A 115,343-nucleotide genomic window follows, 5' to 3' on the forward strand; every position below is an offset into this window, starting at 1 on the left:
TTTGCCTTTTTGGGTTACTTGGCTTATGACCTCGAGCCCCAAGCCCCTGGAGCTGGACATGTAGAAAAGCGGAAGGGCTTTGCCCAGAGGCGACAAGCATAAGGCGAACCTGCCGGAAAGGCGCTCTTTGCCTTTTTGGCCAATTTAGCTTATGACCTCGAGGGACTAGCCGCCGGAGCTGTACAATAGAAAAGCGGAGGCGGCTTGATACCCTATCCAAATTTTACCTGATCCTGCCAAAAAGGGGATCACTCCAAAGAGTGATCCCCATCATTCATATTAAAACGTCCACTATTGGACGATTTTTTTCATTTTTAATCCTTCGATGTATGCGAACGCTTCGTCAATTTCTTCTGTTGTATATTTCTGCTTACTCTTAAGTGTGAATACTTTCTCCACGACTTCTTCTTTTGGAAGGTTATCAAAATATAAGACTGTCGAAACTAGTTCAAGAAAGCGTGCTGATTGAATGTTCATATCGGTCAGGCAATCTCCTAAGCAGGGCATTTCTTTTTCATATATTTGCAGGAAGTCTTCTCCCTCTTTGGTGACGGTGTAGCGGTATTGATAATACCCGCCCTTTTTCTCCTTCACCTCGGAGATGAATCCCATATTGCAGAGCTCTTCCACCCGAAGCGTAAGCTCTTCCGAATACGGACCATAAAAATGGAACTGAAATTTTTCCTGAAACGGGAATTCAAGCTTCTTCGCGATGAAGATCATCTTTTGAAGCTTTTTTCTTCCCACCACTTCACCTGAGGCTAAGAAGGCACTCATTAGTTTTGCATGATCTTTCAACAATGTACGTCATCTCCTACTCCTAGTATTGCGTTTGTAGATCCTCATTGTGTCGCGTCGTTTATGTCAGTTCTAGGATCGTACGTATTTGTCTCTTAATATTTTTCTTCGTTGATTCGTCATATAGTAAATCCACCGGATAATATAATTTATGATCGGTTCGGCGTTTTCCGGAAATGGAATCGACGATATCCGACTGCCTCGATAACTCGCGCAGGTCATCATTTCTCATTAATAAATGAATCGGAAGCCGTTCTTCTTCCTCGCCCGGTCTGTAGAAATCGTATGGAAGGTCTGAAGATGAGTCTACCACTAAATAATAGTCAGGATCGATCCCCGCTTTTTTAAACAGGGTTTCAAGCTCACTGTGCTTCTTATATTCCTTCGCCGGATCAAATTCCACGTACTTAAATAAATTACGGTTCATGAACCGTTCACATAAGTCCCGTAAAATCGGATCCTCTTCTTCCTGCCAAATTTGAAAATAATACATAATGACCGCTTCATCCAGTTTTAAATAATCCTCAAGGGAAACCTCTTCTTCAAACAGGGAGTAAAAATGGATCGGGCTTTGCTTAAAGGAATAAGACTCTTCATGGAGCTCCTTCGCTCTATGTAGAATCTTCGTTAAAATCACTTCTGCACTCCGGGTAACCGGATGGAAATATACCTGCCAGTACATCTGATAGCGGCTCATAATATAGTCTTCCACTGCATGCATTCCGCTTTGTTTGATCACCACTTGGTCTTCACGGGGTCTCATGACACGAAGAATTCTCTCCATATCGAAATGACCGTAGCTGACTCCGGTAAAATAAGCGTCACGCTGCAAATAATCCATTCGGTCCGCATCGATCTGACTTGAAATCAGGCTGACTACCAGTTTGTTCTCATACGTCTTCGCAATCACTTCAGCTACATGCTTCGGAAAATCCGGTCCCACTTTTCTGAGAACCGCATTCACCTCTGTATCTCCTAAAATGATGGCTTGAGTGAAATGCTCGTGATCCAGGTGAAACACTTTTTCAAAGGAATGAGAAAACGGTCCATGCCCAAGATCATGTAATAACGCAGCGCATAGAGACAATAATCGTTCATCCTGGTTCCACTCCGGCCTGCCGGCAAATACATCGTCCACGATTCGGCGGATGATCTCATACACTCCAAGAGAATGATTGAACCGGCTATGTTCCGCACCATGAAAGGTCAGGTAGGTGGTCCCCAGCTGCCTGATCCTGCGAAGTCGTTGAAACTCTTTCGTTCCAATCAAATCCCAAATCACGCGATCCCTTACATGAACATACCGATGAACAGGGTCTTTAAATACTTTTTCTTCATGTAATTTCTGCTTGGCATACTCCATCTTCTACCCTCTTCCTAAACTAGCATATTTCTATTATAGCGACTCTTTTCTTCGTATTCATCTCGAATTTTGTCGAAAAAAATAGGTATTTGGCCTTTGAATGATCAACCGCAAGCGTTCCAAATCCTTCAAAAAAAGTTGGACGCTTGACAAAACCTCTAAATAATAATTCTCTACCCCTTAACTAGTTTCCTTTTCCAAAGAGGCGCAAACCTTTATTTATTTTTATCCATAGAAAAGAAAAAACTCCCTCACTGGAAGTTTTCCTTTATTTCTTTATTTTCTTGATCACTTTCTCCATTAGCTCTTCTTCAGTCAACGCCGCTACAGGACGATTATTCACAAAGGCGAATGTCTTCTTGCGTCCTGGACCACAATAGGATTGACACGCAATATCGATCGGTGCCTCCGGGTCAATTTCTTTTAATTTGGGAATTAAGGTTTTTAGGTTAACGGCCTGACAATCATCGCAAACACGGAATTCGTTTGCCATCTGTCAACAACCCTTTCTATCTATTGAAATGGATTTCATTCGTCGTAAACATCGATTTATAGAATACAGTTTTCTGCAATGTTTTGCAAGAGAACATCGTTTCCAGCTTGTGGGAATCCTCACTTATACAACGAAACTAGCAGACAAAAAATAAATTTAACATATTCGTATAAAAACCTATAAAACTGTCCATCCTTTAACCAACGAATCATTTAAGAAAACTATGGGAGTTGAGATGAAATGATGATGAAAACAAGACAGGATGCCTGGACGGAAGAAAATGATCTATTATTAGCAGAAACGGTCCTTCGTCATGTAAGAGAAGGCAGTACACAATTAAATGCCTTTGAAGAAGTGGGAGACAAACTGAACCGCACATCTGCCGCATGTGGTTTCCGCTGGAACGCAGTGGTGCGTCACCAATACGAGAAAGCTCTTCAACTAGCAAAAAAACAACGCAAGCAGCGCCACCGCATCCTCGGTAAAGATCAGGGCGGCAAGAAGAAGCTTTTATATCAGCCACCTACTCCTTCATTCGAAGATTTAGACGCTATGTCTCTATCAATGTCTGAAGCTGAGGAAGAAATGGAATTCGAGCAATACGAGAACTACGTACCAGAAACGGAACAACTGGGGAAAGAGTCCGAAGAAGCGCCGAACTTTGAAGTGGAAGTAAGCGAAGAACAAGCCTACGTTCCGCAGCAGGCACCTGCAGCTAACCATGTGGTAAAGCCTTCAGGACTAAAGGGTGAAGTGACACTAGAGAAAGTCATTGCGTTCCTGCAAAACCTGGCTCAAACCAACATGAATTCCGACTATGTAAAAATTGAGAATCAGAGATTAAAGCAAGAAATCGCCGAACTCAGAAAAGAAAACAGCGAGCTTGAAAAGAAAGTCAAAGCTCTTGAAAACAATTCCGTCACCATGCAGGAAGATTACGAAACACTTATGCAAATCATGAACCGTGCAAGAAAGCTTGTCCTTTTCGATGAAGACGATGCCAAAGCGCCACGATTCAAAATGGACCGTAACGGAAACTTAGAAAAAGTAGCTGAATAAGCGTGATTCCCAACCAGTGCGTCTATGGGCGTGCTGGTTTTTTGGTTGGGTGGACAATTCTGACACCAACATAAAAAGCCGGACCCCATTCCAACCGAAGTCCAGCCATCCCTTCTATCCCAAAAACTTCTCATTCCGATCAACGACCCTCTGATAATACATTTCATACATTCCGTACTCTTCCCCTTGAAGTGCACTGCTATAAAATTCACCGCTGAACTCTTTTAAAGACTGAAGGAACCTGAGCATCACGTCTTGAATCGATAACTCGACTCCAAGCAGTTCCGATAAAGAAGCCATCACTTCAGGATCAATAACAGGAAACGTAAACTTCGTCGTTCCATCCTTCAAGCCGGTCTCATAAAAACGCTGAATCAGCCTCGCCCGTTCAGAACCGCTTCCATTGACGCAAAGGTACACCTGTACAGCTACTCCATTTCGGATTCTGCGCTGAGAAATGCCCGCAAATTTTTGATCATTGATACTTAAATCATAACTTCCAGGACAGTAGGACTGCGTGATTTCCTTCGCCTCGATCTTCACATCAAAGTCCTTGAACATATCCTTCACAAGTAACCACATGGCATCGTAGCCACGATTAATATCGATCCCTTTTTCTGAATCGGGGAAAACCAATGATAGATTCAATACTCCTTCATCCAATACAACGGCAAGGCCTCCGGAGTTTCTTACGATATATTGATAGCCTTCTTCTTCCAACACCTTCAAGGCATCAGAAAGAAACGGCAGCTTTGTATCCTGAATGCCCAGTACGACCGTATGATGGTGAACCCATGAGCGTGCCGTCGGGTCTGACTGAGCTGCTCCGATCGCCGTGCACAACGTATCATCCATGGCAAACGACTGCAGTGCCCCGAACATCGGTCCCAAGCTTGATTGATCGATCACTCTCCATCTATCTTGACGAAGCAGTGCATATGCTTTTTCCTTATCCATAACGCTTCTCCTTCACTCACAACATGCGAGCTCATTATATCATATAATGGCGGGGTTGCTAAAAAGGGGTGGACAATCCAAGGGGGTTCGCTTTTCGTTTGAGGTTGATTACCTGTTAAAAACTACGGTCATTTTCACAGATGAATGTTCCGATATATTTGCCTGTTAAAAAATGAGTGATATTTAACAAGCCAAACGGTAAGTCTCTCCTGGTGCCAGGAACCAATCCAGCACACCCAAACGAAAAAAAGCCGAACCCCAAAAGGATCCGGCTTTCTTCACAACATCTATTAAATTACAGCGCCTGAGCAGCCGTAATCAACGCAAGCTTATACACATCTTCTTCGTTACAGCCGCGTGAAAGATCGTTCACAGGTGCGTTCAGTCCTTGAAGGATTGGGCCGACTGCTTCGAAGTTTCCTAGACGCTGGGCGATTTTGTACCCGATGTTTCCTGCTTCAAGGCTCGGGAATACAAAGACATTCGCGTTACCTTGGATGTCTGCACCCGGTGCTTTTTTCTCTGCTACAGATGGGACGAATGCAGCGTCGAATTGGAATTCACCGTCGACAGTCAGTTCCGGTGCTTTTTCTTTTGCAACGGAAACGGCTTCAACCACTTTTTCCGTTTCAGGTGATTTAGCCGAACCTTTTGTAGAGAAGCTTAGCATTGCTACTCGTGGGTCGATGTCAAACATTTCAGCTGTTTTCGCACTTTCGATCGCGATTTCAGCCAGATCCTGGCTGTCAGGTGAAATGTTGATCGCACAGTCAGCGAATACATACTTCTCTTCTTCACGTACCATGATGAAGACACCGGACGTTTTGCGGACGCCTTCTTTTGTTTTGATGATTTGAAGAGCCGGACGAACCGTATCAGCTGTCGAGTGAGCTGCCCCACTTACAAGACCGTGAGCTTTGCCCGTGTATACAAGCATCGTTCCGAAATAGTTTCCGTCTAATAGGATTCTTTTCGCATCTTCTTCTGATGCTTTTCCTTTACGGCGCTCTACGAATGCCTTCACAAGCTCGTCCATTCCAGGGAATGATGCCGGGTCTACAACGTCACAACCGTCAAGCTTCACACCAAGCTGCTCGGCTTTTGCATTGACTTCATCCACGTTACCGACTACGATCGGTGTCAAGATGCCGTCACTCGCTAAACGGGAGGCTGCTGCCAGAATACGTTCATCTGTACCTTCAGGGAAAACGATTTTTAACTCTTTGCCTTTTACTTTATCTGTTAGTGTTGTAAATAAGTTGCTCAATAGAGGGACCTCCTTGATTTATACATATCCAATCTTAGAATACTCTTCTCATATAGGAATTCAAGGAAAAGGGGAAATGTTATCGGTTTCATAGGAAAAGTCTTTGTTTTCTAATAATTCCTATTTCCTTCTACCCTTTTCTCTACACCCCTAAGCCTATGTAATAATCCACTAAGATAGTGTGTTCCACATATCCCTTGCCTATCCACTATTTGTGCCATTTTATCGACATTGGGTTTTGTATTCTTACTCTAAGGTCAAACTATGATATAGTAAAGTTGGAAAAAGTACTTTAAGGAGTGATTACGTTGGCAGAACCGGCACAAACATTAGATGGTTGGTATTCCCTGCATGATTTTCGCGCGATGGATTGGACTACCTGGAAGATGCTTCCGAGTGAAGAAAGAGCCTCAGCGATTGCTGAATTCCACCGTTTCTTAGATAAGTTAAACAGCACGCAGGATGCAAAAGAAGGAAGTCACGCTCTTTACACCATCGTTGGTCAAAAAGCAGACTTCATGTTCATGATCCTTCGTCCTACGATGGAAGAACTGAATGAGCTGGAAAATGAATTCAACAAGCTGAAAATCGCTGAATTTACGATTCCGACATTCTCTTATGTTTCCGTTGTGGAACTTGGTAACTACATGCCTTCTGAAGGCGATCCTTATGAGAATCCATATGTACAGGAACGTATCTACCCGATCCTTCCGAAAGCGAACCATATTTGCTTCTACCCAATGGACAAGCGTCGCCAGGGGAATGATAACTGGTATATGCTTCCTATGGAAGAGCGTCGTGACATGATGAGAAGTCATGGCATGATCGGTCGTCAATACGCAGGAAAAGTAAAACAGATCATTACTGGTTCTGTCGGTTTTGATGATTATGAGTGGGGTGTTACCTTATTTGCTGATGACGTGCTTCAATTCAAAAAGCTTGTGTACGAAATGCGTTTTGATGAAGTAAGTGCGCGCTACGGCGAATTCGGTACCTTCTACGTAGGTAATCTATTAAAAGAAGAAGCGATTGCGAAATTCCTTCACGTGAACTAAATACACTCTAAACGACAAGCTCTTGCGGCTTGTCGTTTTTTTATGAAAAAGGCGCTTTTCGGAAACATTGTGGTTCAATAAGTTTGGTTGTGCAAGGGCTCTTCAATCAGTGTGCCTGGAACGGACAGGAACGGTCCATTTTTCACACAACCACTCATCTGAATAAAAATGGCCTCTCCCTCATTCAAAAAAACAAACGAATATATTTTTCTCCCCCCACATAGACATGAAATAGTGAGACATATAGCATCTCCTAAAGCGAGGTGGGAATATGGCTGTTATTCCTTATAACGAGAAGGAGGTAAAGCTCCTGGCTCGACTGATGAGGGCTGAAGCCGAAGGAGAAGGACAGCTTGGCATGCTGATGGTAGGGAATGTCGGGGTGAACCGAGTACGATCCGATTGCCTTGACTTCAAGAAATTAGCTTCTCTTCAAGACATGGTGTTTCAAAGTCCAGGTGGATTCGAGGCCACTCAAAAAGGCTACTTCTATCAACGGGCACGACAAAAGGAAATCGATTTAGCAAGAAAGACCATTAAAGGAGGCAGATATCACCCTGCTCAATTCTCCCTATGGTTTTTCAAACCTGCAGGCGACTGTCCTGGTCAATGGTATAACCAGGCAAACTCAGGACGATTCAAATCCCACTGCTTCTATCAACCCACCAGAGGCGATTGTCCAAAAGTATATTAACTTTATTAAAAGGAGGTATTCGGTTTGGCGAATCAACAATCAAACCCGTATATGCAAGGGTATAATCAATCAGCATATAATCCATATGGTCAGTATTACGGTGGAGGGCAAGGTCAGGGCCAGTATTATCCTCAGCAGCAAAGTGGTGGAGGTTATCAAATACCTCCACCGACGAGCGCTCCGGCACCTTCTCAAAATGTTCCTGGAATGCTTCCGATTGAAGAGTCGTATATCGAGAATATTCTCAGGTTGAACAAAGGAAAAGTAGCGACTGTATATACCACGTTTGAAAATAACAAGGAGTGGAACGCAAAGATTTTCAAGGGAATCATCGAAGCGGCAGGCCGTGATCATCTTATCCTGAGTGATCCACAAACCGGGACCAGGTACCTCATCCCAATGATTTATCTAGACTACATTACATTTGATGAAGAAATTGAATATGAATATCCGTTTGGAGCAGGCGGCTCTATGCAAGGCTATTCCCAACGATAAAAAAATACCCTGTAAGGAAATCATTTTCCTTACAGGGTATTTTCATTTTATAATGTTTTCGCTGCAAACATAATCAGAAGCACCCATGCAACTAGGAAGCTCACCCCACCAAGAGGAGTGATCGCTCCAAGTACCTTAATTCCAGATAGACTCAGTACATAAAGGCTTCCTGAGAATAAAATCGTTCCAATCAGCATCAGCCATCCGGACCATGACAGTAAGGATGTAGGTGTCACATTTCCCATGAGGACCCCGACGATGATGATTCCGATGGCGTGGAACATTTGATACAGGACTCCAGTGTTCCATGTGTCAATATACTTCTGAGAGATCTTCCCTTCCAAGGCGTGGGCACCGAAAGCTCCTAAAGCGACAGATAAAAAGGCGTTGATTGCTCCAATGATAATAAATGTTTTCATAATGGTCCTGCTCCTTCTTCACTTAGTGATTAAAAATCGAATAAAGAATTTCCATTCGCTCCATCATCCGTTTCCAGAGGCTCTTCTTTCTGGATGGTGACAGGCTTCTGACTCGGTTGTGATTCCTGTAAATATGGCAATGTTTGTTGAAGTTGAAACGAAGGTGCTGCAGTAGATGCCCCGTGGTTTTCCTCCAACAAAACCTCGCATAGAGCCTTTATTGAATACACATGCTCACGAATTTGCTGTGACTTTTCGGCTGATTTTGCTTTTCCGAGTTCGTTTTCTATTTTCTTTATTAATGATTGATGCGGGATATTCACAATTGATGACTCCTTCCACAAGTCTTCCCGTACATGATTTATCGTTTTACTTAGAGTATGTACTTCCTAGAGATGACCTACATCATTATCCTAATTCTAAATGAAAGATTTCGCAAATATCTTCTCGTCATCATCTCTGTTTAGGCCTGAATTTCAGACAAGGACTCCCCGAGGATTGAAAAACCACCAGTGAAGGCATGGATTTCGTTTTGAACCCGTAGCCTTTACAACCCCGGGGATGAGCCTGCTCCCAGGTGGTATAGAAATAATGACATTGAAAGCAATTTATACGCTTCTCGTTTTTCATTTGGCGCCCCCCTACAAAATAAACCCCTCCATATACGAGGGGCCATCCATTGTTTCACGTGAAACATCCGGTTATTCGATACACCAGTCAATCTCTTTTATCCCTTGTTCCCGTAAAAACTCGTTTGTTTTTGAATATGGTTTACTTCCAAAGAAACCCCGGTGTGCGGATAACGGGCTCGGATGAGGAGCCGTGACGATATAGTGCTTGGAAGAATCAATGAACGACTGCTTCGCCTGAGCAGGTTTCCCCCATAAAATAAACACCATCGGCTTCTCTCGTTCATTCAGGATCGAGATGACATGATCTGTGAATTGTTCCCACCCTTTTCCCCGGTGGGAGTGGGCCTTCCCATCTTGCACGGTTAATACCGTATTTAACAGCAGGACGCCTTGCTCTGCCCATTTCACCAGGGAGCCATGGGCAGGGATCGGGCATCCGATATCATCCTGAAGTTCTTTGTACATATTTCGTAATGACGGAGGAACCTTGACTCCTTTTTTGACAGAAAAGCTTAAGCCTTCTGCCTGATTCGGTCCATGATAAGGATCTTGTCCAAGCAATACAACTTTCACGTCTTCGTACGCTGTGTAATGAAAAGCATTGAAGATATCATGCATAGAAGGATAAGTTGTGTTCGCTTCATATTCCCCTTTAAGCCATTCTCTCAAGGTCTGATAATATTCCATCTGAAGTTCATCTTCCAGAATGTCTGCCCAATCGTTTTGAAAAATCGTCGTCACTGTTAGACATCCTTTCTAGTCCTGAAATTGAATCGTAACGTCATAGCCTAATTGTTCAAAGAAACCCTTCAATGATTTCTCAGCATTTTTCTCCGCGGCTTGAAGCAACCCCTGCTCAACCGCTTCCTGACTGATTTGGTCCTTGGCCACTTCCGCAAGGGCAAACCCTTCGTTCCAGTCCACATCATTTCTGAAAATCCCTTCTACGGAGAAGGTCTTAATGTTCTCAGTATCAATGGAAGGGTCCTGCAGAATCTCAGCACGTGGCAGGGTTAATTGAATTTCTTTCTTCTCTTCATTAACTACTATATTGTCTTCATCGATTCCCTGTAAATCAACCCCTGCCAGGACGGTTCCAGGGACCACCATCAGAAGCTTCCGTTTTGTCCCGGGTAGATCTGTATTGATGTCTTTCCCAAATAATTGATTATCCTCCTGTTCGATTACAGCCTTTACAAATCCTTGAGCCGTCGCCAATGAACTCATTTCTTGAATCCTCTCTACAAAAGCCCCCTTCTCTTCTGTAAAGGTGGATCCGGATAGCCATGAATAGACCCCTATGGATACTCCTCCTACTAATAGGATGAAAAGAAGGAGAATCAACAACACTCTATTTTTCCAAAAGGACAGAACGGATGTTGCTAATTTCCAAGCCGAAAAACGTCTACTGCTTCTATTCTCATACGCCAAAGAGGCACTGGTTTCTCTCTCACTCGCTTTCAAATCTGCTAAAATCGCTTCAATTTCTTGTATTTTCTTGTATTGATTTGTCAAATGCTTCACCTTCCTCTCTTCTATTATAGGAAATAATGTAGAATCTTGGAAACAATTATTCTCCCAAAACCATTTCTATATTATGGAAGTTTTAATTTCCTACAACCGGGAAAAGAAGGGACAAGACATTAAAATTAAATGGAGGGTATGATCATGTATAAAGTTCAAACTGCTGAAAATGTGGTAGAAGCGAAAAGAGAAATAGAAATGTTTACAAGTGAAGGTTACTCTAAAGATGAAATCTATGTGTTTGCACACGACAAACATCGTTCTGAACACATCACCGAGGCAACCCATACGGAATCCACTGGTATAAAAGAACAGGGAATCATTGAGTCCATGGGTAATCTATTCAACAGCCGCGGAGATGAATTACGGTCGAAAATGAAGTCCGTGGGGATGAACCAGGCAGAAGCGGATGCCTATGAAGAAGAACTGGATAAAGGTAAACTTGTCATCGTCGCTTCCAAAGAAGCAACAAATAATAATGCGAAACCATTCTAAGTATTAACGATTCATTCAATTCCAAAAGACGCCCGAGGAAATCATTCCCGGCGTCTTTTTTTGTAATAGCCAAAAGAATTTGTATTTACCCGCACCTTATTATATTCTTTAGTCAGACTTTTACTTTTACAATTATAACGAGTTACTTTCTTAGGAGGAATGCAACCATGACATTAAAAAAAACCCTTACGATCGCTGGATCCGATACAAGCGGTGGAGCCGGGATCCAAGCCGATCTTAAAACATTCCAGGAGCATGGCGTGTATGGCATGACTGCTCTTACAACGGTTGTTACAATGGATCCGAACAACCATTGGCATCACCAGGTTCATCCACTATCCATTGATACATTGGAAGCACAACTGGAAACGGTTCTTTCTGTCGGAATCGATGCCATGAAAACAGGCATGCTCGGTACAGTTGAAATCATTGAGCTTGCAGCGAAGAAAATAGATGCATTCGGGTTGGATAAAGTCGTCATCGACCCAGTAATGGTATGTAAGGGTGAAGATGAAGTATTAAACCCTGAAACAACGGATGCCATGAGAGAGCATTTGCTCAAGCGTGCCACTGTGGTAACTCCTAACCTATTCGAAGCAGGTCAGCTTGCCGGGTCTGGTCCGATCAAGACCATTGATGAAATGAAGGAAGCCGCAAAGAAAATCCACGATCTTGGGGCGAAAAATGTTGTCATCAAGGGTGGAAAGCAATTACAACACGATAAAGCTCTTGATTTATTCTATGACGGAAACGAATTCACTCTGCTAGAAGAAGAAAAAGTAGAAACGACGTACAACCACGGTGCTGGCTGTACATTCGCAGCAGCCATCACGTCAAACCTTGCAAATGGACAAGACGTGAAAGAAGCGGTACAAAACGCGAAAACATTCGTTACAGCAGCCATCAAACATGGTTTCAAACTGAACGAATACGTAGGTCCTGTCATGCACGGAGCTTACAACCGATTCGAAAAATAATCTTGGACCGGTGCCAGGCACGAAAGAACCATTTTGTGCCTGGCACTTTTTTTGAGGGACAAAGACCTCTCCTGTCGAATTCCACTCTCTCCTCCTCAATCATACTTTTCGCAATCACTCATGAATTTTAGTAAGATAGTACATAATGGTTAAGAGTCTTTTCTGTATCTAAGGAGGAAAAAAGATGGAACCGATCAAGATTGCTGATGTGCACGGGATCATTACCCAACTTGCTCGTCAGGACGTTTATATACATTTAGAAACTACCAACGGAGCCTATGCTTCTCACTTTAATGAAGGTTTCTTTTCTGCCGGAGCCTATATAAGAAACGCGAAAGTCAACTATGAGCACGGAAAAATCATTGGGGACGGACCTTACCGTGTCGGATTGAAAATTGAGATCGGCTGGATTTATGCTGAAGGACTGACTCATTATGAATTTGATGAACAGGGTCGCCTGTTACTTGCAGGACACGGTGCCGATGGAAAACTTGCCGTTGCCCTTGAAATCAGCCCGACACCTTTTAACTAAACGATATGAACCAACTATAAAAGGAGAGGTCAACATGGAAAAAGAAAGACAAGTACTTGTCATCTTTCCACATCCCGATGATGAAGCATTTGGTGTATCAGGAACCATTTCCACTCACGTAAAAAATGGAACGCCCGTCACCTATGCCTGCCTCACGTTAGGGGAAATGGGAAGAAACTTAGGAAACCCACCTTTCGCAACAAGAGAATCGCTTCCACAGATTCGTAAAAAAGAATTACAAAAAGCGGCCGATGTGATGGGAATCCAGGATTTACGCATGATGGGATACCGGGATAAGACCCTTGAATTCGAAAATGATGAGAAACTTTCAAACATGGTGACAGAGTTAATTGAAGAATTAAACCCTTCACTCATCATCACGTTCTACCCGGACTACTCTGTTCATCCCGATCATGAAGCAACAGCAAGAGCCGTGGTCCGTGCCGTTCGACGCTTGCCAAAAGAATCAAGACCGAAGCTTCACTGCCTTGCTTTCTCAAAGGATTGCGAAGTAGAATTAGGTCAGCCTGATATCCTTGTTGATATCACACCTGTTAAAGATCAAAAAATCGGTGCCATGAAGGCTCACATTTCTCAAACAGCGTGGATGCTGAAGGATTTGGAAAAAGGCATTCAACAAAATGATCCCGAAGCCCTAAAATGGGTGACAGTGGAACGATTTTGGAGTTACCAGTGGGGAAATGACAAAGTAGAATAATGATTATGAAAAGAGTTTGGGCTTTGCTCGAGCTCTTTTTTTATTGTGCTCTTCTAATGGGTAATTTGGTGAATACAATAAATACAACTAATTAATGAGTGATTACTCACTTTACAAGTCACTCTGCATACCTTATATTAAAAGTGAGTAACCACTCACTAACTTCTGAAAGGTGTGATTCAATTGAATTCCATCATCCAATTGAACGGGCTGTCCAAGTCATTCGGCTCTCAAGAAGTGTTAAGAAATGTATCTCTTAACATACCAAGAGGAGATATCTATGGATTATTGGGCCCCTCTGGCTCGGGCAAAACGACGTTGATCAAACTTATGATCGGACTCGAAACCCCATCGACAGGGAGTGTAACCTTCAAAGGGAACAAGCTGAAAGCAAAAGAGCTGTACCCAACCATCGGATATATGGCTCAATCAGATGCCCTATATGATGAGCTGACAGCGAAAGAAAATTTATCTTTCATGGCTTCTCTCTATGGATTAAAGAAAAAGAAACGAAACGAACAAATGGAGAAAGTGATGACGACCGTCGACCTTCTGGATCACCTTCATAAACCTGTTCATCAGTATTCAGGAGGCATGAAAAGAAGACTGTCCCTTGCCATTGCCCTCTTACATGATCCCGAGGTTTTATTTTTGGATGAACCGACCGTTGGGATTGATCCCGTTTTAAGAAAGGAAATATGGGATAGCTTTCAACGTCTTAAGGAAGAAGGCAGAACCCTTATCATTACAACCCATGTGATGGATGAAGCAGAAAGATGCGACCGGTTAGGTCTATTACAGCATGGAGAAATCATTTCAAGTGATACGCCGGATGCCATTAAAGGAACCTATGGGGTGACTTCGATTGAAGATGTATTTTTGAAAAATGGAGGTGTTACCATTGAGGATTAGAGGGTTTGTCATTCGGATTCTTCAACAGCTGCTCAGGGACAAACGAACATTGGCCTTGATGTTTCTAGCTCCTTTATTGATTCTGAGTATGTTGTCCCTCGTATTTAACTCTGATGATTACGATGCCAAGGTGGCGATTGTGGATTTGCCACAACAGCTTGAAGCAAAGGTCGATACAAGTGATTTTGAAACATATCCAGGTACGGATAAAGCGTTAAGAGATATTAAAAATGGCAAGTTGGATGGCTATATTTCATTCGATGATCCAACCAGTCCTTCCATCGTCATTGAAGGCAGTGACCCCACTGTCAACGGGGCTGTGATGAAGAAAGTTCAAACTTTGTTTCCCGCCAACTCTCAAAAACTATCAGATCAAATAGAGTATGTGTACGGAAGCAAGGATATGGAGATGTTTGACTCCTTTGGCCCTGTACTTCTTGGATTTTTCGTCTTCTTCTTTGTGTTTTTAATCAGCGGGGTATCATTCTTGAGAGAAAGAACGACCGGGACACTTGAAAGATTGCTTGCTTCACCGATCAAGATTTGGGAGATGGTCGCAAGCTACGTGATTGGATTCGGCATCGTCACCCTTCTTCAAGCATCATTGATTTCCTGGTATTCGATTTATGTGTTGGACATGATGATGAAAGGAAGCTTTTTCAATCTGTTGATTATCATTGTCTCCCTATCGTTTACAGCTCTTACATTAGGAATATTGTTATCTGCTTTTGCCAAGAATGAATTACAGATGATGCAGTTTATTCCAATAGTGGTCTTACCGCAAATTTTCTTTTCAGGATTATTTAACTTGGATACGATTTCTGGATGGCTAAGCTGGATTGGACCGATCACCCCTCTTTATTACGCAGCGGATGCATTAAGGGATGTGATGATAAGAGGTTTTGCCTTTGAAAACCTGCTCTTTAACCTATCCGTGCTTATTGGATTTTCTTTACTCTTTATTGTTCTTAATGTTGCAGCCCTACGAAAATACCGTAAAATATAGGGTGAGAAACGACAAGTTAGGGGTTTAAGCATGTTAGAAGATAATAATCTATTCAAGCATCTATTTGACCAAGAGGAAACACTGACGGAGAAACAACAGAAAATAGTAGAAGCAGCTATTGAAATGTTCGCTGAAAAAGGCTATGCCTCCACCTCTACCAGCCAAATCGCCAAAAAAGCCGGCGTCGCAGAAGGAACCATCTTCAGGCATTATAAGACGAAGAAGGACCTGCTTCTTTCCATCGTATCTCCTACGATGGCCAAACTGATTGCTCCGTTTGTGATCCGGGATATTAATAAAGTGTTAGATGCGAAGTATGATCGGTATGAGGATTTCCTTAAAGCCATGATTCTTAACCGACAGGAGTTTTTAAAAGAGAACATGACCGCTTTTAAGATTTTAATACAGGAAATCCCTTTTCATCCGGAATTAAAAGAACAATTCAAAGAGCATATCGCTGAAAAAGTGTTCGGGAAATTCGTCCGACTCGTCGATTATTACAAGGAAAAAGGACAAATAATAGACTTGCCTTCTCCGGCGGTTGTTCGGTTTTCAGCCACCAGTATCTTCGGATTGCTCCTGGTCCGGTATCTCCTCCTTCCCGAAGAAGATTGGGATGATGAGAAGGAAATCGAGATGACAGTGCAGATGATTGTGAATGGGATTGGGAAGGGATAAAAGTGTGGGAAGAGCTCCAAATATTCAATTTGGAGCTCTTTTTTAGTTTAGAAAGCCGGAAACAGAACTGAAGTTGCCACTCGAAAGCTTAATTTAAGCCGTCTCCTACCTATTTGGAGGAGTTTATTTTCAAATTTCTGATTTCATTTCCAATTTTCCATGATTTGTTTTCAAATCCCAGATTTTATTTTCAATTCTCCCTGAATGACTTACCCCTCCGTTCGTTTCCCCCCTGACCTAAACGGGTAAAACCTACTATCAGCACAAGGAGGTAGAAAAATGAGTTTTCTTTTCCACGAGAGTACATTGAAAGAACAACATATTCTCATCACTGGTGCAACAGGCGGCATCGGATTCGAAACGGCGAAAGTGGCAGTGCAGGTCGGAGCCAAGGTAACCATCACAGGCAGAAATGAAGAAAAGCTGAATCAACTAAAAGATGAGTGTCAGGATCCAAACAGGGTCTTCATGTATAAGGCAGACCTTACAAACGCTCAGGACCTGGAACAGCTGCTATCATCCGCTATTGAAGAACATGGCCCCATCACCGGTCTCGTTAATTCTGCTGGAATAGGCGGTGGTGATATGGTAGAGAAGTTATCAGAAGAAGTTGCACGAGAGATCATGGAGTTGAACTATTTCTCATTGGTCCAACTCTCACAGGCAGTATATAAACAAATGAAGGATAGAGGGAGTGGATCCATCGTCAACATCTCCTCCCTTTCAGGACTGAGAGGAACTCACGGCAATAGTGCGTATAGTGCATCCAAATTTGCGGTCACCGGGTTTACCCAGGCATTTGCCCATGAAGCAATTGAAAACAATATACGAGTGAATGCCATTTGCCCCGGTTATGTAGATACCGAAATGGGACGAAACGCCATCAAATCAAAAGGCGAACGAGAAGGCAGAAGCTATGAGGAGCAATTAGAGATCGCGAAAGACAGTATCCCCTCTGGACGGTTGACCTCACCGACCGAGGTCGCGAATACGATTGTGTATCTATTAAGTGATGCCGCCGTGAATATTGTTGGAGAGTCGGTGAAGATTTCAGGAGGAAGCGTGATGCGTTGATAAACCCCTTACAGAACACCGTTCAAGCACGAACGGTGTTCCTTTAGTAAGTTAATAAGTGGATAAAAAGTAAAAATTAGTGCATTCATCACTTACACCATTCAGTAAATTATGGTTTAATAAATAGTACTATGGAACGATAATTGAGAAGAAGGTTGTGGAATTGAACCCTATCGCTTCTTTATAAAGTAAAAGCTGAGAGATCTTTCTCCTCTTTTTTTTACTTCAAAATCGAACATACGTTCTGTTGGTGGTGAAAAAATGGATTCGTTAATTAGGAAATTTTATCGTCATTATCCTCATCTCAAACATAATAAAGCTGTTGATTCCTTTATCAGTCAAACGGAAAATCAGAAATTAATAGAAGATTTTTTATGTCACCCGAGCGCGCGTAAGGAAGAACGTTTAAACGAAGCCTTTAAGGCCCATTACTTTGATATTCGGTTTACCTCATACGTCAGTTCATCCCTCTATTTTCACAGTGTGAACTTTGACAAACATGTTAGGAAATATAGTGAACGTCATCCTTTGACCCTTGATAACAAAGTCGATCATGAAGGCGGATCTTTTATTGATCTTGTGCCCGATCCTGCATCAGAAATACCCCCTTTTGCAAACTATTCGACCTTAACAGAGTGCCTTGAGAATGAAGAATTGCTTCAGGCATATGAAGCGTTAACAGACAAACAAAAGCTAATTCTCGACTTAGCTTATGTACAGGAATTCAATGATACTGAAATATCACGAATTCTTGGCATATCTCAACAGGCTGTATCAAAAACTCATCGAAAAGCATTAAGCACCTTAAAAACAATTTTAGAAAAAGGAGAATCATAAAGCATGGGAATATTATATGACCTGGTAAAAGAAGCTCAATGTAACACAGCATATGAAACGAACGTCATACAAACCTTCGAACCGAAAATAAAGAAATCATTGTATTTAACCAGAGTAGAAAATAGAGACGATCTTGAACAAGAGTTAAAGATCAAAGTGATACGTTATGTCAGGGATTATTCATTAGAGAATGTACCAGGATTATTTGATTTAAATAAACAATAAAAAAGGACAAACACTCACAAAACCTGTGGGTGCTTGTCCTTTTTCTATGCTGAATCGAGTTTCCTCAAAAACTTCCGGCTGCAGGTTGTCATTTCGCCCCCCTATTCTTCTTTATAGAGTGTAAGGCAAACAAAACAGAGTGAGAGAGATTGGGATGGTCTTTCTTTCTCTTCATCCCTTTTTGCCTCAAACATACAAAGGGAGCGATGATGAATGAATTGGACAAGAACATTACGACAAGGTGATTCAGGCAGCGATGTAAAGGAACTTCAGATTCGAGTTGCAGGATGGGCAGCAGGTTCCCCTTCCCAAACTTATGTGTCGGTGGATGGAGCATTCGGACCGGGAACGGAAGCTGCTGTTAAACGATTCCAAAGTGCATACGGTCTTTCAGCTGACGGAATCGCAGGACCGCAAACACATAGCAAATTGAACGCCCTTGAAGCAAGCGACGGCTCGACGGTCAACTTTGCTTTCAGTGAATTCTATTCGAAGGACGGAAGCGGCTTCTCGGGAGGAAATGTCGGCTCTACTCAAGTTAAGGAGAATGTACGACGATTAATGTACAAGCTTGAAGCTCTTCGTAAAAAACTTGGGAATCCGCCTGTTGTGATCAATTCTGGATTCAGAAGCATCACTCATAACCGAAATGTCGGCGGTGCCTCAAATAGTATGCACACTTACGGAATCGCAGCCGATGTTGATCCTTCAAGGAAAACGCCTGCTCAAGTAGCTGAAATTGCCAAAACATGCGGATTTAGCGGGATCATTAAATATACAACATTTGTTCATGTTGATAGCCGTATCGAGTATCCTTATGGTTCTCAATCGTTTTACTGGGCTTAAGGAAGGGAGGAAATAAAATTATGCCAATCATTGTACTTGATCCAGGTCACGGGGGAACAGACCCAGGCGCTGTTGGAAACGGACTGCAGGAGAAAAATCTCACGCTGGATATCGGATTAAAGGTTCAGAAAGTTTTAGAAGACAACTTTGTGGTGGATGTTCGTTTAACAAGAGAAACGGATGTATACGCAGGATTATCAGAGCGGGCGGATTTTGCAAATGGATTAGGCGCCTCTTACTTTGTATCCCTTCACCATAATGCCGGCGGTGGTACAGGGTTTGAAAGCTTTATTTATCCAGGTTCAGCAGCCTCTGAAACGGGAAGAAGACAAGATGTCCTCCACGGGGAATTAATGAATTTTTACTCAAAATACGGATTAAGAGATCGTGGACAAAAGGAAGCGAACTTCGCGGTATTAAGAGAAACCGCTATGCCCGCGATATTACTGGAAAACCTGTTTATCGACAGCGTGAATGATACGAATCTCTTAAAAGATCCAATCTTTCTTACTGGGTTGGCCAACGCCACTGCAGCTGGAATAGCAAAAGCACTTAATCTCAAACCTTAACAAAACGCAGGCTGGCTTAGGCCGGCTTGCACCTAAGGAGGAGTTACAATGGATTATTCCGTATTTGTTCAATTACTAGGAAATTTCGGATTTCCCATTGCCGTCACACTCTTTTTATTGGTGAAACTGGAGAAGAAATTGGAGCAGCTGGAATTGGCCATCCACTCCCTATCTAAAGCGTTTAGTAAAAACGAGAAATAGTTGAAGCTGGAGGATATGTAAATTGATCAAATTTGTTTGGGGGTCCATCGCTGTATTGCTTAGCTGCTCGGGAATTACTCTCCTATTAATGAATAACAATTATTGGGTAACGTTGATTTTACTTTCATTGAGTATCATCTTGCTTAATGTGAATGAAGCACATGTAAAAGGTTGAGCCGCGATGCTCAACCTTTTTTTCTATACGTTGATGCTGTATCAGTCATATCCTGAGTATATTATCAAACATGAAACACTTATCTTAGAGGTTTCATGTTTTTTTATTTTTTCAAAGCGTATAGGACAATCCTTAGTCCGGGAAGCCTTTAAGTAAGGAGGCGATGTATACATGAATACATTTGAAGTTTTATCTCTGATGCTCAGCTTTGGGATGTTTGTGATCGCTATTCTAAAATTTAAAGACAATGATGAGAATAAGAATTCATAAACACGCTGAAGAGCGTGTTATTTTTTTGAAAGGAAAAAACCTTCCCCAGCTCAATGCTAAAGAAGGTTCCAAACCTCTATTCCTCAATTTTAAGTGAATTCAAATTCACTTCATACAATTTATCATCATTTTCACGGGGAATTCCGCGGCCATCTGTGTTATTTGAGACAAAGTAAAGGGTATCCCCTTCCACAAATACATCGCGAATCCTGCCGAAACCTGTAAGCAAGTCCGATACCTTCCGGGTTTCGGGGTCAAATCTCTTCACACTTTGACCAGCGAGAGATGCAAACACTAAATCCTCATTCCAAAAGGCAGCTCCTGACGGGGCCCATGAAGGTTCGCCGGAGTGAGCGAGAGGCGAAATCAATGAATCCTCTTTTTCATCCCCTGTAATCTTTGGCCAGCCATAGTTGTTACCAGCTTCGATACGATTCACTTCATCATATCCATTTGGTCCGTGCTCCGTTGCATATAGCTCCCCGGCTTCGTTCCAGGCAAGTCCCTGAGGATTGCGATGGCCGTAACTGTAAACGTATGAATCCTTAAATGGATTGTCGTCCGGTATTCCCCCATCCAAATTCATCCGAAGAATTTTTCCGCCAAGAAAGGAGAGATCCTGGGCCTTATCCTGTTGGGTGGCATCCCCTGCCGTAATGTAGAGCTTGTTATCCGGACCGATTTCAAGTCTTCCCCCATGGTGGTATTGACCGCTTGGAATTCGGTCCAGTAGCACTTTTTCCTCGCTCCACCCGTTTTCCGTTCGTTGCAATACCACTACCCGGTTGTAAGGGTCTCCAGATTCATCGTATGTGTAGTAGGCATAAGCCTGTTGATTAGTCTTGAAGTCCGGGTGAAGCACAAATCCCAGTAATCCCGCTTCAGGTCGCTTCGATAACGGTTTTGAAAGATTGGTTTTCACGACCGTTTTTTTTCCATCACGTATTTCAACAATATCACCCGTTCTCTGGGTGAGGTAGAAATCATCACCGAGCTTATTTATCGACCAGGGAATGGAGAGGTCCTGGGCGATCACGTTGCTTTCGACACTCGGTTTGCTGACGGATTCACTTTCTTCCTGCTGTCCATCTGGCTGTCCCATTGAGCAGGCATTAAGTAGTAAGGTAAGACCAATGACGAATAAGAACCAACTGCGATTTTTTTGGTTTCTCAATTTTTTAGCTCCCTTATTCACTTTTTAACCATTATGGACAAAGTAAGATGTTCTCATTACTTAGCCGTCTGTTGAAGAGCCTCTTGAATCGCTTTTGCGACACCGTCCTCACGGTTGGTTGCGGTGATAAACGAACAGAATTCTTTTACCTGATCAAGGGCATTTCCCATGGCAACTGGTCTTCCAACTACTCTCATCATGGATAGATCATTAAGGTTATCGCCCATGGCCATTGCATTTTTGACTGAAAGCCCTTTGTCATCCAGAAGTTTTTGCAGAGCGACTCCTTTTTGAGCTTCCAGACTATTCACTTCAATATTTTCTTTACCAGATGAGCTGATCGCGATGCCAGCTATTTCATGTAATTTTTCGTTCGCTTCTGTTAATTGCTTTTCATCAAAAGAGAAAACAAGAAATTTGTAAACAAGTTGAGAAGAATCTTCGAAAAGGATCCCATAATCATCGACCAATTTAATATGACCTTTTTCAAATCGTTCTTTTGCTGCCTGTCTCACTTGTTTTTCCGACACATTTGGATTGGCTGTTGTAAAAATGTCGACAATCAGCTCGATCCCCATTTCATAGTTTTCAGTATACGTTCCTTGATCAGTGTATATTTCAAAGTAAATGCCCGTCTCGTTTAGTGCAGCGGCGATTTCTTTCGCCCGTGTTGATTCAATACCGGCCTGATAAACGATTTCACCTTTTTTATTTCGAACCTCGGCACCGTTGGCACAAATAATATCGCATGAGATGCCAGCTTCCTTTATGACATATCTGGCTTCTTCATACGATCTTCCTGTGGCAACAATCACTTCAACTCCTCTTTGCTGAGCATCCAGTATGGCCTGTTTGTTTGCTTCACTGATCTCTTGATTTTCATTTAAAAGGGTTCCATCCATATCTGTTGCAATACATGTAATCATAAGCAGACACCTTTCTATGGTTGAGTATTCTTAATTTAGCCATTGTATCATGAATTATTTATCCTCTTGTACTGATGTACCTTACTCTTAACAAAATTAATACACGTGAGTTAATTTTCTGTTAATTCACTTAATTGAAAGGGTTTTCACACGCAATTATAGAAGAATAGAAAGGGTGTGTATTAAATAAGGGGGATTATGAGATGAAAGCACTTATATCATTATCGAACAAGATTATGCAACGCTATCTGCCTGATCCATTTTTATTTGTTGTCATTTTAACATTGGTTGTATTTGGGTTTGGTCTTATTTTCACTGATAGCTCGAGCCTTGAGATGGTTCAGTATTGGGGCAATGGTTTTTGGAGCCTGCTTGCCTTTTCAATGCAGATGGTTCTCGTGCTTGTTACAGGGTATGTACTGGCAAGCAGTCCACTTTTTAAACGGTTCCTTGGTTTCCTGGCGTCATTTGCGAAGTCACCCGGTTCCGCGATTGTCATCGTTACCATCGTTTCTATGATTGCAAGCTGGATCAACTGGGGCTTTGGGCTGGTCATTGGGGCATTATTTGCGAAAGAGCTTGCCAAACGGGTGAAAGGTGTCGATTACCGATTGCTCATTGCCAGTGCCTATTCTGGATTTGTTGTCTGGCATGCAGGTTTCTCAGGTTCCATTCCGTTATCCATCGCGACTGCAGATCATCCTTTCCAGGATATGATCGGTGTCATCTCTACGAGTGAGACGATATTCGCTACGTTCAATGTCCTGATTGTCTTAGCACTATTCATTGTTCTTCCCATCATCAACCGAATGCTGATGCCGTCAAAAGAAGAGACCGTAACCGTAGATCCCGAGCTCTTTAATGAGACAGCTGCCACTCTGGAAAAAGAGGCGTTAACACCTGCTGAGCGTCTGGAAAACAGTATGGTTTTATCGATTATTGTCGCCGTTCTCGGGATTGCATTCCTGTTCTCATACTTTATTCAAAATGGTTTCGCCCTTAATTTAGATATTGTCAATTTTCTATTCTTATTCCTGGGCATTCTCTTTCACGGGACCCCTAAGCGGTTCCTTGCGGCTGTTCAAGAAGCGATCAAGGGCGCAAGCGGGATTGTCATTCAATTCCCTTTCTACGCGGGAATCATGGGGATGATGACGGCATCAGGTCTTGCTGTCGTGATGTCTGAGGCCTTTGTATCGATTTCAAATGATATGACCTTTTACTTCTTCGCTTTCCTCAGCGCCGGGATTGTGAACTTCTTTGTCCCTTCAGGAGGAGGACAATGGGCCGTCCAGGCTCCCATTATGCTTGATGCCGCTCAAACCCTTGATGCTTCTATCGCAAAGACTGCTATGGCAGTGGCATGGGGGGACGCCTGGACAAATCTGATCCAGCCATTCTGGGCATTGCCTGCTCTGGCAATTGCGGGATTAAAGGCAAAGGATATTATGGGATATTGTGTTATCATCCTTGTCATTAGTGGAGTCGTCATTTCATTGGGACTATTATTCTTATAATATAAAAGTCAAAAGCGCCTTGAACCGTTTCGCCTCTGGTGAGACAGTTTAAGGTGTTTTCTTCTGATGAAAATAAAAAGCTGATCCCCTTAGAGACCAGCCGTTATCTATGACCGTTCATTATGTTCTATATTGGCTTCCATTCTATCGAACATTTTCTCTTCTCTCTAGCTCCCCTTCTAACATCTCAATAAATTCTTCTTCTAATCCTTCTTCTTGTGCTAATTGGTAGACATTAGCCAATTGTTCTTCCGTAAGTTTTGTTAAAGATGTCATTGATTACAACTCCTGACTAACAAAGGTATGAATTCCTAATACCCTCTTAACCAACATATAAACCTCTTTATCGAGATTTTTAATTATTTATTTTGTCTTTTTTCGTATAATTTTTTACTATTATAGATTAGAAAGTAATAGTTGATTTCCGCTACAGGAGGCTCGCTTTCCGCGGGGCTGGCGGTGAGCCTCCTCGGCTGTGCCTCCGGGGTCTCACCTGTCCAGCTATTCCCGCAGGAGTCGAGCCTCCTTCCGCTCCAATCAACTCTCTGAGCATGTATCCTTAATGGAAATCAGTAAAACAAGAATTTTAGCAAACAACCTTATTTAAGGTTAGTAGAGAATATGTTAAAAAACAACAATCATTGTGAAAAGAGCATTTATTTTAATCCTAAAATCCTATATTTAACTCTATGAAAATAAATAAGTGAAATGTTTTTCAGCTTATAATTGAAATTTTTAAAAATTTTAGTAAAATAGAGAGGTACTGAAAGATAGCGCTTTCTTTTTCGTATACATTATTTACAAGATCGAACATTCGGCATTTCATGTTTCACATTCACACCTTTTGGGAAAAACAGCTAGGTAATGCATAATCTCCCTACTGAGAACTTCCTATGGACAAATTTATATGTATGCATTAAAATGAATAATGTTTCATTTTCCGTTATAACTACATCTGAGGTGAATTTATGAATCAACATCGCTTTACATTAACAAGTCATTTACGATTTATCATTCCTTCCCTATTGGGAATTTTTCTTTTTATGGTGCCGATTCCACAGGAAGACGGAATCACGATACCAATCGCGGTTCTTTCAGGGCTATTACAGGACTGGATTGGTAGTTATATACCTGCGATCATGACGGGACTAATCATCCTTACCGTATTAGGAACGTTGATCACAAAGCTCTTACATCCAGCCTTTATTGAAAAATCACCGTTTTTCACGAGCCTATTCGATGTGAGACCTGTATGGGTTTTTGTCAGAGTCCTTGGTGCTGTGTTTGCAATCATGACGCTATTCAAATTAGGACCTGAATGGGTATGGTCTGACGCAACGGGTGGACTCCTTTTAAACCCGGATGGACTTCTTACCATTCTTTTCTCTGTATTTTTATTTGCCGGACTTTTTCTACCTTTATTATTAAATTTCGGTTTACTTGAATTATTCGGTGCTCTCTTAACGAGAGTGATGCGGCCCGTATTCGGTCTGCCAGGACGTTCCTCCATCGATTGTTTAGCTTCCTGGTTGGGAGATGGAACCATCGGGGTGCTACTGACAAGCAAACAGTATGAGGAAGGGTACTACACCAAGAAGGAAGCAGCAATCATTGGTACGACCTTCTCCGTTGTATCCATTACCTTTAGTTTAGTCGTCATTTCAGAGGTTGGTCTTGGGGATTATTTCATTCCTTTCTACCTTACAGTAGCTCTTTCAGGAATTATTGCAGCAATTGTACTGCCACGAATCCCGCCTCTATCCCGTAAGCCTGACACATACTATAATGGACAAGAAGGCAAGAACACGATGGAGGTCATTCCAGAAGGCTATAGCCGCGTTGGTTATGGATACGAGCAAGCCCTTGTTCAAGCAAAAAACAACAACAGTACTTCTAAATTTTTCACTGACGGCATGAAGAATGTGTTGGATATGTGGATGGGTGTTGCACCAATTGTTATGGCAATCGGTACAACGGCGCTTATTGTAGCGGAAAACACGAAGTTCTTTGAATACATCGGTATGCCGCTTATTCCATTACTGGAGCTTTTACAAATTCCAGAAGCAGCAGAAGCGTCTCAATCGATTCTTGTCGGTTTTGCAGACATGTTCCTTCCAGCCATCTTCGGATCTGGAATTGAGAGTGATTTAACACGCTTTGTGATTGCTTGTTTATCTGTAACGCAATTGATTTACATGTCTGAAGTGGGTGGATTATTACTAGGTTCTAAGATTCCGGTTGATTTCAAAGACTTAGTGATCATCTTCTTACAGCGTACATTCTTGACTTTACTTGTCATTGTTGCGATTGCTCATATGATTTTTTGATGGATGAATGAAACCCAGGTTCAGATTTGAACCTGGGTTTTTTATTTCCTTTGTTACTATTAAACTTTTCAGTCACTCGCTTACCGCTGGTTTTCACCCATTTGCTTTGCATAAAATGAGTGTAAGTGTTAAAAAATCGTTGACCGTTCCTTTCCGCTCCAGGCAATTGCTTTCCGCGGGGAGGAAGTCAAGCCTCCTCGGGCTTTGCCCTGCGGGGTCTCGACCTTTCCTCTATTTCCCGCAGGAGTCAATTGCCTTCCGCTACAATCCACTCTGTGCTTCCACATTCTTAATATGCATTGATAGAAGTATTACTAAAACCTTTACAAAACAGACTTTACTTACAAGCGGTTATACCCTTTTTCCTACCTTCATAGTTATTCCGCCTTTGGGCCTTAACGTAATGAGAGGATGACACTCCACCTTCTGATTGACGGACATTTCAAACGAAAAGCGTTGCACGTATAAGGCAGCAATGATCAATGCCTCTTGTAAGGCAAAGTGATTTCCTATACAGACTCTGGGTCCTCCCCCAAAAGGAAAGTAGGCATAGGGCGTAATCTTTTTCAATCTGGCCTCTAGAAATCTCTCAGGATCAAATGTTGAAGGATCGGGGAAATACTTCTCATTCCTATGCATCAGATATGGTGAAACAAGGACATTCTCACCTTCTTTGATATGGTGAGGACCAATCATAACATCTTTAACCGCGATTCTTCCAAACATCCAAACGGGAGGATACAAGCGTAGTGTTTCCTGAAGTGCTTGCCGCGTATAATGGAGGTGCGAGAGATGCCCACTACTTAATTCATCGGTTCCTACCACTCTATCGACTTCTTCATAAACTTGTTCTTTCACCTTCTTATCGCACTCAAGCGCATGGAAGAACCAGGAAAGGAGATTCGCTGTCGTTTCATGGCCAGCCACAAAGATGGTCATTACTTCGTCCATAAGCTGGTTTCTGGACATACTGTTGCCTTCCTCATCCCGGGCATGAAGTAAGGCGTGAAGTAAATCCTTTTTCCCATCTCGATGATACTCTTTTTGATGGATGATCTCCTCCACCACCCGCTTTAATTCTTGAATGGATGTCTTATATTGCTTCACCTCAGCAGTCGGCCAAGATAGCGGTGGCTTAAGGAAGGATCGTATTCGTTTTGTAGCAGTCTCCATAATGGTTTCAAGGTGCACACCAACTTTCTGATGGCCTTCCTTTACATCCATATTAAACATGGTTTTCGTAATGACCGCCAGGGTAACCTCCATCATATCCTTGGAGATGTCCCGGGAACAGTTTATCTCCCAGCCTTCCATCATGGAAGAAGCAGACTCGATCATTTCAGTCATATACTGCTGAATATGACGCGGGGTAAAATAAGGTTGGATCGTTTTTCTCTGTTTTGTATGTAGCGGAGACTCACTCGTCACAAGTCCTTCTCCAATCAATAGGGACAGTTCTCGGAATTGCTTTGATTTATGAAAGGAGTCTGACTGGGTGACGAGTGCCTCTTTCACCAATGCAGGGCACATCAGTAAATGAACGGTTCGATTGGCAAAACGGAGTTGAACTTTCTCTTCGTGTTTCCTTGCCATCTTTTCTAAAAACACTAGTGGATCCTTCCGGAATTGTTCTAGCTGACCTAATGGATGAAAGGAATGGAGGACGGTTGGTTTCGACATTACTTCACATCTCCTTTATTTCTCTGAATAAGAGCCAATAACTATGTCTAATCAAGCAAGCCCGTATGAACGCTCCTTTCATCCTATTCATGTACATTCCTATTCATTAATCCTTTTTCATCCGCTCCCTTAACTGCTCCAGGCTGAGCTCACTAGTCGAAGAGATAGTCCAATGAGCATGTTTCATATAGTCATCTGCCCCTACTCCGACTGTAAACATTTTCGTATTCAGAAGAGCCTGCAGCCCTGCTTCGCCATCTTCAATGCCCACACAGTTTTCTTCCGGTACCCCAAGAGCATATGCCGCCTTCAAGAAAATTTCGGGATCCGGTTTTCCTTTTTTTAAAGAAGACGGGTCAATAACGACAGGAAAATACTCCTGTAACCCTACTTTCTCCAGTACATAGGGTCCATTTCGACTTGAAGAAGCAAGTGCGACAGGTACGTTTTCTCTCATCAATTCTTCTAAAAATTCTATTACACCGGGTAAAACGTGCTGGTGTGTAAGTTCTGAAATCAGTGATAGATAAATCTCATTACGCTTATTGGCCAGTTCGGTGATTTGTTTCTCTGAAACTTGAACATTTCCTTCCTTCAACAAATGTTGGACCGTTTCTTTTCTACCTATTCCCTTTAGTTTATTATTTTGCTCCTCAGTATATTGAATCCCATAGGGACGCATCAGCTCTTGATTGGCTTGAAAATAAAAAGGCATGGTGTCTGTGATGACTCCATCCATATCAAAAATGACAGCTTGCAATGTCCTCGTCACTTGGTTTCCTCCTGTTTGCATAGTAAAAGGCTGCACCAATATGAGGCAGCCTTTGATTTCACTTATTTTTCACCGGCAAGGTTACTTCTACTCTTGTTCCTTTATTCATTTCTGATTCAATGAGTATAGACCCTTTATGGTCTTCAATGATCCTTTGACTAATGGTCAGCCCGAGCCCCATCCCTTTTTCTTTCAAGGTGAAGAACGGCTCTCCCAGTCTCTTTAGACGATCAGGGGGTATCCCAACCCCTTGGTCTTGTATAGCAATGGTGATCATATCGTTCAGAACGTTCCAATCGACATGGATTTCTCCTTCATCCATCGATTCGATCGCATTTTTAATAATATTAATAAACACCTGTACACATTGATTCTTATCTCCAAATACATAAATCGGAGATGACGGTACTTGGACATTTAATGATATTCCTTTAAGGATCGCTTCATGCCCCATTACCTTGATCACATAATGAAGAACTTCACTCATATCAAAGAGTCGGTATTCCCTCATTTGAGGTTTGGATAAAATGAGTAACTCACCGACGATTTGATTGATTCGATCCATCTCGGAAGACATGACGGTAAGATAATGGTCCGGTACATGCTTATTCTCTTCCAGCAGTTGAATGAAGCCTTTGATGCTTGTTAGGGGATTTCGGATTTCATGGGCGATTCCTGCCGCAAGTTCTCCGACCACAGAAAGCTTTTCTTTTCTTAATAGCATTTCTTCTGCTATTTTCTGCTGTGAAATATCCCTGCCAATGATGACTAATCCCTTTCTGGTGTGATTCGAATGAAATAATGGGACTTTTATGACATCAAAAGTCTTGAATTCACCGTTCGGAAGGTAGAATCCCTCTTCACATCTCGTTACTTTTTCCGCTTTCCACGATTGTTCATCGGAGTCAATACAATAGTCGAAGGCGTCTTTAAAGAATGGGACGAGTTTCCCCAGATCACGGTCTGTCTTTCCTACATAATCGATTCCCTCAAGATTATACAACCTACGACCAAATTGATTGACCTTTAACCAACGGCCTTCTCCATCCTTAAAGCACACAAAATCCGGCAGGGAATGAAGAAGAGTAGAGAGCTGATTTTCTTCTTCCAGTAATTTTTGATGCTCTGCCAGAAACGATCTCCCTTCTCTTAATAAGAGAGCCAGAACCGTTCCCCCCACAATGGCTGATAGAAGGGCTGCGATTACATTCCATGGCTCATCCAGAATGAGTACAACGGTGAGCTGAAAGACAAATAGAGCCATGAGGATCATTATTTTGTTATAGAATGTGTGTGTCATTATGCGATTCTTTTTCTCTCTCATCCCGTCACCCGTCTCACTCATACTTTTGTTCGTTAAAATAAGTTAAATATATATGGACCGATCGAAGTAATATAAAATAATATATAGATTCCCATAAAGTAAAAGGCACCTGCAAAGGATCCCCAATCAGGATCACGACCTAGTTTCCAGATTACCCAGGTGATCGCACTAATCACCAATAATAGTGCGTAGCCACTTCCGGGAAACACAAAGTATTCCGGAGCCACCTGGTAAAAATAAGCGTTCATCGCATTGCCTGTATAGCTGATCGGCATCAGCATAAAAATAATGATCGATGCATACTCGGCCCAGCTGATCCCGTCTTTTTCAAACACATTTGGTCTGAATATATACAATAATATTAATAAAAAGAGTGATGGAAGCACCCAGTAAAAGGATGTCAATATCGTCACCAGACTGCTGAACATCATGAGAACGCCGTTGTTCAATGCTTCTTTCACTGATCTGTTTGACCAGTTCGTACTTTCTGAAACAACTTGATCGTTCTGAGATGCCCCGTATAGTTCATATGTACCACCATCATAATTAAACCAAACCAGTGCCTCGTCTGTTAATTGCACTGGAGAATATGTGACATGCTTTGTCGTGCTTATTGGAGAGCCTTCTAGGATTTCTTGATTTTGAAAAGGGGCCGAATACAGGCTCACCGCATTGTTATCACCAATCCGCTGTCCTTCTGAAGTGAACACCACAGAATCTTCTCCCTCAACGCTTACAAACTGTACCCCGCCAGGACTCGTCAACTTTTCCCCGGTATCTTTATTTTCAAATTCAATCTTACTTCCGGTTAAAATCGATGATCCCAGTTCCTCTAATGGAACCTGAACCTTGTATACATTGTAGGACAGTGTGCCCTGAGTGCGTGATTTCTCATTATATAGCAAGGTGAGCCGATCGTCTGCTACTTTAAATGTTAAACCATCCATCTTTTTATTCGGTGCCGTATTTACCAGGAGAAAAGGCTTCTCACTTACTTCCCGGTTTTCATTCAAATAGTGGATGAAGTCATGAGTATCATCTTGTTTTACCTGAATGATGGCACTTCCATTGTCTCCTATATGAATATCAGAAATTTCAGACTGAAAAGTGTAGATTTCATTAGAAGAACCTTCTTGCATGTTATATTCATAAAGTTGATTGTACTTCCAATAATAAACGTTATTTGAGGCTGCTCCTAATCCTGTAATATCTCCTGAGAGGATTTGATCCTCATTGTTTTGAGTCAGAACCAGATCTCCATTTTTATAATAAATCACATCATTCCCATTGGACCAAAATGGATAACCTCTAGTAATCTTAGTCTTCATGACTTTTTCATCAGATACTTGCATATCCTCATTGATTGTAAACGAGTGGACCTTCCCTTCGCTCGACAAGTAAAGCTTTCCATTGTTTTGAAAAATCTGTGGTCTCTCTTTAGATGTGAAATCGAATGGAAGAGAACGGCTCCAGTTGGGCTGAGGTAACTCTTTCACTAATAGCAGTTGGTGAAAGAACAAAGCAGCTATGAATAGGAGCATGATTCCTATAGGTATACCAAATACTTTTAACTTTTCTCTCATCTGAATCCCCCTTATGTAAAATCCTTAGACTTCTGAATTTTAGCATAACTTATATAGGTTTTCACCATTTTTTCCCACTAAAAGGGAGGGGAACAGAGATTTGTTGCTTCCTTTTAGTATACCATTTCCATTTCAATTTGCTATTAACAATTGTCATATTTTGTCGTATTTAAGAATTTTAAGTTGGATAGAGGTTGAATACTTTTTAAGGAATAAAAAAAGACCCCTAAGAAACTATTGCTTCTCAGGAATCATTCTGTTTACTTCGTTTTTAACTTTTCTAACATATCGGCTGTCATTTTGGCTAAGTTGTAATCTGTTTTGAATCCCCATTCGTTCATGGCTGCGCTTGAATCGATGGCGTTCGGCCAGCTTTCAGCAATGCCTTGGCGAACAGGATCTACCTTATAATCCAACGTAAAGTCCGGTTGGTGGACGCGGATCGCTTTTGCAATATCCTCAGGTGCTACGCTCATGGCTGACACATTAAAGGAGTTACGGTGCTCAAGCTTTGAGCCATCCGCTTCCATAAGGTCGATAATCGCATTAAGGGCATCGGGCATATACATCATATCCATGTAGGTTCCTTCCCCGATGTATGAGGTATACTGGTTGTTCTTGATTGCTTCATAATAGATCTCTACTGCATAATCAGTGGTTCCACCACCTGGCAATGTTTCATATGAAATCAGTCCCGGGAAACGCAGGCCTCTTGTATCCACACCAAATTTAGTGAAGTAATAATCAGATAGAAGTTCTCCAGACACTTTATTTACTCCATACATGGTAGTAGGGCGCATGATGGTGTCTTGTGGAGTTGAATCTTTTGGTGTTGTTGGACCGAATGCCCCAATCGAACTTGGTGTGAAGAATTGACATTCTAATTCTCTTGCTGCTTCCAGGGCATTTACAAGTCCACCCATGTTTAAATTCCAAGCAAGGAGAGGTTTTGCTTCTGCTGTTGCAGATAATAAAGCAGCCAAGTGAATAATGGTATCTACATTATTTGATTTTGCGATATCAAACATTCTTTGAGCATCCGTGACATCCAGTTGTTCAAATGGCCCATTCTTTACAACCGGACTATCTGTCTCACGAATATCCGTTGCAATAACGTTATCTGAACCATATACTTCCCGTAGTCTATTGGTAAGTTCAGAACCAATTTGTCCTAATGCACCCGTTAATAAAATCTTTTTCATCGTATTTCCTCCTGCATTTCCCTATGGTGATAGAATGATTTCATATTCATACAGATAGGGCTGACTTTTATAGCCATACCCTATCACGTTATTCATAAAGCGGGATTAGATAATTCCCATTTCTTTACCGACTTTTTCATATGCTTTAATCGCTTGATCGAGCATGTCTTTCGTATGTGCTGCTGAAGGCATGTTTCTCACACGGCCTGTTCCTCTTGGTACTGTTGGGAACACGATGGATTTGGCATATACACCCTCTTCATATAGGCGTTTACTGAAGTCCTGGGTTGCCTGCTCTTCACCGATGATAACCGGAGTGATAGGCGTCTCACTGTTCCCAATGTCAAATCCAAGTTTCGTCAGCTCTTCTTTCAGATAACGGCTGTTTTCCCACATATTATCTTGAAGCTCTGTGGAGTTCATGATCAGGTCAAGTGCTTCTGTACAAGCCGTTACATCCGCCGGCGTAAGGGATGTAGAAAATAGGAATGGACGTGAGCGGACCTTTAACCAGTCGATCAGGTTCTGAGTTCCTGCCACGTATCCACCAACTACACCGATTGCTTTCGATAACGTACCCATTTGGAAGTCCACTTTGTCTGAAAGGCCAAAATGCTTAACCGTTCCTGCACCTTTTCCAAGGACACCCGAACCGTGAGCGTCATCTACATACGTCATGATATCAAATTCCTCAGCAATTTCAACGATTTCAGGAAGTTTACATACATCTCCATCCATTGAAAATACTCCGTCTGTGATGATCATGATTTTGTTGTATTGACCAGATTCCTTCGCTTCTTTTGCTTTCGCACGAAGATCCTCCATGTCTGAGTGACCAAAACGGATGATCTTTGCTTTCGAAAGACGACAGCCATCAATAATGGAAGCATGGTTCAGTTCATCAGAAAGGATGGCGTCGTTCTTATCCATAACCGCTGAAATGGCAGCCATATTACAGTTGAATCCTGATTGATATGCAATCGCGGCTTCTGTTCCTTTAAACTTCGCGAGCTTTTCTTCCAGTTTCACATGAAGATCAAGGGTACCATTAATTGTACGGACAGCTCCAGCACCTACACCGTATTCTTTCACCGCTTCGATCGCTACCTTCTTAAGGCGTTCATCAGTAGCGAGCCCCAGATAGTTATTAGAAGAAAGGTTCACAAGCTTCTTATCATTAATCGTAATCATCGGTCCGTTTGCACCTTGCAATGGATCGATCTCATTATATAATCCTCTTGATTTTAAATCCTCAAGATTTTCTTGTAGAAAATGATCTAATGTTTTACTTGTCATGTACTTATCCTCCTGTTATGTAAGCGTTTTAAAAACAAATGTCCACTCCAAAAACACAAAATTTATCAGTTGATTCTTTATGATTGCTAATGATTATTCTGCTTCTTAGTTTAACATGTTTTTTTGTGATGGACAAAATATATCTTATCGATTTAGTTTGTGTTTCTATATGCTACTTCATGCAATTAATCAAAACAATAATCTACTATCTTTTCTTCATCTGTCATAAACTATCCACATATTATGTGAATAATTTCACAAACTTATAATAGAATAAACATATAATCTTAAAGCAGGTGATGGAAATGTCTGTTTTTGAACTCATAACTTCATTGACCCCAGTATTAGCCGTTCTCATATTTCTTGTTATTCTGCGGTTACCCGCTTCTGTTGCGATGCCTGTCAGCTTCTTACTGACTGTCATTTTAAGTATTGTATTCTGGAAAATCCCACTGATACAGATCAGTGCTGCCACGGTTGAAGGAATGATCATTGCTTTCACTATTCTTTGGATCGTTTTTGGAGCGATCTTGCTTTTGAATACCTTGCAAAACAGCGGAGCCATGGAAACCATTCGAAATGGATTTTCTATAATCTCCCCGGACCGCCGTGTGCAGGTCATAATAATCGCTTGGTTATTCGGCTCTTTTATTGAAGGTGCCGCTGGATTTGGAACGCCTGCGGCCCTGGCAGCCCCGTTGCTTGTTGCGTTAGGGTTTCCGCCCCTCGCAGCCGTTTCTCTCGCTCTTATTGCAGATAGCAGTGCCGTATCGTTCGGTGCGGTGGGTACTCCCGTTATGGTAGGGATCGATCAAGGATTGAGACAGGGAGGAAACCTTGCAGGGCAAGTGGAACAAACCGTGGGACCTCAACCTATGATGGATTATTTAAGCGGTGTAGCCAGTCAAGCTGTGAGTATCGATTTGTTCATAGGAAGCTTCATTCCTCTATTGCTTGTCGTGATGCTGACCCGTTTTTTCGGTCCGAAGCGCTCCTTTAAAGATGGGCTTGCTCTGTGGAAGTTCTCTCTTTTTGCAGGTCTATCGTTTACATTACCGGCTTTACTGGTAGCCACTTTCTTAGGACCAGAGTTTCCTTCCATTATCGGTGGACTAGTCGGCCTGCTGATCGTCGTTCCTGCAGCGAAGCGGGGCTTCTTATTACCAGATGAGGTTTGGGACTTTGAAACGCACCCTAAAGAAGTTCCTGTTCCAGGATCCGTTCCTGGGAGGAAAATGCCGATATGGTTAGCTTGGATTCCCTACTTGCTTGTCGCTTTCCTGTTGGTTTTAACAAGATTGGATCTTCTACCTGTTAAAGGGTGGCTAAGAAGCGTCAAAGTAGGATGGAGCAATATTTTAGGAACAGGCATTTCCACTCAGTTTGAGCCACTTTACCTTCCTGGTACAATCTTTGTATTGGTCATGGCACTGACATTCATGATTCATAAAATGAGCAAGCCACAAATGAAAGAGACGTTCCGACAATCTTTATTTACGATTAAAGGAAGTATCATCTCATTAATGGCTGCCGTTCCCATGGTAAGGATTTTCATTAATTCCGGTGTCAATGAAAGTGATTTAGTGAGTATGCCAATGGAACTTGCCACTTTAGTGTCGGGTTTAGTGGGGGAAGGATGGCCTTTTGTCGCTCCTCTCATCGGTGCACTCGGCTCGTTTATCTCTGGAAGCGCAACGTTTAGTAACATGATGTTTTCTCTCTTTCAGTTTAGTGTTGCCGATCAAATCGGAGCAGATCCGCAAACCGTTTTATCCTTACAGGTACTTGGAGCAAACGCTGGAAATATGGTATGTGTGCTGAATGTAGTTGCTGCTGCATCTGTTGTTCAGCTTAGTGGAAAAGAAGGTCAGATCATCCGGATAACTGTTGTTCCGATGTTATTATACGTTCTGTTGTCAGGGAGTATCGGTGCTCTCGTGCTTTATTTCTTTTAAAAAGAAAGGATGAACAAATGACATCCATTTGTTCATCCTCTCTTTATTTTATGACCTTTCGGTTGACCCTGTACTCGAGTATCGCCTCGTGCATTCTCCTTAATGCCAAGTCGATCCGCTCTTTCGGACAGGCAATATTCATTCTGACAAACGAGTGTCCGCTCTGCCCAAACTTAAAGCCTTCATCAAACTTCACCCTCGCTTTTTCTAAGAAAAACGTACACAGCCCTTCACCTGTCATTCCTAATTCCGTGCAATCAATCCAAATAAGGTGAGTGGCTTGCGGGAGGATTGCTTTCAGCTCTGGAAGGTGCTGATCCAGATAATTCAGCACGTATTGTTTATTCTCTTCAAGCACCATTAATAGCTCATTTAGCCAAGGTTCGCCTTCCTCATAAGCCGCAATCGTTCCTTCAATCCCAAACACATTCGGTCTCATCAGTCCATAGCCTGTAAGCTTTTCATTATACTTATCTCTCAGGTCTTTGTTCGGTATGAGCAGGATGGAGGTTTGAAGCCCCGCGATATTAAAGGTTTTACTTGGAGCCGCACATAGAATACTGCGTTCTACTAAGCTTTCATCCCCTTTAAACAGAGGAACGTGTTCATATCCTTTGTATACCAGGTCCCCATGCATTTCATCTGAAATGATCCATAGGTCATGCCGCTTAGCGATCGAACCAATTTTCATTAATTCCTCTTTCGTCCATACCCGTCCAACAGGATTATGAGGACTGCAGAGAATAAGAAGTTTCGTTCTGGGATGACGCGCCTTTTCTTCCAAGTCGTCAAAATCGATCGAGTATACTCCATCACGATAGAGCAACGTATTTTTCATAACCGAGCAGCCATGGTTCTCGATCGTACTGTAAAAAGGATAATAAACGGGATCCTGAATGATTACACCGTCTCCAGGCTCCGTTAACACGGACAACAATACATTGATACCCGGAATGATTCCTGGGCTAAAGCTGATCCACTCTTTCTCTATATCCATTTGGAAGCGCCTCTTCCACCATGAAATGACAGACTCAAAGTATCGATCACTAAATGTCGTATAACCGTATATGCCATGCTGAGCCTTGCGATTCATGGCTTCGACAATGGCAGGCGACACTTGAAAGTCCATATCTGCAATGCACATAGGAATTACATCCTCGGCAGGAAACGACCATTTCACAGAGTGAGTGTTTGTTCTCTCGATGCAATCATTCCAATTCATATCCTAATACCCCTCTCACATATATCTGTCCTTACTTTATACCAGATTGAGGACGGGGTGAATACCTAATTTAAAAATAGGAATCCCCCTTACTTACATTAGATGAGTGTCATGTCCAAATGCTTAATACACTCACTACTTTTCAACGGTTTTCCCTTCCCCGGCCCTTCTGTGGATATGCTTCATTCCTTCCCGCTTACTTAACGGTGCCAGCTTTTCTGATTCAATGAATTGCTGTACCGCTTCCGGGTCCGTTTTTGAATACTCCCGGAGCGCCCAGCCAATCGCCTTCTGAATAAAAAATTCTTTTGATTCATTATGCAATAATATGTATCTGAACAAACGATCCTGATCTGTTTTTCCTTTATATTTCAATTGATGCAAAATAGAGATCCGATTCAACCACATATTATCGGAATGAATCCATTTCTCTAAGTATGCGTCATCTTCTTCCGTTTGATAGATTTTCCCTACATGATTGGGAGCAATATGATCGATGGTATCCCACCAGGATTTATCTGTGATGATTTCTTCCAAAAATGGCAGGTGGTCTTTCGTTAAATATCTGGATTGTTTGTCCAGAAGGGAAAGACCGATATACTGACACTCCCTTTGCGGTTCAGACCAAAGGGAACGAACAATGTCAGGTAATTCCTCAACCGGTGGCTTACCGTTCTCCTTTAGAAAATCCCTCAGTAACGCCGTTCGCTCCGGGGTCCTAATGCCAAAGAACTGAAATTGATTCCTCATATACGCTTCCATGGCTTCTCGATTTTCACTATTTTGATGATTTTTTAATAGAGTGATGATTTTATCTGAATACTCATGCCCCATCCTTATTCTCCCCTTTTTGATTTTGTTCTTCGCATTCAAAACAACTGCTTTTTCCATTCTCCTTTTGCACACCGTTAAAAAAGCCGTCTAAACAATAAAGAGGCTTCTGACAGAGATAACAGTAGTCTACCAGCTCTTTCATTTCTTAACAGGTTCCTTCCCACTAAATTGATCATCCAGCATATTCTCCAATCAAAACATCTCCCGTCTGCAGAACTCTCTTCATACTTCTTTAATATCGGGTAAAAAACCTTTTTTAAACAAAAAAAACAACCCTCAGCTAGCTAAAGGATTGTCTCTTTTTGTCAGTTGTCTCATAAGGAAAAAGTGAAGAAGCTTTTTGCTTTGAGGTAATGAAAACCCGACGATGGAACCGAGTCCCAGTGCGATAATGACCGTCCCGATCCCGACAGGACCACCCAGTAACCAGCCGAAGAAAAACACAATGATCTCCATTCCATTCCGTACCCACTGAACTTTCCAGCCCGTCTTCTCAACTACGAGCAGCATCAGACTGTCACGGGGTCCTGCCCCCAAGTCAGCTGACACATATAATCCGATACCGTACCCGATTACCACAATCCCAATCGCAAACACAATCGACTGTGCCAATAACGATTGAGGGTCAGGAAGTACATAATTAAATAAATCTATGAAAATACCGATTAACAACATATTTATAAAGGCTCCGACTTTAGGAAATGTCTTTGTTCCGATACCTGTCACGAATAAGATCAAAAATCCTGCAATGATGGACCATGTGCCAATCGTCAATCCAAGCTGCTTAAAGAGCCCATAATGAAACACATCCCAAGGTCCGATCCCAAGGTCTTTCCCTTTAATCGTCAAGCTTATGCCAAACGCAAGTACAAGGAGGCCAGTAAAGAAGAACGACCAACGTAATACAAATTCTCTATTCATGAAAATCCCTTCCTACACCATAGTCATTTCATTTATTACCCGGATAAATGTATCACAGAATAAGAAACAAAAAAATTTCATAAAACCTATGGGGTTGGTGGGGATAATTCATTCAGGGTATTGTGCCTGTTCTTTTTTTACATTTTTTTGTTAATCGGCTGGATTATTTGTGAGTTCGGCCGGATGTTCATTGAAAACGGCTGGATTTATGACCATTCCCGCCGGATTTTCACGAAAAACGGCTGGATTATCGCCCATTTCGGCTGGATTCACTAAGCTGCGCCTCGAAAAAAAGCAGAGAACACATTAAAACCACTTAAATCCTCATTCTTCATTGATAAAACAATAGAAATCATGGTGGAAAATCCATGAAATCAACGCAGCTCATCAAAAAAATTCTCTACCCTTCAACCAGCTCTATAATTTCCCCGTCAGGTCCAAAGAAAAAGACCACTTTCCAGCCATTTTCAAGTACAACTGGACCCTCAACAGGTACTAACCCGCTCTCCCTTAATAGAGCAATCTCCGTTTCCAGATCGATGACTGCCAAGGCTAAATGAAGAAATGTCCGCTTCGAACCGTTATCCTCCCCAAGCTCTTCGATGAGCTCCAACCGACAATCGTTCTTTTTCATAAATAGTATCTTCTCACACCCCCATTCGAAATACGTTTCCTCTTCAAACCCAAAGTAAGATTGATAGAACTCCTTCGACCGCCCTAAACTCTTTACATTCATTCCCATATGATGAATTCTCATAGCCATTCTCCTTACAAAATTACATTCATATCGCCAAACTCATGCCATTTATAGTTTTTTAACAGAGCAGTTTGATAGGCGTTCATTAATTTTTCCTCTGAAATAAAAGCCTTTAAGAGATCCAGATGACTCGCTTCCGGTTCATGGAGCCCCGTGATGAGGCCATCTACGAGTTGAAGGGGGGTATCCCCCGATATATATAAGTTTGTTATCCCTTCAGAAGGCTTTAACTGTCCATATTGCGTCATGATGGTCTCAAGGGCACGAACGACTGTAGTGCCCACTGCAATGACCCGCTTCCCACTCTTTTTTGCCTTGAGGATTTGGTCCACTGTCCCTGAACCTACATGGTATTCTTCCGGATGATTTTTTGGTGTCGGCCAGCGATCATTTCCGTAATAGCTCAAGCCTGCGTGAAGCTGTATGAACACGACCTCAATTCCCTTCTGCTTCAAGGATTGTATCAACTTCCAAGAAAATGCCCTTCCGGCAGATGTCATTTCCACAGATCCAGGGACTGATCCATATACGGTTTGATAGCAATCAAGTGGCCAAGGACTATCAATATATTCATAACGGATCGGCTCTCCGTTTCTGTAAATAAAATCAAAAAGCTCAACACCACTCCTGTTAAATTCCAATTGCACAAGTGGTTTTTCACTTCCCTCACCCACCATGTTTGCCCGGACTCCCTCTGAAAAACAAATCGGTTCCCCCGCTTGATGGAAGTCTCCTATGATAAGCGCATCCCAACAGTTATCATCTACTTTTCTGGATAAACGAACTTCGAACTGCCTGTTTCCTTGCTTCCCTTTGAGAGAGGCAGGAATGGTCCGGCTGTTGTTTAAAACCAGTACGTCCCCCCTATTTAAAAATTCGGGTAACTGCTTGAATTGGGTATGATCACATTTACCGGTCTCCCGGTTCAACACCATCAGTTTTACTTCGTCTCGCTCGAATCCTTGAAGCTCAATGGGAGTCGATGCGTTTAAATGGGATGGGATATCAAAGGTCTTAGCCAGTTCATTCATTCTCCCCGCCTCGATTCCACTGAAATTCCAGTGCTTCAAATCGATTCCCGTTCTCATGTTCTGAAGCGTCGGAAGCAAGATATAAAAAGAGGTCAAGGTGATCATGAGGGTTCGCAAGGGGATAATCACATTCCGGGACAGCCTTGTCGTGCATGTCCGTATCCATTTCCCCTGGATCGACCATATTCACCCTTACCCCTGTATCACTGAGTTCGTCGGCCCATGTTTGAGTCAATCCTTCGACGGCAAATTTAGAAATTCCGTATGCCCCCCACTCAGCAAAGCCTGTTTTACCCGCTTCTGATGTTAAGTTTATGATTGATCCTTTACCCCGGCTGATCATTCCCGGCAGGACTCTTTTCGTTACTAAAAATGGGTTCAATGCATTGATTCTTAGCACCTCAAGGAATTCTTCTTCAGGATAATCAGCCAGAAGGCGGGGACCAGGTCCAAAGACAGATGCATTGTTAAAAAGAACATCGACTCTTCCCAATACTTCCTCCGTAACAGAAACAAAACGGTCTACATCCCTGGAATCAGAAACATCTGCTTCCAAGGCTACCACTTCTGCCCCTAACGCTATCAATTCTTTCTCCAACTCCCGAAGGGGTCCACTCGTTCGTGCACAGATCGCAAGCTTTGCTCCTTCCTTGGCACATTGTAGGGAAAGGGCCCTTCCCAACCCTTTTGAAGCTCCGGTTATCATGACTACTTTGCTTTTCAACATCTTTATTTCCCCTTTCATAACTCTTATTACTCACAGTTTATGAAAAATCTCCTTTCGACAAATCGTCTATAAGTGGTCATGGGGAATAGAAAATTAGATGTAGCAAGCTATCAGCCTTTTGATGTAGTTTCATAAAAACACGAACATTAATACTAGAAATATATTTTATATTCGTGTTATAATCAAATTGAAAATAAATAGAGCAGTGACTGGCGAAAATGTGGAATCAACCACAAGGGAGCTGCGAATCTTATAAATCATGAGCCATTAGCCGTTCGCCTGGGCAGAAGGTAAGGGGATACCCTTGTCTTCTTTTACTATAATCAGGAGGGATTGCAGTGGAACCACTAGTATTAGACGGGAAACTTGTTGCATCTGAGGTAAAGGAAAGCCTAAAGTCGAGAGTCGCTGTATTAAAGGAGAATGGTACTACCCCATGCCTTGCCACGGTGCTTGTTGGAGACGATCCATCTTCTGCTACGTATGTGAAGATGAAGGGCAATGCGTGCGCGAAGATCGGAATGGAATCAAGAAGGATTCATCTTCCTAAGGAAACGACAACAACTGAATTGTTGGACGTGATCCGGGAGCTTAATCAAGATTCTTCCGTTCATGGCATTCTCTTGCAGCACCCTGTTCCTCACCACATTGATGAACGTGCTGCTTTTGAAGCAATCTCCATTGAGAAAGATGTTGATGGAGTCACAAGCCTCGGGTTCGGTCAAAACTCTCTTGGGTTTGGTGAATATCCATCTTGCACACCTGCCGCGATCATGAGCATCATCGATTACTACGGTGTATCCCTTGAAGGTAAACACGCTGTCGTAGTAGGAAGAAGTCCGATTCTAGGAAAGCCTGTATCCATGATGCTGTTGAATCGAAACGCAACGGTGACGACCTGTCATTCGTATACAGAGAATCTGCCTGACATTCTCGCTACTGCAGATATCGTGGTGGCAGCAGTCGGTAAACCTAACTTCATTCAAGGGGATTGGTTAAAAGAAGGTGCTGTCGTTCTTGATGCGGGCTATAACAAAGGGAACGTCGGAGACATCGATTACGACGCATGCTATGAAAAAGCGAGCGCGATTACCCCTGTACCAGGTGGAGTTGGCCCGGTGACCATCTCCATGCTATTAAAACAAACCGTTGATTCTGCTGAGAAATATGGTTCTGTCCTACAAAATTCATAATCCTTAAATTTCAAGAGACTGACTCGTTTAGGAGAGCCAGTCTCTTTTTTTGCTATTTCGGACTTATTTTTTCTACATTTCAGGAAAGAATGGTAAGGAATAGAAAGATAAAGGAGCGTTCATATGGACACACATCATCAAAATGCATTTTCCGAAACACCGGAACCCTATTGGAGGGAAACGGCTAAACTCCCCTTATTTAAAAAGCTTGATAAAAACATAAAAGTGGACGTAACCGTGGTTGGCGGAGGGATTGCAGGTATCACCACTGCCTATCTGTTAGCTAAAGGCGGGAAAAAAGTGGCTCTCATTGAGGCTGACCACTTATTGAACGGGACAACGGGGCATACAACGGCTAAGATTTCGGCACAACACGGATTGATTTATGATGAACTCATCCAGCATTTTGGAGTAGAGTTTGCAAAGAAATACTACCTGTCTCAGACAAAGGCTCTTCAGTTTATTAAAGATACGATTTCCAGCGAAAAGATAGATTGTCATTTTACAGAAGAGGACTCGTATGTTTACGCGACTACTGATCAATATGCCACAAAAATCGAGAAGGAGTACGAGGCGTATCAGAAGTTAGAGATTCAGGGAGAGCTCATCGAAAAACTCCCGATCGATTTATCCATTAAAAACGCAGTCGTAATGAAAGAACAGGCACAGTTTCACCCTTTAAAGTATCTAAAAGCCTTGATTGATTCTTATACGGGACTTGGCGGTCAAATATTTGAAGGAACACCCGCTAAAACCATTAACGAAGGAGACTCCACACAAGTGGTGACGGATGATGGATATCACCTGGATAGCGAGCATGTAGTCATCTGCTCTCACTTTCCTTTTTATGATGGCATGGGCTTCTATTTCACAAAAATGTATGCCGAACGCTCGTACATCCTTGGAGTGAAAGCGAAAAAGGATTACCCGGGAGGCATGTACTTAAGTGCAGAAGACCCTACCCGTTCCCTCCGTTCTGAAGACGATGAAAATGGGGAAAAGCTTATATTAATCGGTGGGGATAATCATAAAACGGGACAAGGTAAAGATACATTGGAGCATTACAATGCACTGAAGGAGTTCGGAGAGGAAGTCCTTGGAGTAGAAGAGGTACGTTACAGATGGTCTGCTCAAGATCTCATTACACTAGATAAAGTACCCTACATCGGTAAGTTAACGGAAAAACATCCATCCATTTTCGTAGCGACGGGTTTTAAAAAATGGGGAATGACATCCGGTTCTCTAGCGGGGCAGATCCTATCTGATCAGATTTTAGGAAATCATCATATTTATGCTGATGTGTACACTCCTTCCCGATTTGTTGCCGACCCTAGCATTAAGCATTTCTTTAAAGAGAATATAAATGTGGCTGGACAACTTATTAAAGGAAAGCTTCAAGTCCCAACTAAAAAGGTACAGGAGCTACAAAAAGGCGAGGGCGATGTCGTGAACCTGAACGGGCGACGCTGTGGTGGATACCGGGATGAAACAGGAAAGCTGCACGTCGTAGACACTACGTGCACCCATCTCGGCTGTGAAACCGAATGGAACCACGGTGACCACACATGGGACTGTCCTTGTCACGGATCCCGTTTCTCCATTGATGGGGATGTGATTGAAGGCCCTGCGAAGAAACCTCTCACCAGGTTTGAAGTGACCGATTGAGGGACGGACCTCTGGAAGGAAGCTTCCGATTATTGTCGAATATAGCCTGGGAAATAAACCGGATTTCCAAAGTATTTGACATATTTTGTCGTATCTCACAGAAGAATATTTCCTCGATTATGTCTCAAACTATAAAGGCTTGAGTTACTATTTGGGGAGGGATTCTGAATGGGACGTACTAAAAAAGGTAACCGTAATGCTCAAAGTAATACGAATGCTAAACAAAATCGAACAAGTTCTGAATTAGTGGAGTTTACAACCGGTCAAGCGAATACGAAGAAAAACCGACCACAAGACTAGTAACGACTAGCTGATTGAAGAATAACCGGCAGTACCGCTGCATCAGGTTATTCTTTTCTTTTTTCTCCTGATCCGTTCATCTTTTCGTAGAGGAATCTCACTGCCGACCTCGAATACGTTATAGAGAAATTGATTAGGAGGAATAGATGATGCAAGAACAAATGTTATTTCAACAAATGGAATTCATTCGGCTTCGCACACTGGCTGCTCTTGATGCGACAACGGAACAGCAGGCGGATGAAATGCCTCCAGGATTCAGAAATTCTATCCGATGGAATTTAGGACATATCCTGCTGTCTCAGGAAAACCTGTTATTCTCCTTTGTAGGGGAAAACGACCGTAAAACACTTCCACCTGAATATGGGGAGTTATTTGGCTTTCATACAAGCCCTTCCACTTGGAATGCGCTCACACCCCCTACACTGAAGGAACTTCGTGAGAAACTGGAGGCACAACCGCAAAGGATGAAAGAAGCGTTTTCCGGTCGTTTGGATGAAACAGGAGAGAAGCCGTTTGTCCTTGGTGAACATACTACGTTTACCACTTTGGGTGAAGTTCTTTCCTTTGCTAACTGGCATGAAGGCTTACATCAAGGAGCCATAACGTCTATTAAGCGTGTACAAGGAATTGAAAATCTTTGGGAAAAAGTTGAAGAGAAGATAGAAAGATAAAAAGACATGGCGGCTCTTGTGCTGCCATGTCTTTTTATCTGCCTTTAAACAAAATTAAAAAATCCCCATACCCTTCTTCTTCTAATTTCCCTTTAGGAATAAATCGTAAAGAAGCAGAATTGATGCAATACCGAAGACCTTTAGGACCGGGTCCATCTGTGAACACATGCCCGAGATGAGAATCGGCTTCCCTGCTTCTTACCTCGATTCTTGTAGAACGATGAGAGAGATCATATTGTTCTTTGACGCTTGCATCCATGACAGGCTTTGTAAAACTTGGCCAGCCGCACCCACTATCATACTGGTCTTTTGAGGTGAATAAAGGCTCACCTGAAACGATATCCACGTAGATCCCTTCCTCTTTATTATCCCAATACTCATTTTCGAAAGGAGGCTCTGTTCCATTTTCCTGTGTAACGAAGTATTGCATTTCCGTCAGATGTTCTTTTAAATGGGATCGATCTTTTGGCCAATATTTGTTCAAGAAATCCTCTCGTCCGGATCCACGCTTATAAAGTGCATAGCGAAAGGCATTTCTCTTATAGAAATCCTGATGATAAGCTTCTGCAGGATAAAACTCACGTGCGGGGAGAATCTGTGTCACAACAGTCTCCTTAAATACTCCACTCTTCTCCAGCTCTCGTTTTGACTCCTCGGCCTGCATTTTTTGATTGTGGTTATGATGAAAAATGGCTGTACGGTAGGAGTCACCCCGATCATTGAACTGCCCTTCTGAATCAGTAGGGTCAATTTGTTTCCAATAAAGATCGAGCAGTTTCTCATAAGGGAACCGATCAGGGTCGAATGTAATTTGGACGGCTTCATAATGTCCTGTCCCTCCTGACGTCACATCTTTATAAGTTGGATTGGCCATATCACCCCCTGTATAACCGGATACAACACTTTCAATTCCTTCCTGCTCATCAAAGGGTTCCACCATACACCAAAAACATCCTCCAGCAAAGGTTGCTTTCTCCATTTCAACGCTCCTTTCGTTTCACGTGAAACATTTAATGACCCTTCGTTCTCACACAAACTCATCCTTCAAAATAAAGATGATAATGATGTTGACACCCCGGATTAAAAGAGGCTCGACAATGGGGACATACCGATTGGCAGTTCATATACTGTAAAATCGTTAACTCACTTTTGCACTCGCCACAAAGTACCGCCTTGGCATTCCATTCATCCTTCCCCCATCGGACAGGTTCATGATCTGCCATTTCATCATGACATGTATGACAAGGGTAATAGGCGTTACAGCATTTAAATTTAATGGCGATGATATCCTTCCTTGTTCGGTAATGTTTACACTTTGTATTCGAATCCACTTCCACACCGGTCACCTTTATCAGCTTTTCAGTCATAATCATCCTCCCCTTATGCAGTAAATTTCGATATACATAGTCACTATTCCTACTAAAACCGTAAACTACTAGCTTCATTCTAGCCTAATTATCTATCTGTACTATACAATGAATAATAAAAGAAAGGGAGGGGAAGATTCTTGAAATTGATTGTATTCGGAGCAACCGGCGGAACAGGCAAGGAAGTAGTGAAGCAAGCATTGGCAGATGGCCATGAAGTCACTGTATTTGTTCGGAATCCTTCTAAATTGGAAGAAGATAGTCCGCAATTAACTTTCGTAAAAGGGGATGCTCTGAACGCTACAGAAGTGAGAGAAGCATTAACGGGGCAAGAAGCCGTTATATCCTGTTTAGGTTCCGATGGATTGAAGAAAACAAACGTCCTTACCAATATGACCACAAATATCCTGAAGGGGATGGAGATACATCGCATCACGAGAATTGCCTATGTGGCATCAGCTGGTATTCATAAAGAAATACCAGGCCTTCAAGGAAAGATCATTCAGTTCATTCTTCGGAATGTTTTAATGGATCACAGGAATGCTGTGGGACAAATAATGAAAAGCAGCGTCCACTATACGATTGCCAGACCCATGCAATTGACTACCCAGCCTCTATCGAAATCGTACCGTCAAGACGTAGAATTGATTCCGTCGAAGGGAAGAAAGATTGGCCGCGCTGATGTCGCTCACTTCCTGCTTCAAAGCATAGTTCAAGAGAAGCATATGGATGAATCCATTGGTTTAGCTTACTAAAAAATCAAGGGATTATTCTATCTTATCTCCAAGACAGAACAATCCCTATTCGTTACCCCATATGTTCCAGAATACCGGTTAAATCCTTATATACAAAATGCGGTTTGACCCCTAATTCATCCATCACTTTATCCTGACGATTTATCCAAGCCGTATAGAATCCAAAGTTCGTCGCTCCTGCAATGTCCCATGGGTTAGAAGACATAAACAACACTTCTTCTCTTCTGATCCCAAGCTTTTCAAGAACAAGCTGGTAAGACATCGGGGTTGGTTTAAACTGCTTCACTTCATCAACTGACAAAACCTCATCCAGCAAATGCCCAAAGGAAGATTGCTCAACAAGAGGAGATAGCATATCCAGTGAACCATTGGAAAAGATGGCTTTTTGATAAAGTTTCAGTTCTTGCAATACACTCCCTACTTCTTCGTAGTGATTTAATTCCAGGTAAGCCTCCAGCAATTCCTTCTCTTTTACTTCAGTAAGGTCAACTCCTGCTTGCTTAGCCGCATAATGGAGAGCATCCTTCGTTATTGTAAAAAAAGTCGTATACGTACCCATTAATTGACGTAAAAAACTATACTCCAACTGCTTCTGGCGCCACACCTGGCTGATTTCCTTCCCTTTATCAGGAAAGAGTTCATTACACTTTTCAATGACGGAATGAACATCGAAAAGAGTTCCATACGCATCGAACACAAAAGCCTTTATATTGAGATTTGACATACGCATCCTCCTCTTTCATTCTTCTTATATAATAGACCATTTTAAATAAATTAAACTTTTTCACCTCTAAGCGAATTCATTTCACATTCACGTTTTTTATGATATATTACTTCGAGTATCTAAATATATTATGGAGGTGGTCACGATGAATGCAGAACTACCACATGCACAGGCATCTCCTTCCTATACAAAGACGATTCTGTTCTTGAGCTTAACCGTCTGGCTGGTTGTCATGAATACCACCATGTTTAATGTAGCACTCCCCAATGTCTTAAAGGATTTCTCTTTAGCCCCTTCTGAAGGAGCCTGGATTGTATCGGGATATTCTATCGTACTCGCCATTTGCACCATTACATATACGCGCCTGGCAGACTACATTCCCATCAGGAGGCTGCTTATCCTGGGCATTTCCATTTTCGGGCTGGCATCGTTCATAGGTTTCTTTGCTCATACCTTTACCTGGCTATTGATCTCCCGTTTATTCCAAGCGGCAGGTGCTGCAGCCATTCCTGGGTTATCCATGGTGTTTGCCGGACGTTTTGTCCCGATGGCAAGACGCGGCCGGGCATTGGCTATGATTGCCTCAGCTTCTTCCCTGGGCTTTGGATTAGGGCCCGTCGTAGGTGGCGTGATTACCGATTATTTAAGTTGGAACTATTTATTTCTAATCACGTTATGTGTCCTTGGAATGATACCTGTACTCTACCGCTTCCTGCCGGATGAGACGACCAGGAAAGGGTACTTTGATGTATGGGGAGGCCTTTTAACCGGAATCGGAATTACGTTCTTTCTGCTGTTCATTTCAACGTTCCACTGGTATTATTTCGCAGGTGCCGTTGTATTCTTTGGAGGATTGTGGATTCGGATCCATAAGATCGAACTACCTTTTATTCAACCCAGTTTGATACGGGACAAAGGATACCGTCAGATTCTATATATGAGTTTCCTGGGTTTCGCCACTCACTTTGCGATTCTAATCGTCATGCCTCTTATGCTTCAGCATGTATTTGGTAAAAATCCCACAGCAGTTGGATTCATTATCTTTCCGGGTGCGATGCTGTCGGCAGTGGCAGCTGTATATGTCGGGAGACTGATTGATCGCTATGGAAATATGAGGGTGATGTTCCTTGCTCATATCCTTCTGATCATTTCAACCGTCATCTTTTATATCTTATCACCCCTCAATGAATACATGATTATGCTGGCTTATATGTTTACAAGCTTTGGCTTTTCAAGTCTTTCGTCAAGCTCGACCAATGAAGTATCCCGTGTCATGAGTAAGGAGCTGATTGCTTCAGGAATCGGCATGAAACAGCTTACCCACTTCGTAGGCAGTGCGTCTGGTTCTGTTCTAGGAGGAATCATTGTCGAGATGGGCGGAGCAGATTTCCCAGTCCGTTCATTTCAGAATACATTCCTTGTTCTGATCGTATTAATGACACTATCCCTTATTCTATTATTCTTGTACCGCAAGAGAATCAACCATCAATAAAATCTGGTCCAGGCAGTATATCTGCCTGGACCTTATTATTTGTAAATAAATAGTGCTCATATTAGCCTGAATGGATTCCTCCACTACCAATAAGGGTATAGTAAGAAAAAAACAGTAGAACAGGGGAATTCAATTGAAAACAAAGAAAAAGTGGTATAAGAAGAAAAGCTGGTGGATCGGGGGTGTCCTCCTATTGATCCTTACCGTCGTTATGGTATACCACCGCGTTAAGCCGTTGCCTCCGGGAATATCCTATGCAGGTAATACCTATACCATACCCGAAAAGGATGTGGAGTTCTTATACGACCTTACATACCAAAAGGATGGGAAAGAACTCTATGACCATTCGATCTTTGATGAAGTATACCAAACCATTGAAGAAGCAGAGGATTTTCTTATCTTGGACTTATTTTTAGTAAATGGATATACAAAGGGTGATCGTGATTACCCGAGAATCAGTGAAAAATTATCGAAAACGATTCAAGCACAGATGAAGAAGAAACCTGATTTAAAGGTTGTCTTCATCAGTGATATCGTCAATACCACGTATGGGTCCCATTCCGCAAAGCAATTAGAGCCTTTAGAGGATCTCGGGGCTGAAGTCATTTATACCGATCTAAACCGCCTCAGGGATCCCAATATCATATACTCGGGGGTGTGGAGGACCGCTCTGGGCTGGTTCGGTCAGGATGGCTATGGCTGGCTCCCTAACCCTATGGCTTCATCTGCACCCAAGGTAACCATGAGATCGTATTTAAAACTATTAAATGTTAAAGCCAATCACCGAAAAGTCGTCATCACTGAAAGGGAGGGACTAATACTTTCCGCCAATCCCCACGATGCAAGTGGGTTTCACTCTAATATCGGATTCAAGGTCAAGGGAGAAATCCTCAAGGACATGGTAAAAGCCGAAAAGGCAGTCGCTGCTTTTTCAGGGGGGAACGTAGAGGCATTTCCTACAGAGGAAGACTTAGATCAGTCTATTAAAAAGCTTTCTTCTAAAGAGAGCTCCGTTAAAGCACAAATCCTTACTGAAAAGAAAGTTCAAACAAGTGTCGTAAACGCTATGAATAATGCCAATAAAGGAGATGAAGTCTGGATCGGGATGTTCTATCTTGCGGATCGGGACATTATCGATGCCATAGGGGATGCTGCAGACCGTGAAGTAGAGGTACGATTAGTGCTTGACCCCAATCAGAATGCCTTCGGTCAAGAAAAGATAGGGTTACCCAACCTGCCAATCGCATCAGAGCTGCACAACCTGGACAATGACCATATTACAATTCGGTGGTATAACACCAATAAGGAACAATACCATACTAAATTCATTTATATAAAAGGGAAAAAAGAGAGTACTGTCATCGGGGGATCCAGTAATTACACATCGAGAAACTTAGATGATTATAACTTAGAAGAGAACATAAAGATTGTGGCCCCAACTGACAGCAAAACCATGTCGGATATTGATCAGTATTTTAACCGTATCTGGAACAACGATGATGGCACCTACACCGTTAAATATGAGGAATATCAGGATAAACTGCCTGCCTTTAAATATGTCATGTATATCTTGCAAAAAATCTTCCAAGTAACGACATATTAGGTTTTAATCCCACAAGAAAAGGGAATTAAATCAGTAACAACACATCACAAAAACATTAAATGGAGGTTAGAAAAATGGGTATTATCTTGTACTTAATCGTAGGTGGGATCATCGGTTGGTTAGCTGGTCTTATATTAGGTAAAAACGTTCCTGGTGGAATCATCGGGAACATCATCGCAGGTATCATCGGTGCATGGATCGGTGGAGAACTTCTAGGAAGCTTCGGACCATCACTTGCAGGAATCGCTATCATTCCAGCCTTACTGGGAGCTATTATCTTTGTATTCCTGTTAAGCTTACTGTTAAGAGGTATGAGAAAGACTTCTCATTAAAAAACACTGAAACCCCTGAATTCCAGGGGTTTTTTATTTGCCCTTAAAAATATATAAAAAAAAACAGCCAATGATGGCTGCCCTCTTAATACGTCATAGATTTCTTATGTCTTCTTTTATTCCGATACTTCTTATAAAACGGGTAAATAATAGGTCCCCATTTGATCAGTCTTCCAATTAAACGTTTCATGCAGGTAACCTCCTTTGTTATAGGTTGTTTACCCGTTTTAAGCAAACGGAAAACCTCTATATCCAATCAAAGTCGGTAATCATTCCCAATCCTCATTTGTAAAAAAGAATCAACACTTCCTTTACATATGGTAGATACTCTTAAAGCAGAAAAGGAGGCAGCCAAAATGAAAAAATGGTTCAAAAAAAGTTTCGCTTCACTTGTAATATTATCGATTCTTCCTCTATCAGCGAAAGCACTGGAAACCCCTTTTAGTTCAGCTGGTGAAAGGGATGGCGGTATCGGCAACAGTACTCATTATCTGGATTCCGCTCCAAATATCTCCCTGGATCCGAAGGTAAACCAGATTATTTACCCGCTATTCGCAACACCAGCCATTAAAAAGAAAGGTGAGGACCTTACCTTAAAAATCGACACACAGGGTAAAGAAGCGGGATCATGGAGTGTCAAATTAAAGCAGACAAACCACTCTTCTCAGACTAGTGAGTATGATTTACCTGTCAAATCAGTTCAACAAGGACAATCTCATTGGAAGGACAGCTCCTCCATCGTTGATGTCACTGTCACGATTCCTGAAAATACTCCACAAAAGCTATATGATTTACAAGTAGCCTACACTGGAAATGGACAAAGGATCAACGATGAACAACCACATTCCGTTAAAGTAGTGGACGAGTACAAAAAGGATTTTACCTTCTTGCATATGACGGATACTCATATTGGTTCCCCTCGGAATCTTGGTGATCCAGAAGATCCATCCTCTGTAGATCCTGCTTTGGCAAAGCACTACTCGGGGAAAAACTGGGAATCAAATATGACCAGCAATGGCATGGAGAAAATGCTAAAGAATTAATCAATGTCATGAAAGAAAACAATGTAACCGTTAGTCTCCACGGGCACACTCATATTGATAACGTAACGAAAGAAGATGGCATTTTATATACAACGACCACAGCGATTGAATTAACTGGTAAGCCGTGGGTCGGATTCAGGGGTTTTTCTGTTCAAGATGGTCAGATCGAATTTTACAATTATGAAGAAACCGGCCACTCAATCCCTGTTTATCAAAATGGTGATACCAAAGGTGGGACGATGTCCTTTGATGCTGCCTACCAGACAAGTAATGACGGGAGTGCGTCATCACAACAGGTGGAAGTGACAAATCGTTTAAACAAACCTTTAACCGTCACCATCCCCTTATATATGACAGAAGGAAATTATAACGTATCAACAGGCGAAGTTCTTCAGAATTATGCATCTGATCGTAAGCAGTATCTTGAAGTACAACTTACCATTCCAGCAAACAGTACAGAAACGCTCAACGTGCAGAAGAAATAAACATTGATAGGCTCCCTTCCATAGCATTGGAAAGGAGCTTGTTTTTAATTGAAGTTATATTCTGCCCGGGAAATAATTCAAAGTATCGTTCTTTCAAATAATAAAGAGCAACTGAACTCTATGTTCAGTTGCTCTTTATTATTTACTACTCTTCGATTCAGAAATCTTTCCTAAGAAAAAGCCATCAATCTCACTTAATTTACCACGCCACATAATCTTCCCTTTTGAAGGGGTCGGCTTGCTGTCGCCACAATATACCTTTGTGTTCTTCAAGTGAATAAAGTGGGCTTCAGCATTTTGGTTTTCATCTACAGATTCCCCGGCTCTGGCAAGCTCCTCACTCAGCTTCTGTGCTACCTCACTGCCATCCTCGAAGGTTTCACTTAATGAGTCGAAGTATTCCTTTGCAGAAACAAGGGTACCCGTTATGACGGCTCCCTTGACGTTTAACGTGATGTCTAATGAAAAGTCATGTTTGTTTGATGCCTGTACAAAAAATTCTAAGATGCTATCCTTTCCTGTACCAGATTCTAAACTCATCTTCACATCTCCTTTATCGTTAAGCTACTGTGTCGTCTTCGGTAGAGAGTGTTGTATCTTCTTCTTGATCTTCGTCTTTATCATCATCTTTCTTAGCAGATTTTTTACTTTTAGCGCTTGACTTGCGGGTAGAACGTTTCTTGCCCTTTGTAGAGCCTGACTTACCGTTAGATTTCTTTTTGCTAGAGGCTTCTTCCTCATCATCGCTATCATCTTCATCTTCTTCATTTTCATCTTCACTAGTGTCTTCGTCTTCTTCATCGTCATCTTCTTCATCTGTTGCTTCTTCTTTAGACTTTTTAGAAGCTTTCTTACTTGAAGAGGTTTCTTCTTTTTCTTCTTCATCCTCGTCTTCCTCTTCATCACTTCCATCTTCACGTGTCGCGGCAATTTGATTCATTTTCTCTTCTAATTGCTGCAAACGGTCCTGAAGTTCTTCATTTTCCTGTTTAAGCGCATCATAGTCCTGGTTTGACTCTTCTTCAGAGCTGTTTGTTTCTGTTGAATTTACGGCCGTTTCCGTGTCTTCAGATGCTTCCTCATCTTTATCACGCTTAAACAGATTGGCTGTTGATGATTTTAGGGACACAGCGGCTTTTCTGGATCTTTCTTTTGCTGCTTTCCCGAAGTCCAGGCTTTTGCTTTTGATTTTCTCTTGATCGATACGATCTAATAGTTTTTTTCCATTTTCAGGTGTTGCCAGATATCCTACAGTTGCTCCCAACAGACTTCCAGCTACGGTTCTCTTGATAGGGCCGCTTCTTCTTGTTTTGTTCTCGTTTGTTGAATTCTTTTCTTGTCCTTGATTCTCAACTGTTGTGTTTTGCGTATTTTTTTCTGCCATCGGTAAAACCTCCAATTAGTTTGTTTCCGCCGTGTTAAGACGGTTCGTATCCAGTTTCTTTTCAAGTGATTCCAATCGTTCCTGTAATTTCTTATTTTCCTCTTCAAGTGCTTTCGTGTTGTTATCTGCGGCTTTGGAACTTAAGTACGGGTCATTTTCCCACCAGTCCATGCCTATTTCTTTCGCTTTATCTACGGAAGCAACGATTAAGCGGATTTTAATCGTGAGCAGCTCGACATCGGCAATTCCCACCGTAATATCCCCTGCTACGACAACTCCTTTATCTAAAATCTTTTCTAATACATCCACGATTGTGTTGGATTGTACCGGATGCTCCATTCCCATCATGTAACCTCCCTAATCGGCATTACATTAAGCTCCCTAAAGGACCAAGATCTATATTCAAGTCTTCTGCATCAAGACCAAATACCTCTTTTAACTCTTCCATTTTTTCTTCTAAGTTCATCAGGGCTATGCCTAAATTCTCCACTTGTTCATCCGTTAAAGTACCGCCTTCGACACGCCGCATTGCATGTCTTTCGACGATTTGCCTTAATAGTTCTACAACGGTCAATACAAGTTGCGCTAAGCCTTGTTCTGCTTTTTCCGGGTCGAAATTAATTCGCCCATTTGTCCCGCTGGCCTGTGGCATGAATCAATCCCTCCCTTTCTTTATCGAATTGATCGGACGTTACCGTTTTACGCGTCCCTTGCTTGTGTTGAACCAATGTCTCTACTGAGGAAATCAGCACTCGCAAATCCAGATACACGAGGTCGACACCTGCAATGGATATAATCAAATCTCCCTTTATCGCCACACCTTTATCGAGAATGACATCCAATATATCTATAAGGGCAATATCTTTGTTCTCGATTGATTCTCTAACTGTCATATTTCTCATTCCTTGTTTTGTGATTAAGAAAAACTAGAAAAATGATAAGGTGGCCAAGGGCCTGATGCTTCAATTTTCCAACCTGCGTGTCCCAGTTCTTCTTCGTATTGCTTAATTTCCTCTACAAATTCATCAACATTGGATACTGGAAGGAGAAACACACTGTTCCAAGCCATATGTTCTTGTCTGCCTGTGACATCCTTACTCCAATTCTTTTTGATATTTCCATGGAGGGAATGTTCCTTCAGCTTTTCATGAACCTCTTCACAGAGACGATTCTTTTCATTTTCAAGTTCCCGATCAATCAGCTGATCGATTTTTTTCTTTTCAAAGAACTGCCTGCCCTTTGGTAATTCACTGATTTCTTTTCTTTTGGCTTCGATAGACGGGTTGCTTTCGCTTACCTGCTTCTTCAGCAGCTTATCATCACAGTAGATTTTGACGTTCCACTCTTCATTACCATCCAGCTGTGCGAAGGTCGTTTCCAGCTTGTTTCGATTGCCTTCTATCGTGGCCATAAGGCTATCCTTGTTCTTGTACAATGTACAGAACTTCAAGGGAATGATGGTATACATCTTGGAAACCATCAGTACGGTTTCGTGATGATGAAACGCTTTTTCCTGAAGCCAGTCCATATCGTTATCGACTTTGTCCTTAATGGTTTCTTCTGAGTATTCATCCGGTGGCAGATCACAGACAATTGCTGTCACTTCGCCGTTTTCAATCGTATATAGTTCACCTTCTCCATCGAATCCTTTCATGGAGGGAAGGGCCTTTTCATTTGCTTCTTTTGTTGGGATTAAGCCGTATAAATAAAGTAAATCGCTCATCTGATCACCCTTATTTCTTTTTCGTTAGTTCTTCCCATTGCTCCATTTCCATCTGTTTCGCAATTTCATATCGTGCTAGTAACTCATCTTCTTTTTCCTGGAATGCTTTCTCAGGGATTTCACCTAATTCATACATCATTTGAAGCTGAATCAATTTTTGTTGAATGGTAGGAAGGTCGTACAATTCTTTGTCTGCTTCTTCTTTAATCTTTTCGCCGACTTTAATGACTAAATTAATTGGTGCACTCACCAATTTATGAATCATCAGCCTTCCTCAACCTTCAAGCGTATGTTGACAAAATTGTAAGCCGGCCAAGGGCCGCTATAATTAAATTCGACCTTATCCTTCCATTTTTCATGGGCTTCATTGACCTTTTGATCGAACACTTCTTCCTGGTCCCGATCAATTAAGAAAGAAGCGTTGAGAAGCATTTTCTCACTTGAAGGGTCATTTGCCTTTGCTGATACGGCTGTTTCCTCAAGGGGGGCATAGACTTCCTGCTTCACCTCATTTTGAAGGGAAGTAAATAGCTTCTGAGCCATTCCTCCAAGCTGAATGCGGTCATAATACGCGGCAGATTCAGATTTCCCTTTAACGGCTGATGCCATTTTTTCTACCTGCGGGTTTTCTTTAACCATCGCTTCCAGCCATTCCTTTTTACCGATAACCTTTAACCCTAGCTCGATTTTCCCTTTAATTGCCGGGAAAAGGGTTTCGAACTGAGGATAAAGGTTTTCCAGAAGAGCCTGCACATCGTCTCTTGATTTAAAGACATTCCCGAAGCTGATCGGAATGACCGTATCCTTTTGATCCATCACCCGTGATACGGCACCCTGGTGCATGAGAAGATTCTGCTTCTTGGGATGATAGATTTTCATCGGTACTTCTGCTGCTACCATCGCGGAGTCCTTATATCTGATCGTGAACGTCTCGCGTTCCTCGCCTTCAATTTCAATGGAGCCAAATTGATCGTCTTCTTCTGTTTGAATGGCACAAAATATATAGATTCCCATTTCTTCCTTACTCATCATGAAACTCTCCTTTATTCCTCAGATACCTTCATATGTTTACATGCATCTATAATTAATCGTTCTGCTTTTTTTTGTGGGTTTTCTTCGTCGATACATCGACTTAGACTATGTGCTACTATATCAATACATAGACGTTGAAAGTCTGAATCCTTACCGTCTATGGGAATGTCTGATTCAATGGCGAGCCTTGCGATCATTAAGGAAGCACGCAAGCTCGGTCCGTTCTTTCCGTTTGTACATTGATCACGTAATGTAGATACAAGGGTTGTAATCGCTCTTGCTTCACTCATAACCAAGTTTGCTTTTTCGGATACAATCTTTGCCTCTTTTTCTGCTCCCTTGTAATCTACGTTAATGGTAATTAACCGATCCAGGAGAGCGTCCTGCGTTTGGTAAACCCCTGCATATTCTGCAGGATTACTAGTAAATATGATTGCAAATTCCGGGTGTACGCGAATAAAAGGTTCCGTTAATTTCGATCCATATAAAGGGATGATCCCCTCTTCTAAAATAGATAGGAAGATATTATTCGTTGTCGGCTGAGATCTTGTAAATTCATCGTATACAAGGGTATAGCCATTCTTTACTGCTTCCAGTAATCGCCCGTCTCTCCATGTCTCGGTGACACTTTCGTCCTTTTTATAGACTGATCGAACATATTGATCGATCACTTTTTTACTCGTATACCCTGTGAAATCACCAATTAAATCTTTATTATTTAATTCATGGTTACCATGCATGAGCATAACCGGTCTTTTTCTCTTCTTCGCCAGAGCGATTGCAAGAGAGGTTTTCCCGGCTCCGGAAGGACCTGTAAAATGTACAGGATATCCAGCTTTAAGGTATTGCAATGAGCGCGAAAGCAATTCTTTCGTTTCATCGTCTTGTATTAATGCCCTGCTATCCTTTTTGATCCGTTTTGTTAAGACCGTCACTTACAATTCCCTCCTACTCGCTCATCCACTACATTTCCTGTCCAATGGCACTTCTGTAACGGATATCCCGTCGTTTAAATGATGTGACTTCCTTTTCTTTATTGAGTTGAACATCATATGTTCCAAGCATTTCGTCTTTAGCATATTTCTTCATATATTCTTTTTCTTCAATTACCTCGACTTGAAGCTTCCAGCCTTCATCTTCTGTCAGTTCCACTGACGTAATCTTATGGACCGGGGCTACATGTTCATTGAAGAAGTCGGTAACATTATTCATAATCTCTTTGATAACCATAGTCGCCTCCTACTCCTACTGTTATGAAAGCGGGAGGGTGCCAATAATGGCCCCCTTTCACTTTCTTTTCTCCACTGCCCCTGTTTAAACACTAAACTGGGAGCTTCTTTCGTTCTGCTGAGTAGCAAGACCGTTTTCTTCGACATCATCCCGAAGCAGGCCAACAGCTTCTGCATAACGCAACCATGTATCTACGCTGGCAATGACGACCCTTGCTTCAACCGTTAAGATTTCAATCCCAACTACAGATACCCTTGCAAAGGCATCAATGACGATACCTTTGTCGAGAATCCTGTCAATTACTTCCGCTAAACTCGAACTATTATTACTCTTTTGAATAGCCAATTGTTATTCTCCTTCCGGTGTTTAAGAACAGATGGTCTTAATGTCTTTCGATGATTTAATATTTTCCGAACTTTTAATTTCTGTAGAACTTTTAATATTAAAGGAGCTCTTGATGTCACTCGCCCCCTTAATATTTGCGACACCTTTAACTTTTGTTTGTTTATCATTGGATGAAGAGATTTTCTTTTGAAATTCTTCTCCTGCTTCTTTTGCATTGCCTAATTTTTCTCGAACGGAGAGCAGGACATCCTGTACTTTTTCCTTTGCTTCTTCAGCTTTGGTATGAACATTATCAGCATTTTTCTCTTTGGCCTTCTCTAACTTCTCAGATGCTTCATTGGCTTTTGATTGAATACCGCCTTCGACACTGTTTACAAATGTTTCTTTCGCCTTCTCTTTTATCGAATCTTTCACTTTTTCTTTCACGGGCTCCGGGGCGTGATCGTATGCTTTTTTAGCCATCTTCCCAACTGCTTTTTTCACCGGCTTACTCATGTAATGCCCCCTTCAGGGATGCGATTATTTCTTAGACTCCACTAAGCTGTTAAGCATTTCTTCAATACGTTCTAAACGCTCATTCAAATTCTTGTTTTCTTCTTTGATTTCTTCTAATTCTTCTGAATTATTAGAAGAATGTTCACCGCTATCTGCCTTGGCATCAGTGTTTTCCGATACCTCTTCTTTTTTCTTCTTAGGTGCAAGCCTGCCACCTTCCAGCTTGCTCATATATCCGGTAGCAGATTGTCTTAATGTGATAATGGCTTGCTCTGTCAGAAATTCCTGTGCTGATCTTCGCAATTCCTTACTTGCTGCTTTCATCACTTCTGATTTCCCTAAACTGTCCACTACTTTCTTTCCTGTACCTGGATTTGAAAGTAACCCGATACCAGCTCCGACTACTCCACCGATAATCGCATAATTCATGGATTGTCTATTTTCAGCTGATTGCTCTCCGTTTTCTTCAATGTTTTTCGTTTCTTCTACTTGTTGACTGCTTTTTGTTTCTGCCATATTCATCCTCTTTTCTACAAAAATAGTAAAACTATATTTAATTTACTTGTTTAAATGCTAAACGCTGTTCCTCTTTCATTTTCCTGCTTGGCTAAACCTTCTTCTTGGACTTCGTCTCTTAAGAGCCCAACTGCCTCTGCATATCGTAACCATGTATCTACACTTGCAATGACGACTCGCGCTTCTATTGTAAGAATTTCTATTCCCACTAAGGAAACTCTGGCAAATGCATCAATGACTATTCCTTTATCCAGGATTCTATCAATTACTTCTGCGAGACTTGAGCTATCGTTACTTTTTTGAATACTCATCGAATCTCTCCTCTTTATTGGTGTAGCCAATGACTGTGTGCAAATTTTATATTCGGTTTAATCGGTGTTTACCTCGTTTTACACCTACCCTAAACTAGGTCCTGGGAATCATTTGAAATAAACTGCCATTTTTTATACATGTTTGATTGCGTTTCTTTCACTCTGTAATATTTCTTTCTTACAGTTATATAGCTTGTAAGGATTTTTGTAGAAGGAATAATTCAAATAAGACAAATAGATTACAGTTTCTAAAGGAGGAATCGGTTTGAATTTAGAGGAGAAGTGTGATTTTCATCGGGGGAGGGGGGGTAATTGATTCTCATGATAAGCCTTTGCAAAAAAAGAACCAGAAGCATTATGCTTTTCAGCTTTGCTTCTGGTTCTTTTCCTATTTATTCATTTGGGATAGAAAATCACCTAAGAGATCTTCCATCGATTCTTCTTTAGGTTCTTCTTCAACGGTTTCCTGGGGCTTCATGGCACTGTCCCAGTCAAAGTTGTCCAATTCTTCGTCAGTAGAGTAAGAGCGCTCATCTACTATTTCTTCTGGAGTATCATCCATCACTTGATCAAGGGACCACTCTCTTGAAGAATCGTGACTTGCCGCAGATTCTTCCTGAAGATAGAGGGCTTCATCAATATCCAATGAATTACTGCTTAAGGAAGCTAGAAGGGAGGCAGTACGAACCGGGTTTGATAACAGCTGGTACACGATACTGCCTAACAACGCTTCTGAGTGTTCATGCTTCAACCAGTCACGCTGGGATTTATCCAATCCCTTCGGAAGGGGGATCGTAATGGCTTCTCTCTGTTTGGAAATCGTATCATTTACTCCATTTAATACAAGCTCTGCAATTTTACTGGAGAAATTTCGTTTTTCCGTTTCCTTAAGTTTTTGTAAATGCTTTAAAACATGATCAGGTGTATCAGAAGGAATTCGAAACGTAATCGGCTGTCCCCTCGACATCCCTTTTCCATTCATACAATCACCCTATTTGGTTTTCGCTAATTTTTGATCTTCTTTTTGTGCTTGTTTTTGATTCTTTCTTGAGAAGTCTGCAATTAGCTTATAATAAGCATTCGCCATCATCCAAATGCTTTCTTTCTCATCTTCAAAGAAGTCGATATTGTAACCATCAAGATTGTTATTAAGCGTTTTGATATATTCTTTAAGAACACTTGATCCTCCGCCAATGAAGTAGCAGATTTCAGTTTGAGAATTCTTTTGCCACATATTGCGCAGGTGACGATATTGCTTCTTAGCAAGTTCAAGCATAATACGGTCAACGATATCGTGTACGCTTGTACGGCTTCCTTTAACCATAATATGATTACGATCATTTTTCTTCGTGATGATTTCTACCACATCACGACGGCTGTCCAGCTCAATTCCGTGTCTTGAGCGGATTTCTTCACGGATCCATTCAAGGGACTCAGACACACCAAGGTTGAATCCTTGAGCTTTATCGTCATCTACTTTTCGATCTTTAATCACAGCGATATCCGTTGATAAGCCGCCGATATCTTGAATTAAGATGCGTTTATCAATGAGGTCCTTATTGATGATATTTAAATTGTTATCCATAACAAGATTGATGAATGCGGCAAACCCTTCAGGATAAACCTTTACTTCATCAAATTTAATATTCACTTTGATGCCTTGGTAGCGAGGAGTTACCAGAAACTCAACTTGGTGTACTGAACCTAACAGTCTAGAACGGTACCCTACATCTTTTCCTTCCTTTACTTCGCGAAGTGGAAGACCTGTACCCAATGTGTAATTTGCTTCTATAACGTTATTATTCTTCTTAAAATTAGAATCATTGCGTGCTGCATCAAGTGCAATGGAAGCAAACAGCATCACCAGTGTTTGATCTTCTTCTGATTTACTGCTGCCCGGATCCAGTTCAGTAGAGTTATTGCTCTTCGTTGCCAGATTACCGACACGATAAATCGCATTATTATCTTTAAGAGTAGGGGAGTGGACACGGATATGTATGCCGTCAAGTGGGTCTTGTGTATCCAGCTCTTCGATTCCGATAATTGGGCGATCTTCAATATCCCTGGCAATGACGTTCGGAATATTTACCTCAGCGTCCATCTTTCCAAAAATACCTTTAAGAGAATCATTACCAACGTCAATGGCTGCAATTCGTGAATTCGTCATTAAAATCATCCTTTCATTCATGAGTAAGAATTTGTCAAAAAATTTCAACTCTTACTCTCAGAGTATACAATTTCACCTCTCCGGTCAATCCTACTTTTCTATCGAATATTCGCAGCGTAATCAAGGTCAATATGTATACAAATTGTATCGTTGTATACATATTTTGTACACATCCCTATATATCAATATGTGTACTTGTTTGTATACTTGTATACATTTTTGTTTACAATTGTGTACGTATTTGTATACTTGTATACATTTTTGTTTACATCCATATTTTAGTGGAGGATTTGTAACTATCAACCCACTACTCTAGTAATCTATTAAATTATTACAATGGTGAAAATAATAGGAATCCTAAAGGTTCAAACAAATCTTTTAAAAAAATGGCATAAGAAAAGAGCAGCCTCCTTAAAATGAGACTGCTCCTATGAGTACATTAGTTCTACTGTTGATAAAGGTTCATTGATACTTAACGAACTCAATATGATATTTCTCTTGAAGGTTCTTCATGCCAATACCGCGCCAACCTGTTGTCAGGAGTGATTGCTGCGTGTGAAAATCGTCCATTGGAATGATCAATCGTTTCCGGTCGGCTTGCACAGATTGTTTCATTACTTTTTTAACAAATATATAGCGCATTTGATCGCCGTATTTATTTTTTAAGGCCGCTATTTCCATACCTTGAGCAAATTTATCTTTCAAACTTGGTATATTAAAGGGAGCTACGGTACAGCTAATATACGTGAAATCACCGGGAAGGTTGGGAAGTTCCTCCATAATGACAGCGCCTAACACTTGCTGCAATCGATTTCCCCGGTAAATGGGGTCTACAATCGAGATTTCCTGGTAGATGACTTGATTTAACTCATCTTCATTTAATCCTATATCCAATCCCAAATGTTCTTCATCGATTTCAGGTTGAAGAAGCGCTCTGAACGCAATAAGTTCCTGCTCCAGAAAAGCACCAACCATCAAGCCCTTCCCCTTAAGAATATACTCATATTCAACTCGCGCGAGGGGTTGTAAACGTGTTTTATCCTCTAAATCAGCGACTACTATATCTTGCAATGAAAGAATTTCTTCAATGTGGAGCATAGATAATTTATGGACAGTATACAATCTGTTCTCCTTGATTAACTTTCCTTCGTGAAGTGCGTTCACACGCTGTCCTCCTCATCCAATCGAATCTTGAAACACCGTCAGTTCTTTCAACACCGATTTATTTATCTCAACCCCTAATCCAGGCTTATCAGAAAGTCGAATAATAGGAACATCATAGACAAGATTACCCACATCTTTTGAAAATTTCAATGGTCCCGTCAGCTCTACGCTTGTGATGACCCTTTTTGAAAAAGCAACATGGAAGCCTGCTGCAGAGCCGATAGAGGACTCTACCATGGAGCCTATCTGACACTCCATTCCAGCCATTTCCGCCTGATGAGCAAGCTTTACAGCAGGATAGATCCCACCGCATTTCATTAATTTGATATTCACTTTATCAGCTGCCTGTTTTTGAATGATTTCTCGCATTTCCCTTGTTCCTTTAAGACCTTCATCAATCATTAAAGGCATGGACGTCTTGGACTTTACAGTCACCATTCCGTCGATATCATCAGCGAGAACCGGTTGTTCTATCCAATCCAAATCGATGCCCTCCAATGAGCGGAGAGCCTTTAACGTTTGCGAACTGTTTTTCCATCCCTGATTTACATCAACCCGAATGGCAATATGATTCCCTACCCTTGCACGAACCTTTTGTATACGCTCGACATCTGCTTTTACTTCCGTACCTACTTTCATTTTAAAAGAAAGATATCCTTTATCCACCATGAGCGCTGCCTCATCTGCCATCTCTTCAGGCTCTGCGATGCTTAAAACATGTGTAAGGGGAAATTCTTCATGATAACGTCCCCCAATCAATTGATAAACAGGCTGAGAGAGCTTTTTCCCTATGATATCAAAGCAGGCAATGTCAATGGCTGCTTTTGCAGTTGGAACACCATATATGGATTCATTCATGAGAACATGAAGTCTCTCTATATTCATTGGATTCTGGTCTAACACTGCAGGCCCTAGAGTGCTCTTTAATACATGATAAGTACTCTCCCAGGACTCTCCTGTAACGTGCTCATCTGCCACTGCTTCCCCGTACCCTGTGATCCCCTCGTCGGTTTCAATCTCTACAATGATGGAAGGCATATCATGATAAGTATGGTAGCTTACCACAAAAGGAACATGAAGAGGCAGACGAATAGCATATACGTTTAATCCGATAATTTTCATAGGTCATAACTCCTTTTCATTTACACTACTATTTGCAAATTGGTATAATGTCGTTATATAGTCGCTAATTAAACCGAAAGTAGGTGGAAGCATGGAAAAGATAAAAATTGCTGTTATCGGGTCTCAAGACTTTATCCAGGATTTACACTCCATAGAACCTCACATGACTGACATCGAAATAGACCCCTACACTTATCAAGATCCCTATCAATCCAAAGAATTGATCCAACACTTAAAGCCTTGTGATGCCATTTTTTTCTCAGGTGCCTTGCCCTATTATTATTCAAAAGAGATATGCGATCAATTATCTGTTCCTTCCTTATTCCTGGAACAGAATGAAATGGCCGTCGCTTCTTCATTATTGTCTATAACCTATCACAAAAAAATTCCGATTGACCGTATATCGATTGATTTGATGGAAGCTTTATACACCAAACATGTATCGATGGATATAGGAATTTCCATTCCTGCTGCTCATGTTTTGGAATATAAAGAACGGCTTCCTTATCAGCTGGATTTAACCTCCATTGTTCAATACCACTACTCACTTCACCAGTTGGGAAACACTGATGTGGCGTTAACAAGCATCCACGCCGTATATGACCGCCTGAAAGAACTTGGAGTTCCAACAGAAAGAATGGTAGACCCTATCAGGTCTTTGTTAAATGGCTTTCAGAAGGTAAAATCTATCGCTCTACTAAACAAAAGAAAAGCTTCCACGATTTCAGCTATCTATCTATCCCATGATCAATCACATCAGGAATTTAACCAATGGTTACAATCATTCACCCATGATATTCAAGGTTCCGGACAATCAATTGATGAACATACTTATTTACTTCATAGCACTGTGGGCCATATAGAGTCACTAGTCTCTCATCACACTTTCGAGGAATTGATATCCAGGTGGAATGGTCGAATGAAAATTGGATTCGGCTATGGTACAACGGCAATAGAAGCAGAGCAAAACGCTGGAATTGCCCTGCGTTTTGCTCAGAATGACCCCTTGGGTAAGTGTGGATATATTTTAACAGATGATAAAAACCTTCTTGGTCCTTATCCTAAAGAGGCTAAATTGCAGCGTCTCAAGAATAATCATCCAAAACTCTTTGATATTGCCAAGGAAATTAAAATCAGTCCGGGAAATCTGTCTAAATTGATAGAATTCAGCAGAAAGCGTTCATCCTCACAGTTTACAGCTGCCGAGTTAACTGATTATCTTCAAATTACCCGTCGCTCAACTGAACGTATAATCAAAAAACTGGTAGATCACGGTTCGATCAGGATAGTTGGAGAAGAGATGACCTATCAACAAGGTCGTCCCCGTTCCATTTACGAACTTCATCTCCCCTTTTAAAATACTTACGAGTTTAAGGTCATTTCATCTTCATCTTTGGTGTTCACTAATTCAGATTTCGAAAGTTTTGTAATCGTAAAACCGGTTAGCGCGTATGCAATGGATAGTAAAGGCACTACAAAGTTCAACACGGCATAAGGGGCATATTCAAAGGCATGAACGCCTAATGTACCAAATATAAACACTCCACATGTATTCCATGGTATAAAGACAGAGGTTAAGGTTCCTCCATCTTCAAGTGCCCTGGATAAATTCTTCGAGTGCAAACCCTTTTCCTCATATGCTTTAGCATACATTCTTGAAGGAACAACAATGGAAATATACTGTTCTGAACAGGTGGCATTTGTTGCAAAACAAGAAACAACGGTGGATGCCACCAATCCTTTCGCTGATTTGGCCACCTTTAAAATCTGGTTCACAATGGATTGCAGCATTCCTGTATGCTCCAATATCCCTCCAAAGGTCATCGCTACAATGGTCATGGAAACCGTATACATCATTGAATCCAGTCCACCCCGATTAAAAAGATCGTCCACCATTGAATTACCTGAATCAATGACGAAGCCGCTTTGTAAGGCAGCAAATGCATCAGAAAATGATCCACTTTGGATGAATACCTGGGATAAAAGTCCAAGTAGAATCCCCACTACCAGAGCTGGAATGGCAGGTACCTTTTTAGCCACTAGAATAATGACCATTAATGGAATCAATAACAAAAACGGTGAAATCACAAAGCTATCCTGAAGCACGTTGATTGTTTGTTCAATATCGTTTGTATCAATTTTATTTGAACCGAAATTTCTTCCCAGAATGGCATAAACAATAAGGGCAATGAGTAATCCCGGAACCGTTGTATAGAGCATATGACGAATATGTACAAATAAATTTGTATTCGTTAATCCAGAAGCAAGGTTCGTGGTATCAGAAAGCGGTGACATCTTGTCCCCAAAATAGGCGCCGGAAATGATCGCTCCGGCAATCATAGGTGCTGGAATTCCCATACTTATACCGATTCCCATACCTGCAACTCCAATTGTCCCCATTGTTGACCATGAGCTGCCAATCGCCAGTGCGACAACAGCGCATATAACCGTGATGGAAACTAAGAAGAGGGATGGTGTAATGATTTTCAAACCATAATAAATCATCGTAGCCACGATCCCTCCACCGATCCAGGCACCAATAGTCAGTCCAACAAGCATGATGATGACTACTGCCGGCAGGGCAAGGCGTATTCCTTTATACATAGAATCTTCAATTTCATTCCACGTATAACCTGCCCGCCAGGCTACTATGGCTGCTACCGTTGTTCCAATGATTAATGGAATATGCGGACCCTGCTCAAGAACGACAATCGTGACGAACATGACCACGATCATGACACTGAGCGGGATAATGGCCATCCAAAACGGCATTTCTTTTTTCATGTTTGTTCCCCCTATACCCCTTTTATTTTTTTGACAGTTCTAAATAGTCGTTAAATAGACGCTATTAAAATAATGATATACGGAGAAACAAAGTGAGTCAATTTAATTTTTGTTACCGCTTACAACCCTGGTATTGAATTTTCCTTGAGGATTGAACAAAAAGGCTCTTTTCGTAAAGTTTGTTGCTATTGTAGAAGAATGTAGAAGAGAAAGTACTAGTTGATTTCCACTCCAGGATGCTCGCTTTCCGCGGGGCTGTCGGTGAGCCTCCGGGGTCTCACCTGTCCAGCTATTCCCGCAGGAGTCGATCATCCTTCCGCTCCAATCAACTTTCTGAGCATGTATCCTTAATCAAAAACAATTAAAAGTAGCTTTCTAGCAAATAATCTCATTTAAGTTAAGGAGAGATTGTTTGTCTTAAGGAAGTATCTTTCAAGTAATTTTGTTTTCTAGCACAACTTGAAGCTCTGTCACAAAAAACCCGTAAAAGATGGTGAGGGAAACTGCGCAGACTCCTGCGGAAGTACGGGCGTGCCGAGACCCCGTTCGGCTAAGCTGAGGAGGCTCGGCCGAACGCTAGCTGCAAGCGGAGCAGTTCCCCTCACCATCCAGCACTCACTAATTGACAGAGCCTTAACAGTGCTTATGTTAAAAAGCAACAATCTTTGCGAAAAGAGCGAACAAAAAAGAAAACCCCGACACACCCTTGTGCCAAGGTTTTCTAGTAATCTTATTGTACAGTATAGTGAGATTAGGCATACGTTTACTAGAGATAAAGTATTTATGTAGAAACCTTTCGCCAGATTGCTTTATTTGAGCTTCTTTACTTGCCCGACCACATTACCCTTAGCCATGCCTGTTTTGACGTAACACATAGCTTCTGAGCGTTCTCGAAGTGATATAGTTCACAATCACCTTATTATACTTATATGAAGGTTAACATATAGTAGAAGAGGGTCCCGTTTCAAACGGACCCTCTTCTTTTTCTTACCTCAAACTTTGTTTACCCTGAGCCGTTCTATTCCAAATGACAATAACAACGATGAGTAGGAACACACAAATGCCTACAAATACAACAATCAAAAGAGAGAGGGAAGAAGATGATGAACTTCCTTCTTCGAGGCTCCCTAACTTTGCTGATCCGGATTGACTAAACAGTTTCAGGTTTTCGGCTTTAGCTTTTATCGTATTTGTATCTTTTTCTTCACTTTGAAATATCTTTTCTTTCAATTCATTTAATCCGTTATTTGAATTCCCTTCAAACGTCAGGCTTTTCTGTTCTTCAGGAATTTGTATCTTTTGATTTGTTGATGATTGATCATGGATGAGGTCACTATTCTTTTTGAATTTATTTTTCTGATAGTCGTTCGGGATTAAGTCATTTATGTCAGTATTCGCAAGTATAGGATGTGAAAACATCATGATCATGCTGACAACCAGAGTCAGTTGAACAAGTACTTTACCCCTCATACGCTTCCGTTCCCTCATCTTTGATTCGATTAGAGCGTTTATCCAATAAAACCTGAGCAACAGTTAATGCAATAACGACTAAGCCTAATACAATGACCGCTTGATTGAATAATGAGTCTGACCCATATTGAATCGACATATAAACGGTGGACATAGGATCCTTGAAATTAAAATTAGGCGTAGTTAATGCAAGTAACGGTGTAACAAACAGGGCGATGATTCCTACCGAAACAAACCATCCTAACAAACGATGTGTGACAAAAGCAACCCGGATTAGTCCTGAACCCGCTAGTAGAAGGAGAATGGTAAAGATCGTCCACTCGACTGAACGGGATTCCACCAATGGATAGATATCTAATCCATACAGACTAATGACAAACCCTACAATTAAATTCAGTAGAAGGAAAATCACTCCTTGAATCCAGAGAGGAGCATTTTGGAAGTAATAACTTGTGTATCCGATAAGCAAGCTGGATAACAAGATAATAAACAAAATAACGACCGGAGGCAGAGCACTTGCTTTCTTCTCTTCCGGAACATCTCCATTTACATTAAGGGGGTTCGTCAAGAAATCATACACATATCCATTGGATTGTCCGTCAACGAACGCATTCCCCAGTACACTAAACACATCATCACGGATTAATTGAGTGGAAGCTACATTTGTTGCCCACTTATTATTCAGTGTATCCGCATCACTTTGAACATTGGAAACATTCGATTGAAGCTCGTTGGTATAGGATACGATTGTATTTTGGCTTTCACTCACTGTATCCAGGAAGGAATGGATAGACTTGATTTCACTTCCAATTTGTTTCTGGTTCCCCACTAAATCAGGGCCAGCTGCCCCTGATACAGGCATTGGAGCCGTTTGCTCCGGCTGTTGGATTCGATTCAATACGTTTGTTGCTTCTTGATTAATCGCATTCAGGCTCTCTGTAAGCTGTGATTGCTGGTCATCAAGGGTTTGATTGTATTCTGCCGCAAAGACGGTAAATGAGTCTTGAAGTGTGTTGAGAGCGTCCTCTGTATTCGGCAACCCTGTATTTAATTGTTCCCACTCCGCTTGTTCAGTCTGACTTACTTTCAGAATCTCATTTACCTCATTTTTCAGCTCTTCATCCTGAAGTACGGCCGCTTTCACTCCATTCTCCGTTAACATACCGTTAAGAGTCGCTTCATACCGATCCAGGTAAGAGTAATATTGTAGAAGATCCATCAGCTTATAGTTATTAATCCCGCGAGAAAAATAGCCATATAAGGTGTTTCTTCTATTTTCAGATAAAGCGGCTGAGTTCAGGATGGAACTTTCTTTATCCTCGATTTCGGCAACGATATTCGCAATATTGTCTGAGAACATCTCCAATTGGTTTATCAAAGCTTCATTCGTCTCAGTCAATGTCGTTATCTGATCTTTAAGTTCTTGATTTTCAGTTGTAAGGGTTTCAACCTGCTTGGTCAATTCATCGATTTTATCAATCAATGTCTGATTATCTTCAAGAAGTCTTGATACTTCTCCCAATAGTCTATCCACTTCAGCCTGAAGAGGGTTTTCTGAGCTATTATTTTTTCCTTGCAGCTGCGTTCGAACCTGTAGGATACGATCATTGATTGTTTGAATATTCGTCACAGCTTCCGTTATAGCTTCAGGTGTTGGTTCTGTTAAATTAGTGAGTGTTTCTTTCAACGCATCGATTTCTGTTGAAATGGCAGTCAGTTCATTTATTTCCGGATTTAAATTCGGAGGAGCAGGTGGTGGGTCGTTTGGCCCCCCCGGTTCGTGCTCACCTTCCTGAGAAGAAATGACGACCTGTTGAGGGTCAGGTTCCTCTCCGTCTTTTTGCGGCCCAGGAATTTCAGGAGGAGCAGGTGGATTGAAGATCTCCCCGTCTCCTTCAGCCAGCTTATTGTTAAGTTCAAAAATACTTCCTTGCAGGTTATTTAACGTCGTAGTGTCTTGTAATTGCTGATAGAAATTCAACACTCTCTCCTGAAAGGAATAGAAGTCTTCTACTTGTCTCCCCACTTCTTCAAACCTGCGCTGCTGTAAATCAGTAAATACCTGTTGATTTGTATCCATATTGCTATTCAACTGAGTCAATCCTGCCGTTAAGGCATCACTTTCTTCCGAGAATAGTGATTTGGATTTTAAATAGCGCGGCTGCTGATTTTCAGTTGATTCATTGATCATCTGAACGGATTGAGCTTGGATATCGGCAAGTAATTGCTTTTGATTATCCTGATATTCTCTATATTGATTGACATATTCAACAAAACTGGAAAGACTTTGTTCAAAGGATTCCAGCGTATTTTGCTGCTGCGGTGCCCGGCTATCTGCCTGCTGAATCGAGTTTTGCAGATTCGATAGCATCGATGTCTGTTGTTGAATTTGTCCGGCCAGATCTTTTGAGCTGGGTTTGTAGAACGCTAACATCGTTTCCTGGAAAGCCTGCTCTTTCTGTAAAATTTCATCGAATTCAGCACGGATATTTTCCATGTCTGCAGAGACGTAATTCCAATAAAGAGAGGACATCTTATGATTGACCCTTTTTGTAGCCTTTTCAATTTCCAATAGAACCTTTTCCTTGTTTACAGCATTTAGTTGCGATTGGACTTTATAATTCAGATTTGTTTTTTCCGGTCTTTCTTCATCATACGTCATGACTTTATCAGAGAAGTCGGAAGGAATATACACAACGGCATCATATTTAGAACTCTGAAGACCGTTTTCTCCTGCACTTCTTCCTACGACCGTCCACTCAAATGTCGATTGATCTTCAAGTATCGACGTCACGTCTCCCCCAAATGCCAAAGGCTCTCCATCCACTTTTGTTCCTGCGTCTTCATTTACAATGGCAATGGCCTGAGTAGCGTTTTCTTTCACCTTCAGAGGATTTTCACCAACTGAACGGAAGAAAAGAAGGGGAGTGGCAAGAATCATCATGACGGCTAATAAAAGTTTAAATAGGCTTACTTTCTCTGTCATGCGTGTACTTTCCTTTCCGTTACCATAAGTGGTATTTGAATTTTTGTTTCTTTACCGTTTTCTACATAATAACCAAACCCTGGTTGGATTTCGGCTTCTCTTCGATCGTAGCTGAGCGTGAACAAGGTTTGTTCGGATTTCTTCATTAACACTAGAGCTTGTCGAATCTGTTTCATCTCAACTGTTAAAGCATCATATCCCTTAGTTAATTCGCTGTTATTTCCGGAAACAATCATGCAGAAGCCTAAATGGCTATAATTTTTCATACTTTTAACGATTCTGTCTTGAAGCAATGCATCCAGATTCTGCAGGAACCTTCCATATCCATCAACCATGAGGAAGACAGGCGAGAAGGATGGAAGTGAACTTCCCTTTTGTATGGACAGGTTATATTGCTCTTCTCTTAAACTAAATAATTCTTCTACACGGGTAAGCCACATTGTGATATGTTCTTTGTTTTCCATATAGACCACATTTTCTTCTTTCATCAAGTGGGATAATCCCCTGTCGATGGAATCGAATATCGCTATATGTTCACTATCCTGCAATAACGCTGTATTGGCTAAAACCTTCAGTACGTTCGTTTTTCCTTTTTGGGCCTGTCCCAATACCAGACAATGCTTTGTCTTCTTGAAGTTTACATACACGGGCTTAACTAGTTCTTCATCTAAGCCAACCGGTAGCAGTCCTTCTTTTCTTCCTGAATCGGTATACTGGGTAAAGTTGACCATCGTCAACTCTGTCGGCAGCATAGGCACTGGATCTGGTGACATTGATCCCTTATACTTTTCCTTCAATAAATGAATTTCTTCTTTTAGAAGGTTCAACTGCTCATAATCGTCCTTCCCTTCGGTTGGAAGGAATACTTGAGAAAAGAAAGCTGTATCCTTCTTAACAATCGCTCTGCCTGGAATGGCTTCCGGGGTAAAAGGCAATCGTCCAAGCATCGTGTATGCCTCTGAGCTATCCATCAAATAGTGGACGATTTTGGTTTTAAGGTTATTCATTAAAGATTGTCGGACAGAATTAACGCGGGTCGCTGTAAAGTACATGTACACTCCCAATGACTGTCCGTCCCTTGCAAACTGATTAATTTGCGCTTCAAGTTCTTGCATCTCTTCCTTAACCAGATCAAAATTGTCGATGGTTACAAAAAGGAGAGGCAGCTTTTCTTCACTGATGGTGTTATACATCTTTATTGAACTTACTTCTTTCTTTTGGAAAAGTTGTTTTCTGCGAGCTAATTCATCATCCAATATGGAAATGAATTTCTCGATTTTCCTTTCTTCGTCTATCAGGAAGTAGTCTGCAGTATGTGGAAGCTGCTTTAAAGGCAGTAAGCCACCGTTTCCAAAGTCGAGAAGATAATAATGAACTTCCTCAGGTGTAAACTGAGTGGCCATCCCCATCAATAAGGTAATAAGCGTTTGGGTCTTCCCATATCCCGAAGAACCAAAGACACCGACATTCCCGTCCTCAACCACCTCATAATGGTACGGAGTCTGACTCTGTTTCTCAGGTTCATCAATCATAGAAAGTAAGATCTTATTCTCCTCTCTCTGGGCAAATGATGTACGGTACAAACGATTAGCCAGAGGAGGGAGCCATGGACTGGAAAGCTTTATCACATTCATTTGTTTCTGTAACTCTTCAATTCGATCGACAACAGCGTCAATTTCACTGATCAATTCCTTCTGATTGCTTGGATTAGTCGATACTTCCGATAAAGGAATCAACCCCAGATCCGTCACAATCGCCACTTCATCCTCTGATTCAAAGGATTCCTCCTGATAAGGAGCTCCACTCCAGGCTGATTGAAACAGGTCATACACCTCATTATTTCCCACCTGTAAATATCCTCTTCCTGTTACAGTCAACGAGGCTGCATCCCCATTCTTAAGGATTTCACGACTGTCCTCCGTATTCTGAACTTTCAGGGCGACACGGAAACGGGCATTACTCCATATCTGATTATCAATGACTCCTCCAGGCTTCTGAGTTGCCAGGATAAGATGAACTCCCAGGCTTCGACCGATACGGGCCGCACTTACAAGTTCTTTAATGAATTCTGGCTCTTCACTCTTAAGTTCAGCAAACTCATCTGATATTAAGAATAAATGAGGAAGAGGCTCTTCCGTTTTTCCTTGCTTGTAAAGGCGTGTGTAGTCGTTGATATGATTCACTTCGTAACGATCGAATAGGCGCTGCCTGCGCTTCAACTCACTCTTGATGGAAGCAAGGGCTCTCGTACTGAAATTCTTACTTCCTTCAATATTCGTTATCGTTCCTAATAAATGTGGGATACTCTTAAATGGCTGAGCCATTCCTCCACCCTTGTAGTCAATTAATAAGAAGGCTACTTCGTGAGGATGGAAATGAACCGCTAAAGAAAGAATATACGTTTGTAAAAACTCGCTCTTCCCTGAACCGGTTGTTCCGGCAAGTAGTCCATGGGGTCCATGAGCCTTTTCATGCAAATTCAGCTCGACGATATCTTCCTTTCCTTTCAAACCAACGGGAACAGCTAACGATTTAGCCGATTCTCTGGATAGCCAGTTCTCTTGAATAGGCAGCTGATCAACATCTCTCACTCGAAGCATATCCAGAAAGGAAACACTTGAAGGAATCGAGTTTGTCATACCGATTTGATGATTAAGCGTCTTCAAGGTTCTTGCATACTGCTCATTGCCTTCATGCTTGTATTCATCCATTTCGAATGGAATCTTAACCGCTTTTTTATTCTGAATCAGAATGTCCCCTTGCTTGTCATTGATATAACGGACGAGGGTATGAATATTATCAGACAAGCTCTCCTTCGCTTCTGCAGCGAAAATGACGGACATTCCCAAGTGAGAATACTCACCTTCAAGGTATTGCAGAATCACATGGTCGGAGATCAACTGATGGTTTGTAATGATAAAAACGTAATGTGGTGAAAAACGCACTTTATCTGAGTCCTCTTCGATATCTCTTTCCCGAAGGACCTCGTAAATGGAAGAAAGGATTTGATCCCTGGTTTTCTCGTTATAAATGAATCCTTTAGCAAATGACTGAGGTAATTGAAAGTGTGGCAACCACTTCATCCACTCCCAGTCCTCATACTCTTCCTCATGAAAAATATAGACGAACCTGACATCATGGTAACTATGAAAGAAAGCCAATTGCCCGATTAGCTGGTGAATCTCATTTTTATAGACGGATTCCTTACCGATTAACCCAATGGCCCCTTTATGTAGATCAGCTGTTACAGGTAAGTGATCAATCTCACGATAGACCATCTCTAACTTCTGGGACTCCTCTAATAACTCATCCATTTCACGGTTCGACATATCGGAAGAATTCACTGAAATACTGTAGCTTGCAGGTACTTTCCCACTTCCTAATCTAAACTGAAGAAAGTCCGGGCTTTCAAGGGTCCTTTCCCAAAGGCGATCGGAAAGCTGATCTGTCAGATACTTCATTCTTTCATAAGCAGGAAAGTGGAATTGCAGAACGTCTGCCTGTTTCTCGGCAAGCTCCTGAAGTTCTTTTCTCTTACTCTCTAAATAATGAGTGTAGATACGCTTCCTTCGTTCCTTGGATTTCTTTCTATTGCTCTTATCTTTAAAGAATTGAACGGTGGATGTTACTAAAGTGGTAGTAAACATCACCATTGAGATAATAATGAAAATCCCACGTGGAATCACGAGTGCTACTATGGCCATGACGATTAGCATCATCAATGGGGGAAGAATGATCAACCACAGACTCCGGTTTGTATCGCTCGATTCCTGACTCGGAAAGGACAATTGAACCTTTTCATCAGGAAGGTCATAAATCATTCGTGGCGTTCTCCGATAATTCGGGTATTTCTTCTGCATTTCTGAGGTAGGACGTGTAGATTCCATTAATTCAGTTTGATAGTCATCTATACTATGTATCTCGATTAAATCGTCTTCTAATAGGGTAATAGTTAAAAAAGGAGAAAATAAAATGTCTCCAACCTCAAGCTCATGTTTTCCAGTAACCAGGTGTCCGTTCAGATAAAGAGACGACGCCTCATCGGCATCCATTACCCATGCACCATCACCGTTTTTATACCAATGGCAGTTTTGAATGGGATCCTTTTTCTTATAATAAATGGTGGCATCGGTTTGTTCAGTAGATATACTGATTTCTTCCTTATGACCGATATAATAGATTTTTGACTTTGTTGAAAATGGCGTAACCATCATCTGTAATTCCTTATCACCTGCAAGAAAGGATTCTGTGCGACCTGGTTCAAGAACCCTCACTTCTTTTCCGTCTTGATAAAGCCTGAAAGCATCGCCGGAATGCTCCACTAGAATGGACTTGGCAGACGGAGGCAACGATAAAATCGTGATCGTATCTTCCAGTCGCGGACCTAAAGTGATTTTTTTATTTTCATCTTCAATCATGATCGACTGATAGTAGTGATCGTGAAATAGCCATAGGGCATACATATGCTCACCCCCCAGTTAGTTTGTTAGTCAGGATTCTTTCTTATTATCAGCTTCAGCTGGAGACGTGGAATTCTCTCCATCAGTAGCCTCCGGTTTTTGTTCAGGTGTCTTTTTCTCTTCAGATTGTTGCGGATCATCCGTTGTTTGTGCCGGTTGAGACGGCTGTTCATTTTCCAATGCTTTCATTTCTTCCTCGTATTCAGATATTTCACTTTCAATGTCATCTAATTCCTGCTGTCTTTCCTCGCTATCAAGATCTCCGTCTGCCTTGACTTGCTCACGGTACTTTAAAAGTCCAAACAGAATTAAATCCCGGTCCTCCAAGAACCTGGCTGTTTCCAATGCTTCCTTAGCCTTTCCTCTTCCGATATTGATCCAGTACTCATAATAAAGCGGGTCCGATTGAAGAGAGACGGTGTTACGTACATTCTCTTTTTGGTCTTCCGTTAAGGATTCGTTAATGATATAGGAGAGTGCAAGTTGATATTGAGTGACCTTCGGGATTTCATCGATCTCATAAGGCTGAAGCTCTGTTACCACATCACTATATTTATTAAGGAGAAAACTCTCTTGGGCCGCTACTACCCTTTCCTGCTTTGGAAACATAAAGAAAAAAGAATAAATTGAATAAATAAGTGCTGGTATCAAAAGTAATGACACTCCCAGCAGTACATACCGGTTTATCTTCCATTTTTTCTTACTAACAGTCATGAGGAGGGTATCAGACTTTTTGGCTTCTTTAATATAGCGGTTTAACACTTCTCCGACATCTTCAATGCTTTCGGCTTCTAAGATATCTTTAGTCATTGGTGACAATTTTAACGTCTCACTGAATTTAAAGTAATCATCAAACGTATGTTGGCGATCCACAATAGCTGCTACCGTAGCTTTTGTCTGCTTTAACAACAGATCCGCATTTTTTTCATATGGCGGCAGGCTCTCCTTAACACCATAATGGATGAAGTGTGGAGTCAATCCTTGGTCAAACACAATATTGTCCGGGCAAATAATGAGATGCAGGCGCGACAAGGTATGATTTCGTACATTTTGTACCAGTTGATAGGCAGACATCAACCGTTCCTTCTCATTCGCCTTTAATTGGGGATAAAAAGAGAAGGAGTCAGGTATGGTATTCACGATGCATAATTCATCATTTTCCATCGTGATTTCTTTTTGTATGGCCGGGTTAATGTTCTTCAGAAAGTGAATTTCCGCTATTTCGTCCAACTTGATCTTTTCTTTTTGAAAGATCAAAGTCATTCTTTTTTCTTTTCTATGTACAACGGCTTCCAGCTTTTCTTGTAGGTATGATCCACTTTTTTGTGTCATTCCATTGGTCTCCTTTATAAAATTTCAATTCGATCTCCAGAATGAATTCCTGCATCAATCAACCGTGTGTGACCAGGAATCACTTGTCTTCTATTCACAATTCGAATCCAATAGCCTTCTCTAGGTTCAGCTGTAAGCTTCTGTGACTGCCACACAAGTTCAATCAGTTTTTTTACGGTATGATAGTTTGATAACCTGAGATCAAAGCACTTATTATCATATCGCTCTAAATCAATGGTGATTTCAATATACATGTCCGGGTTCACCTCATAAGGAAGGAGCGCCACATAATGATAAGCGCTCCTTCATGTTTAAAATGGATGGGGATATACTTATCCACGAATTTGATTGGCAATTTGAGCATCTGCATCTTCAAGAGACTTAGCAGTGCTAGTCAATTGCATTGAGATGTCTTCAAGCAGCTGCTGCATTTGCAGGAATGAAGGACGCAGTGTTTGATATTGCTCAGCAAACGCACGGCTTGATTCCCCTTCCCACATACCTTCCAATTCTGAAATCATATTATCCAGGCGTGAGATTTGTTCTCCGACCTGGCTGCTTTCGCCAGTGTAACGGTTAGACATACTAATCAATTCAGCTGGGGTAACACGAATAATTCCTGACATGTAATTCCTCTCCCTTAAATGAAATTGTTGGTGGTAATCATCTATATCAAATCAGAGTACCCAAATAAGAAGCAAACCTATGACATTATGTAACTCTTTTCTAGAAGATATGAGAATTTTTCCTGTTTTTTACAAATGTTCACACACTTCCAATATCATACTATTATAAATATCTATATAAACACAATTTTTACAGAAAAAAGAAAACTATATAACTACAGGAATATATTGAACTGGGTCAATTGGTATAAAGTAACTCCTTCTCCATTAGGTCGATAGAACGAAGCAGATTCCGTCACATACCCTTGTCCGTACATGAGTCAACAGTCGTTATGAAAAAGTGATGGAGGTATTCAACATTACGATTATTAGTAATAATTACTTACTATATATCCTAATTTTTACTTTCATAAACCAATTTCTTGCTTTTGAAAATGATATAGACAAGTTCCATAATAACGGTTAACCCGTTTTCACAAGATGTCTAAGTTTTGGCCAGCCTCTGATAGGAGACTTTGTGTTTCTCTCCCGGCTCTTTCATGCTTTCGGCTTCTGGCAAACAATCTCTTTTTCCTATACAATTTATGTAAATAGTAAGATAGCGTGGTGACTTAAATGTTCAAATTATTACTTATCGAAGATGATTCAACCCTTTTTAACGAGATCAAGGATCGGCTTACCCAATGGTCCTATGATGTACATGGAATCACGGATTTCAACAAAGTGATGCAAGAGTTCTCTGAGGTTAAGCCCGATCTCGTGATCATTGATATTCAATTACCTAAGTTTGACGGCTTCCACTGGTGCCGGATGATCCGGTCTCATTCGAATGTGCCGATACTGTTCCTGTCATCCAGGGATCATCCAACTGATATGGTGATGTCCATGCAGCTTGGGGCAGATGACTTCATACAGAAGCCTTTTCACTTCGATGTGCTGGTTGCAAAGGTACAGGCGACTCTTCGAAGGGTGTACAACTACAATACCGACCTGATCAGCTTGAAGACGTGGTGCGGGGCTACCGTGGATTATGAACGCAACACGGTGTCGAATGAGAAGGGCTCCATCGAATTGACTAAAAATGAAATGTTTATTCTGAAACTCCTTATTGAACAGAAGAATAAGATTGTAAGCAGAGATAACTTGATTAACAGCTTGTGGGATGATAAACGTTTTATCAGCGATAACACGTTAACTGTCAATGTGAATCGTCTTCGAAAGCGCCTCGAAGAAATCGGGCTGGGTGGATTTATCGAAACCAAAGTCGGCCAGGGGTATATGGCTTTTGAAGAGGAAACCGTATGATTTTTACATATTTATGGGAAAGAAAAAGCTGGATTCTTTTTTTCTTGACTCTTCAGCTATTATTTATCTTTGTCGCTTATATTGATACAGCGATTCCACTACAGCCAATCCTGTATATGATCTTTTTATCCACTCTATTTTTTATTTGTTTCATTATTGTTCGCTATCACAAGGAAACGAGTTTCTATAGACGTTTAAACGATTGGGATCACAACCTCAATATTACTGGGGTGGGCGTACCTGAAACTCCATTTGAAGAAATTGTTTCGGATGCTCTAAACACACAAGCGAACCTCCTAAGACATGCCGCTTCCAAGAACAAGATGATGTTTGAACAGGAAAAAGATGAACTCCTATCTTGGATTCATGAAGTGAAAACTCCTTTAACTGCCATGCATTTAATGATAGAACGAATGGGAAACGAACCGTTAAAAGCTCCATTAAAGTACGAATGGCTGCGTATCCATCTCCTTTTGGATCAACAATTACATCATAAGCGCATGGCTTTTATGGAAAATGATCTTTATATTGAGAAAACCGATCTCGAAACAGTGATTTTCCAGGAAATTAAAATGTTACAATCCTGGTGCATACAGAAAGGAATTGGATTTGATATTCGATTGGAAACAAAAGAAGTGCTAAGTGATGCCAAGTGGCTTGCCTTTATGATCAGGCAGCTCCTGACCAATGCTGTGAAATATAGCACAAGTGAAGATATAATCATTAAAAGCGGGCAACAGGATGATAATACGACGCTCACGTTTCAGGATTTTGGCAGGGGAATTGACCCAAAGGACTTGCCGAGGATTTTTGACAAAGGATTTACATCTACGACCGATCACAATGATCATGCATCCACAGGCATGGGCTTATATTTAACCAAAAAAGTCTCGGGGCAATTGCTGATTTCCATAAGTGTAGAGTCCAAAAGGGGTGAAGGAACCAAGGTAACCCTCACCTTTCCAAAGAAAAATGATTTCGTCCATCTTACCGGCGTGTGACAATAATGTCACATGCTTTTCTGTTTTGTTCGGATAATAAAAGGAAAAGAATCTTCCTGCTTTTTATAATGAGAGTATCAAATCAAAGGAGTTTTTCACGATGACGATATTAGAAGCAACAAAACTTCATAAAAGCTACGGCAATAAATTCAATAAACAGGAAGTCTTAAAGGGAATCGACCTGTCGATCCAAAAAGGAGAATTCGTCAGTATCATGGGGGCATCGGGTTCGGGGAAAACCACTCTCTTAAACGTCCTTTCCTCCATCGACAAAGTGAGCGAAGGTTCGATTAAAATTGAAAGCAATGAAATGACGATGATGAAAGAGAAGCAGCTCGCCGAGTTCCGAAAGAATCACCTTGGCTTTATCTTTCAGGATTACAACCTGCTCGACACATTGACAGTGAAAGAGAACATTCTTCTGCCTTTATCCATCACCAAGACACCTAAAAAGGAAGCCGATCAGAAATTCAATGATCTTGCTTCGGAGCTTGGGATTCTAGAATTAAAAGATAAGTACCCGAACGAAATTTCAGGCGGACAAAAACAACGTACATCAGCAGCTCGGGCATTCATCCATGAACCAAGCATCATTTTTGCCGACGAGCCAACAGGTGCACTCGACTCAAAGTCAGCCTCTGATCTTTTGAACAAGCTGAGTGAGTTAAATCAAAAGCTGAAAGCCACGATCGTCATGGTCACACATGATCCCGTTGCAGCCAGCTACTGCAGCCGGGTCATCTTTATCAAGGATGGGCAGATCTATACACAATTAACGAAAGGCGAGCAGCAAAGACAGCACTTCTTCAAGGACATCATGAAAACCCAAGGGGTGCTTGGCGGGGTGCAAAATGAACATTAGTACGCTCATCTTCAGAAATCTGAAGAAGAACCTCAAGAATTATTATCTTTATGTATTTGCTCTGGTCTTTAGTGTCGCGCTTTATTTTGCCTTTGTCACCCTGCAGTATGATCCATCCATGGATGCAACGAAGGGATCCATTAAAGGCGGCGCAGCTGTTCGTGCCGCTTCCGTACTACTTGTGGCAATCGTCTCGATCTTTCTTTTATATGCCAACACTCTCTTCATTAAGAGAAGAAGTAAAGAAATTGGCCTATTTCAATTAATAGGAATGACAAAAAATAAAATCTTCCGCATTTTGAGCGTGGAGAACTTCATCCTTTATTTCGGGTCATTGATACTCGGCATTTTGATCGGATTCTCCTTCTCAAAATTGATCATCATGATCTTATTCAAAATAACCGGAGTCGAGGCGATTGCCACACTCCACTTCTCAACCCAGGCACTTATCCAGACCATCCTTGTTTTCTGCGCGATCTACCTGCTGATCATGCTGATGAACTTTGTCTTTATTAAAAGGCAAAGCATACTATCACTGTTCAGAGTCCGTTCATCAACGGAAACTAAAGTGAAAAGAATGTCCAAGGTTGAAATCATCCTCGGGATCCTCGGGATGATCCTGATTGCCTCGGGGTACTATGTGTCTTCCAAATTGTTTGGCGGGGACTTCACGACCATGCCTCAGCTGTTTGGAGCCATGCTCTTCATCCTTGGCTCGGTCATTCTCGGTACTTACCTGTTTTATAAGGGATCCGTGAGCTTTATTTTTAACATGATACGAAAGAAGAAAGATGGATATCTGAATATCAATGAAGTTCTGTCCCTTTCATCCATCATGTTCCGGATGAAATCGAACGCTTTATTGCTGACGATCATCACGACGGTATCGGCACTGGCTATAGCATTATTGTCCCTGAGCTATATCGGCTATTATTCGGCTGAAAAAACAGCTCAAAATAATGTTCCGACCGATTTTTCATTTACAAATACACAAGACTTCCAACACTTTAAAGAAGCCCTACTGGATAATGGCATTGAATTCAAGAAGGAAGAAATCGAAGTCATTGAAGTGTTGGTCAACCTGAAAGGCATTACAGACTCTGAATTTGGCGAACTGAACGGTTCATTGGATGCCATGCCGAACTCGGTCATCAGCGAGAAAAACGTTGAAGGCGTCGAAGTAAAAGAAGATGAAACGGTCTTTACAGGCTATAGCGACTTACTTCAAAAGGTCATTCCCTTACATGATTCAGGAATGACGGAGCTGAAAGGAAAAACGGAGGTCACCAAGCTCAAGTACTTGGGAATGCGTGATGACTACCCGATTTCATGGTATTTTACAGCGGGTGGTTCACCTGTCGTGATCGTGGATGACACTGTATTCAAACGCTTGAAGAATGATTTAGATCCTGCAATACAGAGAGAATCCTCCCTTTACATCGGGGTGACGATTGAACAAGAAAAAGATATCTTGAAAGCAAACGACCTCTTTCATGAGTTAAAACTCGACGAAGGATGGGCAAACGACTCACAGTATGATATGAAAGCCGAACAGAAACAAAATATCGGACTCATCATGTTCATCGTCGGGTTCCTGGGTCTCACCTTCCTGATCACATCCGGATGCATCCTGTACTTTAAGCAAATGGACGAAAGTGAAGATGAGAAACCGAACTATACGATTTTAAGAAAACTGGGCTTCACTCAGGGTGACTTATTGAGAGGCATTCAAGCCAAGCAGCTTTTCAGCTTCGGGATCCCACTCCTCACCGGTCTGCTGCACAGTTACTTCGCGGTTCAATCCGGGTGGTTCCTGTTCGGTGCAGAGGTTTGGACTCCGATGATCATCGTGATGGGGTTATATACGGTGTTATACTCGATCTTTGGCATATTATCAGTCCTGTATTATAAAAAAGTGATAAAAGCATCGCTGTAAACGGAAAGAGCCATCCCTTGGTATGATACCGGGATGGCTCTTTTATGTAGTTCAACGTTACTTCCTTTTCTGGCTTTTCATCTTATTCATTTCAAGTTCCGCAGCGTATTCTTCTTGGGATTTCCCTTGTTTGAAGCTTTCAGATTGAATCTTTTTTAGTTTGTTATCGTTTTGATTTGGCATGTCCACACCTCCTGTCTTCACGGTTATTATGGACATGCACGTGAAATTTATTCTTTACTTCCATCTTGATATGTTCATTCATTGAAAGACCCATTTCGCCAGAAGGGGGGATGTTAATTTACTAAATCATTTTCCTTTACTCTATCCAATACCCCAACGATCTCCCTTACTAATTTTTCGCCCGTTGCTTGCTGAGCTTCCAACCACTCAATACCGTCTTTACTCACCATTCTTAACGTCCAATTAAAAGAGGGGGATGATAGGACATGAACACCTTCAATATTCCAATCAAATTTATTTCTGTAGAACATCATTAATCGATTCGTATGAATCTTTCTTTGTATTGATCTATTAAAATGCTTTACTAGTAAACTATCCGAATCTACATTATTATTAATCGCTATCTGGTTCAGGTTGATTAAGGTTTGACGTTCACAGTAGAGTAGATAATCACTTGGGATTATATACAGGGGATCATTTAATCGAACAGATCGATTTTCAATACCCATCAGCATTCGGGGAAGAATAATTTGTTTTATTGTATAGTCGGGGGCTGGGTGATTAATCACCTTATAGCCCAACTCATTCTCTTTCAGGCATTCAATGACCCGATCATCACTAAAATAAAAAACACTTTGTTCCTGATGATCTGTTACGATTTCTGCAACTAAATTGCTTCTTGCCAGTACCCACATGGCTTCGATAAATTGATCCTCGAATTTTAATTCTCCTTGGATATAATCCACCAGCCCCATCTTATTAAGCTTTTTGAACATCTTTTCCCATTCTTTTTCTAATTCATCCTCTTGATAATGAGGAAATGGATTTGTTATTCCTATCAGTACTTTCCCGCCTAACATCTTTACCAGTAAATATAAGTCCTTGCTGGTCACTATCCAATTAGACAATTGTAGTCCCCCTTTATAAACCTATGTCTTAACCGAATTTCCTCGATGTTTTCGGTTTTCCGAAATCAGGATAACTCTTTATAACTTTTTCGTAGTTCTTTTTAATGAAAATAAAGCGATGGATATAAGTTGATAAATAAGCCGTTACAATGGATATGACCGAGTAAGCTGTGATCATAACAATCATATAGGCAGAATCAGTAACCAAATACGACATCAGAAATTGCGCAATAATATATCCAAAACTTGAAGCGGCTATTATTAAAGATACATTAAACTTTGATTCTCCATTTTGAAGTTTAGTATACGTCCCTGAATATAGCATTTTTGCGTTAATAATTTGTATTGAAACCAGTAGAAAAAGCATTAATAGTATCCCTATTACAAAATAACTGCTACCTTCAACACCAACATGCCTATATAAGAACTTCTGAATCACCAGAAAATACACAAACGTATTTACAATTCCAAAACACCAAGATACAAGTAATAAGACTTTTCGAATTTATAAGGGGCAATTATATATAAAAGAGCCCAAATATGGATACATATTATCGGAATAAGAGCTACCCAAAATAGCGGGGCAAAAAAGGGAATACTCAGGAGCGGCAATAATCCTACAAAGTCCATTAAAATTAATAAAAATCCGATGACGCTTCTTCTGTGTTCTCTGGGGAATTGCAAATTCTGCAGGTAAAAGGTTGAGTCTTCACTCTGTTATTTCATTTGTGTTCCCTTTAACCTGTTTTTTTATTTTCATGAATATATGATATGACCTTGTTAATATCTGTCGTATAATATAAAACCTGGTTGATATCGTACATTACTTTATGTTCAACGATAAGGTACTCATCAGGATGGATGTTGTTAAAGAACTTTTTCCACTTGTTCCTCTTCTCCATCTTTTTTGTTTCTTCATCTAATTTTTCAGAGTCAAACTTGTAGACGCCGTAACTTGGCACTTCTATCTTAGTGTTAGGAAAAGCATTCTTTAACTCCTCGACCATTTCATTTTGCGGTTCAATCTCTGTCACAACCACCACATTTTCTTCTGTTGCATCCAAGATTTTGTTTGATTGGTAGTCATAATCTTCATCACTCATTTCTTTTTCTGTGAAAATAGCGATACAGAAACGATTTTCTTCTTTTTTCTTTTTTAGGAACATAGTCTTCATCCCCTCTATGTGTTTTTTCTTAGCTTTTTAGGTAATCCAAATTCAGGATAAACTTGCTTTACCTTTTCCATGTTTCTTTTAATAAAGAAAAATTTGTGAATACTCGTTGAAAAGAAAGCTGTAGCTATAGAGAGTAACGAAAAAACCCCTATAATAATAAGTGTTTTCATCGACTCTACAAAAAAGGAAGATAGTATAAATTGGGCTAATACGTAGCCTATACCTGAGGCAGCAGCTATCGGCGAAAGATTTAAGGACTTTTCTCCTTTTTGAAGACGTGAGTATGTACCGGAATATAGTGAACGTATGTTAATCCAATTCAAGACTACAAGTAGAGAAACACAGATTACCAAACCCATGAATGCAGGTACCATTCCTTCAACTTGAAAAGTATTATAAATAAGTTTTTGAATGACTAAAAAGTAAACAAAGGTATTAATAACACCATAAACTCCAAAAAATAGATAGTATGAGTGTTCAAATTTATATGGAGCAATAATAATTGGAATGGCCCATAAGTGTATTAGGATGACTGGAATGATTCCTGACCAAAAGATCAAGGGAATCATTGGTTCGCCTAATAGAAAAATGACTCCAATGAAATCCAAAAATATGAGAAAGAAAACGATTATATTCCCCCTATTTTCTTTTGGATTCTGAAATCTTAAATAAGATAATGTAATCTCATCTATTTTAGCTTTCTTCAAATAAACACCTCTTTTTAACATAAGACCAATCATATTGAATTAATTGAGTTTAAAACCAAGATCCAACTTTATCAATGATACTTGTGGTCCCTTTTTTAATTGCATCTCCAATTGAATCACTCTCGCCATCACCATCAACATCCATAAATTTAACATCTGAAAGAGCTGTCGTTACTAGAATTCCTATTCCAGCACCCACTACTGCTCCGACGGCAACCCCAACCGGACCACCAAATGCTACGCCTGCCATAGCTCCAAATTTGGCACCTGCCATGGCAGATGCTGCAATAGAAGCACCTGCTATTGCTACATCTCCCGTTACATTACCGGCAATTTCACTCCCTGATTGTTTATGCTGAACCCCGTGGACGATATCACCCACAACAGTTGTTCCCACACCTATGTAACCGATTCTGTTTCCAGCCCACTTAAATGACTCTTTGACACTGGTCATGGGGTCCACTAATTTATAAAGTTTTGTATAATTTGTCGCATTGGTACCTGAGTAGTTTCTTTTATTAATTTTATATAATTCCGGTTTATCTACTTTTAACCTTACTCTATCCTTGCCCTGTGCGGTAGTATAACTGTTTTTCGTCACACCAAAACCTTTTCTGGCTAAATTCACACTCTTCGCAGCGCCATAACCGGCAGCAGTCGCAATACCCAAATTCGTCGCGGCATTAATCGGCTGCTCTCGCCACTGATCAAAATTGACTCCCAACGTCGGTGTCGGGTCCCATTCAGGCTGCAGTCCATTTACGGTATCAGCCGCTTCAACCCCATTCTCGACAAATCGGGGATTGTTGGTCAGCTCGAAATAAGGGTTTGTCGACCCGCTCTCGGACATATATTGAGGGTTGTAACAGCTATTGGGCTGATACGTATCGATTGAGATTTTCCCGTTGGAGAAGAGACCTTGAATTTGGTGAATGTATTGGTTCATCTTGTGGACATCTTGTTGGATTGGCTCTAGCTTAGCAGACTGACTTTGATCAAACTGGTGGAGTTTTTCGACGGTTTGATCTTTTTGCTGCCTCGCAATGTGAACCTGTTGAAGGAAAAAATCGTCCTGTATTCTTGGTAATGAGACGATATCTTGAACACTTTGAATCGTCTCATTGGACTCAGTTGTTAAGTCCATGACCATATCCCTACCCCTATTTAATCCATTTTCCATATCGTGCTGCAAAAAGTTTTCCTGTATATATCCATTTTGTGCCGGCTCCAACCCTTGTAGTTCATTTTTAATGGCTTCCAGGGTCGACTCATATGTCGTCACCATTTGCTGGTAGAACTCCAGGAAGGATTGATGGGAATCCTGGTAGAAAGCCCGTATCGATTGCCCCGCTTTTCCTTTGAAAGAGGCATCTTGAGAAATAAAGTCATTTATGGCTGATTCGATTTCAATCATCTGTTCTTTTTGCTGGTTTACCTTTCGAAGGACTTGTTCTAATCCTGACTCCAAAGACATGACATCCAGTGTTTTCATCCCAATTTCTCTCCTTACCTGGCTTTGATATGTGAAGACAGTTCCTGGTCGGCATCCGCCATATCCTGGACAGCTTGTCGTGTCAGTTCTTCATTTCTGATAAGCAGTTCTTTATAACTCTGTACCATCTGTTCCATGCTCTGGTTTAACTCGTTCAATTTTGTTACCACTTCAAGATGATTTTCATGACCAATGTTTTTAGGTACATCCGGTTGAAGAGACTCTGCAGAGGATTTCATCTTTGAAAGGTGTTGGTCTATCTCACCTTGTACTACCCTGATTTCATTACCCATACAAGCTACCTCCCGCTCTATTCAATGCATTTCAATCTATTCGGCTTTTGCTTCTGCCTCAGATTCCAACCTGAGAATGGTATGTTCAATCGCCTGGATTTCACTTCGTATGGTTTGCATCTTACTGCTCAGCATGGAGAACACTTCACTAAACTGGTTATGTTCAATGTCTGTAAAGTAATGAAGCATTCCTTCAAGTCTTATTTCATCAAATTTATTTGCAAGCGATCCTTGCCAGGTGAATGCTGATAATTCAGGATTAGTAATGGATTCCCGATAACTTGCAAATTCCTGTTTGTTCCCTTGAAGTTTGCTTTGACATTCCTGAAGTCTTTGAAGGTGCTCCCGCTTTTCCCTCAACAACCCGTAGTAATAAAATAAAGACAAGAACGTTCACCTCACTCGATTTCTATTACTCTTATTTATTAAATTTTTCCAATCTTTTTAACTATAACACGGATGAAATTGGGTCAGAATGATAGAATCTGTTTATTTTTAACGTATGTAATCGTGATTCATATTACCTATTTCTTTTATTTGCTTCCATTTTCGTTGAACAATGAACAATATGAACTACTTGTTAAGTAGCACATTTTCTGTAGATTGAAACCTATTTATTAGTAGGTATTTTCCAAGAAAATGAAAATCCCTTTACAAAAGCGTATTTTTAAGGGAGGGATAAGAATCATTCGTTCCCCACCAAGATCGAATACAACAAGTAACTGTAAAGCATTCCTGGCTGGACCGGAAGTTCGGATTAGCCGTCATCATGTTCTCGAATATTGTAGATCCGTTCCATGAGAGTATGTTGTTTGGAGTGTCGAGAGAAGAAGCGAGTACGTTTTATGATATGAGTGGTATCAAAATAAATCCGCCTCGAATCGAGACGGATTTATTTTGGTGCTTCCAAATTCAATTCAGGGTGGGTTATCACCTATCCTATCGTGAATGAAGAAATCCACCCCAGGATGAGATGGAACTTCACACTTTGTCCAGATGCATTCGTTCGATATAGGATTCATCACTCATTAATAAAAAATCAGTATGAATATAATCTGTTCCAAATAAATTTTTCAGGTCCATATGGTTATAATGGTCTGCCTTTACCAGACTATGGTCTTTCTTATATACGTAGATTGTAAAGTACGTTTGTAGAAACAGGAGAAACGCATCTACATTGATACCCAGCTTTTCAATGTACTCGCTATTGAACTCAATAAAGCCAAGAATTGACTTACTAGTTTTGAATAAGTTAGTCATCCCTCTTAATACAAACGCTTCATATCCTTCAACGTCCACCTTAAAAAGGACTGTTTCATAGGTTTGATCACTGCAAATGGTATCAATGGTGATGGACTGGACAGGTATTTTTTCTAATAACTTATGAGAAGGTTTATAAGTGGCTGACGAAGTACCTGACCAATTCCGGTCAACAAAGAAAACCGTTTCTTCATTGTCTTTATCCGAGGCGATTGCGTTATAGATTGCTATTTGTGACCGGTTAGGGTGAACTTCTTTGGATTGTTCAATAAACGGTAATAAGCGGCTGTTCGCTTCAACGCCTATTATCCTGGTTTCAGGTGAATACTGAATAGAGAAGATACACTCCCCATAATTCACGCCTACATCTATCACCAGGTCGGGCTTCATTTTCTTCACTGCAGCGGACCAGAATCGAGCCAGCCGTTTTTGGGTCACCCCATTGCTGATCAGCAGCGCCCTTCCGCGATTTTCCTCGGAATCTATATATAGAACCGTGGAACTGGGCAGTGTTAATGCTTTAGGCAGCTTTTTAATATTCAACGTTTTGTACTTTACTAAAATGCCTACATCAATGATAAATTTCCAAGTCTTCGGATAGTTTTCCCATACCCGCATAAGAAAAGGCTTTCGAATAGCAGTATTCCACTTCATGTTTGACACCCCTTTTAAGAAACCTGGTTTACAGTATTCATTCTTAGATGGCAATGGAAAATCCTTTATAACGGGGCTTTCTTCATGAAATCTTTACAAAAGGAGAAAGAAATTATTTTTCACTATTCGGGATAATCTCCTTACTTTAAAACTATATTGTGTTAATGGATATGGATTTTCAATGACTTGGTTCGAAATTTCGCAGGGAAGACATGATTCATTAAGCTTGAATGCCGGACCACTCAATTCATTATGAATGGAGGATTCGCATGATAAATTTTAATTCTTTCTACGGTACCATCACCATGATCAGTGATTTTGTGACAGGACAAAATGGTGAAGGGGAAGGCTGTTATAAATTAATATCTGTAGACGACGGATCAGGTGGTTCGGTGAATTTTGTCGTGTCACCAACCACCTACTTTGTGGACCATGTCATGGTGGCAGCAGGGGACAGGGTAACCGGCTATTATGACGTGAATGCACCTGTTCCCCTTATTTATCCACCACAATACCGCGCTCTTGTCATGGTAAAAGATAACCCTTCACAAAATGTGAAGGTAGACTATTTCAACTCACAGTTGGAGAGCAGCGATGGCATGTTAAGAGTAAATCTATCCCCCTACACTCAAATTGTATTAACCAACGGACAATCTTTTTCAAGATACCCTGCCAATCGAAACCTTATTGTGATTTATGGCCCCAGCACGATGAGTATACCCGCTCAAACCACACCTTACAGAATCATTGTGTGGTGTTAGTGGCGATTTACGAAAGCTTGCATATCCTATCAATATTGCGCGGAATCATCTTTGATTTCGGGCTTTGTTTATAAAACGGCACAATAGTTTAGGTTTTGACAACACTACCTATCTTTTAACTATTAAATTGCGGGAAAACCAGTAGGTATGTCCACTCCTTATTGATTTCATTACATACGATGGTAATAAAATCATATAGAAAGGAGTAAGACATTTGAAATTTAAGTTAATAGAGTATTTATCAACGTGGTTACGACGAATGAAGGTCCTCATCCTTCGTGTAAGGGCCTCCTTGTTCTATAAACTACTTCCCACACCGAGCCACCCAAATAATGGAGACGAGGTAAAATATCCTGAGAAAATAGCCAATTTTTCAAAAGGGCTACCTCATAATGAACTCGGGGAGGTAGATGTTGAGGCTTATGACAAATATATTCAGATTCTGAATTCTGGCGATCCAGATGATTTTGAAAATCTTCCACTTGCTGGTGAAAGGAAACTGGTAGACCCTCAAGCTGCTTATGCATTTGAAATGGTTGGACCGGACAGTCACCAATTGGTTATACCGCCGGCTCCGTCCTTCAGTAGTCCAGAAATCGCTGCTGAAATGGTGGAGCTTTACTGGCAAGCACTTACACGGGATATCCCTTTCAACGAATATGACACGAATCCTCTAACGATTGCAGCTGCAAATGAGCTATCTACCTTATCAGATTTTCGCGGGCCTAAAGTTGATGGTAAAGTCACCACCGGGACATTATTCCGGGACAATCTCCAAGGAGCATTGACAGGTCCGTATATTTCACAATTTCTTTGGAAAGACATCCCTTATGTGGCGACTAATATTACCCAACGCTATCGAACAACTAAGGAAGGGGAAGACTTTTTAACCGACTACGATGATTGGCTTGCCATTCAGAATGGTTCCATACCACCTGGTCCTGATTATGATCCTATCCCTCGTTATATTCGAAATGCACGAGATATGGCTCAATTTGTTCATAACGATCTCTCCATTGAAAGTGGATTTGGTGCATGTTTGATCCTGCTCGGTTATGGGACTGCCGCATGGGATAAGAATAATCCTTATCTCGAATCTGACACACAAATCGGTTTCCCTACCTTTGGAATTCCACATATACTGGATTTTGTGACAAGAGCAGCCCGTCCAGGTTTAGAAGCAGCCTGGTACCAAAAATGGCTGGTCCATCGACGGCTTCGACCTGAGGAATTCGGTGGGCGCATCCACAACAAGCTGATAGGAAAAGCCGATTATCCTATTCATCCTGATGTACTCAACTCAAAGGCAGTAGAGGAAACCTATAAAAAATATGGATCCTATCTTTTACCTCAGGCTTACCCAGAAGGCTGTCCTACACATCCATCTTATCCCGCTGGACATGCTTCATTTGTCGGGGCGATGGTGACGATGCTAAAGGCATTGTTCAACGAATCATTCGTCATTCCTGATCCTGTCGTAGCAACAAGCGACGGTCTGTCCTTGGATCGGTATGAAGGTCCACCTCTCACTGTCGGCGGTGAATTGAATAAACTTGCCTATAATATTGCGAATGGACGGGATGCCGCCGGTGTTCACTATCGTGCCAGCGGTATGAATGGGTTCCAACTTGGAGAATCGATAGCCATTGGTATCCTTCGTGATTACAAGGCCACTTATAATGAGAAGTTCGAGGGATTCACCCTCACAAAATTTGACGGTACCACGATTAAAATCTAGTAAAGTACAATAAAGAAACCCAAGCCGACAGGGACTGGTCGACTTGGGTTTTTAACTATAATGATCTTTTAAAAAACATACAGAGAATCAACTATAAGCTAACTCTTTCTCGCTTAGACCAAGCGTCTCTGCCGTTGAAGTATGAATTTCTTTAAACAGCTCAGGGTTTTCCACTAATGACACCCCATATGAAGGAATCATTTGTTTCAATTTCGGTTCCCATTCGCTTATATGTTGCGGGAAGCATTTTTCAAATAATTCAAGCATAACGTGAACGGCAGTGGAAGCTCCAGGGGATGCGCCAAGTAGTGCAGCGACTGAACCATCAGCGGCACTGACCACTTCCGTACCGAATTGGAGTGTTCCCTTACCACCTGCCTCAGTATCTTTGATCACTTGCACACGTTGGCCGGCTACTACGATATCCCAATCTTCGAGTTTAGCGTTTGGTATGAACTCCCGTAATTCTTCCAAGCGTTTTTCATTCGACAACAATACTTGCTGGATCAGGTATTTGGTCAATGACATCTCTTTAGCACCTGCCGCGAGCATCGTGAGGACATTATTCGGTTTGACGGAACCGATCAGATCAAGATTTGAACCTGTTTTTAAAAACTTGGGCGAAAAGCCTGCAAACGGTCCAAACAGTAACGACTTTTTGTTATCGATATATCTAGTATCAAGATGCGGAACGGACATTGGAGGTGCCCCCACCTTGGCTTTACCATATACTTTAGCATGATGCTGCGCCACTACTTCCGGATTGTTACATACCATAAATAGTCCGCTTACCGGGAATCCCCCAATATGTTTCGATTCTGGAATACCGGTTTTTTGCAGTAATGGCAGACTACCGCCCCCACCGCCGATAAAGACAAATTTTGCCATGTGGTGTTCGATTTTGCCGCTATCAATATTATGCACCTTAACTTCCCACGACCCGTCGCTTGTACGTTTAAGATCCTTCACACTGTGCTTGTAGTTCATCTCGACATTTTTACTCTTTAAGTGGTCAAACATCATTCGTGTTAAAGCCCCGAAGTTGACGTCTGTCCCAGAGTCGATTTTGGTCGCCGCTATCGGTTCATTCGATGTACGGCCTTCCATGATAAGCGGAATCCACTCCTTCAGTTTGACAGGGTCATCGGAAAATTCCATCCCTTGAAACAGAGGGTTGCTTGAGAGCGCTTCCAATCGTTTCTTCAAAAACGCTACATTTTTTTCCCCTTGTACCATACTCATATGAGGTATAGGCATGATAAAGTCCTGCGGATTACCTATCAAACCTTTGTTTACAAGATAGGACCAAAACTGTCTTGATAGCTGAAACTGTTCATTGATTTTAATCGCTTTACTTATATCTACCGATCCGTCTGGTTTCTCTGACGTATAGTTAAGCTCGCACAATGCAGCGTGTCCTGTACCCGCATTATTCCATTCATTCGAGCTTTCTTCCCCCGCGTCTGCCAGTTTCTCAAACACTTTAATTTCCCAATCCGGTGCTAACTCTTTCAGCAATGATCCCAAAGTCGCGCTCATGACTCCGGCACCAATTAAAATTACGTCTGTCTTTTTCTGTATGCTGCTCATGATAACCTTCCTTACTCTTTATATTTTCAAAAAAGAGTAAGCGCACCTGCTCGGGTCTCACTTAAAGCAAGGCGCCACCCTGGAATTCACCTGTTCTATTATAACCATACCATAATCTATTATAATGATTTTGGGATCAAAATATCTACCATTATCTGATAATTATATACTATTTTGAGCTTTTAAAAAAGTGGAAAGTCTGTTTTCAAGGTGGCAGAAACCTAGAGAAAGCAAAAAATTGACCCTTTTTTTGTTAAGGGTATAGAACTTAGGTTTACTAGTCTGAATGTTTGTGACACTTCACCTCATGTATCTATATGAGAATCTTTAGATTAGTGTGTAGGACACATTTATTCTGAAAGGTATGATACCAATTGCTTCATTCAATCCTTAGTTATTCCATACTTATTTTAATAATTTTAATACACTGGGTAAAACTAGAATCAATATTCCCACTAAATTAGAAATAAGGTGAATTATTGATACTTCTAAAACATAAAAACTTTTATTTAATTCTTGGTCATTGGATTTTCTTTGGAAGCATAATTGGTTTAATTGTTGGCTCGGCAACAACTTTTCTTTTAGAGACAAACGATTATCTAGGAGATGATATAAGATCAAAAAGAGATTGGCTTATCTTCCTTCTTCCCTTTGGAGGAATTATCATAGGATACATATATATGAACTATGGAAAGGTATTTTTGAATAATACTTTGAATGACACCGCTGAATTAAATAACCTCGTGATAGACTCAGTGCATGGAAAAAAAGAGGTACCGCGAAGAATGGGACCGATCGTCTATTTGGGGACTTTTATCACCGTCCTTTTTGGTGGTTCTACGGGTAGGGAAGGGGCAGCTGTCCAAATGGGAGGGAGTGTATCTGCAGCAGTCAACAAATTTTTCAAGGTAAACAAATTCGACAAGAAAATTTTCATTATGAGCGGTATAAGTGCTGGTTTTGGGTCTGCCTTTGGAGCGCCCATAACTGGTGCTATTTTTGGGATTGAGATGGCAGCTTTAGGCAAACTGAAATTTGAAGCACTTGTTCCTTGTGTTACGGCCAGCTTTGTTGGCCACTATGTAACTACAGCAGCTTGGGGACATAAACACGAAGAATTCATTATACAAAAAGTACCGGAAATATCGTCTATTACGTTTTTAAAAGTTATTCTTTTAGCAGTCATTTTTAGCCTCATGAGTGTTTTGTACTGTCAGTTGAGGCACGGAATACAAAATTTCTCTGAAAAGATTTTTAAGAGAAACCATATGAAGAGAGCCTTTTTTGGAGGAATTGTCATTGTGGCATTAACTTTAATTGTGGGTTCACAAGACTACAATGGCCGGGGATTACAAATGCTTCAACAATCTTTTTCAGAAGAGGTGCCGACTTTTGCTTTCCTGGGCAAGCTGGTATTTACCGCGGTAACTCTAGGCAGCGGCTTTGTCGGCGGGGAAGCCATCCCTTTATTTTTTATCGGGGCAACATTAGGTAATGCCTTACACACGTTCATTGACTTACCTATGTCATTTCTTGCCGCTTTAGGATTAATCGCGGTTTTTTCCGGGGGGGCCAATACCCCTATAGCTGCTTTCCTGCTGGCAATTGAGATGTTTAACGGTAAAGGATTAGAGTACTTTTTGGTTGCATGTTTAGTCAGCTATTTATTTTCAGGACATCATGGACTATGGCCATCTCAAAAAATATATGACCCTAAGAGCAGGTTATATAATCTTCCACCTGGAGAAACCATAGAAAATGTAGAAAAAAAGAAAAAAAGCACTAAACACAATTGATTGTTCAGAAAGGGTGGCGGATGCTTATGGATTTTCACTTCATATGGAAAGCAATTGTTGTCGTCGTTGGAGGAGTCCTTATTTTACGGTTAGCTGGAAGAAAGTCAATCTCACAGCTTACGGTTGCTCAGACTGTCATGATGATAGCGGTCGGATCATTGATTATTCAACCTGTGGGTGACAGAAACATCTGGATTACGATGGTGATTACCTTTTTAATGGTACTTACGCTTATTTCTATTGAGTATATGGTTTTGAGGTCGAATACTCTAGAAACTTTAATATATGGAAAATCACTTTTAGTAGTCGAAAATGGACAAGTTAATGAAAGCAATTTAAAAAAACTGAGGTTAACTGTTGATATGCTTGAAGTACGAATGAGACAACAAAAGATTCAACATTTTACTGATTTACAATGGGCAACAATAGAATCAAACGGGCAATTAGGTTATATGCTGAAATCTGATAAGCAATATGCTACGAAAGAGGATATTCAAATGTTGAAAGCATTGATTGAATCAAATCAATCTAATCCCCCCAATGATAATTCAAAAACACATTCAAGTACCTCAGATAACCTATTTACCGAGGTTAAAAATAGAAAGCATAAAAAAAAACCTAAAGAGAATCTGGATTAAGAGTAAATGCTTAATGGCACCTAATTAAGGCGACATAATTATTAAAGTTTTAAATCAGGGATACTTCAGGGTCTGGAACCTGTCTCTTTCCACCATCCATAATGGTAAGCCGCTTGATATGCCAAGGTATGAATAACTGTCATAAATAGAGCGACCGGCATGTACCTGCGTACCGTATCCATTTTCAAAAAAACAAGGACGCCCAAGGCAATATCAAGAGTGACCAGAGAATAATTTGTTTCATGTCATTAATTCTGTTCGGGTGGGATAAAGTCGTCCCGGTCCCTTGGTTGTATGGAGCATATTTAGTTATAGTTATCTGGATATTCCGCTTTACTTTCTGGGAATTTTGGATGTATTTGACTGTCAATATGATTGTTGGATGGGTTATTTATGTACATCGTTTACCGGGTATGGCAACGGATGGGACTGGTATCGGGTGAATCGACTTTGTTTACAATAGCTATTGTTGCTATGATGGCCGGTTTTGCGTTTATCATCTATCTGTATTAAATGTGGCAGGACGAAGTCATCAAACAACCCAAAGCGAAGTAACCGTAAACATGGAGATTTCCGAGTCGGAGACTTGTCCACGTTGACTTCGGAATAGCGATGACCTTGCTCCACAAAATGTTCGAAGCAGTAGATTCCCCACTTTCTTCATTGGTTTTGCCTACACCTTTCTAGGCCTTTTATTGCAAAGATGGCCGCAACTGTGATAATCAGTGCATTAATCACAAGGATTCTCCTCTGAATCAAAATACTCTTCTTCAACCCTCCGTGCCTTCCTTAATTCCAACCTTTTCAGCAACTTTCACCATTTACTATATGGTAAGGTTCACCTTTTGTATCTAAACATATCAGATGTCAAGAACTCAAGAGATCAACATTTATTTATTCTTTATCGCTTCGGCAAGCTCATACAAAGCATGCTGCTTTTTAATCCGATAGTTCCTGCCTTCTTTTTGCAAATACCCCTTTTCACAAAACTGTGTCAGGACATGCAGCAGGTGTCGGTAAGAGACGCCTAAATAATCACAAACAATGACGTGCTTTTCCAGGTAAACTCCTTTATCGGACGTTTGTAAAATAAAGTCTGCAAGCCTGTTTTCCAAGGGAAAAGCAAGGCTCTGTGAATACTTGGCTGCCATTAACGTTGCTTTCAGACTCAAGAATTTTGTCAATTCACGAAGGAATTTTGTATCTTCAAGCAGTTTGGTTCGATACTTGGAAAAAGGCATTGCAAAACAGACTGTTTTTGTGGATGCTTGAATTCCTTTTGTATAGTACACATCGTTTAATAATTCCATCTCACCAATATAATCATGAGCATTGATAAAGTTAATGAGCGATACTTTTCCATTTTGATGCGTGACGTATATTTTTGCCTTTCCTTCTGTCACATAATATAAGTAATCAGGTCTCTTTCCTTCTTGAATGATCCATTCATCCCGCTTATACTCCCGCACTTCAATAAATTCTTCAATATGAAAAGAAAATCGTTGAGCGATTGAGAGATTTTCTAAATATAACCGCTTTTTCTCACCTTTATAAATTTCCATCTTCCACCTCGAAAATATGAGATATCTCATATTAATCTTCTTTATTCTCATGATATCATGCGATTGATAAGGAGGATACAAATGAATACACAACGTTGGATGAGCACACATTTTTTTAGTTTTTTTCTGACCTGGGGAATCTTTCTGCCTTATTGGTCAGGCTGGATGATACAAACGAAAGGCATTTCGGTTTCAGAAGCCAGTTTTATCATGAGTATCGGTTTGGTGGCGAGGGGTCTTTCCACACTTTTTGCTTTTCCATATGTATTAGATAGGGTCAGTAATAAAACACTCTTAAACATAGCTGGAATCGGTACATTGATCGCGATTCTTTGCTATATTCCGGCTGACTCATTCCCCGCCTTACTAATCGTAACCGTTATACTACACATCTTTTACCCGACCTTAATGCCGGCTTTAGACAGCGTTGCCGGCGTTCTTGTGCAAAGTAAGCAATTGAAGCACTATGGGAAAAGCCGACAGTGGGGATCTATCGGATTTGTCTCGGTAGGAATACTGTTAACGGTTTTTACAGGAATGTTTGGTGATAACGTTATTTTTTGGGCACTATTGCTTGGAACCAGCTGCTTTGTCGCTCTTAGCTTAACGAGTGCCCCAGAGATTTTATCGAAGAAACCGCAAGTAAACCAATCCATAAAGGTCTATATCTTTGATTTATTCCAGACGAAACATTTCTTGGTTGTCCTTATTATTGTTGTGCTACTTCAAGCAGCCCACGCTACTTATTACAACTATGGCTACATCTTTTTACAAGAAATTCATGCACCCATCTATCTCATCGGTGTCATTATTAACATTGCCGTCATTGCAGAAATTATCTTTTTTTCAATGGCCGACAAACGCTTTAATCGATTCTCACCTGGAACCTTATTGGCGCTAGCTGCAGCCGGCTCTTCTCTGCGGTGGGTTTTAGTGTTTTCGTTTCCAAACGTTATGGTGTTTTGTATTGCACAGACGCTGCATGCATTTTCGTTTGCTATGGGGCACTATGCTTTTATGAAATACTTAACAACAAACGTTCCGCATACACTCATCCCAAAGGCTCAAGGCATGTATTCAGCCTTTGCACTTAGCTGGAGCACAGCGGTGTTTACGATATTCGGAGGGTTTTTATATGAAATTGAGCCAAGATACGCCTTCATCGGAATGCTTGCTTGCAGCTTGCCGGCGATGTTCATTGCCCTTGTGTATCGGAAATTGGAAGTGGAAAAGAACGTTTTATTGTCTGCTGATGCACGTTAATACATTCGTACGTTTAAAGAAAAGAAGAAGTTTATTTCAATATGGATAAACTTCTTCTTTTCTTTGTTGGAGAGACTTGCTACGCTGACACTAAAGATCCACGGCGGTAGTATGCCACATATAGAGGAACCTCAGCTTCTTTGCAGGCAGCCGCCATTTCATTGTATTCCTTTGCGTTACGTGCCATCGGCTTCTCCACATAGACAGGTTTCCCCGCTGCGGCTGCCTTCAGCGTATATTCCTCATGTGAGTCCGGCGGCGTATCTATATAAACCGCATCCACCTCAGGGTCGTTAATCAATGCATCCGCGTCATCATACCACTTCGGGACACGATGTCTCTCTGCATAATCCCTTGCCAGCTCACCCGTTCTCCGCATAACTGCAATTAGTTCCGAGTTTTCAACCTTTTGAAAAGCAGGGCCGCTTTTCTTTTCCGTTAGTATCCTTCATACCTGATTTTTACTACGATTGATGCATCAACCCTTGATGTTTTTCCTTTTTTCTCTTCATCCCATATAAGATAAATAAAAGAATGAACCAAAGGGGAGTCAATAATAAGGCTGGACGAGTAGCCTCAGAAAACAGCATAATCACCAGGATCACAGCAAACATTGTGAGCACGACGTAATTCACAAAAGGTGTAAGTGGTGCTTTGAATGTTGATTTCAATTGTAATTGCGGACGTGTTTTCTTATACTTTATATGGCTGATCAGAATCACACCCCACACCCATATGAAGCAAATCGCACTGATGGTTGTCACGATCCCAAAGGCTTGCTCTGGTAACAGTTTGCTTAACAGGGCTCCTGCGGATATGACCAGTGTGGAGATGAATAACCCATTACTTGGTACATGATTTTTATTCAGTTTTGCAAACTGAGACGGCCCTTGGTTATGATGGCTTAAATTATATAGAATCCGGCTCGTGGAGAACATGCCGCTGTTGCAGGCAGAAGCCGCTGATGTCAGCACCACAAAATTGATGATTCCGGCAGCCAGGGGAATTCCAATTAAGCTGAATGTTTTAACAAACGGACTTTCTGAAGCATTTAGACCCGTCCATGGGTTAATACATAAGAGCACAATCAGCGCGCCGACGTAGAAAAATAAAATCCTCAAAGGAATTTTATTGATGGCCGATGGGATATTTTTATGTGGATCAGATGTTTCTGCTGCCGATACGGCTACTAATTCCACACCGACATAGGCAAAGATGACCATTTGGAATGAAAGTAAAAACCCTGAAATTCCGTTCGGGAAAAAACCTCCATGTTCCCACAGATTCGTAACCGTAACCGCCCCTGCATCCGTCTTGAATCCCATCACCAGCAGCACAACACCGACACCGATCAACGCAAGAATCGTCATGACCTTGATTAAAGCAAACCAATACTCCAATTCCCCAAAGAGTTTCACCGTCAATAGGTTGAGTCCCAATAAAATGATTACGCAGATGAGTGCCGGTATCCACTGCGGGATATGGAACCAATAGTTCACGTATACACCAACAGCAATCACATCGGCCATGGCCGTCATGATCCAGCAGAACCAATAGGTCCAGCCCGTTACAAAGGACGCCCAGGCTCCAAGATACTCTTCCGCAATATCCGTTAACGACTGATAACCCGCATTGGACAACAGCAACTCTCCAAGCGCTCTCATCACAAAAAACAGGGCAATACCCACGATTAAATAAGCAAAGATGATCGAGGGACCTGCAAGCTGTATCGCTTTACCAGAACCTAAAAATAACCCCGTACCAATCGTACCGCCAATGGCAATCAGCTGAACATGGCGATTCGATAAATCCCTCTTTAATTTTCGTTGTTCCAACCTTAACTCCTCCTTACAGCCTTCCAATGTGATACATCGAGCAATAAATGAATACAAAAAAAAGAGACTGGATGCGCTCCAATCTCATGGTCATAAGAATAACAAATACGATTTTGTATGCCAGCAGCAACAATCATTACGGGCACACCAAAATAAATATCCGATACTCTTCTGTCCTTTTGCCTGAGATTATGAACCCTTCGGCGCCGCAAAAAACTCTCGCGGTCTCTCCAGAAGCTGCTCCTGCTATAGTATTATCCATAGCAATCATAGCTTTCTACGTAATTAAACTGTTTGGTTATTATTATTCTCTCGAATAGTTGATTATTCTAGTAGGAGTTTGGTGTTTTGTCAATAGGGAAGACATCCATTTCCTGTAGATGAATTTATTCGATGATTTTTTATTTATGGTACGGTTCACCCCGATTAATGCGAAACGCCCGATAAATCTGCTCCACCAGGATCAGTCGCATCAGCTGATGGGGAAAGGTCATTTTGGAAAACGAGAGGGTTTCATTTGATCTCTTGATTACATCATCACTCAAACCTAATGAACCACCAATGACAAACGCAACTTTGCTTTTCCCGTAAGTAGCAAGCTTGTCCAGATTATCGGCAAGTTCTTCCGATGAACGCATTTTCCCTTGGATGGCCAGGGCAATGACATGATGATCAGGAGAGATCTTAGCTAAGATCCGTTCGCCTTCTTTATTCTTCACTTGCTCTATTTCAGATTCACTCAATACTTCCGGGGCTTTTTCGTCGGCAAGCTCCACTATTTCTATCTTTGCATAAGCACCTAAGCGCTTTACATATTCACCTATTCCTTGCTTTAAATACTTCTCTTTTAATTTCCCGACCGTTACAATGGTGATATTCACTATCCACACTCGCTTTACAAACAATTTACAAACACGTTATCCACAGACTTTATCCACATATCCACAAATCCAATCCACATATCGTATGGGAATATTAGTTCGCCACTATATATATTGCGTTATTCCCACAATATTCACAGGTTGTGGATAACTTTTCATTTTCAGGAAGCTCTGTTAGTTGAGGGGCTACCTCATGTTCATCCACGACAATATCCATAGCTAATTCTACATGCTCTAAGCAGCAGTAAATCATGTTTTTTCCTCCTATACTTAACTCAAAATATACTCTATATACTTATCCACAATTATCATATCATGTAAAGAAAAAGCAGGAAAGGGCGCTTTGCCTTCCTGCTTTTCGCTTATCCACATTCTATAACCTGGATTCGTCAGTAAGTTTCATGGTTACTTCTTTCTTTTCACCGTTTCGATAGAACGTAACCTTCATCTGATCATTTACGTCTTTTTTGTTATATAGATGCTTTCTTAACTCAATGACATTTTCAATTTTCTCTCCGTCAAGCTCCGTAATCACATCGAGCTCTTGTAATCCGGCCTGGGCAGCTGGAGAATTGGGAACGGTTTGTCTAATCATAACACCATAGTTGATTTCTTTCGGAAGCTTCAATGTTTCCTGCTGGTGATAGGCAGAAATCTTATTCACATCCTCCAGTGTCACACCCATTGCAGGACGCTTGACCTCACCGTACTGCTCAAGATCTTCAATAATTGGCTGAGCATAGTTAATCGGGATGGCAAGTCCGATTCCTTCTACCGCACTCTGTGCAATTTTCATGGAGTTGATTCCGATCAGCTGGCCGGAAATATTGATTAACGCTCCACCACTGTTACCCGGGTTGATGGCTGCATCAGTTTGCAGAACCTCTGCATTCCAATCTTCCATCCCATCCTGGTTAATATCGACCGGAATCGTTCTCTCAACACCCGAAACAACCCCCTGTGTAACAGAACCTGAAAATTGCAGTCCCAGTGGGTTACCAATCGCAATAACTGGCTCTCCCGCTTTCAGCTTATCTGAATTTCCAAACTCAGCAATATCGTCTTTCTTGATTTGGCTGCCATCGATTTCGATTACAGCCAGGTCTGTCCAAATATCCGCACCACGCATTTCAGCCGGTACCTTTGTGCCGTCCGCAAGCGTCACCTCAAGCTGATCTGCGCCTTCTACAACATGATTATTGGTTACGATATAAACCTTATTACCCTCTTTTTTATACATTACCCCGGATCCTGTCCCTGCTTGTTGATCCTGGGTTTGTCCTTCCCCCTGTCCCCAGAAGCTTTGAGATTGGATGTTCGTAATTCCTACAACAGAATCGCCAGCTTTCTCAACGGCTTTCGTCACATCCGTTGTGACATCGACGGAAACATTTTGAGTGGTTCCATTATGATAATCTTCATCCGTTTCTTTCAGGTCTTCGTCGGGTTGAATTGAATAGGGTAAGATATCAAAGTTGGTTAACTGAGGAATCGCCACAATGACCAAGATTGCTCCAAGTACAACTCCCAATAACCCGGCAAGGAACATTCCTCCCCGATTGCCCTTTTGCCTGCTCCGGCTTTCAGAATTATGATCTGAATCATAATATCCCATCTAACTTCATCCTTTCTACGTTCTATTCCTTTTGTTATTTTATCTTTACAAGCATGATTATAGTCAGATTAAATTAAAAAATGATGAAAAAAATGAAAGTAATTCCATAAAGTTGATAGATATGTAAACCCTAAAGTGGAGGTGTCTTGCTTAGAAGACAAAAAAAGGTGAAGACAGCAGCCCTCACCTTTTTCATACCTTCAAAAGAAAAATCATAAACATTTGAATCGGTTTAAATCGCAACTAAAGGTGTTGGTACTTTAGGGTCCGTATCAAATAAATCAATTTGTTCTCCCACTACTATTCCTTTTGACTCGAGTGTCTGGGTGACACTCATCCTTGCTAGATCTTTCATATTATTATCGAGACTGAGATGGGCTAAATAAATTCCTTTGGTTCTATCACCCATCACTTCACTCATGGCAATGGCCGCATCCTCATTGGATACATGGCCATAATCACTCAGAATTCTACGCTTTATATTCCAAGGATACCGGCACATTCGGAGCATCCCCACATCATGATTACTTTCAAATACATACGCATCGGCATTGGAAATGATTCCTTTCATCCGATCACTTACATATCCCGTGTCCGTTACCAGGGCAAGCTTTTTCTCTCCCTGGTGGAAAATATAGAACATTGGCTCTGCCGCATCATGTGAAACCCCGAAGGACTCAATGCTCAATCCACCAAAGTGCTTGGCTGTTTCCATATCAAACGAAAACTTCTGTTCCGTATCTATTTTCCCTACTAACCCGTCCATGGCATTCCATGTCTTATCGTTGGCGTAGATAGGAAGCTTGTACTTTCTCGCAAGTACACCAATTCCCTTGATATGATCACTATGCTCGTGGGTAACAAGAATACCCGACAAATCTTCTATCTTTCTATCTATCCGACTGAACAACCCCTCCATCTGCTTGCCGCTTAATCCTGCATCGACAAGAAAGGAATGTTCTTCCGTCTCCACAAATATCGCATTTCCTGTACTGCCACTGGCAAGTACACTAAAATGCATGGTCATATCTCTCACTCCAATGTTTCTTTTTCTGGTTTGGTGACTTCGAAAATCTGTCCTTCAACTGCATTAATAAATAGGTCTTCTTTTTTGTCACCTGATTCAACGACAAAATGCCAGGTTGGTGCCAGGACTTGGGATTCTTCGCGTGATAAAAAAGTGTAATATCCCAGTTCAGGTGTTTTGATCTTACTACCCGAGCTTATCTTATGGTTGGTCCACAAAACCTGAAGAGCTTGGAGAGAAGTAAGCAGGCTTTTCTTTTTGCCGCTTAATTCTTCTAAATTTTCAAGCAGTGTTTGTTTGTAAGAGACGATTTCACTTTCTTTATTTAGACTAAGAATCACTTTACCATTTGAGTTGTTAAAAATCTGCCTGTCTTTATACGTCTGATAGTAAATGATCGTTTGTTCATCTTTATTATATTTCCAGAAGCTGTACTTTTCACCGTTAACGACCTGATTTTTCATAAAATCGTTTAATTCATCAGGTGAAAACTTTTCACTTATGGGAAATGGTTCCTCTAAGGTTGAATGAATTGTATTATCCGTGACGACACTGACATCTTGATTTTTTAACTTTTCGATTTCCTTCTCTGAAAACGTTTTTGTTTTTGCACTAATATAGGCTTCTTTTATCGGATCCTTTGATAGACTTTTTGGGTAATCAATATTATCAGTCTTTAATTGTTCTTCAAAGGATACTTGGCTCAACGTTTCGGGATTGCTCTCAGAAACTTTGTTAATGAACAGCGACATCAAAAAGATATCCAAAATAAGAAAGACAATAATGAAAATGCTCTTCGTTTTACTCCAGTCCAATTCCAAGGCCCTCCTCATCTTCCAAAGGTAGGCGTAACCAATTACCATCGTATTTATAATACCAGGAAGGTTCAAATACAAGGAATTTTCTATTTGATTCATTCGAATCCCTTGTCATCTTATATCCGACAATGACATCTTCTAGGTACTCAAGGTTGATTGTATCATCCTTTGCCAGAAGATATAAAACGGTGGATCCTGCTGGCAATCTAACCTCTTCTATTCTATCAGGAAGCAGATTAATATCTAATTTAAAGTATGGACGATTGTACTCGTTAATCGACTCCTGACCCATGATTTGAGAAATTTCAGCCATCCCATTTTCATTAAAAACAGGATAGCTTTCCATAAACAGCCGGTATACGATTTTATTCTCAAGAGGGCTCATCGAGAAATATTGATAGTCTTCGGTCCAGCCACCATGGTCATTGACAAACTCCATACTTTTTTGAAGCAGCTCCGTGGCAGATGATCCTCCATTTTTTTCTTCGGATGGATTCACATAAGACAACGTGTTATGTTCTTTATTCGTTTTTAATATACTATACACATTTGTATATTTTTCTCCCTGCTCGGTAAATCCCTTATCTACACTATTGGGATCGCTAAACAGTGCCTGTACATACTCTTCTGGGGAATCTAGGTCTGAATAATATCTATAGCTTATATAATCCTCAGGATTTTTGGGCAGAAAAATCGTTTTTTCATTATTTAATGGCTGCTCCATATATTCATCAAAATTATAAACGGCTTTTTGAACAAAGCTTTTTTCGAAAGCTTCTAAACTGGCACGGTCTACCCGGCTTTCATAAAATTTCTTTTCTCCTTCTTCATATAAAACAAAATACACGGAACCTGTATCTGAACCATTATTATTTAAATCGATAATGATACGGTTAAAGGAACCATTCAGTGTACTTTTCTCCTCTAATTTTAACACTTGACTATAAATCGAGAGTGGAACATTGTCCGGGAAAACAATTTCGATCTTTTTCTCACCGTGTATAACAGATTTGATCTCTGACATATTATACTCTCTTGAAAGATCTTTCAGATCGAATAGAGTCCAGCCTCTTAATTGTTCAATAACCTTATTGATTTCGGTTTCATTTGAAGTACCAACTGTCTTATTTCCTGAATGATAGAAAAGTTTAAATGGTTTAATTAAAACGCTGTTAAGCTCATTCTCGGGTATCTTGTCTCCCACAGACACATCGTACGCTTCATCGCTATTAATCGTATCGTAGCCTGGTTGATACGTCCAAAGATTGAAGGTAAGGAATATACTGATGCATACGAGCAGCGTTAGAATTATCGATTTGATTTTTTCATAATTCATGACCAATCATCCTCTTGAGTGGAATCATATGGGAGAGTGAATGTAATGGTAGTTCCTTTTCCTTCAATGCTCGTCGCCCATACGTCACCACCATGTGCTGAAATCATTTCTTTTGCTATGGCAAGGCCAAGTCCTGTGCCACCCATTTGTCTTGTTCTGGCTTTATCGACACGATAGAAACGTTCAAAGATTTTCTCCAGATTTTCTTTCGGAATCCCTAATCCCTGGTCTGAAATACTGATTTCAATATATCCGTCCTTTTCTTGCACCTTGAATGTAATGGTTCCACCCTCAGGTGAATATTTCAAAGCGTTCGAAATGATGTTATCCAAAACCTGAGTGATTTTATCCTGATCCACTTCCACAAACATGGCTTTGTCTGGTAAGTAACGGTTAAAGGTCACATTCACATTCTTTGTCATTTCAAATCGATCAATGATTTTATGGAAAAAGAGGATGAAATCAACCCAATCTTTATTAAAACGATAGTCCTTACTATCCATTTTTGATAATTGAAGAAGATCGTTTACTAAACGGATCATTCTCTCCGTCTCATTCTGAGTAACATCAAGGAATTGAGGTGCGATGTTTTCATCTTGCCATGCCCCTTCAGCCAATGCCTCTAAGTAGCTTCTCATCGTTGTAAGCGGCGTGCGAAGTTCGTGGGAAACATTTGCCACAAATTCCCGTCTCTCTAAATCAATTTTCTCCTGCTCGGTAATATCATGTAATACCGTTATAAGACCGTTCACAAACCCGGTCTCTTTTTGAATGATAGAGAAATTCGCCCTTAGAATATAAGGTTTTTCTTTCGTACTGTAATCTAAAATGATCGAATCCTGTTCATTGGATAGATCATCAAACGTGTATTCCTCATCCAATCCCAATAAGGATACAATGGGTTGAGAAACAACTGTTTCACGTGAAACATTCAGCATATCCGCTGCAGGATCATTAATCAGAATGACCCTGCCTTTTCGATCTGTCGCAATGACACCATCCGTCATATAAGAAAGTACAGATGAAAGCTTTCTTCGCTCGCCCTCCGTCGTTGCTTGGGCTTCTTGAAGGCGTTTTGTCAAATTATTGAATGTAATCGCAAGCTGACCTATTTCATCGTAACCGTAGACCTTTACTTTCCTGGAAAAGTTTCCTTTTGCCATTGCGAGTGCTTGTTTCCTCATATCAGATATCGGTCTCGTTACGGTTTGAGCCAATAACACTCCCAATACTGCTGTTATGACTAAAGCAATTAATGTACCATTCGTAAAAATTTTATTGATCTCACTCATTTGGTCATAAACCGATTCTATTTCACCGACAAGATAAATAGCACCAATGACTTCTTCATTTGAAGTGATTGGTGCTGCATACACCCAGATACGATCTTTCGTCTGATCATCAAGATAGATATCCTCATGACCTAAGCCCACAGCGAGGGCTCTTTTAACCTCTTTTTCTCCGCTGACCTGACCGACTAAACTCTGGTTATTGGGATCAGAGGTGCCAATAATTTTGTTTCTATTATTAATCACTCGAATTTCGGAAATATCCGACGTTTTGCTATCATCTAATACTCTCCCGATGTCCTCTTCGAGTGTGGGATCATCTTCACTGCGTTTCTTTACTATTTCTTCACGAATTGTATACTCTAATAATTCCACTCTATTTTTAATAGACGTCTGGAAATTATCGACAAGTTTTTCTTCAAGGGCTCTAACAAAATATACGCCAATGATTTGCATGGCGAGAAGTATGAGCAGAACATAAATCAAAACGAATTTAAGATGGATTGAACGAGTTAAACCAACTTTCTTCATTACAAATTACTCCTGTTCAGGATTTCGTAAGTAATAACCGACTCCTCTACGAGTTACGATCCAGGTAGGGTGACTTGGGTTGTCTTCTATTTTCTCGCGGAGACGTCTGACGGTAACATCAACTGTACGTACATCTCCGTAGTAATCATAACCCCAAACAGTTTGAAGCAAATGTTCTCGGGTCATCACTTGTCCAATATGCTTCGCTAAATAATGAAGAAGTTCAAACTCACGATGTGTCAGCTCAATCGTTTCCCCTCTTTTAGAAACAACATACGCATCAGGATGAATGGTTAAAGAACCAACGGTAATTTCATTGTTCTCATCCTCAACGTTTTGCTGCGCACCCTGCTGATGACGTCGCAAATTCGCTTTTACCCGGGCGATGAGCTCACGTGTACTAAACGGTTTCGTCACGTAATCATCGGCTCCAAGTTCTAATCCCAATACCTTGTCAATTTCTGAGTCTTTCGCTGTCAGCATGATAATAGGCATTTCATACTTCTTCCTGATTTCACGGCAAACTTCCATTCCGTCACGATTGGGAAGCATAATATCAAGAAGGACCAGATCCGGCCTAATTTCTTCCGCCATCTTTACCGCTTCATCTCCATCGTACGCGCAATGTACTTCATAGCCTTCTTTTTTCAAATTAAACTGTAGTATATCTGCAATCGGTTTCTCATCGTCAACGACTAATATTTTCTTTTCCATATCAATTGATCTCCTTTAGAAAAAAGTAATTTATCATAAAAAGTTGTGATTAGTATAGGATTCTTCCTTTAAATTTATCACTATCTCCATATTAATTCATCTTTTACTCTATCATAACCTTTATTTCATTTCTTTTTGACTACAATCTAAATATAACAAAGGGGACTGACAAATAAAATGATTGTGTCAGTCCCATGCTTGATTACCTATATAAAATTACAAAACATCCAATGGATTAATAAGTGATCCATTTTTGTAAACTTCGATATGCAGGTGAACCCCTGTAGATTCACCAGTTGTACCCATGATACCGATTTTTTGGCCTCTTTCCACCGTTTGACCGGCAGAGACTGAAATGGAATCTAAATGAGCATAAATCGTTTTATATCCATTTCCATGATCAATCACAACTTTATTTCCATAACCGCCATCGTCCCAACCGGCAGAAACGACTCTTCCGTTATCTACGGATTTGATTGTAGGATTATCTGGTCGCGCAATGTCGATCCCTTTATGAACTTTACCCCATCTTGGTCCCTGCTTAGAGGAGATGTAGCCGCCATTTGTCGGCCATGCAAAGTTTCCTGATCCCCTGGACGGAGTTGCTTTTGTTCCTTTAATGACAATGTATTTCACTGGATCTTTTAGTTTCTTTTCTTCTTTTACATTTTTCTCGATTTGAGAACCGTTCACTTCTGACGTTTCAAACGTAACGGATTTTTCACCATCTTGACCTTCCTGCTTCACTTTCGTATCGCCTTTATTCATAGAAGAGTCTTCAACTACTTCTTTCTCATAGGCAATCTTTTCGATCTTGTTTGCTTCTTTCTTAACAAGAACATGAACAAGTGGCTCATATACAGTTACGTTTAGCTCTGAACCAATTTTCAGGGCATCGTCTTCTTTTAACTCTGAGTTTAACTCCAGCAATTTCCCAGTAGTTAACTGATGCTCTTCTGCAATCGTACCAAGAGCATCACCTTCTTGAACCTTATATTTCTTTTCTTCTAACGTACCCTTCTTAAGAAGATCTGCTGCTTCCTCAGAAGACATCATTTCTTCCGGCTCCACTTGCGTCTTCTTCATCTCTACCTCTTCTTTAAAAGAAACTTCTAATAAACGTGTTTCATTTTCCTTTAAAGCGGGTAAAGGAGTAGATGAAGAATCATTTTTTCGCGTTTCCAATTCGTTTAGCTCATCTTCAGAAACATAGTTGAGCTTAAATGACTTTAACGCTTCTTCAGCAGCCTTTTCGTCTTTTACATAAGCAACCGGTTTATTGTTCACAACTACAGCAAAAGCATTTGCTTCAACTGATACAGATTCATTTAGACTTTCAATAACCTTTTGATTGTTTGTTTTCGTAGCTGTAAACACATTCTCAGGTATGTACGTTACTTCTTCATTAAAATCCACCTGATATTCAGTGTACTCTTTCTTCGCTTCAGCCAGCTTCTCATCCAAGACGGATTCTACTTCTTCCTGGCTTGTAACAGCTCCTACATACTCACTACCCATGTATACATGATAGATCGTTTGCAGATCTTCATCCGATCCTGTATTCGCTGCCGCCGATGAAAATGTCAAAGTAGAAAGAGCGAGCGTGGTAATCCCTACTTTTTTTACAAATTGATTAGATCTATGTCGAATATTAAGTTTTTTATATTTTTCTAAAATGGGTGATAACTTCTCTCCAAAACTCATTGACTTGCCTCCTATAAACTAAAGCAAAAATCCCAGTTACGGTAGTTCATTAAGCCTAATTTAGTAAAATTCTATAAAATTCGTACTTTACTAATTTACCATAATTCGACGAAATCCGGGACATGGAATCAGGATTGTAATAAAACTGTATAATTAATTAGAGGACGATGTAAGCGTTTTTTCGTATTTTTAGCATTGCAGTGGGAATTGCATGGGTCTAAAGATGGATTAGCCGTTGAAACAATCTTGGTAGAAATTAGATGAAATTCGTGGTTTCTTGTTACATTCATGTTACAAGCGCAAATAAAAAAGTACTACGAGAGTCAAAGTCGTCGCAGTACTTTTTGTAAGATGGCTCAGGACGGAATCGAACCGCCGACACATGGATTTTCAGTCCATTGCTCTACCAACTGAGCTACTGAGCCATATTGTTTTAAGAATCTAAATATGTAAATGGCGGTCCGGACGGGACTCGAACCCGCGACCTCCTGCGTGACAGGCAGGCATTCTAACCAACTGAACTACCGGACCAGAGTTTTTTGTGTTAGCAAAATCGCTATCAATATTTACTTCAGCAAAAAACTTGCTAGCATAATATTTTCATGAAGTTACATCACTTAAACTATCAATTCTCACTTCGAGAAAATAAAAATGACCCATACGGGATTCGAACCCGTGTTACCGCCGTGAAAGGGCGGTGTCTTAACCGCTTGACCAATGGGCCATGTAAAGAAAAAATGGTGAGCCATGAAGGATTCGAACCTTCGACCCTCTGATTAAAAGTCAGATGCTCTACCAACTGAGCTAATGGCTCTAAGTATATATATAAACACGTTTAGCAAGCTTGATCAAAGCCGCTTTCGTGACAACGAAATTAATATTATCATAGTATGAATGTCGAGGGCAATAGTTTTTTTGGATTTATTGTCGAAAATTATTTCTTAGGGAATAATTTTGGGGAAATGCCCGATAGGAAGTAATTTCTCAAAGCTACTTTTGCTTAGATGGCAAAGTGTGGACTCGTCCTTTTCCTTTTCCACGATACCCTATACATACGGAGTTTAATATTCTTGTTGCAAGAGCGGGTGAAGAAATCCTTAAAAAACTTTTCAGTTGCTGTCCGGTAATTTCTTCTCCAAAAAGAAGATTATAATGCTCGAGTGACTTAAGATGAGCTAATTTCGATTTTGTTTTACATTTAGGACAGAACCAGTATCCATGCACTCTATCTAAGGGAAGATAACTACAAATTTCACAAAACACTCCATTTATTATTTCTTGCCTGGATATATTATATTGATTTAGTACCGAGGGATTCAGCGGGGTATCAAATTTTTTAATAAGCTTAATCATCCTTCTAATATCTTTATCTAGTAAAATATTATTTTGAGATTCATTATAGATTTGAGAAATTTTTTGGGGAAGCAAAGCCGCGTGGATGACTTTTTGACTTACATTCTTATCATGTGAACGAATAATTGTTTGTGGGTTACTGATAACGATGAGTGTACGAATAGGGATTGGAGGGAAATGATGCTCATGTAACCATGATCTAAATTGAGATTCTTGTCTGCCAATTTGAATAATAGGATCAGGCAATGCGAATTCAACACCGTTCTTCTTCTGAATCATTTGATTAAAGATTGAATCAAAGTCTATCGACCCGGCTAAATTTTTCACTTCTAAAATGAGTGCAAAGCTTTTAGTTAATAGTAACGTATCAATCTGGAAATAAAGACCGTTTAGTAAGAGGCGTAAATCATGAAGAATATAAAAGGATTTGTCGGGGAGAAGGCTTAAATAATAGTCGATTGATTTCTCACCATTATAACCGGCAAGACTTTTTGAGAGGTTTTCTTTAATAAAGTTTGTTTTAGAATGGGTCTCAAGGATACGTAAGAGCAGGACCTGCAACTTTTGAATTTTAATCGGAAAATGACGTTCTTTACTGATCATTTCATCACTCCAATACTGATTTTTTATTTATTTTCTACTTTTATTAAAGAAATCCTGCTTTTTTCTGATGATATCTTAGCAATAAAGTGATGTGAGAGAGGTTTATTTTCAAAACTTGACCTTTTATTTTCAAAAATAGAATTTTATTTTCAAAAACCTTACTCTTATTTTCAAAACTGTAAATTTATTTTCAAAAATGCATTTACGCCGAAAATACCTAGAGTCTACTATCAAAAAAGACCCACCACCAGAGCACCAACAAAAGCGCTCCAACAGCAGACCTCCATATCAACCCTTAATAAGTCAAACTTGCAGCCACAACCAATCCCACTACAATCGCAGCTGAGAATAGGCTGAATCCGATGGCAATATTGCCTTCTTCCACTTTCTTCGCTAAATTCGTCTTAGGTGTCAGAACGTACTCAATGATCCAGTATGCGATGACTTGAGTCGCGATCCCGATGAGTCCCCAGATAAAGGCGTCAAGCAGATTCAGGCTGTTAGCCCAGACGGTGTAGATGACGATGGCGAGTCCGATGGCTTTTCCCCATAGTTTGAGGGCAACGGCAATGTTTCCCTCCCTGATTAAGGTAGCTTCAGAGAATTTGGTGGTAAAGGCGAAAACCGTGATTCCGAGGATCATTAGTCCTAGGCCCGTTCCGACGTGAGCTAAAAAGCTGAGTAATGCTTCACTTGTTATGATTTGCATGAGTTTCTCTCCTTTTTATTTCTCCTGTAACCCTACAGGCAGAAAGTATGATTCGTTATCGGTGATGGCGTTACCAGCCCGTATTCCGATTGCACCGGCCGTACCATTAATAATGAAACTGCCGACCATCAAGCTTGCATCCTTCATTCCTTCATCCGTCTTAATCGCAGTAACAGGCAGAGGGATAAATTGTTGGAACACTGGCAGGGTCTGCTTATAAGTTTCTTTTTTATCTTCTAAAAGGATCTTTCCTGTCGCTTCCATGATTTTGACCGTATCTCCTTCTCGGCCAAATGCAGGCTTTTGAACGTAGGTGATCCCATTCTTCTCGAAATGATCAGCATCTAAGTAGGTTGGAAGAAAGTATTGTTTGATCCATTGATGTTCCTCATCTGTATAGAAGGAACTAGATGCTTCATGAAGACCCCATATAAGTGCTTGAACTCCTTTAGATTGAAGTAAAAATGCGGAGGGGGGATTCAAGATGGCAAGCTTTTTTTCCATTACCATTTGCATCAGGTCCAAGCCCACTTGCTCTTCTGTAAGAGGGTCCTTATCATCAATGAGATGTTCGATAGGATACGTCGGCCGGTACAATACATCGATCCGCTCCCCTTGAGGAGTATAAAGGCCACTTTCTCGAATTTGCAGCTGATCCAGGCTCACATATTCAGACGGCACACCTGAAAGCTTTTGTAGATATTTTGTTGTCAGGTGATCCTCTTCGTGATCCTGGTGAGAGGTGAAGACGATCTTAGGTTCGCCTTCCCGTTGCAAAGACTTCCAGGATGATAAGAGTGCCCGCTTTAGCTCTTTCGCTAATCCCGTCTCGAATCCCTCATTAGGATTTGAACACCCGAAATACTGACAAACCTTTTCATTCACATGATAAAGCTCCTTGATAAAGGTGGGGGTGTCGCTATTGAATTCTAATAGCTTGATTTCCTCTCCGCTTACAACGAAATCAAATCGGCCAACAATACACTCTTGAGGAATGGACTTAAACCTTATATAGGACAGGGATTCCTCTGGAAAACCTAGCTCCAGAAGGGTATGATCTTCCAACTCACGAAGTAGATCCGCACTTTTTTGATAAATACTGTACACTCTTCGGGATGCTTCATGTATCGCTGAAATCGTGTCACGTGATTCCATCTTAATATCCAATAATGAGTACTCCATGTCATACAAATCATGCCAAAATTCAGGAATACGCTCATAGAAAGAGTTTCTTTTTTCACGGTGAGAGGCTGTCATATTATCCTCCGAATCCGCCTTTAGAACCGCTTCCGATACCTGATTTGTAGCTCTTAGAGTACGATTTATAGCTTGAATAGTTTTTTAGACTGGATTTGTTTTTGAACATCCTGCCAGCAAACCAAAAGTAGCCAAAGTGAGGGGAACGGTCATCATCGCAATAATACGTGCCGCTTTCGTCATCCCAATCCCAGTCGTCACAGTCAACATCCGTCGGTTCAGGTGGAAGGTCCTGATTTCCACAGCCGGTT

119 protein-coding genes, 4 tRNA genes, 1 pseudogene and 2 riboswitches (1 of these 126 running past the window's edge) are annotated in these 115,343 nt (G+C 41.1%); of the genes and pseudogenes, 42 read left to right on the plus strand and 82 right to left on the minus strand.

What is annotated here, in order from left to right:
* Positions 1-291: 291 nt before the first annotated feature.
* The 3 genes from Q1B03_RS18815 to Q1B03_RS18825 form a co-directional block, all read right to left on the minus strand.
* Positions 292-801 carry a YwgA family protein gene (locus tag Q1B03_RS18815; protein ID WP_299745162.1) on the minus strand — a complete coding sequence of 170 codons (510 nt, stop codon included), beginning with the start codon at positions 799-801 and terminating at the stop codon, positions 292-294.
* 58 nt (positions 802-859) lie between these two features.
* Positions 860-2,161 carry an HD domain-containing protein gene (locus Q1B03_RS18820; protein WP_299745165.1) on the minus strand — a complete coding sequence of 434 codons (1,302 nt, stop codon included), beginning with the start codon at positions 2,159-2,161 and terminating at the stop codon, positions 860-862.
* Between the two features lie 268 nt (positions 2,162-2,429).
* The gene (locus Q1B03_RS18825) at positions 2,430-2,654 is read right to left on the minus strand and encodes a DUF1450 domain-containing protein (protein ID WP_044340592.1); all 225 of its coding nucleotides are present in this window, start codon (positions 2,652-2,654) and stop codon (positions 2,430-2,432) included.
* Positions 2,655-2,900: 246 nt separating this feature from the next.
* Here Q1B03_RS18825 and Q1B03_RS18830 point away from each other — a divergent pair, with 246 nt between their 5' ends.
* On the plus strand, positions 2,901-3,713 hold the full coding sequence (locus Q1B03_RS18830) for an RsfA family transcriptional regulator (protein ID WP_299745617.1): 813 nt from the start codon (positions 2,901-2,903) through the stop codon (positions 3,711-3,713).
* A 114-nt stretch (positions 3,714-3,827) separates the two neighbouring features.
* Here the strand turns inward: Q1B03_RS18830 and Q1B03_RS18835 are convergent, their stop codons facing one another.
* A complete protein-coding gene (locus Q1B03_RS18835) occupies positions 3,828-4,670 on the minus strand; it encodes a lipoate--protein ligase family protein (RefSeq protein WP_299745169.1) in 843 nt (280 codons plus the stop codon).
* Positions 4,671-4,965: 295 nt separating this feature from the next.
* Entirely contained in the window at positions 4,966-5,937 is a 972-nt protein-coding gene (gene pta, locus Q1B03_RS18840) for a phosphate acetyltransferase (RefSeq protein ID WP_299745172.1), read from the minus strand.
* 308 nt (positions 5,938-6,245) lie between these two features.
* Here pta and hemQ point away from each other — a divergent pair, with 308 nt between their 5' ends.
* The 3 genes from hemQ to gerQ all read left to right on the plus strand — a co-directional run bounded on the left by hemQ (position 6,246) and on the right by gerQ (position 8,181).
* On the plus strand, positions 6,246-6,992 hold the full coding sequence (gene hemQ, locus Q1B03_RS18845) for a hydrogen peroxide-dependent heme synthase (protein WP_299745175.1): 747 nt from the start codon (positions 6,246-6,248) through the stop codon (positions 6,990-6,992).
* A 271-nt stretch (positions 6,993-7,263) separates the two neighbouring features.
* Entirely contained in the window at positions 7,264-7,686 is a 423-nt protein-coding gene (locus Q1B03_RS18850) for a cell wall hydrolase (RefSeq protein ID WP_299745178.1), read from the plus strand.
* A 51-nt stretch (positions 7,687-7,737) separates the two neighbouring features.
* Positions 7,738-8,181, plus strand: a complete 444-nt coding sequence (gene gerQ / locus Q1B03_RS18855) for a spore coat protein GerQ (protein ID WP_299745619.1) — start codon at positions 7,738-7,740, stop codon at positions 8,179-8,181.
* Between the two features lie 47 nt (positions 8,182-8,228).
* Here gerQ and Q1B03_RS18860 read toward each other — a convergent pair whose 3' ends face one another.
* The 4 genes from Q1B03_RS18860 to Q1B03_RS18880 all read right to left on the minus strand — a co-directional run bounded on the left by Q1B03_RS18860 (position 8,229) and on the right by Q1B03_RS18880 (position 10,747).
* Positions 8,229-8,600, minus strand: coding sequence for a DUF423 domain-containing protein (locus Q1B03_RS18860; RefSeq protein ID WP_044340168.1), 372 nt, complete (start codon positions 8,598-8,600; stop codon positions 8,229-8,231).
* A gap of 29 nt (positions 8,601-8,629) precedes the next feature.
* The gene (locus tag Q1B03_RS18865; RefSeq protein ID WP_299745184.1) at positions 8,630-8,923 is read right to left on the minus strand and encodes a YwdI family protein; all 294 of its coding nucleotides are present in this window, start codon (positions 8,921-8,923) and stop codon (positions 8,630-8,632) included.
* Positions 8,924-9,301: 378 nt separating this feature from the next.
* Positions 9,302-9,973, minus strand: a complete 672-nt coding sequence (locus tag Q1B03_RS18875; RefSeq protein ID WP_299745190.1) for a uracil-DNA glycosylase — start codon at positions 9,971-9,973, stop codon at positions 9,302-9,304.
* 15 nt (positions 9,974-9,988) lie between these two features.
* Positions 9,989-10,747 (minus strand): DUF4230 domain-containing protein, encoded by a 759-nt coding sequence (locus Q1B03_RS18880; RefSeq protein ID WP_299745193.1) that lies wholly within the window; start codon positions 10,745-10,747, stop codon positions 9,989-9,991.
* Positions 10,748-10,900: 153 nt separating this feature from the next.
* Here Q1B03_RS18880 and Q1B03_RS18885 point away from each other — a divergent pair, with 153 nt between their 5' ends.
* From Q1B03_RS18885 to Q1B03_RS22205, 15 genes are all read left to right on the plus strand, one after another.
* Positions 10,901-11,251: a general stress protein gene (locus Q1B03_RS18885; protein WP_044340173.1), complete on the plus strand. Its 351-nt coding sequence runs from the start codon at positions 10,901-10,903 to the stop codon at positions 11,249-11,251.
* Positions 11,252-11,418: 167 nt separating this feature from the next.
* Positions 11,419-12,228 carry a pyridoxine/pyridoxal/pyridoxamine kinase gene (gene pdxK / locus Q1B03_RS18890; RefSeq protein WP_299745210.1) on the plus strand — a complete coding sequence of 270 codons (810 nt, stop codon included), beginning with the start codon at positions 11,419-11,421 and terminating at the stop codon, positions 12,226-12,228.
* Positions 12,229-12,412: 184 nt separating this feature from the next.
* Positions 12,413-12,760, plus strand: coding sequence for a YojF family protein (locus Q1B03_RS18895; RefSeq protein WP_299745212.1), 348 nt, complete (start codon positions 12,413-12,415; stop codon positions 12,758-12,760).
* A gap of 34 nt (positions 12,761-12,794) precedes the next feature.
* Positions 12,795-13,478 carry a bacillithiol biosynthesis deacetylase BshB2 gene (gene bshB2 / locus Q1B03_RS18900; RefSeq protein ID WP_299745215.1) on the plus strand — a complete coding sequence of 228 codons (684 nt, stop codon included), beginning with the start codon at positions 12,795-12,797 and terminating at the stop codon, positions 13,476-13,478.
* Positions 13,479-13,652: 174 nt separating this feature from the next.
* A complete protein-coding gene (locus tag Q1B03_RS18905; protein WP_341357188.1) occupies positions 13,653-14,390 on the plus strand; it encodes an ABC transporter ATP-binding protein in 738 nt (245 codons plus the stop codon).
* Positions 14,380-15,396, plus strand: a complete 1,017-nt coding sequence (locus tag Q1B03_RS18910) for an ABC transporter permease (RefSeq protein WP_299745221.1) — start codon at positions 14,380-14,382, stop codon at positions 15,394-15,396. Before Q1B03_RS18905 ends, Q1B03_RS18910 begins: the two co-directional genes overlap by 11 nt.
* A gap of 30 nt (positions 15,397-15,426) precedes the next feature.
* Complete coding sequence (locus Q1B03_RS18915) at positions 15,427-16,074, plus strand: TetR/AcrR family transcriptional regulator (RefSeq protein ID WP_299745224.1); 648 nt, start codon at positions 15,427-15,429, stop codon at positions 16,072-16,074.
* Positions 16,075-16,353: 279 nt separating this feature from the next.
* Positions 16,354-17,148: an SDR family NAD(P)-dependent oxidoreductase gene (locus Q1B03_RS18920; protein ID WP_299745227.1), complete on the plus strand. Its 795-nt coding sequence runs from the start codon at positions 16,354-16,356 to the stop codon at positions 17,146-17,148.
* Positions 17,149-17,409: 261 nt separating this feature from the next.
* Positions 17,410-17,985 (plus strand): sigma-70 family RNA polymerase sigma factor, encoded by a 576-nt coding sequence (locus Q1B03_RS18925; protein WP_299745230.1) that lies wholly within the window; start codon positions 17,410-17,412, stop codon positions 17,983-17,985.
* Positions 17,986-17,988: 3 nt separating this feature from the next.
* On the plus strand, positions 17,989-18,210 hold the full coding sequence (locus Q1B03_RS18930; protein ID WP_299745233.1) for a hypothetical protein: 222 nt from the start codon (positions 17,989-17,991) through the stop codon (positions 18,208-18,210).
* 213 nt (positions 18,211-18,423) lie between these two features.
* Positions 18,424-19,056, plus strand: coding sequence for a D-Ala-D-Ala carboxypeptidase family metallohydrolase (locus tag Q1B03_RS18935; RefSeq protein ID WP_299745236.1), 633 nt, complete (start codon positions 18,424-18,426; stop codon positions 19,054-19,056).
* Between the two features lie 20 nt (positions 19,057-19,076).
* A complete protein-coding gene (locus tag Q1B03_RS18940; protein WP_299745238.1) occupies positions 19,077-19,625 on the plus strand; it encodes an N-acetylmuramoyl-L-alanine amidase in 549 nt (182 codons plus the stop codon).
* A gap of 48 nt (positions 19,626-19,673) precedes the next feature.
* On the plus strand, positions 19,674-19,826 hold the full coding sequence (locus Q1B03_RS18945; protein WP_299745241.1) for a YvrJ family protein: 153 nt from the start codon (positions 19,674-19,676) through the stop codon (positions 19,824-19,826).
* A gap of 22 nt (positions 19,827-19,848) precedes the next feature.
* Positions 19,849-20,001, plus strand: coding sequence for a hypothetical protein (locus tag Q1B03_RS18950; protein ID WP_299745244.1), 153 nt, complete (start codon positions 19,849-19,851; stop codon positions 19,999-20,001).
* A 171-nt stretch (positions 20,002-20,172) separates the two neighbouring features.
* Positions 20,173-20,271, plus strand: a complete 99-nt coding sequence (locus tag Q1B03_RS22205) for a putative holin-like toxin (RefSeq protein ID WP_366141312.1) — start codon at positions 20,173-20,175, stop codon at positions 20,269-20,271.
* Positions 20,272-20,347: 76 nt separating this feature from the next.
* On the opposite strand, the gene Q1B03_RS18955 is transcribed toward Q1B03_RS22205, so the two are convergent.
* Complete coding sequence (locus Q1B03_RS18955; RefSeq protein ID WP_299745247.1) at positions 20,348-21,445, minus strand: sorbosone dehydrogenase family protein; 1,098 nt, start codon at positions 21,443-21,445, stop codon at positions 20,348-20,350.
* Between the two features lie 56 nt (positions 21,446-21,501).
* Positions 21,502-22,371, minus strand: coding sequence for a Cof-type HAD-IIB family hydrolase (locus tag Q1B03_RS18960; RefSeq protein WP_299745250.1), 870 nt, complete (start codon positions 22,369-22,371; stop codon positions 21,502-21,504).
* A gap of 203 nt (positions 22,372-22,574) precedes the next feature.
* Between Q1B03_RS18960 and Q1B03_RS18965 the strand changes: the two genes are divergently transcribed.
* Complete coding sequence (locus tag Q1B03_RS18965; RefSeq protein ID WP_299745252.1) at positions 22,575-23,888, plus strand: short-chain fatty acid transporter; 1,314 nt, start codon at positions 22,575-22,577, stop codon at positions 23,886-23,888.
* 144 nt (positions 23,889-24,032) lie between these two features.
* Here the strand turns inward: Q1B03_RS18965 and sda are convergent, their stop codons facing one another.
* The gene (sda, locus tag Q1B03_RS18970; protein ID WP_082051344.1) at positions 24,033-24,164 is read right to left on the minus strand and encodes a sporulation histidine kinase inhibitor Sda; all 132 of its coding nucleotides are present in this window, start codon (positions 24,162-24,164) and stop codon (positions 24,033-24,035) included.
* Positions 24,165-24,856: 692 nt separating this feature from the next.
* On the opposite strand from sda, the gene Q1B03_RS18975 reads away from it, so the two are divergent.
* On the plus strand, positions 24,857-26,215 hold the full coding sequence (locus Q1B03_RS18975) for a YjiH family protein (protein WP_299745255.1): 1,359 nt from the start codon (positions 24,857-24,859) through the stop codon (positions 26,213-26,215).
* Positions 26,216-26,566: 351 nt separating this feature from the next.
* Here the strand turns inward: Q1B03_RS18975 and Q1B03_RS18980 are convergent, their stop codons facing one another.
* The 6 genes from Q1B03_RS18980 to Q1B03_RS19005 all read right to left on the minus strand — a co-directional run bounded on the left by Q1B03_RS18980 (position 26,567) and on the right by Q1B03_RS19005 (position 34,072).
* Positions 26,567-27,895, minus strand: a complete 1,329-nt coding sequence (locus Q1B03_RS18980) for a cytochrome P450 (protein WP_299745257.1) — start codon at positions 27,893-27,895, stop codon at positions 26,567-26,569.
* 106 nt (positions 27,896-28,001) lie between these two features.
* Positions 28,002-28,667 (minus strand): beta-phosphoglucomutase, encoded by a 666-nt coding sequence (gene pgmB / locus Q1B03_RS18985; protein WP_299745259.1) that lies wholly within the window; start codon positions 28,665-28,667, stop codon positions 28,002-28,004.
* Between the two features lie 58 nt (positions 28,668-28,725).
* Positions 28,726-29,991, minus strand: a complete 1,266-nt coding sequence (locus Q1B03_RS18990; protein WP_299745261.1) for an ATP-binding protein — start codon at positions 29,989-29,991, stop codon at positions 28,726-28,728.
* Positions 29,992-30,023: 32 nt separating this feature from the next.
* A complete protein-coding gene (locus Q1B03_RS18995) occupies positions 30,024-31,574 on the minus strand; it encodes a hypothetical protein (RefSeq protein WP_299745263.1) in 1,551 nt (516 codons plus the stop codon).
* A 260-nt stretch (positions 31,575-31,834) separates the two neighbouring features.
* A complete protein-coding gene (locus Q1B03_RS19000) occupies positions 31,835-32,776 on the minus strand; it encodes an L-threonine 3-dehydrogenase (protein ID WP_299745266.1) in 942 nt (313 codons plus the stop codon).
* Between the two features lie 105 nt (positions 32,777-32,881).
* Positions 32,882-34,072, minus strand: coding sequence for a glycine C-acetyltransferase (locus Q1B03_RS19005; protein WP_148996291.1), 1,191 nt, complete (start codon positions 34,070-34,072; stop codon positions 32,882-32,884).
* 305 nt (positions 34,073-34,377) lie between these two features.
* Between Q1B03_RS19005 and Q1B03_RS19010 the strand changes: the two genes are divergently transcribed.
* Entirely contained in the window at positions 34,378-36,027 is a 1,650-nt protein-coding gene (locus Q1B03_RS19010; protein ID WP_299745272.1) for an L-lactate permease, read from the plus strand.
* A gap of 43 nt (positions 36,028-36,070) precedes the next feature.
* On the opposite strand, the gene Q1B03_RS19015 is transcribed toward Q1B03_RS19010, so the two are convergent.
* The 6 genes from Q1B03_RS19015 to Q1B03_RS19040 all read right to left on the minus strand — a co-directional run bounded on the left by Q1B03_RS19015 (position 36,071) and on the right by Q1B03_RS19040 (position 41,519).
* Positions 36,071-37,249 (minus strand): MalY/PatB family protein, encoded by a 1,179-nt coding sequence (locus tag Q1B03_RS19015; protein WP_299745275.1) that lies wholly within the window; start codon positions 37,247-37,249, stop codon positions 36,071-36,073.
* A 135-nt stretch (positions 37,250-37,384) separates the two neighbouring features.
* Complete coding sequence (locus Q1B03_RS19020) at positions 37,385-38,140, minus strand: DNA alkylation repair protein (protein ID WP_299745278.1); 756 nt, start codon at positions 38,138-38,140, stop codon at positions 37,385-37,387.
* Between the two features lie 219 nt (positions 38,141-38,359).
* Complete coding sequence (locus Q1B03_RS19025; RefSeq protein ID WP_299745281.1) at positions 38,360-39,004, minus strand: YitT family protein; 645 nt, start codon at positions 39,002-39,004, stop codon at positions 38,360-38,362.
* A gap of 400 nt (positions 39,005-39,404) precedes the next feature.
* A complete protein-coding gene (locus Q1B03_RS19030; protein WP_299745286.1) occupies positions 39,405-39,761 on the minus strand; it encodes a VOC family protein in 357 nt (118 codons plus the stop codon).
* A gap of 11 nt (positions 39,762-39,772) precedes the next feature.
* Complete coding sequence (locus Q1B03_RS19035) at positions 39,773-40,831, minus strand: S-adenosylmethionine:tRNA ribosyltransferase-isomerase (RefSeq protein WP_299745289.1); 1,059 nt, start codon at positions 40,829-40,831, stop codon at positions 39,773-39,775.
* Positions 40,785-41,519 carry an SDR family NAD(P)-dependent oxidoreductase gene (locus Q1B03_RS19040; RefSeq protein WP_299745292.1) on the minus strand — a complete coding sequence of 245 codons (735 nt, stop codon included), beginning with the start codon at positions 41,517-41,519 and terminating at the stop codon, positions 40,785-40,787. Before Q1B03_RS19040 ends, Q1B03_RS19035 begins: the two co-directional genes overlap by 47 nt.
* Before the next feature lie 195 nt (positions 41,520-41,714).
* Positions 41,715-41,811: riboswitch (ZMP/ZTP riboswitch) on the plus strand.
* 40 nt (positions 41,812-41,851) lie between these two features.
* Between Q1B03_RS19040 and Q1B03_RS19045 the strand changes: the two genes are divergently transcribed.
* The 4 genes from Q1B03_RS19045 (at position 41,852) to Q1B03_RS19060 (ending at position 45,348) form a co-directional block, all read left to right on the plus strand.
* Positions 41,852-42,712, plus strand: a complete 861-nt coding sequence (locus Q1B03_RS19045; protein ID WP_299745622.1) for a bifunctional 5,10-methylenetetrahydrofolate dehydrogenase/5,10-methenyltetrahydrofolate cyclohydrolase — start codon at positions 41,852-41,854, stop codon at positions 42,710-42,712.
* Between the two features lie 123 nt (positions 42,713-42,835).
* Entirely contained in the window at positions 42,836-44,377 is a 1,542-nt protein-coding gene (locus Q1B03_RS19050; RefSeq protein ID WP_299745294.1) for an FAD-dependent oxidoreductase, read from the plus strand.
* A gap of 168 nt (positions 44,378-44,545) precedes the next feature.
* Positions 44,546-44,677, plus strand: coding sequence for a hypothetical protein (locus tag Q1B03_RS19055; RefSeq protein ID WP_262372000.1), 132 nt, complete (start codon positions 44,546-44,548; stop codon positions 44,675-44,677).
* A gap of 146 nt (positions 44,678-44,823) precedes the next feature.
* Entirely contained in the window at positions 44,824-45,348 is a 525-nt protein-coding gene (locus Q1B03_RS19060; RefSeq protein WP_299745303.1) for a DinB family protein, read from the plus strand.
* Between the two features lie 34 nt (positions 45,349-45,382).
* Here the strand turns inward: Q1B03_RS19060 and msrB are convergent, their stop codons facing one another.
* Both msrB and Q1B03_RS19070 read right to left on the minus strand, forming a co-directional pair.
* On the minus strand, positions 45,383-46,327 hold the full coding sequence (msrB, locus tag Q1B03_RS19065; protein WP_299745306.1) for a peptide-methionine (R)-S-oxide reductase MsrB: 945 nt from the start codon (positions 46,325-46,327) through the stop codon (positions 45,383-45,385).
* 58 nt (positions 46,328-46,385) lie between these two features.
* The gene (locus tag Q1B03_RS19070; protein WP_299745308.1) at positions 46,386-46,715 is read right to left on the minus strand and encodes a CHY zinc finger protein; all 330 of its coding nucleotides are present in this window, start codon (positions 46,713-46,715) and stop codon (positions 46,386-46,388) included.
* 140 nt (positions 46,716-46,855) lie between these two features.
* Between Q1B03_RS19070 and Q1B03_RS19075 the strand changes: the two genes are divergently transcribed.
* A complete protein-coding gene (locus Q1B03_RS19075) occupies positions 46,856-47,470 on the plus strand; it encodes an NAD(P)-dependent oxidoreductase (protein ID WP_299745311.1) in 615 nt (204 codons plus the stop codon).
* Between the two features lie 52 nt (positions 47,471-47,522).
* Here Q1B03_RS19075 and Q1B03_RS19080 read toward each other — a convergent pair whose 3' ends face one another.
* Positions 47,523-48,194 (minus strand): haloacid dehalogenase type II, encoded by a 672-nt coding sequence (locus tag Q1B03_RS19080; RefSeq protein ID WP_299745314.1) that lies wholly within the window; start codon positions 48,192-48,194, stop codon positions 47,523-47,525.
* Between the two features lie 145 nt (positions 48,195-48,339).
* Here Q1B03_RS19080 and Q1B03_RS19085 point away from each other — a divergent pair, with 145 nt between their 5' ends.
* The 5 genes from Q1B03_RS19085 to Q1B03_RS19105 all read left to right on the plus strand — a co-directional run bounded on the left by Q1B03_RS19085 (position 48,340) and on the right by Q1B03_RS19105 (position 53,149).
* Positions 48,340-49,686, plus strand: coding sequence for an MFS transporter (locus tag Q1B03_RS19085; protein ID WP_299745317.1), 1,347 nt, complete (start codon positions 48,340-48,342; stop codon positions 49,684-49,686).
* A 133-nt stretch (positions 49,687-49,819) separates the two neighbouring features.
* Complete coding sequence (locus Q1B03_RS19090) at positions 49,820-51,289, plus strand: phospholipase D family protein (protein WP_299745320.1); 1,470 nt, start codon at positions 49,820-49,822, stop codon at positions 51,287-51,289.
* A 74-nt stretch (positions 51,290-51,363) separates the two neighbouring features.
* Positions 51,364-51,621 (plus strand): GlsB/YeaQ/YmgE family stress response membrane protein, encoded by a 258-nt coding sequence (locus Q1B03_RS19095; protein WP_098438646.1) that lies wholly within the window; start codon positions 51,364-51,366, stop codon positions 51,619-51,621.
* 356 nt (positions 51,622-51,977) lie between these two features.
* Positions 51,978-52,664 carry a hypothetical protein gene (locus tag Q1B03_RS19100; protein ID WP_299745330.1) on the plus strand — a complete coding sequence of 229 codons (687 nt, stop codon included), beginning with the start codon at positions 51,978-51,980 and terminating at the stop codon, positions 52,662-52,664.
* An 8-nt stretch (positions 52,665-52,672) separates the two neighbouring features.
* Positions 52,673-53,149, plus strand: a complete 477-nt coding sequence (locus Q1B03_RS19105) for a hypothetical protein (RefSeq protein WP_299745333.1) — start codon at positions 52,673-52,675, stop codon at positions 53,147-53,149.
* 138 nt (positions 53,150-53,287) lie between these two features.
* Here Q1B03_RS19105 and gvpU read toward each other — a convergent pair whose 3' ends face one another.
* The 18 genes from gvpU to Q1B03_RS19195 form a co-directional block, all read right to left on the minus strand.
* Positions 53,288-53,689 carry a gas vesicle accessory protein GvpU gene (gene gvpU, locus Q1B03_RS19110; RefSeq protein ID WP_299745335.1) on the minus strand — a complete coding sequence of 134 codons (402 nt, stop codon included), beginning with the start codon at positions 53,687-53,689 and terminating at the stop codon, positions 53,288-53,290.
* Between the two features lie 19 nt (positions 53,690-53,708).
* The gene (gene gvpT / locus Q1B03_RS19115; protein WP_299745338.1) at positions 53,709-54,533 is read right to left on the minus strand and encodes a GvpT/GvpP family gas vesicle accessory protein; all 825 of its coding nucleotides are present in this window, start codon (positions 54,531-54,533) and stop codon (positions 53,709-53,711) included.
* A gap of 15 nt (positions 54,534-54,548) precedes the next feature.
* Positions 54,549-54,878: a gas vesicle protein gene (locus Q1B03_RS19120; RefSeq protein ID WP_113969330.1), complete on the minus strand. Its 330-nt coding sequence runs from the start codon at positions 54,876-54,878 to the stop codon at positions 54,549-54,551.
* A 22-nt stretch (positions 54,879-54,900) separates the two neighbouring features.
* On the minus strand, positions 54,901-55,185 hold the full coding sequence (locus Q1B03_RS19125) for a gas vesicle protein K (RefSeq protein ID WP_148970611.1): 285 nt from the start codon (positions 55,183-55,185) through the stop codon (positions 54,901-54,903).
* The gene (locus tag Q1B03_RS19130) at positions 55,151-55,426 is read right to left on the minus strand and encodes a gas vesicle protein (protein WP_044340208.1); all 276 of its coding nucleotides are present in this window, start codon (positions 55,424-55,426) and stop codon (positions 55,151-55,153) included. The genes Q1B03_RS19125 and Q1B03_RS19130 overlap by 35 nt, the downstream gene beginning before the upstream one ends.
* A 23-nt stretch (positions 55,427-55,449) precedes the next feature.
* The gene (locus Q1B03_RS19135) at positions 55,450-56,256 is read right to left on the minus strand and encodes a GvpL/GvpF family gas vesicle protein (protein WP_299745345.1); all 807 of its coding nucleotides are present in this window, start codon (positions 56,254-56,256) and stop codon (positions 55,450-55,452) included.
* 10 nt (positions 56,257-56,266) lie between these two features.
* A complete protein-coding gene (locus Q1B03_RS19140; RefSeq protein ID WP_299745348.1) occupies positions 56,267-56,521 on the minus strand; it encodes a gas vesicle protein GvpG in 255 nt (84 codons plus the stop codon).
* Positions 56,521-57,288 carry a GvpL/GvpF family gas vesicle protein gene (locus Q1B03_RS19145; RefSeq protein WP_299745349.1) on the minus strand — a complete coding sequence of 256 codons (768 nt, stop codon included), beginning with the start codon at positions 57,286-57,288 and terminating at the stop codon, positions 56,521-56,523. The genes Q1B03_RS19140 and Q1B03_RS19145 overlap by 1 nt, the downstream gene beginning before the upstream one ends.
* Before the next feature lie 11 nt (positions 57,289-57,299).
* A complete protein-coding gene (gene gvpN, locus Q1B03_RS19150) occupies positions 57,300-58,223 on the minus strand; it encodes a gas vesicle protein GvpN (RefSeq protein ID WP_299745352.1) in 924 nt (307 codons plus the stop codon).
* 28 nt (positions 58,224-58,251) lie between these two features.
* Positions 58,252-58,518: a gas vesicle protein GvpO gene (gvpO, locus tag Q1B03_RS19155; protein ID WP_299745355.1), complete on the minus strand. Its 267-nt coding sequence runs from the start codon at positions 58,516-58,518 to the stop codon at positions 58,252-58,254.
* A gap of 84 nt (positions 58,519-58,602) precedes the next feature.
* Positions 58,603-58,863 (minus strand): gas vesicle protein GvpJ, encoded by a 261-nt coding sequence (gene gvpJ, locus Q1B03_RS19160; RefSeq protein WP_299745357.1) that lies wholly within the window; start codon positions 58,861-58,863, stop codon positions 58,603-58,605.
* 21 nt (positions 58,864-58,884) lie between these two features.
* A complete protein-coding gene (gvpQ, locus tag Q1B03_RS19165; protein WP_299745360.1) occupies positions 58,885-59,358 on the minus strand; it encodes a gas vesicle protein GvpQ in 474 nt (157 codons plus the stop codon).
* A 24-nt stretch (positions 59,359-59,382) separates the two neighbouring features.
* Positions 59,383-59,874 carry a GvpT/GvpP family gas vesicle accessory protein gene (gene gvpT, locus Q1B03_RS19170; RefSeq protein ID WP_299745363.1) on the minus strand — a complete coding sequence of 164 codons (492 nt, stop codon included), beginning with the start codon at positions 59,872-59,874 and terminating at the stop codon, positions 59,383-59,385.
* Between the two features lie 50 nt (positions 59,875-59,924).
* On the minus strand, positions 59,925-60,185 hold the full coding sequence (gene gvpA, locus Q1B03_RS19175) for a gas vesicle structural protein GvpA (protein ID WP_060674023.1): 261 nt from the start codon (positions 60,183-60,185) through the stop codon (positions 59,925-59,927).
* A gap of 388 nt (positions 60,186-60,573) precedes the next feature.
* Complete coding sequence (locus Q1B03_RS19180) at positions 60,574-61,167, minus strand: hypothetical protein (RefSeq protein WP_299745372.1); 594 nt, start codon at positions 61,165-61,167, stop codon at positions 60,574-60,576.
* Positions 61,168-61,176: 9 nt separating this feature from the next.
* Positions 61,177-62,352, minus strand: coding sequence for a ParM/StbA family protein (locus tag Q1B03_RS19185; protein ID WP_299745375.1), 1,176 nt, complete (start codon positions 62,350-62,352; stop codon positions 61,177-61,179).
* A 462-nt stretch (positions 62,353-62,814) separates the two neighbouring features.
* Positions 62,815-63,516: a GNAT family N-acetyltransferase gene (locus tag Q1B03_RS19190; protein ID WP_299745378.1), complete on the minus strand. Its 702-nt coding sequence runs from the start codon at positions 63,514-63,516 to the stop codon at positions 62,815-62,817.
* 12 nt (positions 63,517-63,528) lie between these two features.
* Positions 63,529-64,638 (minus strand): mandelate racemase/muconate lactonizing enzyme family protein, encoded by a 1,110-nt coding sequence (locus tag Q1B03_RS19195; RefSeq protein ID WP_299745380.1) that lies wholly within the window; start codon positions 64,636-64,638, stop codon positions 63,529-63,531.
* A gap of 91 nt (positions 64,639-64,729) precedes the next feature.
* On the opposite strand from Q1B03_RS19195, the gene Q1B03_RS19200 reads away from it, so the two are divergent.
* Positions 64,730-65,995 (plus strand): transcriptional regulator, encoded by a 1,266-nt coding sequence (locus Q1B03_RS19200; RefSeq protein WP_299745383.1) that lies wholly within the window; start codon positions 64,730-64,732, stop codon positions 65,993-65,995.
* 5 nt (positions 65,996-66,000) lie between these two features.
* Here the strand turns inward: Q1B03_RS19200 and nhaC are convergent, their stop codons facing one another.
* From nhaC to Q1B03_RS19235, 7 genes are all read right to left on the minus strand, one after another.
* Positions 66,001-67,422: a Na+/H+ antiporter NhaC gene (gene nhaC, locus Q1B03_RS19205; RefSeq protein ID WP_299745386.1), complete on the minus strand. Its 1,422-nt coding sequence runs from the start codon at positions 67,420-67,422 to the stop codon at positions 66,001-66,003.
* A 987-nt stretch (positions 67,423-68,409) separates the two neighbouring features.
* Positions 68,410-68,892 carry a type VII secretion protein EssA gene (gene essA, locus Q1B03_RS19210; RefSeq protein WP_299745389.1) on the minus strand — a complete coding sequence of 161 codons (483 nt, stop codon included), beginning with the start codon at positions 68,890-68,892 and terminating at the stop codon, positions 68,410-68,412.
* Positions 68,882-71,878 carry a type VII secretion protein EsaA gene (gene esaA / locus Q1B03_RS19215; RefSeq protein ID WP_299745392.1) on the minus strand — a complete coding sequence of 999 codons (2,997 nt, stop codon included), beginning with the start codon at positions 71,876-71,878 and terminating at the stop codon, positions 68,882-68,884. The genes essA and esaA overlap by 11 nt, the downstream gene beginning before the upstream one ends.
* Positions 71,875-76,341: a type VII secretion protein EssC gene (gene essC / locus Q1B03_RS19220; RefSeq protein WP_299745395.1), complete on the minus strand. Its 4,467-nt coding sequence runs from the start codon at positions 76,339-76,341 to the stop codon at positions 71,875-71,877. Before essC ends, esaA begins: the two co-directional genes overlap by 4 nt.
* A gap of 27 nt (positions 76,342-76,368) precedes the next feature.
* Positions 76,369-77,670 (minus strand): type VII secretion protein EssB, encoded by a 1,302-nt coding sequence (gene essB, locus Q1B03_RS19225; RefSeq protein WP_299745398.1) that lies wholly within the window; start codon positions 77,668-77,670, stop codon positions 76,369-76,371.
* A 14-nt stretch (positions 77,671-77,684) separates the two neighbouring features.
* The gene (locus Q1B03_RS19230) at positions 77,685-77,924 is read right to left on the minus strand and encodes an EsaB/YukD family protein (RefSeq protein ID WP_299745401.1); all 240 of its coding nucleotides are present in this window, start codon (positions 77,922-77,924) and stop codon (positions 77,685-77,687) included.
* A gap of 78 nt (positions 77,925-78,002) precedes the next feature.
* The gene (locus tag Q1B03_RS19235; RefSeq protein WP_173107938.1) at positions 78,003-78,296 is read right to left on the minus strand and encodes a WXG100 family type VII secretion target; all 294 of its coding nucleotides are present in this window, start codon (positions 78,294-78,296) and stop codon (positions 78,003-78,005) included.
* A gap of 615 nt (positions 78,297-78,911) precedes the next feature.
* Here Q1B03_RS19235 and Q1B03_RS19240 point away from each other — a divergent pair.
* The 4 genes from Q1B03_RS19240 to Q1B03_RS19255 all read left to right on the plus strand — a co-directional run bounded on the left by Q1B03_RS19240 (position 78,912) and on the right by Q1B03_RS19255 (position 83,400).
* Entirely contained in the window at positions 78,912-79,601 is a 690-nt protein-coding gene (locus Q1B03_RS19240) for a response regulator transcription factor (protein ID WP_299745411.1), read from the plus strand.
* A complete protein-coding gene (locus Q1B03_RS19245; RefSeq protein ID WP_299745414.1) occupies positions 79,598-80,602 on the plus strand; it encodes a sensor histidine kinase in 1,005 nt (334 codons plus the stop codon). The genes Q1B03_RS19240 and Q1B03_RS19245 overlap by 4 nt, the downstream gene beginning before the upstream one ends.
* Positions 80,603-80,702: 100 nt before the next feature.
* Positions 80,703-81,464, plus strand: a complete 762-nt coding sequence (locus Q1B03_RS19250) for an ABC transporter ATP-binding protein (RefSeq protein WP_299745417.1) — start codon at positions 80,703-80,705, stop codon at positions 81,462-81,464.
* Entirely contained in the window at positions 81,454-83,400 is a 1,947-nt protein-coding gene (locus Q1B03_RS19255) for an FtsX-like permease family protein (protein WP_299745420.1), read from the plus strand. The genes Q1B03_RS19250 and Q1B03_RS19255 overlap by 11 nt, the downstream gene beginning before the upstream one ends.
* A 57-nt stretch (positions 83,401-83,457) precedes the next feature.
* Here Q1B03_RS19255 and Q1B03_RS19260 read toward each other — a convergent pair whose 3' ends face one another.
* From Q1B03_RS19260 to Q1B03_RS19300, 9 genes are all read right to left on the minus strand, one after another.
* A complete protein-coding gene (locus Q1B03_RS19260; RefSeq protein WP_258549627.1) occupies positions 83,458-83,583 on the minus strand; it encodes a hypothetical protein in 126 nt (41 codons plus the stop codon).
* Positions 83,584-83,696: 113 nt separating this feature from the next.
* The gene (locus Q1B03_RS19265) at positions 83,697-84,491 is read right to left on the minus strand and encodes a hypothetical protein (protein WP_299745427.1); all 795 of its coding nucleotides are present in this window, start codon (positions 84,489-84,491) and stop codon (positions 83,697-83,699) included.
* 28 nt (positions 84,492-84,519) lie between these two features.
* The gene (locus Q1B03_RS19270; RefSeq protein WP_299745430.1) at positions 84,520-84,858 is read right to left on the minus strand and encodes a hypothetical protein; all 339 of its coding nucleotides are present in this window, start codon (positions 84,856-84,858) and stop codon (positions 84,520-84,522) included.
* A gap of 370 nt (positions 84,859-85,228) precedes the next feature.
* A complete protein-coding gene (locus Q1B03_RS19275; protein WP_299745433.1) occupies positions 85,229-85,657 on the minus strand; it encodes a hypothetical protein in 429 nt (142 codons plus the stop codon).
* Positions 85,658-85,671: 14 nt separating this feature from the next.
* A complete protein-coding gene (locus Q1B03_RS19280; protein ID WP_299745436.1) occupies positions 85,672-86,373 on the minus strand; it encodes a hypothetical protein in 702 nt (233 codons plus the stop codon).
* A gap of 49 nt (positions 86,374-86,422) precedes the next feature.
* Positions 86,423-87,865, minus strand: coding sequence for a ribonuclease YeeF family protein (locus tag Q1B03_RS19285; RefSeq protein ID WP_299745439.1), 1,443 nt, complete (start codon positions 87,863-87,865; stop codon positions 86,423-86,425).
* 14 nt (positions 87,866-87,879) lie between these two features.
* Entirely contained in the window at positions 87,880-88,158 is a 279-nt protein-coding gene (locus Q1B03_RS19290; RefSeq protein ID WP_299745441.1) for a YwqI/YxiC family protein, read from the minus strand.
* Positions 88,159-88,194: 36 nt separating this feature from the next.
* Positions 88,195-88,545 (minus strand): DUF5082 family protein, encoded by a 351-nt coding sequence (locus tag Q1B03_RS19295; protein WP_299745444.1) that lies wholly within the window; start codon positions 88,543-88,545, stop codon positions 88,195-88,197.
* Between the two features lie 594 nt (positions 88,546-89,139).
* On the minus strand, positions 89,140-90,072 hold the full coding sequence (locus Q1B03_RS19300; protein WP_299745447.1) for an FkbM family methyltransferase: 933 nt from the start codon (positions 90,070-90,072) through the stop codon (positions 89,140-89,142).
* A 269-nt stretch (positions 90,073-90,341) separates the two neighbouring features.
* Between Q1B03_RS19300 and Q1B03_RS19305 the strand changes: the two genes are divergently transcribed.
* Both Q1B03_RS19305 and Q1B03_RS19310 read left to right on the plus strand, forming a co-directional pair.
* Complete coding sequence (locus Q1B03_RS19305; RefSeq protein ID WP_299745450.1) at positions 90,342-90,833, plus strand: hypothetical protein; 492 nt, start codon at positions 90,342-90,344, stop codon at positions 90,831-90,833.
* Between the two features lie 214 nt (positions 90,834-91,047).
* Complete coding sequence (locus Q1B03_RS19310) at positions 91,048-92,571, plus strand: vanadium-dependent haloperoxidase (protein ID WP_299745452.1); 1,524 nt, start codon at positions 91,048-91,050, stop codon at positions 92,569-92,571.
* A gap of 87 nt (positions 92,572-92,658) precedes the next feature.
* Here the strand turns inward: Q1B03_RS19310 and Q1B03_RS19315 are convergent, their stop codons facing one another.
* Positions 92,659-94,161: a malate:quinone oxidoreductase gene (locus tag Q1B03_RS19315; RefSeq protein ID WP_299745455.1), complete on the minus strand. Its 1,503-nt coding sequence runs from the start codon at positions 94,159-94,161 to the stop codon at positions 92,659-92,661.
* 479 nt (positions 94,162-94,640) lie between these two features.
* On the opposite strand from Q1B03_RS19315, the gene Q1B03_RS19320 reads away from it, so the two are divergent.
* Positions 94,641-95,957 (plus strand): voltage-gated chloride channel family protein, encoded by a 1,317-nt coding sequence (locus Q1B03_RS19320; RefSeq protein ID WP_299745458.1) that lies wholly within the window; start codon positions 94,641-94,643, stop codon positions 95,955-95,957.
* 26 nt (positions 95,958-95,983) lie between these two features.
* Positions 95,984-96,595, plus strand: coding sequence for a DUF421 domain-containing protein (locus Q1B03_RS19325; RefSeq protein WP_299745461.1), 612 nt, complete (start codon positions 95,984-95,986; stop codon positions 96,593-96,595).
* Between the two features lie 890 nt (positions 96,596-97,485).
* Here Q1B03_RS19325 and yeiL read toward each other — a convergent pair.
* Positions 97,486-98,157 (minus strand): transcriptional regulator YeiL, encoded by a 672-nt coding sequence (gene yeiL, locus Q1B03_RS19330; protein ID WP_299745464.1) that lies wholly within the window; start codon positions 98,155-98,157, stop codon positions 97,486-97,488.
* Positions 98,158-98,238: 81 nt separating this feature from the next.
* Between yeiL and Q1B03_RS19335 the strand changes: the two genes are divergently transcribed.
* The gene (locus Q1B03_RS19335; RefSeq protein ID WP_299745467.1) at positions 98,239-99,420 is read left to right on the plus strand and encodes an MFS transporter; all 1,182 of its coding nucleotides are present in this window, start codon (positions 98,239-98,241) and stop codon (positions 99,418-99,420) included.
* A gap of 100 nt (positions 99,421-99,520) precedes the next feature.
* On the opposite strand, the pseudogene Q1B03_RS19340 reads toward Q1B03_RS19335, so the two are convergent.
* From Q1B03_RS19340 to Q1B03_RS19430, 19 genes and pseudogenes are all read right to left on the minus strand, one after another.
* A pseudogene (locus tag Q1B03_RS19340) lies at positions 99,521-99,865 on the minus strand (Gfo/Idh/MocA family oxidoreductase); the annotation flags it as partial.
* A 19-nt stretch (positions 99,866-99,884) separates the two neighbouring features.
* Complete coding sequence (locus tag Q1B03_RS19345; RefSeq protein ID WP_299745470.1) at positions 99,885-101,255, minus strand: amino acid permease; 1,371 nt, start codon at positions 101,253-101,255, stop codon at positions 99,885-99,887.
* Between the two features lie 161 nt (positions 101,256-101,416).
* Positions 101,417-101,499, minus strand: a riboswitch (glycine riboswitch).
* Positions 101,500-101,656: 157 nt separating this feature from the next.
* A complete protein-coding gene (gene rlmH / locus Q1B03_RS19350) occupies positions 101,657-102,136 on the minus strand; it encodes a 23S rRNA (pseudouridine(1915)-N(3))-methyltransferase RlmH (RefSeq protein ID WP_299745473.1) in 480 nt (159 codons plus the stop codon).
* 94 nt (positions 102,137-102,230) lie between these two features.
* Positions 102,231-102,389, minus strand: a complete 159-nt coding sequence (locus tag Q1B03_RS19355) for a CxxH/CxxC protein (protein WP_299745476.1) — start codon at positions 102,387-102,389, stop codon at positions 102,231-102,233.
* A gap of 120 nt (positions 102,390-102,509) precedes the next feature.
* Positions 102,510-103,751 carry a S1C family serine protease gene (locus tag Q1B03_RS19360; RefSeq protein ID WP_299745479.1) on the minus strand — a complete coding sequence of 414 codons (1,242 nt, stop codon included), beginning with the start codon at positions 103,749-103,751 and terminating at the stop codon, positions 102,510-102,512.
* 232 nt (positions 103,752-103,983) lie between these two features.
* Positions 103,984-104,778 (minus strand): MBL fold metallo-hydrolase, encoded by a 795-nt coding sequence (locus tag Q1B03_RS19365; RefSeq protein WP_299745481.1) that lies wholly within the window; start codon positions 104,776-104,778, stop codon positions 103,984-103,986.
* A 5-nt stretch (positions 104,779-104,783) separates the two neighbouring features.
* The gene (gene yycI, locus Q1B03_RS19370; RefSeq protein WP_299745485.1) at positions 104,784-105,593 is read right to left on the minus strand and encodes a two-component system regulatory protein YycI; all 810 of its coding nucleotides are present in this window, start codon (positions 105,591-105,593) and stop codon (positions 104,784-104,786) included.
* Complete coding sequence (gene yycH / locus Q1B03_RS19375) at positions 105,580-106,932, minus strand: YycH family regulatory protein (RefSeq protein ID WP_299745488.1); 1,353 nt, start codon at positions 106,930-106,932, stop codon at positions 105,580-105,582. Before yycH ends, yycI begins: the two co-directional genes overlap by 14 nt.
* Positions 106,929-108,752, minus strand: a complete 1,824-nt coding sequence (gene walK, locus Q1B03_RS19380) for a cell wall metabolism sensor histidine kinase WalK (protein ID WP_299745491.1) — start codon at positions 108,750-108,752, stop codon at positions 106,929-106,931. Before walK ends, yycH begins: the two co-directional genes overlap by 4 nt.
* 6 nt (positions 108,753-108,758) lie before the next feature.
* A complete protein-coding gene (gene yycF / locus Q1B03_RS19385; RefSeq protein WP_299745494.1) occupies positions 108,759-109,466 on the minus strand; it encodes a response regulator YycF in 708 nt (235 codons plus the stop codon).
* Positions 109,467-109,682: 216 nt separating this feature from the next.
* Positions 109,683-111,170 (minus strand): M23 family metallopeptidase, encoded by a 1,488-nt coding sequence (locus Q1B03_RS19390; RefSeq protein WP_299745497.1) that lies wholly within the window; start codon positions 111,168-111,170, stop codon positions 109,683-109,685.
* 352 nt (positions 111,171-111,522) lie between these two features.
* Positions 111,523-111,595, minus strand: a tRNA-Phe gene (locus tag Q1B03_RS19395).
* Positions 111,596-111,624: 29 nt separating this feature from the next.
* Positions 111,625-111,701, minus strand: a tRNA-Asp gene (locus tag Q1B03_RS19400).
* 121 nt (positions 111,702-111,822) lie between these two features.
* Positions 111,823-111,894: transfer RNA gene (locus Q1B03_RS19405), tRNA-Glu, on the minus strand.
* Positions 111,895-111,908: 14 nt separating this feature from the next.
* A tRNA-Lys gene (locus Q1B03_RS19410) sits at positions 111,909-111,984 on the minus strand.
* Between the two features lie 176 nt (positions 111,985-112,160).
* Positions 112,161-113,126: a nuclease-related domain-containing protein gene (locus Q1B03_RS19415; RefSeq protein WP_299745500.1), complete on the minus strand. Its 966-nt coding sequence runs from the start codon at positions 113,124-113,126 to the stop codon at positions 112,161-112,163.
* Between the two features lie 295 nt (positions 113,127-113,421).
* Positions 113,422-113,835, minus strand: a complete 414-nt coding sequence (locus tag Q1B03_RS19420; protein WP_148970568.1) for a DUF350 domain-containing protein — start codon at positions 113,833-113,835, stop codon at positions 113,422-113,424.
* 15 nt (positions 113,836-113,850) lie between these two features.
* Positions 113,851-115,092: a glutathionylspermidine synthase family protein gene (locus Q1B03_RS19425; protein WP_299745507.1), complete on the minus strand. Its 1,242-nt coding sequence runs from the start codon at positions 115,090-115,092 to the stop codon at positions 113,851-113,853.
* Position 115,093: 1 nt separating this feature from the next.
* Positions 115,094-115,343, minus strand: partial view of a hypothetical protein gene (locus tag Q1B03_RS19430; RefSeq protein WP_299745511.1) — the 3' portion only. It continues 59 nt past the right edge of the window; only the last 250 of its 309 coding nucleotides appear in the window; its start codon lies off the right edge, out of view; the stop codon is at positions 115,094-115,096.

It is taken from the genome of uncultured Rossellomorea sp. (assembly GCF_947488365.1).
GTDB lineage: Bacteria > Bacillota > Bacilli > Bacillales > Bacillaceae_B > Rossellomorea.

Bases quoted from the DNA above. Each gene is read 5' to 3' on its own strand.
- Q1B03_RS18820 (WP_299745165.1), bottom strand. From the start codon at position 2,161: ATGGAGTATGCCAAGCAGAAATTACATGAAGAAAAAGTATTTAAAGAC.
- Q1B03_RS18825 (WP_044340592.1), bottom strand. From the start codon at position 2,654: ATGGCAAACGAATTCCGTGTTTGCGATGATTGTCAGGCCGTTAACCTA.
- Q1B03_RS18830 (WP_299745617.1), top strand. From the start codon at position 2,901: ATGAAAACAAGACAGGATGCCTGGACGGAAGAAAATGATCTATTATTA.
- Q1B03_RS18835 (WP_299745169.1), bottom strand. From the start codon at position 4,670: ATGGATAAGGAAAAAGCATATGCACTGCTTCGTCAAGATAGATGGAGA.
- Q1B03_RS18850 (WP_299745178.1), top strand. From the start codon at position 7,264: ATGGCTGTTATTCCTTATAACGAGAAGGAGGTAAAGCTCCTGGCTCGA.
- gerQ (WP_299745619.1), top strand. From the start codon at position 7,738: ATGCAAGGGTATAATCAATCAGCATATAATCCATATGGTCAGTATTAC.
- Q1B03_RS18860 (WP_044340168.1), bottom strand. From the start codon at position 8,600: ATGAAAACATTTATTATCATTGGAGCAATCAACGCCTTTTTATCTGTC.
- Q1B03_RS18885 (WP_044340173.1), top strand. From the start codon at position 10,901: ATGTATAAAGTTCAAACTGCTGAAAATGTGGTAGAAGCGAAAAGAGAA.
- pdxK (WP_299745210.1), top strand. From the start codon at position 11,419: ATGACATTAAAAAAAACCCTTACGATCGCTGGATCCGATACAAGCGGT.
- Q1B03_RS18895 (WP_299745212.1), top strand. From the start codon at position 12,413: ATGGAACCGATCAAGATTGCTGATGTGCACGGGATCATTACCCAACTT.
- bshB2 (WP_299745215.1), top strand. From the start codon at position 12,795: ATGGAAAAAGAAAGACAAGTACTTGTCATCTTTCCACATCCCGATGAT.
- Q1B03_RS18915 (WP_299745224.1), top strand. From the start codon at position 15,427: ATGTTAGAAGATAATAATCTATTCAAGCATCTATTTGACCAAGAGGAA.
- Q1B03_RS18920 (WP_299745227.1), top strand. From the start codon at position 16,354: ATGAGTTTTCTTTTCCACGAGAGTACATTGAAAGAACAACATATTCTC.
- Q1B03_RS18925 (WP_299745230.1), top strand. From the start codon at position 17,410: ATGGATTCGTTAATTAGGAAATTTTATCGTCATTATCCTCATCTCAAA.
- Q1B03_RS18930 (WP_299745233.1), top strand. From the start codon at position 17,989: ATGGGAATATTATATGACCTGGTAAAAGAAGCTCAATGTAACACAGCA.
- Q1B03_RS18935 (WP_299745236.1), top strand. From the start codon at position 18,424: ATGAATTGGACAAGAACATTACGACAAGGTGATTCAGGCAGCGATGTA.
- Q1B03_RS18940 (WP_299745238.1), top strand. From the start codon at position 19,077: ATGCCAATCATTGTACTTGATCCAGGTCACGGGGGAACAGACCCAGGC.
- Q1B03_RS18945 (WP_299745241.1), top strand. From the start codon at position 19,674: ATGGATTATTCCGTATTTGTTCAATTACTAGGAAATTTCGGATTTCCC.
- Q1B03_RS22205 (WP_366141312.1), top strand. From the start codon at position 20,173: ATGAATACATTTGAAGTTTTATCTCTGATGCTCAGCTTTGGGATGTTT.
- Q1B03_RS18960 (WP_299745250.1), bottom strand. From the start codon at position 22,371: ATGATTACATGTATTGCAACAGATATGGATGGAACCCTTTTAAATGAA.
- Q1B03_RS18965 (WP_299745252.1), top strand. From the start codon at position 22,575: ATGAAAGCACTTATATCATTATCGAACAAGATTATGCAACGCTATCTG.
- sda (WP_082051344.1), bottom strand. From the start codon at position 24,164: ATGACATCTTTAACAAAACTTACGGAAGAACAATTGGCTAATGTCTAC.
- Q1B03_RS18975 (WP_299745255.1), top strand. From the start codon at position 24,857: ATGAATCAACATCGCTTTACATTAACAAGTCATTTACGATTTATCATT.
- Q1B03_RS18980 (WP_299745257.1), bottom strand. From the start codon at position 27,895: ATGTCGAAACCAACCGTCCTCCATTCCTTTCATCCATTAGGTCAGCTA.
- Q1B03_RS18990 (WP_299745261.1), bottom strand. From the start codon at position 29,991: ATGAGAGAGAAAAAGAATCGCATAATGACACACACATTCTATAACAAA.
- Q1B03_RS18995 (WP_299745263.1), bottom strand. From the start codon at position 31,574: ATGAGAGAAAAGTTAAAAGTATTTGGTATACCTATAGGAATCATGCTC.
- Q1B03_RS19000 (WP_299745266.1), bottom strand. From the start codon at position 32,776: ATGAAAAAGATTTTATTAACGGGTGCATTAGGACAAATTGGTTCTGAA.
- Q1B03_RS19005 (WP_148996291.1), bottom strand. From the start codon at position 34,072: ATGACAAGTAAAACATTAGATCATTTTCTACAAGAAAATCTTGAGGAT.
- Q1B03_RS19010 (WP_299745272.1), top strand. From the start codon at position 34,378: ATGTCTGTTTTTGAACTCATAACTTCATTGACCCCAGTATTAGCCGTT.
- Q1B03_RS19015 (WP_299745275.1), bottom strand. From the start codon at position 37,249: ATGAATTGGAATGATTGCATCGAGAGAACAAACACTCACTCTGTGAAA.
- Q1B03_RS19020 (WP_299745278.1), bottom strand. From the start codon at position 38,140: ATGGAAAAAGCAGTTGTTTTGAATGCGAAGAACAAAATCAAAAAGGGG.
- Q1B03_RS19025 (WP_299745281.1), bottom strand. From the start codon at position 39,004: ATGAATAGAGAATTTGTATTACGTTGGTCGTTCTTCTTTACTGGCCTC.
- Q1B03_RS19030 (WP_299745286.1), bottom strand. From the start codon at position 39,761: ATGAGAATTCATCATATGGGAATGAATGTAAAGAGTTTAGGGCGGTCG.
- Q1B03_RS19040 (WP_299745292.1), bottom strand. From the start codon at position 41,519: ATGTTGAAAAGCAAAGTAGTCATGATAACCGGAGCTTCAAAAGGGTTG.
- Q1B03_RS19050 (WP_299745294.1), top strand. From the start codon at position 42,836: ATGGACACACATCATCAAAATGCATTTTCCGAAACACCGGAACCCTAT.
- Q1B03_RS19055 (WP_262372000.1), top strand. From the start codon at position 44,546: ATGGGACGTACTAAAAAAGGTAACCGTAATGCTCAAAGTAATACGAAT.
- Q1B03_RS19060 (WP_299745303.1), top strand. From the start codon at position 44,824: ATGATGCAAGAACAAATGTTATTTCAACAAATGGAATTCATTCGGCTT.
- msrB (WP_299745306.1), bottom strand. From the start codon at position 46,327: ATGGAGAAAGCAACCTTTGCTGGAGGATGTTTTTGGTGTATGGTGGAA.
- Q1B03_RS19070 (WP_299745308.1), bottom strand. From the start codon at position 46,715: ATGACTGAAAAGCTGATAAAGGTGACCGGTGTGGAAGTGGATTCGAAT.
- Q1B03_RS19080 (WP_299745314.1), bottom strand. From the start codon at position 48,194: ATGTCAAATCTCAATATAAAGGCTTTTGTGTTCGATGCGTATGGAACT.
- Q1B03_RS19085 (WP_299745317.1), top strand. From the start codon at position 48,340: ATGAATGCAGAACTACCACATGCACAGGCATCTCCTTCCTATACAAAG.
- Q1B03_RS19095 (WP_098438646.1), top strand. From the start codon at position 51,364: ATGGGTATTATCTTGTACTTAATCGTAGGTGGGATCATCGGTTGGTTA.
- Q1B03_RS19100 (WP_299745330.1), top strand. From the start codon at position 51,978: ATGAAAAAATGGTTCAAAAAAAGTTTCGCTTCACTTGTAATATTATCG.
- Q1B03_RS19105 (WP_299745333.1), top strand. From the start codon at position 52,673: ATGAAAGAAAACAATGTAACCGTTAGTCTCCACGGGCACACTCATATT.
- gvpU (WP_299745335.1), bottom strand. From the start codon at position 53,689: ATGAGTTTAGAATCTGGTACAGGAAAGGATAGCATCTTAGAATTTTTT.
- gvpT (WP_299745338.1), bottom strand. From the start codon at position 54,533: ATGGCAGAAAAAAATACGCAAAACACAACAGTTGAGAATCAAGGACAA.
- Q1B03_RS19120 (WP_113969330.1), bottom strand. From the start codon at position 54,878: ATGGGAATGGAGCATCCGGTACAATCCAACACAATCGTGGATGTATTA.
- Q1B03_RS19125 (WP_148970611.1), bottom strand. From the start codon at position 55,185: ATGCCACAGGCCAGCGGGACAAATGGGCGAATTAATTTCGACCCGGAA.
- Q1B03_RS19130 (WP_044340208.1), bottom strand. From the start codon at position 55,426: ATGACAGTTAGAGAATCAATCGAGAACAAAGATATTGCCCTTATAGAT.
- Q1B03_RS19135 (WP_299745345.1), bottom strand. From the start codon at position 56,256: ATGAGCGATTTACTTTATTTATACGGCTTAATCCCAACAAAAGAAGCA.
- Q1B03_RS19140 (WP_299745348.1), bottom strand. From the start codon at position 56,521: ATGATTCATAAATTGGTGAGTGCACCAATTAATTTAGTCATTAAAGTC.
- Q1B03_RS19145 (WP_299745349.1), bottom strand. From the start codon at position 57,288: ATGATGAGTAAGGAAGAAATGGGAATCTATATATTTTGTGCCATTCAA.
- gvpO (WP_299745355.1), bottom strand. From the start codon at position 58,518: ATGGTTATCAAAGAGATTATGAATAATGTTACCGACTTCTTCAATGAA.
- gvpQ (WP_299745360.1), bottom strand. From the start codon at position 59,358: ATGAGTAAGCCGGTGAAAAAAGCAGTTGGGAAGATGGCTAAAAAAGCA.
- gvpT (WP_299745363.1), bottom strand. From the start codon at position 59,874: ATGGCAGAAACAAAAAGCAGTCAACAAGTAGAAGAAACGAAAAACATT.
- gvpA (WP_060674023.1), bottom strand. From the start codon at position 60,185: ATGAGTATTCAAAAAAGTAACGATAGCTCAAGTCTCGCAGAAGTAATT.
- Q1B03_RS19180 (WP_299745372.1), bottom strand. From the start codon at position 61,167: ATGAATGGAAAAGGGATGTCGAGGGGACAGCCGATTACGTTTCGAATT.
- Q1B03_RS19185 (WP_299745375.1), bottom strand. From the start codon at position 62,352: ATGACGAATTCACGAATTGCAGCCATTGACGTTGGTAATGATTCTCTT.
- Q1B03_RS19195 (WP_299745380.1), bottom strand. From the start codon at position 64,638: ATGAAAATTATCGGATTAAACGTATATGCTATTCGTCTGCCTCTTCAT.
- Q1B03_RS19200 (WP_299745383.1), top strand. From the start codon at position 64,730: ATGGAAAAGATAAAAATTGCTGTTATCGGGTCTCAAGACTTTATCCAG.
- nhaC (WP_299745386.1), bottom strand. From the start codon at position 67,422: ATGAAAAAAGAAATGCCGTTTTGGATGGCCATTATCCCGCTCAGTGTC.
- essA (WP_299745389.1), bottom strand. From the start codon at position 68,892: ATGAGGGGTAAAGTACTTGTTCAACTGACTCTGGTTGTCAGCATGATC.
- esaA (WP_299745392.1), bottom strand. From the start codon at position 71,878: ATGACAGAGAAAGTAAGCCTATTTAAACTTTTATTAGCCGTCATGATG.
- essC (WP_299745395.1), bottom strand. From the start codon at position 76,341: ATGTATGCCCTATGGCTATTTCACGATCACTACTATCAGTCGATCATG.
- essB (WP_299745398.1), bottom strand. From the start codon at position 77,670: ATGACACAAAAAAGTGGATCATACCTACAAGAAAAGCTGGAAGCCGTT.
- Q1B03_RS19230 (WP_299745401.1), bottom strand. From the start codon at position 77,924: ATGTATATTGAAATCACCATTGATTTAGAGCGATATGATAATAAGTGC.
- Q1B03_RS19235 (WP_173107938.1), bottom strand. From the start codon at position 78,296: ATGTCAGGAATTATTCGTGTTACCCCAGCTGAATTGATTAGTATGTCT.
- Q1B03_RS19240 (WP_299745411.1), top strand. From the start codon at position 78,912: ATGTTCAAATTATTACTTATCGAAGATGATTCAACCCTTTTTAACGAG.
- Q1B03_RS19245 (WP_299745414.1), top strand. From the start codon at position 79,598: ATGATTTTTACATATTTATGGGAAAGAAAAAGCTGGATTCTTTTTTTC.
- Q1B03_RS19250 (WP_299745417.1), top strand. From the start codon at position 80,703: ATGACGATATTAGAAGCAACAAAACTTCATAAAAGCTACGGCAATAAA.
- Q1B03_RS19255 (WP_299745420.1), top strand. From the start codon at position 81,454: ATGAACATTAGTACGCTCATCTTCAGAAATCTGAAGAAGAACCTCAAG.
- Q1B03_RS19260 (WP_258549627.1), bottom strand. From the start codon at position 83,583: ATGCCAAATCAAAACGATAACAAACTAAAAAAGATTCAATCTGAAAGC.
- Q1B03_RS19270 (WP_299745430.1), bottom strand. From the start codon at position 84,858: ATGCTTTTTCTACTGGTTTCAATACAAATTATTAACGCAAAAATGCTA.
- Q1B03_RS19275 (WP_299745433.1), bottom strand. From the start codon at position 85,657: ATGTTCCTAAAAAAGAAAAAAGAAGAAAATCGTTTCTGTATCGCTATT.
- Q1B03_RS19285 (WP_299745439.1), bottom strand. From the start codon at position 87,865: ATGAAAACACTGGATGTCATGTCTTTGGAGTCAGGATTAGAACAAGTC.
- Q1B03_RS19290 (WP_299745441.1), bottom strand. From the start codon at position 88,158: ATGGGTAATGAAATCAGGGTAGTACAAGGTGAGATAGACCAACACCTT.
- Q1B03_RS19300 (WP_299745447.1), bottom strand. From the start codon at position 90,072: ATGAAGTGGAATACTGCTATTCGAAAGCCTTTTCTTATGCGGGTATGG.
- Q1B03_RS19305 (WP_299745450.1), top strand. From the start codon at position 90,342: ATGATAAATTTTAATTCTTTCTACGGTACCATCACCATGATCAGTGAT.
- Q1B03_RS19315 (WP_299745455.1), bottom strand. From the start codon at position 94,161: ATGAGCAGCATACAGAAAAAGACAGACGTAATTTTAATTGGTGCCGGA.
- Q1B03_RS19325 (WP_299745461.1), top strand. From the start codon at position 95,984: ATGGATTTTCACTTCATATGGAAAGCAATTGTTGTCGTCGTTGGAGGA.
- yeiL (WP_299745464.1), bottom strand. From the start codon at position 98,157: ATGGAAATTTATAAAGGTGAGAAAAAGCGGTTATATTTAGAAAATCTC.
- Q1B03_RS19335 (WP_299745467.1), top strand. From the start codon at position 98,239: ATGAATACACAACGTTGGATGAGCACACATTTTTTTAGTTTTTTTCTG.
- Q1B03_RS19355 (WP_299745476.1), bottom strand. From the start codon at position 102,389: ATGATTTACTGCTGCTTAGAGCATGTAGAATTAGCTATGGATATTGTC.
- Q1B03_RS19360 (WP_299745479.1), bottom strand. From the start codon at position 103,751: ATGGGATATTATGATTCAGATCATAATTCTGAAAGCCGGAGCAGGCAA.
- Q1B03_RS19365 (WP_299745481.1), bottom strand. From the start codon at position 104,778: ATGACCATGCATTTTAGTGTACTTGCCAGTGGCAGTACAGGAAATGCG.
- yycH (WP_299745488.1), bottom strand. From the start codon at position 106,932: ATGAATTATGAAAAAATCAAATCGATAATTCTAACGCTGCTCGTATGC.
- walK (WP_299745491.1), bottom strand. From the start codon at position 108,752: ATGAAGAAAGTTGGTTTAACTCGTTCAATCCATCTTAAATTCGTTTTG.
- yycF (WP_299745494.1), bottom strand. From the start codon at position 109,466: ATGGAAAAGAAAATATTAGTCGTTGACGATGAGAAACCGATTGCAGAT.
- Q1B03_RS19390 (WP_299745497.1), bottom strand. From the start codon at position 111,170: ATGAGTTTTGGAGAGAAGTTATCACCCATTTTAGAAAAATATAAAAAA.
- Q1B03_RS19415 (WP_299745500.1), bottom strand. From the start codon at position 113,126: ATGATCAGTAAAGAACGTCATTTTCCGATTAAAATTCAAAAGTTGCAG.
- Q1B03_RS19420 (WP_148970568.1), bottom strand. From the start codon at position 113,835: ATGCAAATCATAACAAGTGAAGCATTACTCAGCTTTTTAGCTCACGTC.
- Q1B03_RS19425 (WP_299745507.1), bottom strand. From the start codon at position 115,092: ATGACAGCCTCTCACCGTGAAAAAAGAAACTCTTTCTATGAGCGTATT.